The organism is Rhabdobacter roseus, assembly GCF_014202275.1.
Taxonomy (GTDB): domain Bacteria; phylum Bacteroidota; class Bacteroidia; order Cytophagales; family Spirosomataceae; genus Rhabdobacter; species Rhabdobacter roseus.
Window position 1 is genome coordinate 171637 of the sequence record NZ_JACHGF010000001.1, and the last position, 115343, is coordinate 286979.

Below are 115343 nucleotides of genomic sequence, written 5' to 3' on the forward strand. Positions count from 1 at the left end.
TTCCTTCGAGTGGTTTGGCGGTACATCAGATGCCAAGTACCTGATTTCCTGGAAAGGCTACGATGATGATTTCGACGTCGACTTCGGCTACCGTGGTAACGTACAGTATGCCATTGCCGTGCGCGGAAATACCCTGGCCGACCAGTCGGGTTCCAACGGCTTCGAGGTGGATAACAACGGCCAAGGTACCTTGGTAGAGCCATTCACGTCGGGTACTTTCTCCAATGTTTCCATCATTGGCCCTAAGGTAGATGCCTCAACGGCCATCAGCGCTCAATTCCAGAACGGAATGCACCTGCGCCGCAGCAACAAGCTCAAGATCTACAATACCGTAGTGGTAGGTTTCCCCAATGGTATTTTCATTGATGGTAGCTCTACGCAGCAGTTTGCCGCCAGCGGCGACCTAGTGCTCAACCGCGTGGTGATCGCCGGGGTAGAAGGTTGGGGTTCCAACAACTTTGGTCTGGGTAGCACGCCGGGTGGCTATGCCGTTCGGGATGTCAACACGGCCGCTACGCCCGCACCCATCACGATTGGTACCCAAACGCCTTCTGCCTGGTTCCTGGCGCAGCCCGGCAACAAAATCCACAATTCGTACGCCAACCTGGGCCTCAATCCCGCGATCTTTACCAATAATCCCAACTTCCTGATCAGCACCAGTGCGTCTCAGACCCTGGCCACGGGTGGACAGGCTCCGGCCGGTTCTTTCTTCACGGCTACGGACTTCATCGGGGCGTTCAAAGATCAGGATTGGACCGCTGGTTGGGCCGAATTTAACCCTCAGGCCGAGGTATACCGGTAGTTTAAAAGTACTTTCCGGGGTACTTGGCCAAGTACCCCGGAAAACTTAAGAAGGCATATGAAGTACAAAAAGTTAGGTAGTTGGGTAGTGGGATACCTGCTTCTGGTAGGTTGTCAGCAAAAACAAAGTACCCTTTCGATGCTTTCCGCCGCCGAACGGGACACGCTGCTGGTGAATATGATCACCTACATGGACGCGCCCGCGCCGGGTGCTACCAGCCAGACCCGGTTTGAGCCGCGGTTTCGGCCCTACTACCAAAAACGATTGTCCCTGTATACCCTGGAAGAGCACCAGGTGGTAGACGATTCGCTCCACTATTTTTTTGTGGTTCGTCCCGTGGCGGGGAGTCGGCTCTACCAGCGTGGCGTCGGCGGGCGTTTTAGCCTGAAGGAAGGTACCCTGCAGCCAGCCCATTTCGAAGAAATGTGGTGTACGCCGCATTTCAAGGACTCGACCCTGGTGCGGGAGCGAGGCGGGTACTTATTCAAGGAAATGGTCCAAAAAGGAACCGTAGCGCATTTGCTCGGCATGAAGCACTACCTTGAGTGGCCCGATTCAACGCTCGTCTACGACCAGCAGGCCCACGAGTGGGTAGCTACCAAAAAAGCAAAGTAAAGCTATTTTATATTGGTGTCAGATTGTCTAAAGGCCGGTAGCGTTTGCTGCCGGTCTTTTTTAGTTTCCGGGGGTACTTATCCGGTAAAATACAACGTTTAAGAACAGAATATTGCCAACCTTTACCAACGAAATCCCGGCTTTTGCGTAACTTTACCGATTCGATTTACGTTGTTAGGGCGAAAGCGGAAGCGCTACTTTCCAGTGGCGATTTTCGCTTCCATAAGTTCAAAATATTTTTAACCCAGGGTAGTGGTTTTTGAAAAACAAAGCAGCAAGGATGATCCTTTTCTTTAATCACTAATCCTCTTCTACCCACATATTCTATCTGAATGGAAATATTGATCATGGCCGGGCAGCTTATCTTAGGGCTGTCCATCATAGTAGGATTACACGAACTAGGACACCTGTTCGCCGCAAAAATGTTCGGAATGCGGGTCGAAAAGTATTTCATTGGCTTCCCCCCCAAGATTTGGAGTATACAACGTGGCGAAACCGAATATGGCATTGGAGCCATACCGCTGGGCGGTTTCGTGAAAATATCGGGCATGATCGACGAATCGCTCGATACCGAGCAGATCAACGCTGAACCCCAGCCCTGGGAGTTCCGGGCCAAGCCCGCCTGGCAGCGTTTGGTCGTGATGCTGGGCGGTATTATTGTCAACGTCATTACGGGTATCATCGTTTTCATAGCCATAGCCTACAACAATGGCGATAAATTTCTGGCGCGCGAGGAGGTCAATAAGCACGGAATAGTAGCCGGTGAGCTAGCCCAGGAAATCGGCATCCGGACGGGCGACAAAATCCTGAAGGTAAACGGGAAAGATTTTAAAGATTTCAGCGAAGCCGTTGGGCCGGACGTTTTCTTGCAAAGCAACAGCTACTACACGCTGGGCCGTAACGGCCAGACCGTGGACGTGAATGTACCCAACAACTTCATTGAAAAGCTTTCTGAGCCCGATCAGCGCAATAATTTCATTCTTCCGGCTATGCCTTTTAAGGTAGGTGAGCTCGTAGTAGGGCTTCCGGCCGATAAAGCGGGCCTTAAAACGGGCGACCGCATCGCGTCCATCAACGGCAAGCCCATTACCTATTTTCACGAGTTGCAGCAGAGCCTGGACTCGCTCAAAGGCAAGCCTGTAGCGCTGGGCGTTGAGCGGGGCAATGAGCAACGGACCATCAACCTGACCGTATCAGAAGAAGGTACCATTGGTTTCTACCCGCAAAGCCTGCTGAACTACACCCTGGTGGATTACACGCTGCCCGAAGCCGTACAAGTAGGAGCTACCGATGCTTTTGGGGTAGTATTTAATAATATCAAAGGCTTCGGTAAGATCTTCCGGGGAGAAGTTTCGGCTTCCAAAGCCATCAGTGGACCGATCGGCATTGCCCGTATGTTTGGGGGAATTTGGGATTGGGGGCGCTTCCTGTTTCTGGTAGGCTTGCTTTCGATGATTCTGGCCTTTACCAACGCCCTGCCCATTCCGGCGCTGGATGGAGGCCATTCGGTCATTCTGCTGTACGAAATCGTGTCGGGTCGGAAACCCTCGGATCGGTTCCTGGAAAACGCCCAGAAGGTAGGAATGGTACTTTTGCTAGGCATCATGGCCTTTGCTATTTTCAATGATGTATGGAAGGCTATGTTCTGAGCCTTGTGCAAAGCACCCTACTATACTTTATCGTCCGGCGGCTACTCCAGCAAGTACCTACGGCTACTATTTCCACCAATACCGTCTGATGAGCAGATTGGCAGTAAGCCTAACCAGCGTTTTTTTTGTAGCACTGCTTGGAGCGGGGCGAGCGCACGACTACCACGTCAGCGTGACCCAGATGCAGTACAACCCCGCTCAGAAGTTATGGGAGATCAGCATCCGGGTCTTTACCGATGACCTGGAAAAAGCCCTTTCGTTGGCTAATAATAACCGTCGGTTTGAGGTACTTACCAACGATCAAAACGATACCTACGTAGAGACGTACCTGCGTCGGCACTTTCAGGTACAGGGGCCCGACCAGCAAGTGAAGGCCTTCAGGTACCTAGGCAAAGAACAGGAGGCCGACGCCACCTGGATATACGTGGAAGTACCTTTTCCGGGCAATCCGTCGGGCTGGTCGCTACAAAACAATATCTTCTCGGAAGTGTTTGATGATCAGGTGAATATGGTAAACCTGAAAATGGCAGCCCAGAAGAAAACGCTGATGTTCCGGAAAGGGCAGTTTCATCAGCCTTTATAGGTACTTTTAAAAGCAGGTACTTTGTCGCTTTCGGCAGGAAGTCTGACATTTTACAGAATGGCACATCTATTTTACACCAACATATCCCATTACGAGTAGTATTTTTTTGTAAATTGGGAAAAGAATACCTGTCAGCATGGCAGAATGCCTATGAACTTTGAACTCTCTGATTTATACAGTCGCTTATTGATGTCTGACTCCGATTTCGATAGCCTTGAAATAGTACCCATCGGTGGGCCTGAGGGGGTCGATGAACCCTTTGACGTTCCTGATGAACTCGCTATATTACCCATCCGGCACACGGTACTTTTTCCGGGTATGGTCATACCCGTTACAGTGGTGCGCCAAAAAGCCATCCGGCTCGTAAAGAAGATTTACCGCAACTCGGATATTAATCAGCGTATCCTGGGGGCAGTGACGCAGTCCAAACCGCAAAAGGAAGACCCCGTTGCCGACGACCTGCACAGCGTAGGTACCGTAGCGCACATCCTGAAAATGATTACCCTGCCCGACGGCAACGTCACGATTATCGTACAGGGAAGGCAGCGTTTCGAGATCAAAGAGATCATCCGGGAAGACCCCTACATCACCGCGCGGGTAGAGGCCATCGATGATTCGTTTGCCTACGCAAACCGCAAAGAATCCAAAGCGCTGCTACAATCGCTCCGCGACGGCGCGCACCGCATCATGCGGCTAAATCCGGAAATACCGCAAGAGGCCCGCATTGCGCTAGATAATATCGAAAGCCCGGTGTTTCTGATCCATTTTCTGTCTTCGAACATCAACGTTGAAGTAGCCGACAAGCAGCGGCTCCTGGAAGAGAAAAACGGCCAAAAGCAAGCAAACTTGCTGCTACAGTACATGATGCGGGAGATCGAAATGCTGGAGCTGAAGCGCGAGATTCAGTCCAAGGCGAGCTCGGATATTGATCAGCAGCAGCGCGACTACTTCCTGCGCCAGCAAATCAAGGTACTTCACGACGAACTAGGCATTGATAGCCCCGAGCGGGAAATGGACGAAATGCGCATCAAAGGCGGCCTGAAAAAATGGCCCGACGCGGTGCGCCTGCACTTTGAGAAAGAACTAGCCAAGCTCCAGCGGATTAACCCGATGGCTCCCGAGTACCCCGTTACGCTCAACTACCTCGAAATGATGGTAGACTTGCCCTGGAGCGAATTCACCAAGGACAACTTTGATCTGGTACGTGCGCAGAAAGTTTTGGACGCGGATCATTTTGGCCTTGAAAAAGTAAAGGAGCGCATCATTGAGTACCTGGCCGTACTGAAGCTAAAAAATAACCTGAAAGCACCCATTCTGTGCCTTTATGGCCCTCCGGGTGTGGGTAAAACCTCCCTGGGCAAATCCATCGCCAAGGCCCTGAACCGCGAGTACATCCGGATGGCCCTGGGCGGGGTGCATGACGAAGCCGAGATCCGGGGGCACCGGAAGACGTACATCGGTGCCATGCCGGGCAAGGTAATTCAGAATATTAAAAAAGCGGGCTCGTCCAACCCGGTGTTCATCCTGGACGAAATTGATAAAGTGAGTTCGGACTTTCGGGGAGACCCCGCCTCGGCGCTGCTCGAAGTACTGGACCCCGAGCAGAACTCCTCCTTCACGGACAACTACCTGGAAGTAGAGTACGACCTGTCGAGGGTACTTTTTGTGGCCACGGCCAACTCGCTGGAAACCATTCACCCCGCCCTGCGCGACCGGATGGAGATCATCGAGATGACGGGCTACACCATTGAAGAGAAATTGCAAATTGCCAAAAAGTACCTGGTACCTAAGCAGCGCAAAGACCACGGCCTGAAAGCCACGGACGTGAAGATCGAGGACAAAGCACTGCTTCGGATCATCGAAGGCTATACGCGCGAGTCGGGCGTACGTAACCTGGAGCAGAAGGTAGGTACGCTGATTCGCAAACTGGCGAAATCCATCGCGATGGAGCAGGAATACACCAAGACCATCAAAGAAGAGCACATCGAAAAGCTCCTGGGGCCGGAGGTATTTGATAAAGACCTGTACCAGGACAACGACTTTGCGGGGGTAGTGACTGGCCTGGCCTGGACCTCGGTAGGTGGCGAGATCCTCTTCATCGAAACGAGCCTGAGCCGTGGCAAAGGCAATCTGACGCTATCGGGGCAGCTCGGGGAAGTGATGAAAGAGTCGGCGATTACGGCCTTATCCTACCTGAAAGCCCACGCCGAGCGCCTGGGTATTGACTACCGCATTTTTAACCACTACGACCTGCACGTACACGTACCCGCCGGTGCGGTGCCCAAAGATGGTCCTTCGGCCGGGGTGACGATGCTTACTTCCATGGCGTCCATTTTTACGCAGCGGCGCGTAAAATCCTTCGTAGCCATGACGGGTGAAATCACCCTGCGCGGCAAGGTACTTCCCGTGGGCGGGATCAAGGAGAAAATTTTGGCGGCGCGCCGGGCCGGAGTAAAAGAAATTATACTTTGCGTAAAAAACCGCAAGGACGTAGAAGAAGTACACGCCAACTACATCAAGGATCTTACCTTTCACTACGTCGATCGGGTGGATGAGGTACTGGCCATTGCCCTGCTGCCCGAAAAAGTAGCGCAGCCGCTGCGCTTTGTGCTACCCGAAGAAAAAGAGGAAAAGAAGGAAACCTTCATTACCATAGAACCGTAGCGCGGTACTCAGGGAGGTATTTAATTTTTGAGGAGACGCACCCGCGGGTACGTCTCCTCCTTTTTTAGGGGTTACTACCAACAATTGCCGTCTTTAATCAAAACAAGCCCCCAGCTAACGACCCTATGAATACACCGCGCTTAACCCCCCAGCTACTGGCCCAGCGCCCCGAGCTTTGTCCGGATCACGAACGATTACTGGCCCTTCCCGAGAAGGTAATCCAGTTTGGAACGGGGGTACTTTTACGAGGTTTACCCGATTACTTTATCAATAAAGCCAATCAGCAACAACTCTTCAATGGACGCGTCGTCGTGGTGAAATCGACGGACCGGGGCGGGGTAGATGCTTTTGCGGAGCAGGACAATGTGTTCACACAGTGCATCCGGGGTATCGACAAGGGTAGTTCGGTGGATCAGACGGTCATCAACACCGCCGTGAGCCGTACCCTGTCTGCCCGCACCGAATGGTCGGAGATCCTGCGTTGTGCGCACAATCCTCATATGCAGGTGGTGATTTCCAATACCACCGAAGTAGGTATTCAGCTCACCGACGACGACCTGTCGGCCTTTCCGCCCGCGTCTTTTCCCGGCAAGCTCACGGCTTTTTTGTACGAGCGTTTTCGGTCGTTCTACGGGTCGGCTGAGAGCGGCCTCGTGATTGTACCCACGGAGCTTGTTCCCAATAACGGTACCAAGCTGCGCGAGATCGTGCTTGAGCAGGCGCGGCGACACGAGCTCGGCGATTCCTTTATCCAGTGGCTGCAAGTCCACAACCATTTTTGCAGCTCCCTCGTAGACCGCATTGTACCCGGGCAGCCCAATGAACAAACGCTAGCGGAGCTGACGGCCGCCCTCGGGTACCAGGACGACCTGCTCATCGTCTCGGAAGTGTACCGCCTCTGGGCCATCGAAGGCAACGAGCACGTGCGCTCGGTACTTAGCTTCGCCGCCGCCGACGAAGGGGTTATCATTGAGCCCAACATTGATCTGTACCGCGAGCTTAAGCTACGGCTCCTGAACGGTACCCACACCCTGGCCGTGGGGCTCTGCTATCTGGCGGGCTTCGATACCGTGCGCGAAAGTATGGAGAATCCGGCCACGGAGCGCTTCATCGCGGAGCTGATGCTGGAAGAGCTGGCTCCCGCCATTCCTTACCCAGTTGATAGCCAGCGGGCGCAGGCTTTTGGCAACGAGGTACTTGACCGCTTTCGGAATCCCTACATCCGCCATCAGCTCATCGACATTACGGTCCAGTACACGGCTAAGATGCAAATGCGTAACGTACCTACCTTGCTGCAACACTACCAGAGGCAGTCTACCGTGCCGCTACGTTTTGCGCAGGGTTTTGCGGCCTACCTTCTTTTCATGAAAGCCACGCATCAGGAAGGGGACAAGTACTTCGGCACGCGCAAGGAGGTACCTTATCCGATCCGATGCGATGCCGCCCCTTTCTTCTATAGCCTTTGGCAACAGTATGCTAGTGACACAGCCGGGCTGGTACAAACCGTACTGCGCAACGTGGAGCTCTGGGGAACAGATCTTACCCAACTACCTGGCTTTTCAGAAGCCATTGTAAGTACCATCACCCTGATTCAAGAAAGGGGAGTCAACGAAATTATTAATCCCGTAAATACCTACCTGTAAGTACCTTATGGGTGCTTACATCTTACTAAAGGTACCTTTGTTTCTTCAACTGGCATAGTTCTTTAGGCCTTCGGATAGCTTACTTGTCGATCACTCAAAAATCGGCAGTAAGCTATTGTTTTATTTAGATTCATGAGCCTTGAGAAAATCCGTTAAAATCATTTTGGGGATCGTCGTCCTACTCGTCATCATACGGCTGATCCTTCCTTATGTCGTGCTGCGCTACGTCAACAAGGTACTTGCCGACATGGGCGAGTACACCGGCCACGTAGAGGACATCGACCTGGCCTTGTACCGCGGGGCGTACCAAATTAAGGAAATGAACATCCGTAAGGTGAAAGGTAAAATCAAAGAGCCTTTTATTCTGATTCCCCGCATGGATTTGTCGGTGCAGTGGAAATCCCTCTTCAAAGGAAAACTGGTCGCAGAAGTAGAAGCGTACAGCCCGGAAATAAACTTTGCGTTCAGCAGCGACGAAAACGCCAGCCAAACGGGGGCCGACAACGACTGGACGCAGGTAATCAAAGACCTGTTACCCATCCAGATCAACCGGTTTGCCATCTACGACGGAAAGATTGACCTGACCAGCGTGGTAAGTCAGCCCAAAACCGATCTTTCTATGACGAATTTCAATTTACAAATTGAAAATATTCGCAACGTAGAGGAAGAAGGAAAAAAGCTGCCGTCGCCAGTTAGGGCCAGGGGTACTTTGCCCGGCTACGGCGGCAATCTGGTATTTGACGCCGACATGATGCTCTTGAAGCAAATTCCGGATTTCCGCTACAAAATGAGTTTGAATGACCTGCAACTCGTGCAGCTCAATGATGTGGCCCGGCAATACGGGAACGTGGATTTTGAGCAAGGTACCTTGACGCTGTTAAGTGAAATGACGCTCTTTGACGGGAAGATAAATGGCTACCTCAAGCCACTTACCAAAGACATGAAGATCTTTAAATGGAAAGAGGAAGACAACCGAAGTGTGGGGAAATTCTTTACGGAGCTCTTGGCCGAGGCCGGAAACCTGCTTTTACAAAACCATCCCAAAGACCAGGTCGCGACGCGTATTCCCTTACAGGGGACTATAGATAACATCGAAACGAGTTTCTGGCCTATTCTCATCAACGTACTTCGCAATGCCTACGTCGAAGCCTTCCGCGTGGAGTTTGACAACACGACCAGTATTGGCAATACCATCAAGGCTGTGCGAGAAGAACGCAAAGAAAAACGGCAGGAACGGCGTGAGCAACGGAAAGAGGAGCGTCAACAAAAAAGGGAAGAGCGAAAGAAAGAAAAAGAGAAGAACTAATACCCTATACCACAAAAAAATCCGCCCCGAGAAGGCGGATTTTTTTGTGAAACGGAGCTTGAAAGTACCTACTCCTGAGCACGAAGTTCCTTGATTAAAGCCACGCTGGCGGCCACTTTCTGTTCAATCCAGCTGTAGTCGCGGGCGGCAAGTACCTCTTTGGGAAATAAGTGCGAGCCCATGCCTACGCAATAAGCACCCGCTCCCAGCCACTCTTGCAGGCTTTCGCGGGTGGGCTGTACGCCCCCCGTAACCATGATCTTGACTTTGGGCATCGGACCGCGAATGGCCCTCACAAATGCTGATCCTACTACCTCGCCGGGGAAGAGCTTCACTACTTCTGCGCCAGCCTGCTGCGCCTGGTAAATCTCCGTAAGCGTCGAAATGCCCGGTAGCCAAGGTACTTGGGCGCGGGCACAAACGGCCCCAACGACGGGATTCATGATGGGGGCAATCACAAAATCAGCGCCCGCATCGATGAAGCGCTGGGCGGTTTCGCCGTCGTAAATGGTACCTATCCCTATAGCCGTGCCGGGTAGGTGTTCGGCCGCGTAGCGTACCAGCTCCACGAAGGTATCGTAGGCATTTTCGCCGCGGTTGGTAAATTCAAAAGCCCGTACACCGCCCCGGTAGCAGGCTTTAAGTACCTCAATGGCCACTTGGGTATCGGTATGGTAAAAAAGCGGGACGAGGCCTACCTCGTGCATGAGTGCCAGAGCTTTATCTTTATCAATGGTTGCCATTTCTTTTCAAAGATTTTTAAACTAAAAGAATTATCGCTTGATGCGCCCCGAGGTTTCGCCCTGCCGAATGGCCTCTACTTCGGCTTCGGTCGAGATGAGGGCGTCGCCTTCGATGGTATGTTTGAGGGCCGAAGCGGCTACGCCAAACTCAAGGGCACGTTGTTCGTCGTCAAACCTAAGCAGCCCGTGGATGAGCCCGGCAATGAACGCATCACCGCCGCCCACGCGGTCAATGATGGGGTTTATTTCCAGATTTTCCGTTTCAAGTACCTGTTGGCCGTTCCAGAGAGAAGCGCGCAATAAATTGTGCGAAGCGCTCAGGGAAGTTCGGTGCGTATCTACCACGCGGCTTACCTGGGGAAATACCTTCTTTAGATTGACGCACGATTCTTCAAAACTGTTCCCTTCCACGCCAAATATATCGCGCAGAATCACCGGACTGGCTACCACCAGATCGGTACCCGCCGTGAGCTCACCAAGTACCTCGGAAGGTTGCTTGCCGTACTTCCACAAGTTAGAGCGGTAGAAAATATCGCCCGAGACGGTAATACCCAGCTCGCGGGCCGTACGAATGGCATCCAGACAGGCATCAGCAGCGGCCTGCGAAAGGGCCGGGGTAATACCCGCCCAATGAAACCACGTGGCGTCTTTCAGGATGGTGTGCCAGTCCAGTGCCTTAGGGTCCAGCTCCGCAAAGGAGGAATGGAAGCGGTCGTAGACGATCTGGCTAGGGCGCAGGGCTGCGCCGGTTTCCAGGTAGTACACGCCGATACGCTCCCCGCCGTACTGGATATGCGAAATATCTACCCCGTGATAGCGGAGGTAATGCGCCGCAGCCCGGCCAATGGGCGAATCGGGAAAGCGCGTGACGTGAGCGGTATGATGCCCCCAGTACGCCAGCGCGGAAGACACGTTGGCTTCTCCACCGGCGTAGGTGACGTTGAATTGTTTAGCTTGTTCAAAGCGAGCGAAGCCGGGCGGACACAGCCTCATCAGTACCTCCCCGAATGTAACAATTTGAGCCATAAATACGGATTACAAAAAATATAAGATGCTACTGACCAGTGGCCCGTAAAAGTACTAAGAATACCCGATGCCCCTGCCACAAAAGGCAGAAACTACGTTTGGGAGGGGTCCCTGAGGCAGGCCGTTAGCGCTTGACGGGTTCCAGGCGGGGCAGAATCAGCTGAATGATACCCAAGGCCAACAGGTACGCGACCGAAGCAATGGTGAACAAAGGTACGTAGCCAAACCGGGCGATGATCAAGCCGGAGGCCGCCGCAAAGAGCGTGCCGCCGATGGCACCCGCCATACCGCCAATACCCGTAGCCGATGCGACCATGCTTTTGGGAAACAAGTCTGAGCCAAAGGTATACAGATTAGCCGACCAGCCCTGGTGTGCCGACGCCGCCAGGGAAATGATGGCTACGGCCACGTAGACGCTATTGGTAAGCGAGGCAAAGAAGATGGGTACTACGCAGACGGCGCAGATGAGCATCGTCACTTTACGGGCCTTATTCAGCGACCAGCCCATTTGCATGAACTTTGACGATACCCAACCAAAGAACACGCTCCCTACGTCAGAAACGAGGTAGATAATCAGAAAAGGTACCCCGATGGTCTTGAGGTCGAGCTTTTGATCGAGGGCGTCGTTGGAGTTGAAAAAATCAGGCAGCCAGGTAAGGTAAAACCACCAAATGGGATCGGCCATAAATTTGCCGACCATGAGCGCCCAGGTCTGGCGGTAGGAGAGCATCTTGATCCAGGGAATGCGGTCGGGCATGATCTCGGCCGGGTCGCTGTGAATGTAGGCCAGCTCTTCGGGGCTCAGCTTTTTGTTTTCCTCGGGGCGGCTGTAAAGAAACCACCAAAATACGAGTAAAATAAAACCCAGCGCACCGGTGATGAGGAAGGACGCCCGCCAGCCAAAGGCCAGCGTGAGGGCCGGGATGGTAAGGGCCGTCAGAATAACGCCCACGTTGGTACCGGCGTTAAATATCCCGTTGGCCAGGGAGCGCTCCTTTTTGGGGAACCATTCGGAGACGGTCTTGATGGCCGCCGGAAAGTTAGATGCTTCCCCCAGCCCCAGCAAGCCGCGGGCAAAACGCAACTGCCCGATGGAACCGATAAAGGCCGTAAGTACCCCCGCCACGCTCCACACGAAGATCCCGAGCGAATAGCCCTTTTTGGTCCCTATTTTATCAATCAGCCAGCCAATGAGGAGAAAGCCCAGCGCGTACATGAGCTTAAAGGCCGAATCCACGTAGCCCATTTGCTCTTTGAAGGTGGCGTTGGCGGCGGCCGTCAGGGGCTGGTCGACGGGCAAGCCGAGCATTTCTTTTTTAAAATTCTCATCAATCATCGTAAACGAGAGGACGTTCCGATCGATGTAGTTGATAACGGTAGCAAAAAATAAAAGCGCCACAATGCGCCAACGATAGCTTCCGATAGGTTTGGCAGTCATGAGGAAGGGTTGGGGGAAATCAAGATTGAGTACTGGTAAAAGTGGTAGAGGGCGGGCTTACCTACTCTTTGAAGGCCAGGCAAGCCCTGATCTACCATTAAAAGCCAAAATAATTCTTAGCGTTGAAATAGGATACATCTTCCACCAGCTTTCCAAGCCAGGGGAGATCGTTGGGAAGCTCGCCGTTTTCAACGTCCGTGCCGATGAGGTTGCACAGGATGCGCCGGAAGTACTCGTGGCGGGGATACGACATAAAGCTACGGGAATCGGTGAGCATACCCACAAACCGGCTCAGCAAACCCATGTTGGAAAGCGCGTTGATTTGGCGCTCCATGCCGTCCTTCTGGTCCAGGAACCACCAGCCGGAGCCAAACTGAATTTTGCCGGGAAAACTACCGTCGTTGAAGTTGCCGGCCATGGTAGCCATGATTTCGTTGTCGCCCGGATTGAGGTTGTAGAGGATGGTCTTCGCCAGCTGATCCGTGGAGTCGAGCTTGTCCATAAAAGCAGCCAGCGCCCGAGCCTGACTAAAATCTCCGATGGAATCCCAGCCGGTATCGGGGCCCAGCTCGCGCAGCATGCGGGAATTATTGTTACGAAGCGCCCCCAGGTGGAACTGCTGCGTCCAGTCTTTGGCGTGGTCCATCTTCGCCAGTTCGTACAGCAGCGTCGACAGGTAAGTACTGCGTTCTTCTTGATTCAGGCTCGCTCCGCCTAAAGCGCGGGTACCGTAGGTACTTGCCTCGGAGGCGTCAAAGCGAGTGGCGTAGACCTGCTCCAGGCCGTGGTCAGACAGCCGCCCACCCATCTCGGCAAAGAAGTCGTGCCGCTTCTGGAGGGCTTCCAGCAGGTTGTCGTAGGTACCTTGGTAGTCCACACCCGCCACCGCACAGAGCTTTTGTACGTAAGCGCTTAGCTCGGCGGGTTGGTCGATCAGCAGCATGGATTTATCGGCCCGGAAGGTAGGAAGTACCTTGATCTCGAAGCCGCTGTCCTGAATCCGCTGGTGGTGTTCCAGGGAGTCGGAGGGGTCGTCGGTGGTACATACTACTTTTACGTTCATCTTACGCAGCAGGTTGCGCACGCTGTATTCGGGCGTTTGGAGCTTCGCGGAGCATTCTTCGTAAATCTCGCGCGCCGTATCTTTATTCAGCACCACGTCAATATCAAAGTACCTCAGGAGCTCCAGGTGGGTCCAGTGGTAGAGTGGGTTCCGCATCGTATAAGGTACCGTCTCGGCCCATTTCTCAAACTTCTCCCAGTCGGAGGCATCGCCGGTACAGTACTTTTCGGCCACGCCGTTGGTGCGCATGGCCCGCCATTTGTAGTGGTCGCCGTAGAGCCAGATCTGCGTCAGATTCTCAAACTGCTTGTCGTCGGCAATCTGATCGGGCGGCAGGTGGCAGTGAAAATCAATAATAGGTACTTGCTTGGCGTAGTCGTGGTAGAGCCGCCGGGCCGTTTCGGTGCGAAGCAGAAAATCGTCGTTAACAAACGTTTTCTGGGCTTTATGCTGAATAACAAACATAGGAATAGGGACTATTCGGGGTTAAAAAAGTGATCGTTCGATGCCCATTTCGAGGCCGCGTAGCTCGGCCAGTCCCCGCAAACGGCCGATGGCCGTATAGCCGGGGTTTATTTTTTTGGTACCTTTCAAATCGTCCAGCATCCGGTGGCCGTGGTCGGGGCGGAAGGGCATCCGTAGGTCTTTCCGGCCGTCCTCTTTCCTTCTTTTTTGTTCCAAAAGCAGGTTTTTCATAACGCCGTACATGTCTACGTCGCCCGCCAGGTGGTCGGCTTCGTAGAAACTCCCGTCGGCCTCGCGGCGGGTAGCCCGCAAGTGTATGAAGTGAATGCGATCTCCCAGCCGCTCCACCATCCCCGCCAGATCGTTGTCGGACCGAACGCCATAGGAGCCCGTGCAAAAGCACAGGCCGTTGGCTTCGAGGCTACTGGCGTTCAGGAGCTGGCAGGCGTCGTCTTCGGTACTTACCACGCGCGGCAGCCCCAGGATCGGGTACGGAGGATCATCGGGATGGATGGACAGCCGTACGCCGGCTTCGGTGGCCGTGGGCGCAATGGCCCGGATGAATTCGTACAAGTGCTGGCGGAGCTCGGCTTCGCCTACCTGCTTATAGGTACCTAGTACCTCCCGGAACTCCTCGATGGTAAAGCTCTCCTCCGAGCCCGGAAGCCCGGCAATGATGGTGCGCGTGAGGCGATGAATGGCGGCGTCATCGGCCTGATCGAGCCAGGTACGGGCTTTTTGTTTTTGCTCGTCCGAATAAGTACCCTCGGCGCCCGTCCGGTTGAGTATATAAAGCTCAAAAGCGGCAAAGTGCGTGGCGTCAAACCGGAGCCCCGTGGAGCCATCGTGCATGGGGGCGTCCAGGTCGGTGCGGGTCCAGTCCAGCACGGGCATGAAGTTGTAGCATACGGTATCGATGCCGCACTGTCCCAGGTTGTGCAGGCTTTCCTGGTAGTTGGCAATGTACTCCTGGTAGCGTCCGGTGTGGGTTTTGATGGCCTCGTGCACGGGGACACTTTCCACTACCGACCACGACAAACCCGCGGCCTCTATTTCCGTTTTTCGTTTTAGTATTTCTTCCACGCTCCACACGGTACCGTTGGGGATGTGATGCAGCGCCGTGACGACACCGGTGGCTCCGGCTTGTCGAATATCGGGAAGGGAGACGGGATCATTAGGGCCAAACCACCGCCACGTTTGTTCAAGAGCCATGCTGTAAATATAAAATCAAATAAAACCAAAGGCCATCGTTTACGATGGCCGGGAAAGTACCTTTCGTTCTCTACCAGATAAAGACGACCCAAAGCCGAAACTACCCTCAGCCTAGGCTACCAATCGGTGCTCCGGAACGCGCTCACGCAGTACTTTCAGGGCGCGGCCCATTTGGGTTTCAACGGTTTTGACGGAAATATTGAGGCGTTCGGCGATTTCCCGGTACCGAAGGCCCTCTTCCCGGCTGAGCCGAAAAATAACCTGGCACTGGCGGGGTAGGTCGCTGATGCAACCCTCCACCCGGTCGTAAAACTCATTGAAGGAGCACTCTTCCAGGGGCGTGAAGTGATCGGCGTGGGTGGTGCTCCATTGCACGGTATCTAGCGAGTCGCGCTCCCGCAGCCGGTGGCTGCGTAGCTTCAGGTAGTCCAGAGCCTGGTTCCGAACGGCCCGGTACATGTAGGCCTTAAAAGAAGTATGTACCTCGATCTGTTCCCGGTTTTTCCAAAGCTTTACAAATACGTCAGCCACTACTTCCTCCGCGATTTCCCGGATGGCTACCACGCGCATGGCGTAGGTACATAGCGGGCGGTAATGCCTCGTAAAGAGCTCCCTAAAAGCCAAATAATCTCCTTCCTGAATGACTTTCCCAAACAGTACTTCGATCCCGACGGCGCTGGCGTGGCGTGCAGGGATTACATTCATTAATGCGGCTGATTCCATTATATCACGTGTGAGGTTTGGGAATAGAAATTTTTCGTGAAGAGCAATGTTTTATGCGATCGTAAATTGTGCCTTATTTTTACGGAGATTACCACACAATTCGTTGTAATACAAAAAAACATCTTGAAAAAAAGCAATAAATTTGCGCAACCGTTCCCGGAACCGTTCCCGAAAAAAAGATTATTTCCGGGAATACCCGAAAATTTTACCATTCCTCGGAAAAAGAGACGAATTTAAAATCAGGGTTGATTCCTTTTTATATTGTACTATTTTTATAAATGTAGCTGCCTTATGCCCGCATCCGTGACTATTAAAGAAATCGCTCGCCAGCTCGGTGTGTCAAAATCGACGGTATCCAGGGCCCTGCGGGATAGCTCCGAAATCAGCCAGGAGACCAAAGACCGGGTGCTGGAGCTGGCCCGACAGCTCAATTACTCACCCAACCCGATTGCCCTCAGTCTGCTCAACAACCGCACCCATACGTTGGGCATTATTGTGCCGGAAATCGCCAACCCTTTCTTCTCAACCGCCATCGGGGGCGTTGAAGACATCGCGTACAGCCGGGGCTACCACGTGATGATCTACCAGAGCCACGAGTCTTACGAGCGGGAACTGATCGACGTGCAGCACATCGCAACGCGCCGTGCCGACGGGCTCATCGTGTCCGTATCCAGCCAGTCAGAAAAACACGACCATTTTGTGGAGCTTCAGGAGAAAGGAATTCCCATCGTTTTTTTTGACCGCGTTAGTGATGCCGTCCAAACGCATAAGGTGATAGTAGACGACTACAAGGGAGCCTACGACGCCACAGAGCACCTGATCAAAGAAGGGAGCCGCCGTATTGCTCACATTGCCGGCCCGCCGAACCTCTCGATCAGCCGGAACCGGCTGCAAGGGTACCGGGACGCGCTGCAGAAGCACGGATTGCCTTTTCGCGACGAATGGGTAGTAGCTAGTGAGTACAGCCAGTCGGAAGGTACCGAGCGGGCCTACCAGCTGATGGCCTTGCGCGAGCGGCCCGATGCGATCTTTGCGGCCAGCGACCGCATCGCGATGGGGGTACATTGGGCGCTCCGCCAACTGGGGTACCGAATGCCCGAAGACATCGCCCTGATGGGTTTTTCGGATCTCTCCATTTCGGCACTCCTGGATCCGCCGCTGAGCTCGGTGGCGCAGCCTTCCTTCGAAATGGGCCAGCAGGCGGCCGAGTTGCTTCTGGAGCTGATCGAAAGCAAAAGTACCCCGGCTTCGTTTGAAACCAGGGTACTTAAAACAAATTTGGTGATACGCCGCTCTTCCATGAAGAACATTAGCTGAGTTTATCCAGGTCGCGCTGAAATTCCCGCAGAATTTTCTCCTTCATCGCTACTTTGCGTTTTTGGATATTAATTCTACCCATAGCCTGGCGGTCTGCTTCTTCGTTGCCGGTAGAGGTACGTTCGTGGTCCTGAATGGCCAGCTCCAGGTCGCTCTTTTCCCGGCGTACCAGCCACTCCAGCTCCCGGATCTGCGTACGGATCTGCTCCTCGGGGCTTTTTAGGTCAAAGGCCGGGTACTTTCGGCTAATTACCCGCGCCAGGTAGCTGAGCTCAAATATTTTGTCACAGGTAGAGCGGAATTTTTCGGCCAGGTCCTTGTCGGCCAGCTTGAACGGAATCCGAATTTCCTTCCATTTGCTGAGAAGTACCTTGGCTTCCTGCGAGGCCGTTACGATATCTTTTTCTTTGAGGGCTGTCTCGGCCTGGGCCAGCAGTTTTTGTTGTTCCAGGATGCGCGGGTCCACCCGTACTTTGGGTTCTATTCCTTTGGCGAGGTTGTACTTATCGTAGAACAGCTTCAGGAAGTGGCGGTACGCTTTATTGATCTTGAAGAATTTCTTGGGCGGGAGTTCCCCTACATTGTTCCAGGCGTGGCGTATTTCACGCGCTTTCTGGTAGGAGCCGTCCAGGTCATTACCCCAGTTGAGCTGCTTCGTAAGCTTGATGAGCCGCTCGTATTCGTCGATTCTTTCCTGATGAATCTTGTTTTGCTCGGCGAAGAAGTCCCGGCGGCGCTGAAAGAAATCGTCCAGGGTTTGCTGAAAGGTAGTTTCAATCTCCTCCTGAAATTCCTTATCGACGGGTCCGGTACGAATCCATTTGGCCTTCACCTCCTGGATGGCATCGGTAGCAGCCTGCCAGTCTTCGATGGCTGCGGCCGCTTTGGCATCTTCGGTTAGTGCTCGTTTGATTTCCAGGTTTTTCACTTGGTTTACCTGGATCAATTCCGTCAGGTAGGTTTCGGCCCGATCGAGCCGTTCCAGCAACGGAATAAAATCTCCGAGGGCATCAAAACTAAGGAGCTTTCTGCGAAGCTGCATCAGCTTGGTGAGGTAGGAGCCCTTGTTTTGGGCTTCTTCTACCTCCTGTTCCAGTTGAGTAACCTTGCTTTCTGCAATCGTAAAACGATTCTTAAAGTAGTCGATCGCCTCTTGTTCCGTTCGTTTTACTTCGCCGATTTGCCGGTCGGGATACTCTAGGTACCCTTTTAGAAATACTTTGTCGTCTTTGACGTAGCCGTATTCGTCCATTTGCGTGGCGTTTTCCATTATTTCACTTTTTATCTGCTTAGTGTAGGGTTAAATTGACGATATTTGTCCAAGCACAAATTAACTAAAAAATGAGTAACGAAACCATTATTTTCTCAATGGCGGGTGTGAGTAAGGTGATTCCACCCAATCGTCATATCTTAAAAAACATTTACTTGTCCTTTTTTTACGGTGCCAAGATTGGTGTTTTGGGGCTCAATGGCTCCGGAAAATCCACCCTTTTGCGCATCATCGCGGGGCAAGATAAAGATATTCTTGGAGAAGTTGTTTTTTCACCGGGCTATTCCGTAGGGTTACTTGAGCAAGAGCCCAAGCTGGACCCCGCCAAGACCGTCCGGGAGGTAGTAGAGGAAGGTGTTCAGGAAATTGTGAATCTCCTGAAAGAATTCGACGAAATCAACGAAGCCTTCGGCGACCCCGACGCCGACTTCGATAAGCTCTTGGAGCGTCAGGGCGAAGTACAGGAGCGGCTGGACAATACCGACGCCTGGAACCTCGACAACCGCCTGGAAGTAGCGATGGACGCGCTGCGTTGTCCCCCGCCCGATACGTCGGTGGCTACTCTCTCTGGGGGCGAAAAGCGCCGGGTAGCGCTCTGCCGCCTGCTGCTGCGCCAGCCCGACGTACTGCTGCTCGACGAACCCACCAACCACCTGGACGCCGAGTCGGTACTTTGGCTGGAAGAGCACCTGCGGCAGTATAAGGGTACCGTCATCGCCGTGACGCACGACAGGTACTTCCTCGACAACGTAGCGGGCTGGATCCTGGAGCTGGACCGCGGCGAGGGTATTCCCTGGAAAGGCAACTACACCTCGTGGCTGGAGCAAAAGCAGGAGCGCCTCCAGAAGGAAGAAAAGCAGGAGTCGAAGCGTCAGAAAACCTTGCAGCGGGAGCTGGAGTGGGTACGCATGGCCCCCAAAGCCCGCCAGGCCAAGTCGAAAGCCCGCCTGGGGGCCTACGAAAAGCTACTGAGCGAAGGCGGGAAAGAAAAAGAAGACAAGCTGGAGCTCTTTATTCCGGCCGGGCCGCGCCTGGGCAACAAGGTCATCGAGGCACATGACGTTACGATGGCCTTCGGCGACCGGGTACTTTTCGAGAACCTCAACTTTTCCCTGCCGCCCGCGGGGATCGTAGGCATCATCGGGCCGAACGGAGCCGGGAAGACGACCCTCTTTAAGCTCATTACGGGCCAGGCCAAGCCGCTCAAAGGGCACTTCGACGTGGGTGACACTGTGCAGTGGGCTTACGTGGACCAAGAACACGACAACCTTGCGCCGGACAAATCGGTGTATCAAACCATCTCGGACGGCAACGACTGGGTAATGTTAGGCGGCAAACAAGCCAACGCCCGCGCCTACGTGAGCCGCTTCAACTTTGGTGGCTCCGACCAGGAAAAGAAGGTAGGGAACCTCTCCGGCGGGGAGCGCAACCGCGTACACCTGGCCATGACCCTCAAAGAAGGCGGCAACCTGCTGCTGCTTGATGAGCCCACCAACGACCTGGACATCAACACGCTACGGGCGCTGGAAGAGGGCCTGGAGAACTTTGCCGGTTGCGCCGTCGTCATCACGCACGACCGCTGGTTTCTGGACCGTGTCGCCACGCACATCCTGGCTTTCGAGGGCGACTCGCAGGTGTACTGGTTCGAGGGTAACTTCTCCGACTACGAAGAAAACCGCCGCAAACGCCTCGGTACCGACGCCACGCCCACGCGGATCAAGTACAAGAAGCTGGTGTAGGCTCCGCATTTTGCAGAGTCATTTCTATACAAAAGTACCTACCGCTAATGGCCAAGTTTAAGTACCCGGTTAGCAGTCCTTTTGAAGCCCGAGCCGTAACCGAGCCCACTTTTGAAGAGAACATCTTTGAGAGTGGGCTGTACGTCAATCTTGATGATGTACGGGGGAAAGAATACCTGGCCAATATTAAGTTTGACCTGGGTATTGATGACCAGGGACAGCTAAACGTAACGGAGGAGTACGTAAAGTTGATTTTCTCAGGGCACATCGGTTCGGGCAAGACAGTTGAGCTGACGCGGCTGCACGAGGAGCTCAACAAGCCCGAAAACTACCTCTCCATCTTTATCAGCATTGAAGAAGAACTAGAAATCTCGCGCTTCGAGCCAGAAGATTTTTTTGTGCTGCTGATCACGAAGCTGGTACAAGAGCTAGAGGGAAAAGGAATTCATGAAAATACACAGTCGCTAAACGAGCTGGCCGCGCTATTTTTTAGTGACAAGGAAGTAAAAAAGGAGATCAGCGAAGCCAATAAAGAAGAGCTGGAGGCAAAGATTAGCGGAGAGCTGGGATTTATGAATTTTTTCAGGCTTGGAGGCGGGCTCAAAAATATCCTGGCGGGTGAGACCAAAACCGCTACGTTGATTCGGGAAGTTACCCGCAAAAACCTACTTCGTTTGATCCAACTCTTCAATGATTACCTATCCGATATTAGACAAGAAGTGATCGAAAAGAAGTTAGGGAACGATATTTTGTTTGTAGTAGACGGCTCCGAGAAAATCACGTTTGACAAGTACGAAACTTTATTCGTAAAAGACGCCAACGTTTTGCTGGGCCTGAACGTCAACATGATCATGAGTGTACGGATCGATGCCTTTTATCAGATTGAGAAGTCGCCCATCAAGTTCACGAGCCAGTACATCGTGCCTATGATTCGGACCGAAACGCCTGCCGCCCGTGCAGCGCTGTGCGATATTATCACGAAGCGAATTGATTTCAATACTTTCTTCGCTGATCGCGACAGTCTCAATGCCTGCATTGATTTTTCGGGAGGGTGTATTCGTCAGCTGTTCCGAATTGTGAATGCAACCATTCGCAAAACCCGGGGTACTCGCAAAATCACGCGGGACGTAGTGGAGCAAGTAGTGGATGAAATTGGTAATACCATGCGTGAAAGCATCGACAAAACGTACGTCGAGGTACTGAAAAGCGGAGACTTCGAACCCGCCGACCCCAAGGTGAAAGCAATGCTCTATGGCTTACTGCTTCTGAAATACAACGGCATAAAATCCATTGGACTCAACCCTATTTTAGCGCGTTTTATGAAAAATGCCGGAGAACTTTGAGCAAAATAAGCTCCGCAACGCCGAGCTGCTGGAAGAGGCGCAGTTTGCCCTTCAAAACCGCACCGAGCCTACCCTTGTGCTCATGAGCGTGAGCGACTATGGCCTGGAGCGGCAGCTAATGCGGCGGCTCGAAGCCAAACTACCCGGCTACCGTTTCTACGAGCTGGACCTCACTCCGCATAAGGTAGTTTCGCTGCACCAAACGCTCCAACAGCTACTTCCGCCCGAGGTACTTGAGTCACCAGCAATCACCTATTGCGTGCACGTGCTGGGGCTGGAAAATAGCCGCCTGGCTTCCGAAGACGGCCAAATTGTGGATTCCGGGCTAATTGCCCAGCTCAACTTTGAGCGGGAGATTGTTTTCCGAAAGCCCAACTACCTTACCCTGCTCTGGGGTGATCATGATTTTTTTGTGCAGCTACAGCGGCAAGCGCCCGACTTCTGGAGCTGGGTGACCTACTTTTTTGAATTTAAGCAGGAAGAAGCCTACACCGAAGTACCCCTTCCGGAGGTACCTGCACCGGATGTTCCCGCCCGGCTCCCTGCACGCGAAGAGTACATCCAGCACCTGGAAGCAAAGCTCCAGCAGCTACCACTCAATGCCCCCGACAAATCCCGCACGACCCGCGAACGCCTCAACCTGTACTCCCTGCTGGCCGATGAATACGCAAAGTACTTCGATTACGAAAAGGCTCAAAAGTACTATGAGTACGCTATTAACTTGTACGAGCAGTTGGGGGAAACGGGTACAAAGCTTAATAAGCTGCTATTTGACTATGCTAGTCTGAATTTAAAATTTAGATCCTATACTAATGCTTTAGGTATTTACCAAAGTGTACTAAGCAATATGATTGCTCAAAAAGATTTATATAATATTGGAGGAGCTTATTATCAAATTGGGAGAGTATATCAGGAACAGCAAGTATGGGATACGGCTATAAAAAGCTATCAAAAGGCTTTGGAGTGGTATCAAAAGCTAAGACAATACGAATGGTTAGGGAGTATTTATCATGAGATTGGTATAATTTATGAAGACTTAAGAGATTGGAATCAAGCTTTAGAAAACTATCAAAAAGCTCTAGAATGGAATTGGCGTATAAAGCAAGAGCATCGCATAGGAGGTACTTATCATCAGATTGGAATACTATACGAGAAGCAAGGGCAATGGGATCAGGCTTTGGATAATTACCAGCAGGCGTTGAAGTGGAATCAGAAGACAAAACAGGAACATTTATTAGGAGGTACTTATCATCAGATTGGAATGTTATATGAGAAGCAGCAACAATGGGAAAAAGCGTTGGAAAATTATAGACAAGCGCTAAAATTGAATCAGCAAACAGGACAGGAGTGGAAGTTAGGGAGTACCTATCATGGTGTAGGAATGGTTTATAGTAGCCAACAAAAATGGAATCAAGCTTTTGAAAGTTACCAATTGGCTTTAGGATGGTATAGGAAGACGGCCCAGGAGCACGAATTAGGAAGTACCTATCATCAGATTGGGATATTATATGAGACGCAACAACAATGGGAAAAAGCGTTGGAAAGCTACTCTAAGGCCTTGGAGTGGAACAGACAAACAGGACAAGAGCATCAAATAGTAGGCACCTACCATCAAATTGGAATGGTGTACGAAAAGCAACATAACCTTGTAAAAGCCGAAGAATACTACCAAAAAGCCGCCGAGGCACTTCCACCTTACTTTGAAGATGAACGCGCCATCGTAGCTGAGTCGCTGGCGCGGCTGCGGGAGAGAGCGGGAGCCGAAGGCTAAGCCAGGTACCTTTTTTAAAGTACCCTACTTGCAAAACGCACCGTCGGCGTGTACATTTGTTGGTAAGGCAACTTTCCCCCTCCCCTTATCGGTATGTACCCAGCAAAGTCTTTTGTTCTTCTCCTCACGATCCTGAGCGTGGCGCTACAGGCTGCGGCCCAAAGTACCCCTTCCTGGCTAAGGTACCCTAGTATTTCGCCCGACGGGCAGACGATCGTTTTTACGTACAAAGGCGACCTCTGGAAGGTACCGGCGGCGGGCGGCACGGCCACGCCCCTGACGCTGCACGAGGCCCACGACTTCATGCCGGTGTGGTCGCCGGATGGCAAGTCCATCGCCTTTGCGTCGGATCGCTACGGGAATTTTGACGTATTCCTGATCCCGGCCACGGGCGGGCAGCCCAAGCGCCTTACCTACCACTCGGCCGACGAACTACCCTACGACTTCACGCCCGACGGCCAGAAGGTACTTTTCGGCTCTGTAAGGCAGGACGTAGCCGCTAACCGGCAGTTCCCGACGAGCTCGCAGCCGGAGCTCTACCAGGTACCCATCACGAGCGGGCGCGTGGCGCAGGTACTAAGTACCCCCGCCGAGGACGCCCGGTACAGCCAGGACGGCAGCCAGATCATCTACCACGACAAGAAAGGTGGCGAAAACGCCTGGCGCAAGCACCAGACTTCGTCCATTGCCCGCGACCTCTGGCTTTATGATAGCAAAACGAAAAAGCACACCAAGCTCACGACCTTCAACGGCGAAGACCGCAACCCGATCCTGGCCGGCCAAACGGTCTACTACCTGAGCGAAAGCAGTGGCTCGTTCAACGTACATCAAATGACGCTGAGCAATTCGGCGAGTTCGCAGCCATTAACCACCTTCAAAAAACACCCGGTGCGCTTCCTGAGCCGGTCGGGCGAGGGTACTTTGTGCTTCAGCTACGACGGCGAGTTGTATACCTTGAAACCCAACGGCACGCCGCAGAAAGTACCCGTGCAGATCGCCACGGATGTTCGGAGCAACAACGAGAAGGTACTTTCGGTGAGCGGCGGTGCGCGCGATATGGCCGTGTCGCCCAATGGCAAGGAGGTGGCCTTTATTTTCCGGGGTGAGGTATTTGTGAGTGCCGTGGAGGGCGGCGTGACCAAGCGCATCACCAACACGCCCGAGCAGGAGCGCGGCGTGCGCTTCTCGCCCGACGGCAAGGCGCTGCTTTACGCTTCGGAGCGGGGCAACAGCTGGAAGATCTACGAAACCCGCAAAACCCGCGACGAAGAGCCGTACTTTTATGCCTCTACGGTACTGAAAGAAACGGCGCTCATTGACAATACCAAAGAAAACTACCAGCCCGAGTACTCGCCCGACGGCAAGGAAATAGCCTACATCGAAGACCGCATGACGCTGAAGGTGTTCAACATCGCCAGCAAGAAGTCGCGCACGTTGCTTACCGACCGCGAGCTTTTCTCGATGCGTGACAACGACCAGTACTTTCAGTGGAGCCCCGACGGCAAGTGGCTGCTTTTTGACTACAGCGTGCCGGGCCTGGCGAGTGGCGAGGTAGGTCTTATCGCGGCCGACGGCAAGGGCAAGGTACTTAACCTGACGCAAAACGGTTTTCAGGATTACCGCGCCAAGTGGGTACCCGGCGGCAAGATGATGCTGTGGTTCAGCAACCGAGACGGCCTCCGCAGCCAGGCCCAAAGCGGTAATTCGCAGGCCGATGTGTACGCGCTCTTTTTCACGCAGGAAGCGTTTGACCAATTTAATCTCAACAAAGAAGACGCGGCCCTGCTGAAAGAGCAGCAGGAAAAAGCTACCAAAGCCGACAGTACCAAAAAGAAAGAGGCCAAAAAAGATACTACGATCGTGATCGACTGGGACGGCCTGACCGACCGCAAGGCCAAGTTGACCATCCATTCGTCGAGCCTGGCGGACGCCCTGCTGAGCAAAGACGGCGAAACGCTCTACTACCTGGCCCGGTTTGAGAAAGGTCATAACCTATGGAGTACCAACCTGCGCACCAAGGAAACCAAGCAGGTACTTGCCCTTAATGCCGGCGGTGGCTCGCTGGAGTGGGACAAAGACCAGAAGAACATTTTCCTGAATGCTGACGGGAAAATCCTGAAAATTGACCCCGAAAAAAGCAAGCAGGAAACTGTCTCGATCAAAGGCGAGGTACTTTTGGACGTAGCCGCCGAGCGGCAGTTTATGTTTGAGCACGTGTGGCGGCGCACGAAGGAAACCTTCTACACGGCCAGCATGCACGGCGTCGACTGGGACAGCTACAAGCCCGACTACGCCAGGTACCTGCCGCACGTAGGTACCAACCACGAGTTTGCCGAGCTGCTCAGCGAGCTGCTGGGCGAGCTCAACGTGTCGCACAGCGGGGCGCGCTACGTCACGTCGGCCCCTACTGACGACGCCACGGCCTCTTTGGGCGCTTTTTATGACTACACCCACCAGGGCAACGGCGTCCGAATCGAGGAGGTACTTAAAGGTGGTCCCTTGGATAAAGCCAAGCTGAGCATTAGGCCGGGCATGATCATCGAAGCCATCGACGGCGAGCCCATCACGCCCGAGCGCGACCTGGCGCAGTACCTCAACCGCAAGGCCGACCAAAATACCCTGCTCAGCATCCTGGACGGTACTACTCGGCGGGCGGTGGTGGTGAAGCCCGTTTCGCTCAGCGAAGAAAGTCGCCTGCTTTACAAGCGCTGGGTAAAGCGCAACCAGGACGAAGTCGAGAAGCTCAGCCAGGGTACTTTGGGCTACGTACACATTCCGGGCATGAACGACGGCGCCTACCGCACTACCTACGAGGAAATCATGGGTAAGTACGCGGGCAAGAAAGGCATCGTGGTCGATACGCGCTTCAACGGTGGCGGCGACCTGGTGGCCGACCTGGCCATGTTCCTGAGCGGGAAGCAGTTTATGGATTACACCACCGACACCCGCAGCAGCGGCTACGAGCCCAACTTCCGCTGGACCAAGCCGAGCGTTTCGCTGGCCAACGAAGCCAACTACTCCGACGGCCACTGCTACGCCTTCATGGTGCAGGACCAGCAGGTCAATAAGCTCGTGGGCCAGCCCGTACCGGGTACCTGTACGTTTGCGGGTTGGGAGGTTTTGCAGGATAACTCCGTGCGCTGGGGCGTGCCGCCGCTGGGCGTAAAAGCCATGACCGGCCAGTACCTCGAAAACGCCCAAACCGAGCCCGACTACGCCGTCTGGAACGACTACGATGCCGTGGTGCAGGGCAAAGACGCGCAGCTGGAAAAAGCCGTGGAGGTACTTTTGGGCGAACTGAAGTAGGTACTTTATCCGAAACAGAAAACGTTTGGGGCTTGGATAGTAAGGATTTGGGCAAGTACCCTTTAGCTAGGGGTGGACGCTGACTTTTTGCTCCGGCTTCCGCGCTCCTAAACGCTGTTCCTCATGAAACCACTACTGGCCCTCGGATTCATTCTGTGCTCCTTCAATCTCTACGCCCAGGCTCCCACCGAAAGCTACGCCGAAGATTCTGCTTCGGTGGAGCAGGCGGGGGTACCCAGGGGCGAAGTACTAAAATTCACGTTTGAAAACTCCCGTATCTTTCCCGGTACCTGGCGGGAGTACTGGGTCTACGTGCCCGCTCAGTACCGCCCCGACCAGCCCGCCTGCGTGTACGTGAACCAGGACGGCATTCAGTGGAAAGCCCCTACGGTATTTGACAACCTCATTCATCGGCGCGAAATGCCCATTACCATCGGTGTGTTTGTGATGCCCGGGCGCGTACGAAGTACCCAAGGCGATGCGGCCCTCGACCGCTTCAACCGTAGCTTCGAGTACGACGGCCTGGGCGATGCCTACGCGCGGTTTATTCTGGAAGAAATTTTACCCGAAGTAGAAAAACAAAAAACCAGCGACGGGCGTCCGCTCCGGCTTTCTAAAAATGGCAACGACCGGGCCATCGGTGGGTCCAGCAGCGGAGCGGTTTGTGCCTTTACGGCGGCTTGGGAGCGTCCCGACGCGTTTTCGCGGGTGTTTAGCGCCATAGGTACCTACGTGGGCTTGCGCGGTGCCGACCGCTACACTACCCTGGTGCGGAAGTACGAACCCAAGCCCATCCGGATTTTTTTGCAGGATGGCACCCAAGACCTCAATATATACGCGGGTGACTGGTGGAAAGCCAACGAAAGCATGGAGCGCTCGCTGGTATTTGCCGGGTACGATGTAAAGCACATCTGGGGCGAAGGTGGGCACAACAACCGGCACGGCGCGGCGGTTTTTCCCGAGGCCATGCGCTGGCTCTGGCGGGATTATCCCCGCCCCATTACGGCCGGACGCTCCGGCAATCAGTTTTTGATGGATATTTTGATAGAAAACAGCGGCTGGGAACTGGTGGGAGAAGGGTACACGCAGGCCGACGATCTGGCGGTCAACGCGGACGGAGCAGTGTTTTTTCGGGATATATCCCAAGGCAGCCTTTATGTAGTTAGGCCAGATGGCAAGCTGACGAAATTTCCCCAAAAGCCTAAAAAAACAACGGCAACGGCCTTTGGCGCTGACGGAAAAGCCAAAGTACTGGACACAAAGCTAGCGGCCAATGACCTGGTGGTGGCGCACAACGGAAATAGCTACGTCCTGGCTCGTGAAGGCCAGGTGCCAGCCGGAAAGCTCTACCTCGTGCGCCCGAATGGATCAAAGGTAGTGGTAGACGAAGGCCTAGCGCAAGCCCACGGACTTGCGCTTTCTCCGGATCAAACGCAACTGTACGTCACTGAGTCGGCATCGCATTGGGTGTGGGTGTTTCAGGTACAGGCGGATGGTACCTTGGCCCACAAGCAGCGCTACGGCTGGCTTCACGTACCAGATACCCACGAAAACGCCGGAGCCGCCGGACTGCAATGCGACCGGGACGGGCGGATGTATGTAAGTACCCTGGCGGGCATTCAGGTACTAGACCAGCTGGGGCGGGTCAATGCCCTGCTGCCGGTACCTAAGGGCTCCGTTTCTGAGGTATGTTTTGGTGGCCCTGCTTTCGATACCCTGTATATCATCTGCGCCGACAAGGTATACCGCCGCCCGCTCAAAGTACGCGGTGCTCAGGCCTTTGAGCCTCCCCACAAGCCCGCGGCTCCCAAGCTTTAAGACAAAGTACCTACTTAAGGTACCTACTTTTTGATCTTCATACCCGGCGAGTGCCAGCTAAACACGTGGTAGGTGGCGGGTACTTCGCCTACATTTCGGATGGAGTGCAGCTGGTTGGAAGCCTGAAAAATAACCGAGCCCGGCCCAACGCGCTTCATCTGACCGTTAACCAGCGCTTCCACCGTGCCTTCCTTGATGATAAGTACCTCTTCTTCTGAGTGCTGGTGGGGCGGATGCGACGTCTCACCGGGATTAAGCGTGGTGACGTGGCACTCCAGCTCATCGAGGGTAGCCGTGGGGGAGCGAAAGAAAGTACGTACGGCTCCTACTTGGTTGGGCTTGGCTTCCACGTCGTTCCACTCAAAAATAGTCGAGCTCATCACGTCTTTTTTTGAATGTGCGATCATGGCCGTACTGGCTATCCCCAGCGTGAGGGCCGCTACGGCAAGGTCTCTTTTCGTGATCATAGCCAGGTAGTTTAGGTTAGGATTAAAGCTGGAAAAAAATTTCATGTGCGTTACGAGCGTCATTCAGGTACTTATTAAATGAAATACGCTACCCGAAAATACCTTTCGAGGGAGCAAGTACCCCCGCGGCACTCAGTCCAGCCATCCGGCGGGCTTGAGCGCCGTTTGCTGCTCATTTTCGGCACAAACAGCCTTGTAAGGGCGTGACGAATTAGTGTGCTTGTCTAGGATCTGCAAAAAAGGAATGTTGGGAAAAGCGGGCTCAGGCTCGGGTTCACGGCCATTGAGGGCCATAAATAATCCTGGTGGTACGCCTCGGGCATCCTTGCGGTCGAGCCAGTGCCGCATGGTAGCAACGGCCGAGGCCGAAAAAAAGCCCACTACAATTTCGCGGCGATCGGCCGTATTTTGTACGTTTCCTACCGAAGCCGTCGGCGGTGGGTCGGCTACTCCGCCGTTATTCTGGGTTTGATCCTGAAGGTCTTTGTAAAACCGATAGGCCGAGGCCGTAAGCCCAGCCTGCCGGATTTCCACCAGGCAGGGGCCGTGCTGGTAGAAAGGGACCTCGGCCACTTTCCGGTTGGCGATCAATCCGCCGTCGGTATAGCTGTCGGCAAAGAGGTTTAGGCTGGTACCTGCTAAGATGGCCCAGCAGGGAGTCCGGCATTCGTAGTCGTACACCCAGTAGTTAAGCGGAACCCCGTTGCGGGGTGGAGGGGCGGGAAAGCAATCCTCTAACAAGGCATCCAAGGTTTCAAAATAGACATTTCCGAACTCATTGTAGCGGGCAGCTACCTTATGAATGGAGTAAGCACCCTGGACGCAGGAGCGGCACCAGTCCTGTTTTTCCCAAAGCCGCCAGTCCCACCGGTAGTAGTTCACCTCGCCGGCCGGATCTTGCGTATCCAGGTACAGGTCGTGGCCGGCGGTGAAGCCGCCAAACATACTGGCCGGGAGGCTGGCTGGATTAAAACGACCCGATACGGCTTTTATGGGTGGCACCGAGGGCATGATTTGCTGCGAAGAAAGGTACTTGGTTCCGTCCTGGAGGGTAAATCGCAACTGGTAGGCATGCCCGACCTGCCCCCGGAAATCCGACGGCAGCCGGTAGGTACCTGCCTTGATCTCCTGGGCCTCCACTACCTGGCTCGAATCCACGATCACTTGCACGGAAGCCCCCGTGATGGGCAAGAAACCGGGCCTTCCCGTCAACGGATCACTCTTGGACCGGCTAAGGCTGATGATCTGCGCTTCGGGTAGGTTGTTGATGAGCCCGTCTACAATCACCAGGTCAATCGAGCCGGTGAGATTATACGGAATCTGGTCCACACAGCCCGTAAGTACCAGGATGGAGAGCAGGGAACGAATTCGGTAAATAGAAAGTACCAAAGAGCGCATAACGGGAAAAGCCAATGAGGTACAGGGAAGTGGTTAAAAAGAACGAGTACATTAGCATTTAAAGATAAAACATTATTTTTTTACCTAAAAATGGTGCGATATTTAGGTAAAGATTTGATTTTTAACCCCCTAGTTGCTTCACCATGTACCAGATACAACAGCGATACCTGCACAGCGTTTGATGATACGACTTATCTTGCTCATTGGTACGCTAATCCTGGGGCTGAATCCCCGGAGTTATGCGCAAACGACCCATATCCTTTCCGGGATGGTTCGCGATTCAGCTACCGGAAAACCCCTGGTACGAGCCACAGTATTGATTGATTACGACAAAACGGCCACAAGTACCTACACCCAAGCCGACGGCCAGTACAGCCTGGAGGTACCCTCGGGCCAGCACGTGCTGGTGGTGCGGTACGTGGGTTATGTACCTTTCCGAACTACGCTGGCCGTCAGGAACGATACGCAGTTTGACGTCAGCTTGGCCAGTGTGGCCAGCCAGCTCGAGGAGGTAGTGGTTACTTCCAAAGGCTACGATCCCAACGTCCGGAGGCCGCTGCTGGGCGTGAGTCAAATTAATATTGACGCCATCAAACGAATGCCCGCTGCCTTGGGGGAAGTAGACATTCTGCGGAGCCTACAGATGCTGCCCGGCGTGACGAGCGTGGGCGAAGCCGCCAACGGAGTCAATATTAGGGGGGGAACCACCGACCAAAATCTGATCCTGCTGGACGATACCCCCATCTTTAACCCTACCCACATGTTCGGGTTGTTCTCGGTGTTTCCGGCCGACGCCGTGAGTGGGCTGGATCTTTACAAGGGCAATGTACCCGCCCGGTACGGGGGGCGGGCTGCTTCGGTACTTGACATAAGCTTACGAAATCCGGACCTGGAAAAAGCCCGCCTGAGCGGAGGAATAAGCCTGGTGGCTAACCGGCTTACGCTCGAAACGCCCCTAGTGAAAGGAAAACTGGGGGTGCTGGTTTCGGGGAGGGGGGCCTTCAATGATTTTCTGTTGGGCCTGGCTTCCGACCGGCTCAATAGCATCAAGGCCAAGTTTGGGGACGGTGCCGCTAAACTTTTCTGGCGGGCCAACGACCGCAACACCGTAACCGCCATGGGGTACTTTAGCTATGATCTCTTCCAGACCAACCTGCTGGGTAGCCTATCGAATATCAACGCGCTGGCCACGCAGTACGAGCATCAAACGGCCAACGGCATGGTGCGGTGGTTTCATGCCTTTACGCCCCGGCTCAACCTACAGACCACGGCCATGGTAGCGCGCTATGTACCGAAAATCCTTTCCATTGAAGATAGTACCAATAACAAAGTAGCCCTGAGGCAATCCCTGCAGCAGCAGCAGGTGAAGGCTAATCTTAACTACCAACTCGAAAACCAGAAATTTGAGCTGGGTATCAGCGGTACGCAGTATGAGCTCCATCCGGGCGAACTACTCCCCGGCCGTAGCCAGGCGGTAAGGTACCTTACCACGCCGCGGGAGAAAGCCCTTGAGTTGGCCATCTTCATCGAAGATGAAATCAGCATGTCGGAGCGCCTGACAGTATCGGCGGGACTACGCTACTCGCACTTTCTCAACCTGGGGCCGTCGGTTGTTCGCCGCTACGCCAGCGGCGAAGTAGTGGATGTAACTACCGCCCTGGACTCCATACAGTACACGGCCGGGCAGGTTACGGCCCAGTACGGGGGGCTAGAGCCCCGGCTGGGTATGCGCTATTTGTTGAACTCGGGGGCGTCGCTGAAGGTAGGCTACAACCTGATGCGGCAGTATCTACAGGTCGTTTCCAATACCACTACCCCCCTACCCACATCTCGCTGGAAAACCGCCGATGCGCACATTCAGCCACAGGTAAGCCAGCTGTGGTCGGTTGGGTACTACCAGAATTTTAAAGAAAATATTTTCGAAATATCGACCGAACTGTACTACCGACAGACGGCCCACATCCTGGATTATAAGCCCGGAGCCAACTTTTTGCTGGAACCCTACCCCGAAACGAAGTTGCTGGCAGGCCGCAGCCGCGCTTACGGACTTGAAACGATGCTCACCAAAAAGAAAGGCGAGCTCACGGGCTGGGTGAACTATACCTACTCCCGAACGTTTAATCAGGTCATGACCGGGGCCGATTTTTTTCAACAGATCAACGGCGGCGACTGGTACCGTGCCAACTACGACCGGCCGCACAGTCTCAACGCCAGCCTGACCATTCAGCAGGGGAAACACCACAGCTTTTCGTTCAACATCGTATACAGCACGGGGCGGCCCTACACGGCCCCGGAGGGTTTTATCCGCTACCAGGATCGTACCTACCCCTTCTACAACGCCCGAAACCAGTACCGCCTGCCCGACTACCACCGGCTCGATTTCTCCTGGAATATCTACAATCCCAGCCAAAAAGACCGGCGCTGGCAGAGCCATTGGGCTTTTACGGTATATAACTTGTACGGCCGCAAAAATGCGTACTCCATCTACTACCGCACCGAAGGCCAGGCTACCAATCCCTACCGTCTGGCCATTTTTGCCGCCCCCATTCCGAGCTTGACGTATAATTTTGAATTTAAATGAGGCCTACGACGGGCCATTGACAAGCCAAGGGTAGTTAGTTGTTTTTAAGTACCTTACCCCATTCTAAAACTTCGCCTGCTCCGTGAGTCCTTTCCAACTATCGGTACGAAAAGGGACGGCCGGAAGCCCTTCGGCGTTGAAGAGGTTGTTGTCCAGGGGGGAGTTGGCCCAGCCGTAGCGGACGGCGGCCGGGTGAGGTACTTCGGGATGCGACACCACTACCTTGCCGCCTTCCAGGCGAGCCTGGGCGTAGTAAAACGTCCGGTCCTCACCCGCAATCTCGAATCCTTTCAGGTACCCGTACTTATCCTTTACTACCAGGCCGCTGCCCGCATTATCGAAGTTAAGCGTAGCCTTCCTTTCCGTAAAAAGGACTTCTTTAAAAGTAGGTCCGCTATGAACTACCTCTTGGCCGTAGGCAACCTTGAGGGCCGAAAGTGCCAGCCGATGCCCTACATCCTGCTTGTTGGTAGGGTGGATGTCGTCGGGGTTGCCAATGTCGGTCGTTACGGCCATGCCGGTTTTGGGGAGGCCTAGGGTCAGGGTTTGGGCTTCGCGGAGCTCGGCCCAGTCGCTGCCCTGGTTGCTGTTTTGGAAGGGACCAAAAGTAGCCAATTGCACAAACAGAAACGGGAAATTGTAGCCCCAGTTTTGCCGCCAGCTGTTGATCATCAGCGGGAACGCCTGCCGGTACTGGTAGGCGCGCCCGGCGTTGGATTCGCCCTGGTACCAGAGCGCGCCCTGGATCGTATACGGGATTAGCGGCGCGATCATGGCGTTGTAGAGCGTGGTACCTACGTTGTTCATGAAGTGGGCGTAGGTGCGGGGGTACTTCCAGGAGGGAATCATGTTCCAGCGCTCGTTGGTGAGGGGTACTTTGGCGGTGGAGGTACTTAGCGCGAAATCGGCCGGAGTGCCCAAAAAGCCCATTCCAAACCACTGAGGGTCGCGCATCTGGCCCAGCTTGATAAGGATGGAGTTGGGCCCTTCCTGCCAGGTACCGGCGGGTAGTTTCAGGGCGATGGGGTCGTTGGTCGTGCCATCAAGTACCTTTTTGCCGTTAATATAAAAGGTCAGGTTGCTGTTGTTGCGGCCAAAGTGGAGGGTCGTTTCGGTACGGGTCATTTCGGCCGGCACGTCCACGGTACGTTGCAGAAAAGCCTGCCCCCGAAAGCCCCCTATTCCCTGCCAGTCCCACTGGCCGCGTGGATTCACCTTCAGCCATTTTGTATAATCATAACCCGGCGTTAGGTACTTGCTTTCATCCACGGATTCAATGGCAAAGTCCGCCGAGCCGTAAGCCTGCTTGATCAGCTTCTTTTCCTGCCGTTGCGCGTCTTCGTCCCAGTTGCGGGCCATGGTAGCGGGGTAGTAGCCAAGTACCTCCGAGGCCTGCATGGCCTTTTCGCTGATCCAGCCCTCGATCTGCGAGCCGCCCCAGGAGGAGTGCACTAAGCCCACAGGTACCCCTAGTTTTTGGGACAGCTCGCGGGCAAAAAAGTACCCCACCGCCGAAAAGTCGCCTACCGTACCCGGCGCGCAGACCTTCCAATTGCCCGAAGGAAGGTCGGCCTGCGGCTCAAAGGCCAGCTCGTGCGCTACTTCAAAATGCCGGATGCTCGGGTAGTGGGCGGCGGCTATTTCGGTAGCGGCGCGGTCGGCTTGCTTCACGCGCCACTCCATGTTCGACTGCCCCGAGAGCAGCCACACTTCTCCCACCAGAATGTCCTGGAGGTTGATCTGCTCTTTCCGGGCACGGATGCTCATCTGGTAGGGCCCACCGGCGGGCGTAGCGGGTAGTTCGGCCAGCCATTTGCCGTTGGCGTCGGCTTTGGTAGTAATTTTTTGATTATTAAAACTAATCTCTACTTTATCACCTTTCGAAGCCCAGCCCCAAACCTTTACGGGTCGGTCGCGCTGGAGTACCATGTGGTCGCCAAAGAGACGAGCTACTTTTAACTGGGCAAAGGCCGAAGAGGCCAGGAAGAGTAGGGTAAAAAAGAGGGTGAGTTTTTTCATGGGGAAAACAGCATGTACGTAGGTACTTGGGTTATAAAGCAATTTAGGGATCTAAAATAATGGGATGGATGACGTATTTTACAAGTACTTCCCTCTCTGCCCAGGAAAAGAGTGGACTTCATCTGAAAAAATCTCCCTAACTTCGCTCCCCATGCCTGAGCCCGACTAAAAACGGAGCGAGGTAAGGTGGAGTAGGTGAACCTCTTTGGGGCGGCTCTGCTCTTTTTAAATTTACTTATCTACTTATGGATCAACCCAAAATACACTTTATTTCAATTGGCGGGAGTGTGATGCATAACCTCGCCATCGAACTACACCGCAAAGGGTACTTTATTACGGGCTCGGACGACGAAATATACGAGCCTTCCCGCACCCGGCTCGCCAACTACAATTTACTGCCCGAGTCTATCGGCTGGTACCCCGAGAAAATTACTTCCGAGCTGGACGCGGTACTGCTCGGTATGCACGCCCGCGAAGACAACCCCGAGTTGCAACGAGCCCGTGAGCTGGGGGTTCCGGTTTATTCCTACCCGGAGTTTATTTTTGAGCAAAGCCGCCAAAAGCAGCGGGTGGTAATAGCCGGAAGCCACGGCAAAACGACCATCACGTCCATGATCCTGCACGTGCTGCGCTACAACAACCGCTCGTTCAACTACCTGGTCGGTGCGCAGGTAGAAGGCTTCGACAACATGGTCCGGCTGGACGAAGACGCGCCCATTATTGTCATTGAGGGCGACGAGTACCTTACTTCCCCCATTGATCCCTCCCCGAAGTTTTTGCACTACCATCCGCACATGGTACTGATCAGCGGCATCGCCTGGGACCATTTCAACGTTTTTCCAACCTGGGAGTCCTACGTGAAGCAATTTGAGCTCCTGGCCGATACGTTGCCCAAAGCCGGAGTTATTGTATTTGACGAAACCGATGACATGCTGGATGTAATTGGCAAAAAAGAACGCGCCGACATAGCCAGCTTGCCCTACCAGGCCCATCCGCATAAGGTAGTGAATGGGCAGACCATCCTGCTCACCAGCGCCCATGGCGAGGTACCTTTGCTGATTTTTGGCGAGCATAATATGAAAAATATCAGCGGTGCCCGGACCGTCTGCGAGCGGCTGGGTATCACCGACGAAGATTTCTACCGCGCTATCCAGACGTTCAAAGGGGCTTCAAAACGCCTGGAGCTCCTGGCCAAAACGCCCCAAACCAACGTGTACCGTGACTTTGCTCACGCGCCGTCCAAGGTAGAAGCTACCACCAAAGCCGTGAAGGCGCAGTTTCCGGGGCGCAGGCTCATTGCCTGTACCGAGCTCCATACGTTTAGCAGCCTGAACAAAACCTTCCTGAAGCAGTACCGCGACAAGTTTGAAGCGGCCGACGTAGCGGTGGTATTTTATAATCCCGAAACGCTCGAGCACAAACGCCTGGAACCCCTCACCGATGAAGATATTCGGAAGGCCTTTAAGCGAAACGATTTGCAGATTTTTACGGATAAAGATGCCCTGCACGCTTTCCTGAAAGCGCAGTCCTGGAACAACACCAACCTGCTCATGATGAGCTCAGGTACCTTTGGCGAGCTCGATCTGGCCACCTTGGCTACCGAAATCACCCGCTAGGGTTTGAGAGCCCTACCTGCTTACAGGTACTTTATTAAAATATTTCTTTGGCAACAATTCCGGCTACCCTGTTTATGAAGCACAGGGTAGCCGAAATTTTTGTGGCCCATCTATAACACGTAACGGGCAGGTTATTTCAGCCAGGTACTTTACCAACAAGACTACCCTATGAAACCGAAAAAGCCCGGCCATTTCTGACCGAGCTTCGTCGGGATGACAGGATTTGAACCTGCGACCCCTTGCACCCCATGCAAGTGCGCTACCGGGCTGCGCTACATCCCGAACTATTTGGGAGGGCAAAGGTAGATAGAAAAAAGTATTAGGGCAATGAGTTGAGCGGTTTTTTTATACTTATTAAGCGAGCTCATTAAGGAATTTGCTTTGCGATTGACTCATAGATAGCCCTCATTCCTTTGTCCCCGGGGTGTGCCGCTACCCCCTGATCTTCAAATAAACCCTTGGCAGTATATGATTTATCTTCAAAGTATTGACTAATATCGACCAAACGATAATTATTTTTAGCAGCTACATTTTTAATTGCCTGGTTTGCTTGATCTCGCCCCGGCCAGAAGCTCGTTGTGCACAGTACAGTAGCTTTACTCTTGGATAATAGCCTCTTAATAAGCGCACTATATTTTTCCTGAAATTCTGACTCAATAGCTGCTTCGGCATTTTCGGCAATTCTCATAATAATGAGGTCAGGCATAAAATCTACGTATTCATCGGCCTGGGTAAAATCATATGTTTTGTAGTTCTTCTCAAATGAAACACCATTAAACAGCTTAATCTGTATCGTCGGATTGGCTTGCTGAAGTTTACGAGTTAGCAGATGTACAAAATCACTGTCGGGTCTGGAAGCAGCCATACCCCAATCACCTTTCCAACCTATCTGGGGATAGGGCCCATGACTCATAATGCTATTTCCAACAATAAGCACACGCTGGTAAAATAATGTAAAGTGAATTGAAGCTATCCTTGAAATAGTGTTATTACGGCGAATACGAGCCTGTATATTACCTGATTGACAGAGAAAGATAGAATCGTTCTGGATCCAGCTCTTCCCACTATCCCATGAATACTCGTATAGGGCATCAGTTGGAAGTGAATCCGCTTTTAGTTGGATGATTGTACCATAGGCTTGTTTTTCTTGCTCGGAGCTAAATAAAGGAATAGGGAGTAGGTTATCTTCAATGTAGTTCCCCTTCCCAGGGCAAGCTACGCACGGAGCATTACTGGTATCAGAGGATAAAGAATCTTGGGGGGCAGCGCAGGGAGGTTTTTCCACTACTGGGGGAATAGGCTCAAAATACTTATCACTACCAAAGCAAGCCACGAACATCCAACCAACTAGTACCAATAAACCTGCTAAGGGTAGCTTACATAACAAAGCCTTCATTTTAGTATATGTTTATACCTTAGGCAAGGTTTCTCAATGTAATTCCAAGATAACCATGCTAAGGGTAGCGTACAAACGAATGACATAACTACTAGTTGGCTTACATTCGTTGTGGCCCCCAGCCACAAAATGACAAGCCGCTGCACAGGAAAAGCGTAAATGTACAGACCATATGAGTAGTCTCCAAAGCGACCAAAAAAATTAAGAGGACTTACTTGGAAAGTAAAATATAGCACCAGGTAGGGTAGCGCTAGGTATCTAGCCCAGATTATTCCTGAAAGCGGAAAAAATGAGGTATGCTGTGACAAAAAGTAAGCGCCTAGCCAGAAGCCAAGCATGCTAACTGCTAGGGTACCTCGGTAAGCAATGTAATCCTTGAAATAAAAAGCAACCGCTCCAGCCACAAAATACATGCCAAAATCAATTAAGTTGAAGACTCTCAGATTAAGGAGGGGGAGCCTTCCGGTTGTAGAACTGAGGGGCTCATACCAAAAAAAGAAGGTACTCCAGAATAGCACGAATAGCAACAAGACAATTTTTTTGCGGTAGCTTCGGAATACTTTGAAGGCAATTAGTAAAGAGAGATAGCACGTAAATTCATAGGCAAGTGTCCATAGAGAGCCATTTACCATAGGATCATCAGACTCAAAAACACCTGGTAACCCGTCGGGGTAGTAGGGGTAAAGCTTTAAAATTAAGAAGTACTTATAAGTAGCAGAGGTACTCAAATACTCTGAAAATGAAAGGTTTGTTACCAGAGGGCCAAGCAGAAATACAGTAAAAAAAACAGCTACAAATAAACCTGGAAAAATTCGGATGGATCTCTTCCAAATAAAATTGGCCATAGAAGGACTATTTTCTAGGCTCTGCGCAATTAAGTAGCCGCTTATCACAAAAAATAAACATACTCCCATATGAGCTGTGGGGAACAAACCCTGAGAAAGAGCTTGAAGATAGTCCAGATTCCCTCTGCCCGACAAAGGATAAGTATGGCCGTAGATAACCAGGGACGCTCCTAAAAAACGAAGAAAGTCAAAGTTATTGGCATAAGAATGAGGGCTAAATGTAATCGGCCTCTGATTTTTTTTGAGGGGGCTGGCGTGTTTTAGCATGGTATTTGCGTCGGTTAGCACCGAAGCGGTAGGGAGTGAATAGTATATCCTTCTTACCTGTAAAAATAGGAAATATCCATCCAAATATATCTTAAGCCTTCAAAAACTAGCTATTGGTGTGCATCAATAGTACTGGTTTTTAGTCTATTAAGGTATTTCTTGAGAAATCTTCATCATCCAAACAGAAAAAAGCACAATCACTGGAACGGAAACTTTACTCAACTTAAATGAAACAGTTACATGTAATGCGTTTACTCAGAAGGCAAAAGACACTTTTCCTTCTGTTTTTTTTGGGAGCACTAGGCCCAAGTGCTAGTGGACAGACCTATAATAAGGTATTATTTATTGGTAATAGTATAACCCAGCATGGGCCCTTAGAATCTATAGGCTGGCACGGTAACTGGGGGATGGCAGCCAGCCGTGAAGAAAATGACTATGTGAATAAGGTCATGGAGGCGATCAGGAAAAAGAATCCACAGGCTACTTTTAGGCGTTTTCACGCAGTACCTTTTGAAAATAACTGGAATTCATATGATTATAGCCAATTAGATGACTCTAAACAATATGGTGCAGATCTGATTATTTTAAGAATCGGTGAGAATATAAATGATAGCAATGTCGATGCGCAAAACCTTCGACAAAGCTATTTACGGCTTATAGATGCCGTGTCTAGGCCTCAGGCAAAGATTATTCTTACTAATAGCTTTTGGAAAAATCATGCCAAGACGAATGCTGTCATTCAGAGTATAGCTACAGAACGCAATCTTCCTTTAGTCCATTTAACGGATCTTTCTGACGATCCCACAAACATGGCATATGGCTTATTTGCAGATCAGGGTGTTGCTATGCACCCTGGTGATAAGGGCATGGCCGCAATTGCCAACCGGATACTGAGCACGCTGAATCTAGAACAGCCACCAACTGACTCCCGGAGCTTTCATCGTTATCTAAGCCTGGGAATTATGAATACCAGCTCGGGAGACGAATATCTACCCGTAATGAAAAGAGCGGCTCAGGTAGGGATTAATACCTTTCTGTTGCATGTCAATTGGGAGAGGATTTATTCCCGACGCGGAGATAAGCCGAACTGGAGCCAGATAGACAAGCAAGTAGCATTGGCCAACCAATTGGGGTGTAAAATAATGCTTCGCATCTGGACGGCTCGGCATGATGATGTAGATAGCTGGTGGCCACAAGAAGCCATACCCATAAGCGGTGAAGGGAAAAGACAAGCTCGCTTGTCAGGTACAAGCTATAACCATAAGCCTTCAACCGCCGAGATAAAGAATTTTGTAAAAGAGGTGGCAATCCATTTTCAACCCCAACAGCAAGCTGGGAATATCATCTGTATTTCATTAGCAACAACCGAAACGGCTGAAATAGGCTATCATTATTCTTTTTGGGAGAATGGACATGAAAGTCTACAAGTTTATGATTACTCGGAAGCTTCCCGATTGGCTTTTCGAGAATGGTTGAATCAGAAGTATGGATCTGTGGCAGAACTAAATAAGGCTTGGAAATCGGATTATTCTTCTTTTAACGCCATTCATCCTCCCTATTTTGGAAAGGACCCCTGGAGTGCATTCTATTATGATATTGGCAAAGACTGGTATCTATTTCGACACTATGCATTAAAAAAGTTTTCGGACGAAATGATTGATGCTATCAAGGCCATTGAGTCAAGCTATCGTTTCGTGCATGAGATGGGTAGCTGTTTTGACGACATCAGCATAGTCCGCGGTACCCTAGCCTTCAAGGACTTATGTAAAAAAGCAGATGGATTGAAAGTAAACGATGATCCGACTTATCCTCACCGATTCGCCACCGACTTGCTCCGAACAAATCTACCAAATAAATTAATTGGTAATGAAGTGGATGGAGCGCGTACCTCTCATGGACCCAATGACTGGAAAAAACACGTTGATGAATGTTTTGATCATGGTGCTGATTGGGTCAATCTATTTGGGTTTGATAGTATGACTTCTTTGGCACGAGCAGAAGGAATAATTACAGAGATGTCTAACAAATGGCTAGCACAGCCCGTGCCTCAAATCAATCCCACTCAGGAAATTACTTATACGCTAACGGATGCTTTACGTGTAGGATTGAACAATGTACGGAACAAATGGAATCAGGAATATAATAAGTCACAAAAGCCCATAAGTGTATTGTTTACAGAAGATCTAATCGTTGATCCTGTCGTAGAGAATAATCCACCGACGGTTAAAGTACCTATACCAGATCAGCAAGGTACCGTGGATCAGTGGTTTCAGATGGAGATAAGCCGGGAAACGTTTCAGGATGAGGACGGTAGTATCGTAGCCCTAGAACCGCAAGCCTTACCGCCCGGCCTGGTACTGAACGGCTGGAGTCTGGAGGGGAGGCCCACGCAGGCGGGTGTGTTTACGGCAACAGTGAAGGCCTACGATAACGGCGGGGCCACGGTTAGTACTTCTTTTAAATTTACCGTAGCGCAGGCTCCCCCCGAAGAACCAAAAGTGAATCACCGGGTGAGTCTGTACGTGGCAGGAAACTTCCTTACGCGCCGGTTTTTGCGGGATATTCAGGATAATGATACCCTACGAGGTGCCGATATGCAGCAAACGCTCAATATTCTGGTTTCCCCACAGTCGGGTACGGTAGGAAGCTATGCGTTTAATCTAACGGGCCCTTACACCATTAGTAGCGTCGACGACAGGGCTCCTTACGGACTGTTTGGCGATAACGGCGGGTTAATCTTCCCCAGCGGAAACTACCTATTAACAATCCAGGCTTACACGGGTAGTACTACCAGTAGTACGCTGCTGGGTCAGGAGGCGGTTCGGTTTGTGATCGAGAACGACGAAGTAGAAGGCAACCAGCCTCCGGTACTTTACAAAAAGCCGGTCGACCTTTTTGCCAAAGTAAGCGAACCCTTTCAGTACCGTATTTCGGACAGTACTTTTGTGGATCCAGACGGCACGATCAAAACGTATACTATCGCAGGACTCCCCGATGGCCTGACCGGAGATGGCACGCTGATTCAGGGTACGCCCACTAAAAGCGGTATTTTTACGGTAAAAGTAAAGGCTACGGATAACGAAGGGGCCAGTGCCGAAACGCAGTTTACCTTTTCGGTTTCTACGGATAATTTCCCTCCTGTTGTCAATGGCTTGATTCCCGACCTGACGGCGAGTTTAGGTAAATCTTATAGCTACGGGCTGCCCGATGATCTATTTTTTGATCCCGATGGCAAGATCGTCTCCATCAGCATCGTGGGCGCTCCGGCAGGCTTGGTAGTTACCGGCTCCGAATTAAAAGGTACCCCCACGGCAGAAGGTGTGTACCAGATGGTGGCCACGGCCACCGACAACAGCGGTGCTTCCGTGCAGGTGATCTTCAAGCTCACGGTGGTGCGCGAAAACCAGCCGCCGGTGGTAGCCAAGGATATTGCCGACCAGTTTGCCACCGCGGGCAGGCCCTTTACCTTCGAGATTCCTCAAGGTACCTTTGTCGATCCCGACGGGCCCATCATTCGACTAGAAACGACGGGGCTGCCCGTGGGCCTGAGCTCCACCGGCTACGTCATCAGCGGAGTACCCGCCGACACGGGTAGTTACCAGATTACCGTTAAAGCGTACGACGCGGCCGAGGCGTGGGTAGAAACCAGCTTTATTCTAAAAGTGGGCGCTTCTAATCTTCCTCCTGAGCTAACCAAGCCAATTCCGGACCTGGTGGCGGTATTGGGTCAAACGTTCAGCTTCCAGGCTGATGAATATTTCCGCGATCCGGATGGTGAGGTAGAGTCTATAAGCATCGTAGGTGCTCCGGCGGGCCTTAGTTCGAAAGGAGCACTGTTAGAAGGTACCCCCACGGCGGAAGGTGTGTACCAGATGGTAGCCACGGCTACCGACAACAGCGGTGCTTCCGTGCAGGTGATCTTCAAGCTCACGGTGGTGCGCGAAAACCAGCCGCCGGTGGTGGCCAAAGACATACCCGACCAATTTGCCACCGCGGGCAAGCCCTTTACTTACGAGATCGCTCAAGGTACCTTTGTGGATTCAGACGGAGCGGTGGTGCGTTTGGAAACGACGGGGCTACCTGCGGGACTTAACTCCACCGGCTACGTCATCAGCGGGGTACCGGCCGACACGGGTAGTTATAAAATAGTAGTACGGGCGTACGACGCGGCCGAGGCGTGGGTAGAAACTACCTTCGTACTAAAAGTTGGCGCTTCCAATCTGCCTCCCGAGCTGTCCAAACCCATTCCGGACTTGGTGGCGGTGCTGGGCCAAGCGTTCAGCTTTGAAGCCGCCGAGTACTTCCGCGATCCGGACGGAGAAATTACTTCCATCCAACTCGTGGGTGCACCAGCGGGCTTGGCAGTTACCGGCTCCGAATTGAAAGGTACCCCCACGGCGGAAGGCGTGTACCAGATGGTGGCCACGGCTACCGACAACAGCGGCGCTTCCGTGCAGGTGATCTTCAAGCTCACGGTGGTGCGCGAGAACCAGCCGCCAGTGGTGGCCAAAGACATTCCCGACCAATTCGCAACGGCGGGCAAATCATTCACCTACGAGATCGCTCAAGGTACCTTTGTCGATCCAGACGGAACGGTAGTGCGGCTGGAAACGACGGGGCTGCCGACCGGCCTAAGCTCCACCGGTTATGTCATCAGTGGGGTACCGGCTGACACGGGTAGTTATAAAATAGTAGTACGGGCGTACGACGCGGGCGATGCTTGGGTGGAAACCAGCTTCCTCATTAAAGTTGGCGCTTCCAATCTACCTCCCGAGCTGGCCAAGCCGATTCCGGACCTGGTAGCAGTGCTGGGTGCAGCGTTCAGCTTTGAAGCTGCCGAGTACTTCCGCGATCCGGACGGAGAAATTACTTCCATCCAACTCGTGGGTGCACCAGCGGGCTTGGCAGTTACCGGCTCCGAATTAAAAGGTACCCCCACGGCCGAGGGTGTGTACCAGATGGTGGCCACGGCCACCGACAACAGCGGCGCTTCCGTGCAGGTGATCTTCAAGCTCACGGTGGTGCGTGAAAACCAGCCGCCGGTGGTGGCCAAAGATATTCCCGACCAATTTGCCACCGCGGGCAAGCCCTTTACTTACGAGATCGCTCAAGGTACCTTTGTGGATTCAGACGGAGCGGTGGTGCGTTTGGAAACGACGGGGCTACCTGCGGGACTTAACTCCACCGGCTACGTCATCAGCGGGGTACCGGCCGACACGGGTAGTTATAAAATAGTAGTACGGGCGTACGACGCGGCCGAGGCATGGGTGGAAACTACCTTCGTACTGAAAGTCGGTGCGTCGAATCTGCCGCCGGAGCTGGCCAAACCCATTCCGGACTTAATGGCGGTGCTAGGCGAATCCTTTAGCTTCAACGCCGCCGAGTACTTCCGCGATCCGGACGGCGAGGTAGTTTCTATCCAGCTCGTGGGCGCACCAGCAGGCTTGGCAGTTACCGGCTCCGAATTGAAAGGTACCCCCACGGCCGAGGGTGTGTACCAGATGGTGGCCACGGCCACCGACAACAGCGGTGCTTCCGTGCAGGTGATCTTCAAGCTCACGGTGGTGCGCGAAAACCAGCCGCCGGTGGTGGCCAAAGACATACCCGACCAGTTCGCCACCGCGGGCAAGCCCTTTACCTTCGAAATTTCCCAAGGTACCTTTGTCGACCCAGACGGGCCTATCATTCGATTGGAAACGACGGGCCTTCCGACCGGCCTGAGCTCAACGGGCTACGTCATCAGCGGGGTACCGGCCGACACGGGTAGTTATAAAATAGTAGTACGGGCGTACGACGCGGCCGAGGCGTGGGTAGAAACTACCTTCGTGCTGAAAGTCGGTGCGTCGAATCTGCCTCCCGAGCTCTCCAAACCCATTCCGGACTTGGTGGCGGTGATTGGGCAGGTGTTCAACTTCGACGCCGCCGAGTACTTCCGCGATCCCGATGGCGAGGTAGTTTCCGTCGCGTATACGTCCAGCCTGCCTACGGGCCTTACGGCCAACGGATCGAAGCTAGGCGGGAATCCAACGGCCGCCGGCACCTATACGCTTAAAGTAAAAGCCCGCGACGATAAAGGGGCCGAAACCGAGGTATCATTTAAGCTTCGCGTAGAGAGACCCGAACTGTACATTGACCTGTACCAGGCAGGCAACGCCGAAACCCGCAAAAAATTAAGGGCCATTGCCAACGCCGATATTATTGCCATAGGTACTTTACCCGATTTGGTCAACATCTTCGTATCCAGCAACGCCACTATTTCGTCCATTGTTTTCGAAATGGCGGGACCCGTAGTACGGAAATTTACCGACGAAAGTACCCCCTACGGGTTGTTTGGTGATAACGAAGGTTTCAAACCCGCCATAGGTACCTATCAGATCAAGGTGTCGGCTTATCGGGGGGGAACGCTCATTACCAGCCGCACGATCCGGTTCGACTTCATCCGGGCGGGCGATAGCAACGTGCGGGAAGGCGTAGCCGAATTCCTGCCCGAGCTGCTCTCAGAGCCCTGGAAAGCCTTCCCCAACCCGTACGTGGATCGCGTTCAGATCCAGCTGGATGTCTACGAATCTACTACCATCAAAGAGGTAGCGGTTTATTCGGCCGACGGACGGGCGTTGCCGCTGCGCGATTCGCAGTGGCGTCAGGAAGGAAGGGTACTTCAGGTCGACTTGTCCGAAAGTACCTCCCTGCCCGGAGCCTACCTACTGCGCGTTGGCGACTCGGCCGGTAAGCAACGGACGCTCCGAATCCTTAAAGCGCCGTAAGGCAACATCACGAAATATGAAAGCGAAGAAGCCCCTCCATGGGGCTTTTTTGTATAGTACCCAACCGTAGGTTTTTGGCGGCCACTGCCGCCGCCAGAAGCTCCTGGTAGTGATAGGCCACCGAGCCCGTAAAGTGTACCAGGTACCTGGCGGCGTCAGGATGACGAAGCACGTATTTTTCCAGATAAAGATCGAAAGCCCGGCCAATCAGCGCCCGCACAAAGGCATGCTCGCGGTGCTGACCAAGAAAGGGAGAAAACGCGGCAAAGTACCGGTTGGGGAAGGGTTGGCGGTAGGCGTGCTCCAGCACCGTCAGGCGATTTATTTCCGGAAAAGCCGCCCGAAAAGCTTCCTGAAGCTCATCGGGTAGTTCCTGGTGCAGGTAGTGAACCACCAGCTGCTTGCCCAGGTACCCCCCGCTCCCTTCGTCGCCCAGCCAGAAGCCCAGCGAGCCAATGTTATGGATGATCCGGGTGCCGTCGTACAGGGCGTTGTTGGAGCCCGTGCCCAGGATACACGCCAGCCCCGGTTCGTGCCCACAAAGCGCCCGCGCGGCGGCCAGCAAATCGCTGTGTACTTCCAGCGTACTGAGCGCCGGAAAGGTACTTGCCAAAGCCTGCCGAACGGGAAGGCTGCTGCGCGCATCGGCGCAGCCAGCGCCGTAGAAATAAAGTACCTCTACGCGCGCAGGTACCTGGGGCAGTACTTCCCGCCGCAGAATCTCCAGGATCGTGGCCTCGGTCTGGTAAAAAGGATTAAGGCCCGATGACTGAAAGCGCAGCAGGGGGGCGTGGGGAAGGTACCCCAGCCAGTCCGTTTTGGTAGAGCCGCTGTCGGCCAGCAACATCATAGCTTGTCTACCAGTTTTCCTACTACTTTAAACCGCTCAAAAACCCGGTGCGTGTGCGGGGCCGCGCTCAGTTCTTCCGTCAGATCCTGGCCTGCCCAGTGCTCGTAGTGCTTGCCGTTGCGCCACAAGCGCGAAGGCGCTACGTCGTAGATGATTCCCTGGTACGCACACCAGATCTCCTCCCGGTCCTGGCCGTTCCGCAGGGCCAGCTGCACGCGGGTATATTTTTTTGTAAACATTGTGTTTATAAGTACGTTAAACGGCCGTAGAATAAATTCAAACGTAGTTTTCTTGGCCATAGATTTGAAAATACGGTTTAAAAATCAGAAATTGGACCGGTAATGACAAGAATTGTTTTCGCGCAGCATATCAAGAATTTATAAACGTTCGTTTTCTAGTTTTACACAAATCCTATATCTACCAACAAAGCTATGAAAAAAGCTATATCCACCCTTTGGAGCGTGGTCCTGTTGACAGCCCTGCTCGTTGGAGGTTGCAAGAAACCGCCTCCCCCCATGTCTGAGCGCATTGCCAAAGCCTGGTCGGCGGAGTCCGTCAAGGAAGGAAGTACCGTGGTATTTACCAAGGGCGGAGCCGGTAATACCAAGCCCGGCTACTCAAATTTCAAGCTCACGTTTTTGGCCGGAGGCAACGTCACTTACAGCGAGCTGGACAACAATACCTTTAACGGACAGTGGGAATTGGTAGGGGACAACCGGCTCATTCTTAAAAACCTGACGCCGCAGCCCACCGGTACCAACGGCACCATCGAGTTTACGATCAATTCTTTTTCCGATACGCGCATGGTACTTACCCGCACTACGGCTAGTGTCAAAACGGGAGGTACCATCAATGAATATACCCTCAGCAACCCCTGATTGCTGTAACGATCCTTTTATTTATACCCAAGAAGCCACTTCCCAGCGAGGTGGCTTCTTGCTATTTTTGGGTTACCTTTGTATCATGGCACAACAACGAACCGAAATTGCAGAACTGGGCGAATTTGGCCTCATTGACCGGCTCCACGCCGGCATCAAAACTACCCTGCCCGATACCATAACGGGCATCGGCGACGACGCCGCCGTGCTGGATCTGGGTGAGGAGTACGGGTTGCTCACCACCGATTTGCTCCTTGAAAATGTTCATTTTGATCTGGCCTTTTACCCGCTCAAGCACTTGGGCTATAAAGCCGTGGCCGTCAATGTGTCGGATATAGCGGCCATGAACGGGATTCCGCGGCAAATCACCGTGAGCCTGGGCCTGAGCAACCGCTTCTCCGTGGAGGCCATCGAGGAGCTCTACGCCGGAATCAACGCGGCCTGTACCGATTTCCGCGTGGATCTGGTGGGGGGCGATACCTCCGCTTCCCGCTCCGGTTTGCTGATTTCGGTCAGTGTATTTGGTAAAGTTTCAAAAGAGAAAATAGCCTACCGGCACTCGGCCAAGGTCAGTGATCTTCTGTGCGTGTCCGGCGATTTGGGCGCGGCTTACCTGGGCCTCCAGGTACTTGAACGCGAAAAGCAAGTGTACCTGGCCGACCCGTCGATGCAGCCTGAGCTGGACGGAAAAGAGTACGTAATTCAGCGGCAACTCCGGCCCGAAGCCCGCATGGATGTGGTGTATGAGCTGGACGAAGCGGGTGTAGTACCTACGGCCATGATCGATGTCTCCGATGGCCTGGCGTCGGATCTGCTGCACCTGTGCCGCCGGTCAGAAGTAGGGGCGGTGGTATTTGAAGAAAACCTACCCATCGATGACCAGACGTACCTCGTCGCGACCGAGCTGAACATAGGTCCCATTACGGCTGCCATGAACGGCGGCGAAGACTACGAGCTGCTGTTCACGATCCGGCAAGCCGATTACGATAAAATCAAAAACAGTCCTAATATTTCGGTGATTGGCTTCATTACGGAGCCTGCCAACGGCGTGGTACTACATACGAAGGGCGGCAACCGGCACCCGATCACCGCCCAGGGCTGGACGCCGCTGTCGTCCTGAAGTACCTAGATGTACTTGGGGTCCAGGTGCTTGGCCTCAGACACCAGCTCTTTTACTTTCTGCTCTTCGTCTTTGCGGCAAATGAGCAGTACCCCGTCGTATTCGGCCACGATGAAGCCCTCCAGGCCGTTGATGACCACGAGCTTGTCGCTGGGGGTTTTGATAATGCAATTGTTGGTATTCTGAAGTACTACCTTGCCTTCCACCACGTTATCGTTTTCGTCACGCGTCGAGATTTCGTACAGCGATTTCCAGGTACCCAGGTCCGACCAGCCGAAGTCGCTGAGTACTACGTGTACGTTGTCCGCTTTTTCCATGATCCCGTTGTCGATCGAGATACTGCCGCAGTGTGAATACGCTTTATGAATGAAAGGAGTCTCCTGATCCGTAAAGAAGGTATGCGCGCCCTCCTCAAAAATTTCGGCGATCTCGGGCAGGTGTTTCTTTACCGCCTGCCTGATGGCCTGGGCATTCCAGACAAAAATGCCCGCGTTCCAGACGAAGTCGCCACTTTCCAGAAACTGAATGGCCATTTCCAGCTGAGGCTTTTCGGTAAAGGTTTTGACTTTTTTTACGGTACGTTTGTCAGGAATGTACTGAATGTACCCGTAGCCCGTGTCAGGACGGCTGGGCTGGATGCCGAGCGTCACCAGGATATCTTCCTGCCGGGTGGCGGCTAGGGCAATCCGGATGGTGTCCCGGAATAACTCCTCTTTCAGAATGATATGATCGGCGGGAGCGACGATGATGTTCGCGTTGGGATTCTGGGTAGCAATCTTATAGCTGGCGTAGGCCACGCAGGGAGCCGTATTGCGGCGGTGGGGTTCCAGCAGGAGCTGGTCATGGCCCAGGGCGGGTAGCTGCTGTTTTACTAAATTCTTGTATTCGTGGCTGGTTACAATGTAGATGTTCTCATAAGGACAAATGCCTTCAAACCGCTCCACGGTTTGTTGGAGCAGGGATTTTCCCGTCCCGAGTACGTCATGAAACTGTTTGGGGTAGCTGGTGCGGCTAAAAGGCCAAAAACGGGTACCTACGCCCCCGGCCATAATTACTACGTACGTATCTTTCATTAGGTCTAGCGATCAAGTTGAAGGAAATGGATTAAAACAAAGTTACAGTTTTTGACTTACTAATGGTTGTTAGAATTCTTCTAACCATTTTGTTTCGTTTCAGGCAAGCCCGTTGCTTAAATAACCATACCCAGCCCGGCTCAGCCGCTTCCCAGACAAAATGGCAATAGGCGCTTTTCGTCAGCTTACTACCCGCGATTGCGCGTACGTATAGTTATCCACGCAGGGGGGCTTTCGGGAAATTATGGTAGAGTCAATAGATAGGCTATTACTACCTTTCAAAGTACCTGGCGACGTCTTTTGCACCTTGCCAAAGCCACCTTTTGTACTATTTGGATAATTCCCGCCAGCAAAATTGCAATTTTAAAATAATAAGAAGAAAAAATAGAATATAAATAATAGTTATTGCTATAATTACGTCCATGAATCATCAATAAACTTTAAATCTTTGGAGACGTATGCGTAAATACACTACCAGGCGGGTATTTTACCTGTTGTTAGTATTGCTTGTAGCCAATGCTAGCGCGGCCCTTGCCCAAGATAGGGCCCTATCCCTGACGGGGAGAGTACTTGATGCCGCTTCGCGGGAGCCGCTCATTGGAGTGAGCGTGCAGGTAAAAGGGCGGGTGATCGGTACCATTACCGACGCCGACGGGCGGTTTAGCTTTACCACGACTACGCCCCCACCTTTTCAATTGACGGTAACTTCCGTTGGCTACGAAACCCAGGAAATAAACGTCACGGCTGCGCAAAGTACCTTCGAGATAAGCCTGCGCGAGCAGGCCATTATGGGCCAGGAGGTTATCGTGTCGGCGTCTAGGGTAGAAGAGAGCGTTATGAAGTCACCAGTGGCCGTGGAGCGCATGGACATCCGGGCGATTCGGGAAACTCCGGCGGCTAATTTCTACGACGGCCTGGCCAACCTGAAAGGCATCGACATGGCTACCCAGGGGATGCTCTTTAAGTCCATCAACATGCGGGGCTTCGGAGCGACCGGAAACCCCCGGATGGTGCAGATGATCGACGGCATGGACAACTCCGCGCCGGGCCTCAACTTCCCGGTAGATAATATTGTGGGTATGCCCGAGCTGGACGTGGAGAGCGTGGATATTCTGCCCGGAGCTGCTTCGGCACTGTACGGACCCAACGCCATCAACGGACTGGTACTTATGAACAGTAAGAGTCCTTTTCTGTACCAGGGCCTGAGCGCTACCTTGCGGGGTGGGCTCATGCACGAGGCGAGCCGGGCGCAGGCCACGACGCCTTTTACGGACGTGTCGGTACGATATGCCAAGGCGTTCAACGATCGGTTGGCCTTCAAGGTTAATTTTTCCTACCTGCAAGCCAAAGACTGGGAAGCGACCAACTACGCCAACCTCAACGTAGGCGGAAACGCCGATCCTAACCGCGGTGCCGGTACCAAACTGGACTATGACGGCGTAAACGTATACGGCGATGAGGCCCAGGCCAACATAAATACGGTAGCGCTGGCCTTAGCCGCTCAGGGCTTACTACCAGCGGCGGCCGTAGGGCTGGTACCCAGCGTAAACGTAAGCCGGACGGGTATCCTGGAGCGAGATCTGGTGGATTACAACACCCGAAGTTTTAAATTTAACGGTGGGCTGCACTACCGCGTCAACGACAAGATCGAGGCCGTAGCGCAGCTCAACTACGGCTACGGCACTACCGTATACACCGGTACGGGACGCTATGCGCTCCGAAATTTCAACATTACGCAAGGGAAACTAGAGCTGCGCGGCGACAACTTTACGCTGCGGGCCTACACCACGCAGGAGCGCTCGGGTGACTCCTACACGGCGGGGCTGGCGGCGGTATTTCTAAATGAAGCCTGGAAGCCCAGCTCCCAGTGGTTTGGACAGTATACGGGAGCCTTTGCCCAGGCCCGCGCCCAGGGTGTACCCGAGGCCCAAGCCCACCTGGCCGCCCGCGGCGTAGCCGATACCGGACGCCCCATACCCGGCACGGAGGCTTATAGCGTGCTGTACGAGCGAGTGCGTAATACGGCCATCAACGAGGGCGGAGGGGCCTTTTCGGACAAGTCCAACCTGTACCATGCCGAAGGTCTTTATAACTTCAAGAATGAAATAAAATTTGTGGAAATCCTAGCCGGTGCCAACTACCGCCTGTACGAGCTACGGTCGGCAGGTACGTTGTTTGCCGATCAGGTGGAAGACCGCAACGGCAAGATCACTATCGGGGAGTACGGCGGGTTTGTGCAGGCGGGCAAAAACCTCCTGCAAAATCACCTGCGGCTTACCGGCTCAATCCGCTACGACAAGAATCAGAACTTCAAGGGGCAGTTTACGCCCCGCGTCTCGGCCGTAACGACCTTCGGTGAACACAACATCCGCCTTTCGTACCAAACGGGCTTCCGGATACCCACGACCCAGAACCAGTACATCGACCTGCTCGTACCCAACGCCCGTCTTATTGGAGGTCTGCCGGAATTTGTGCAACGCTACGGCCTCAACAACGCCTACACCCGCGAGAACGTAGCGCAGTACGGAGATGCTGTCCTCCAAGGTACCCAAAACCAGGCCATCCAGCAGCAGGCTACACAGCTCATTACCCAGCAGGTAACTGCCGCCGTCACGGGCGCGGTACAGGCCGCTGTAGCTGCCGGACAAATCCCCAACGATCCGCAGGTGATCCAAGGCGCCATTGCCCAGGGTGTACAAGCTCAACTACCCGCCGCCTTGCAACAAAACCTTGCTACGGCCGTACAGGGGCTGGCGGCGCTGGGAGCCATAGGAATGCTGACCCCCTACCAGCCCAAGGAATTCAAACCCGAGCGCGTGGCCAACTACGAAATAGGCTACCGGGGGCTCATTGGCCGGAAACTCTTCGTGGACGCTTACTACTACTTCAGCGAGTATACCAATTTTATCGGAAACGTGATTTTATTAAAGCCCACGGCTTCCATTGCCCCAGGACTACTGCCGGAAGCCACGGGGGTACTTAGCGGCAATACCCGCCAGGTATATTCCCGGCCCACCAACAGCAGCGAAAAGATACGCGCCAGTGGCTGGGCCCTTGGGCTCAACTACGCGCTGCCGCACAGCTTCAACGTGGGGGCCAACATCGCCAACAACGAGCTTCGTGACTTCGTCCCTTCGCCCGAGGTGCAGTTTTCGGGTTTCAATACGCCCACGTACCGCTATAACCTCTCGTTTGGGCGGCGCATCAGTAGTTCCAACCGCCTGGGTTTCAACCTGGCTTTCCGTCATCAGGATGCCTTTTTGTGGGAGGCCGGGTTTGTGCAGCCTAGTACCGCCGGGGTGCCGCTGTTTGGTACTACCAGGGTACCTGCCATCAATAACCTGGACGCGCAGGTGAGTTTGAAAATCCCGTCCATCAAGTCCATTGTGAAAGTAGGGGGCACCAACCTCACCGGCAAAACCTACTTCCAGGCCTACGGCAGCGCCATGGTAGGTTCTACCTTCTACGTTTCGCTGACGTTCGACGAGCTCCTGAACTAAACCGAAAGGTACCTCTCAGGAAACAAAAAGAGCGGGGGTCCATTTTTGAATGGACCCCCGCTCTTTTTGGCTAAAGGTTATGGCCTATACCTGTACCTTTTTGTGTTCGCCTTCGTCGTACTGCTCACCCGTAATCAGTGCTTTGGCAATATGGTAGGCCTGAACCATGTTAGACGAGGTACTGTCCCAGTACTCGGCTTCTTTTATTTTCACTTTCAGCAGCGTCAGGTCCGGATCTTCGAGGCCTTTCGGAAACCACGCTTTGGCCACCGAGTTCCAGAGCTCCTCCTTGAGCGCCGGGTCGTCTTCGATGGAGGCCGTACCCGTGATCGACACGTACGAGTGCGAATCTTTATCAGCGTAGCTCAGGTTTACGTCCGGGTGCTGAATGAGTTCGTCGGTCTTGGGCGACGAGCGGCTGGTAAAGAACCACAGACAGCCGTCGGCGTCAAACTTCTGCGTTTGCATGGGGCGGCTGCGGTGGTCACCGTTGCTTTCCATGGTGGTCAGCATCCCTACTTCTATTTTATCAATAAGCTCCTGAATCTTATCCAGCTGCTGAGTGGTTTCTTCGGTCTTCATGGGTATAGACGTTTTTTTTCGCGTAACTACTTTTTTCTATACCCATGCTTTACCAAAACAATGCCAGGCAGTCTGAAGGTACCTCCACTATCCGTAAGGGTACTTTGTATGAATCCTGTTGACAAATGTACCCAGTCTTGGTCCTGGCTACTCTTTGGGCCCAAAGGCCAGGTCACCGGCGTCGCCCAGGCCGGGTACGATGTAGAAGTGCTCGTTGAGGTGCTCGTCGAGCGCGCCCAGCCAGAGCCTGCACTCGGGCATCCGGGTACGCAGGTACTCCACGCCCTCGGGGCTGGCAATGACCGAGGCAATGTGCGTCTGAGCCGGAATGCCGAAGCGCAGCAGCGCGTGGTACACCTTCTCGATGGAGCGCCCCGTGGCCAGCATCGGGTCCATGATGATGAGCGTCTTGCCGTGCAGGTTGGGGCTGGTGATGTAGTCCATCTCGATCTCAAACTCGTCGTCGTTGAGGTGAATGCCTCGGTAGGCACCGATGAAGGCATTCTCGGCCTGGTCGAACATCGACAAAAACCCCTGGTGAAACGGCAAACTGGCCCGCAGGATGGTAGCCAGCACCAGTGGCTGGCGCAGGCGCACACTCGGCGCGGTACCCAGCGGCGTCTGGACCTTCTCGGACCGGTACGAGAGCGTTTTGGATATTTCGTAAGCCAGCAGCTCGCCCACGCGCTCCAGGTTCCGGCGAAACCGCAGGCGGTCGCGTTGGATGTTCACGTCTCGTAGTTCGGCCAGGAAATGATCGGCAATGGAGGGCTTTTGGCAAAGAATAAACATGTCGTAACGGTTTTAGGAGCAAACAGTGACGATAATACAAATTGATTGTCTAATTTGGCGTCTTCTTCGGCGGGAAATTTTTGAGAGCCGCTTTTGAGTAGCAATAAGTCAAGGTGAAGAATCGTATCCCACATGCCTCAATCTGTACGTAAATTTTTGATTATAATGGGGTTAGGGGTACTTGGCCTTTCCCGTACCTCCGCCCAAAGTACCTTCATCCCGCTCAACGACGACTACTACCACCTCATCGACCGGCTGGAGATCAAGCGGGGGAAATTGTCGGAGGGCTTCCATTCCAACATGAAGCCTTTTGAGCGGAAGGCCGTGGTGCAACTCACCGACAGCATCCTGGCCGACGGCAGGGTGCGCCTCACGCGCGTGGACGCCGCGACCATCAACTACCTCCGCAACGACAGCTGGGAATGGACCCTGGGTACGCCCCAGGTACCTACGCCTGCCGCCGACAGCGCCCAGCTGGACAGCACCGGCGTCTCGACCGACGCCTACTCCTCGCTCTCGCGGCTGGGGTCCATCGAGACTACCCGCCGAAATCGGACGTTCTGGTCACACCCGGCCGATCTGTACAGCATCCATAACGAAGACGTGGACCTGCACGTCAACTTCACGACCAACAACTTCTACGGCCGTGAAAACGATACCCCGAGCGCGCTCTGGTTTACGGGCCGGGGCGTGGAGATCCGGGGTATGGTGAACCAAAAGCTGGGCTTTTACACCTTCGTATCCGACAACCAAGGTACTTTTGCCGATTACGTGCGGCGCTATGCCTGGCAGTATAACTTTCCGGGGGAGGGCCTGGCCAAAACGCTTCGCAACACGGGCGTGGACTTCTTGTCGGCGCGGGGGTACATTACCTTCCGGCCCCTCAAGAGCATCAACGTGCAGTTTGGGCACGACCGCAACTTCATCGGCAGTGGTTACCGCTCCATGATTCTGTCGGACAACAGCAGCCCCTACCTCTTTATGCGCATCGAAACGCACCTGGGGCGCTTTCATTATACCAACCTCTGGGCCAGCATGATCAACACCCAGGACACGCCCAGCCGTGATATGCTGCGCAGCAAGAAGTACGCCGCCATGCACCACCTCAGCATCAACCTCACCGACCGCCTCAACGTGGGCGTATTTGAGGCCGAGGTATTCAAGCGGGATAGTACGCAGGGTGGTTTCGATCCCAACTACCTCAATCCCATCATTTTTTACCGCTTTGTGGAGTCCTACCTGGGTAGTGAAGACAACGCCCTGCTGGGCTTTGATTTTCGGTGGCTGGCGGGGCGGCGGCTGTCGGTGTACGGGCAGTTTATTCTGGACGAATTCCTGACCAAGTACTTCTTTAGCAGTAGCGGCTCCTGGACCAAGAAGTACGCGGGCCAGCTGGGTATCAAGTACATCGACGCTTTTGGTATTCCGAACCTGGACCTGCAGGCCGAATATAACGTGGCGCGGCCTTACCAATACACCCACCGCGACGGCGGCCGCAACTACGTGCATTACCGGCAGCCGCTGGCGCACCCCCTGGGTGCCAACTTCCGGGAGTGGGTGGGGATTTTGCGGTATAAAATGACCCCGCGCCTTACCACCTACTATACGCTCAGCTGGACCAACCAGGGCCTGGACCGCTACGGCGAAAACTGGGGTAGCAACCTTTTGCCCGACTACGAAACCCGCATGAGCGACTTTGGTAATACCATTGCGCAGGGTGTGACGTCCCATACGTTATTCTCCGACGTAAGGCTTTCCTACATGCTGACGCATAATCTTTTCATCGACGGGAGGTACCTTTGGCGGCGTCAGGACCGGCCCGGCGAAAACATTACCCAAAGTACCAACCTCGCCACAATAGCCCTTCGCTACAATATTCCGTATCGTCTACAGACGTTTTAAGTTTTTCGAATTTTTAAAGTAAGCTTTCATGATGGAATTTCAGCAGGCAATCAGTCAGGAGCTGGGGGAAGCCCAGCGCGTTCTTGACAACTTTTTGAGTGAACCCAAGCACCTCGAGGCCATCGAGCAGGCCGCCCGACTCATGGTGGAGGCTATTCAGAACAACCATAAAATCATTTCCTGCGGCAACGGCGGCTCCCACTGCGACGCCATGCACTTTGCCGAGGAGCTCTCGGGCCGCTACCGCGAAAACCGCCGTGCCCTGCCCGCCATGGCTATTTCGGACGTGAGCCACCTGAGCTGCGTGGGCAACGACTACGGCTACGAGTACGTGTTCTCAAGGTACCTGGAAGCACTGGGACAAGCGGGCGATGTGCTGCTGGGCATCAGTACAAGCGGCAATTCAAAAAATGTGATCAGAGCGGTGGAAGCCGCCCGCGCCAAGGGCATGAAGGTAATCATTCTGTCGGGCCGGGATGGCGGTGAGCTAGCCGGGATGGCCGACGTCGAGATCCGGGTACCGCACACGGGCTTTGCCGACCGCGTGCAGGAAATCCACATCAAGATCATTCATATTTTTATTCTGTTGATCGAGAAAATGGTCCTTTAAAAGGTACTTATTACACCAAAAAAAGGGGTACTTCCGGCTTAGCGGCAAGTACCCCTTTTTTTGGTGCCAAGTACCCTACCACTTGGTGCGGCCCATGGTCCACTTGATGCCCTCCAGCAGGTTCTTCATGAAGAGCGGCTCCTGAAACGACTCGTCGGTATGGCCGCCGCCGGTGTAGAAAGCCCGGCCGCCGTCAAACTCGTGGTACCACAGGATGGGGTGGATGCGTCCGTTCTTGCCGCCCTGGTAGCTGCCTTCGTCGAGCGTGGCCAGTACCTTGATCCCCGGCTGGATGCTTTTGTAGTTGTACCATTCGTCGTAGCGCCGCCAGCGGTTGGGCAAGAAACTGGTCGCGGGCGTCGAATGGTTCCAAACGTCGATGTCGGCGTTTTGCTGCTTGGGATGACTCAAAAAGTACGCCCCCACCAGCTTGTTGTACCAGGGCCAGTCGTACTCGGTATCGGCGGCGGCGTGGATACCCACAAAGCCGCCCCCCTTCTGGATGTACTGCTCGAAGGCGGCCTGCTGCTCGTCGTTCAGGATGTTGCCCGTGGTACTCAGGAAGATGATGGTTTTGTACTTACGCAATTGATCGTAGGTAAATACCGAAGCGTCCTCGGTGGTATCTACCCGAAAGCGGTTAGCCTGCCCGAGCTCCATCAGGGCCTTTTTGCCCGCCGGAATGGAGCTGTGGCGAAAGCCAGCCGTTTTGGAAAAAACCAGAATGGCATCGCGCGCGGGGGGCGTGGCCCAGGCGGCGGGTACCAGGCCGCTTGCGAGCAGGAGGAGCAATAAATAGAAGCGTTTCATAGGTCGTTTTGGGGTCATAATAAATTCAAAAAATGGATTATCAAAAAAGTAGGGTAGTTGCTACTTAAAAGTACCTTGGCTAATGCCACCAGGTACCTAGTTGGTCGCTATTTTTTTCTTGCCCATGGCCCACAGAATTCCCTCCCGGATGTGATCCAGAAACAGCGGCTCCGTGTAGGAGGCCGGCGTATGGCCAAAGCCCGTGTAGAAGGAGCGCCCGCCGTCGAACTCGTGGTACCACACAATGGGGTGGTTGCGGCCGTGCTTACCGCCCTGGTAGCTGCCTTCGTCCATGGTGGCCAGTACCTTAATGCCCGGCTGAATGTCGCGGTAGTTGTACCACTCGTCGAAGCGGTTCCAGCGGTTGGGAAGTACCCGCGTGGCTGGGTGTACTTTGTTCCAAACGTCGATGGAAGCGGGCTGCGGCTTGGGGTGGTCCAGGAAGTAGGCCCCTACGAGCTTATTGAACCAGGGCCAGGTGTACTCGGTGGTGGAGGCTCCGTGAATGCCCACAAAGCCACCGCCCCGGCGGATGTACTCCTGAAAGGCCGTCTGCTGTTCGTCGTTGAAGACGTCGCCGGAGGTACTTAGAAACACAATGGCTTTGTACTGGCGCAGGTTGGCGGCCGTGAAGGCGGCGGCGTCTTCGGTGGTATCAACGCGGATGTTGTTTTCTTTACCTAGTTTAAGGAGCGCACGTTTGCCGTCGGGGATGGAAAGGTGCCGAAAACCGGCAGTTTTGGAAAAAACCAGGATGGCGTCGCGCGCGGGGGCGGTGGCCAGCAACGAGAAGCCCGCCAGCAGGATAGCAAGGGTACTTAGAAAAGATTTCATACCATGAAAATAGAATTAAATGACAAAGCGAGCGAACCGGGCTTGCATACTTGCCCAAAACCCCGTTTTTTTATAAAAAGACGACAAACTTAACCCCGAACCATGAAAGTACGGCCCGCTGCCCTGATCATTGAGAACGAAAAGATCCTGACGATGCGCTACCGCTACGGCAGCACGGACGTATACGCCCTGCCGGGAGGCAATCCCGATCCGGGCGAAAGCCTGACGGAAGCCCTGCAACGGGAATTGCGGGAAGAGCTGGGCGTAGCGACGGAAGTACAGGAGATGGTACTTTGCGGGGAGGTACTTTTGGGCGGCTCGCCCAAAGACACCCTGCACACGATTTTCCGGGCGCGTCTGCTGGGCGGTACGCCCGGCCTCGATCCCGAACATACCACGGCCCTGGAGCTGGTGTGGGTACCTCGGGCCGAGCTGGGCACCCGGCGCATGTACCCCCACGTAGGCAAGTACCTGCAAAGGTACCTGGAGGGTAACCTGCCGATGCTGTACCTGGGGCCCATCGCGCAGCCCTACGTAGCGGAATAAACAAAAAAGAGGTACCCCGCGCGGGGTACCTCTTTGCTCAAAATAAGGTACTTCAATAGCCCTTAGGCCATTTCCATTTTGGAAGCGTAGCGCTTGCGGTCGTTTTCGTCAAGGTAGATTTTCCGCATCCGCATACTCTGGGGCGTTACTTCCAGGTACTCGTCCTTCTGGATGTACTCCATGGATTCTTCCAAAGAGAAATTGATTTTTGGCGCAATACGCAGGCCATCGTCCGAGCCGGAAGCCCGCATGTTGGTCAGCTTTTTGGCTTCCTGTAGGTTCACGACGATGTCGTTGGGGCGGTTGTGCTCGCCTACTACCTGTCCACCGTAAATTTCTTCGCCCGGCTCCACAAAGAAGCGTCCGCGATCCTGGAGTTTATCAATGGTATAGCCCGTGGCCATACCCGTATTTTTCGAAATGATGGAGCCGCTGTTACGGCCGGGAATATTGCCCCGGAAGGGCTCAAAGCTCTTGAACCGGTGCGTCATCACGGCTTCGCCCTGCGTAGCAGTCAGTACATTGGAGCGGAGGCCAATGAGCCCGCGCGACGGAATCTCGAACTCCAGGTGCTGCAGGTCGCCTTTGGGTTCCATCACCAGTAGCTCCCCTTTGCGCTGCGTAGCGAGTTCAATCACCTTCCCGGCTGACTCCTCGGGTACGTCCACCACGAGTGTCTCGATGGGCTCGAGGCGCTGTCCGTTTTCGTCTTCTTTGAAAAGTACTTGCGGCTGGCCTACCTGTAGTTCGTAGCCTTCGCGGCGCATGGTTTCGATCAAGACCGACAAGTGCAGAATACCCCGGCCAAACACCAGGAACTTATCTTCCGTATCGGTGCTCTCAACGCGCAGGGCCAGGTTTTTTTCCGTTTCTTTCATGAGGCGGTCACGCAGGTGGCGCGACGTTACAAATTTGCCTTCTTTGCCAAAGAACGGAGAGTTATTGATCGTAAAGAGCATGTTCATCGTCGGCTCATCCACGGCAATCCGGGGTAGGGGCTCGGGATTCTCGACGTCAGCGATGGTATCTCCGATTTCAAAATCTTCGATGCCCGTTACTGCGCAGATATCGCCCGCGGACACTTCGGCCACTTTGAGTTTGCCCAGGCCTTCAAAAACGTTCAGTTCTTTGATCTTCACCTTTTTGATCACGCCGTGTGCTTTGCAGAGGGCTACGGTAGTACCTTCTTTCAAAGTACCCCGAAGTACCCGCCCGATGGCGATCCGACCCACGAAGGCGTTGTAGTCCAGTGAGGTGATCTGCATCTGCACGGTACCTTGGTTCATGGGTGCCGGGGGGATCTGCTCGATGATGGTATCCAGCAGGAAGGTGATGTCCGTGGTGGGATGCTGCCAATCGGGGCCCATCCAGCCCTGCTTGGAGGAGCCGTATACGGTTACGAAATCAAGCTGATCTTCGGTAGCGCCCAGGTTGAACATCAGGTCAAAGATACCTTCCTGTACTTCTTCGGGGCGGCAGTTTTCTTTATCTACTTTATTAACCACCACAATGGGCTTCAGGCCCAGCTGGATAGCCTTGCCCAGGACGAAGCGCGTCTGGGGCATTGGGCCTTCAAAGGCATCCACGAGCAGCAATACACCGTCGGCCATTTTAAGTACCCGCTCTACCTCGCCGCCAAAGTCAGAGTGACCTGGGGTATCAATTACGTTGATTTTTACGTCTTTGTAGCGTACCGATACGTTTTTGGAAACGATGGTAATGCCCCGCTCACGTTCCAGATCGTTGTTGTCGAGAATCAGGTCATCGAAGGCCTGGTTGTCCCGGAATAGCTTAGAAGCATGAATGATTTTGTCAACCAGGGTCGTTTTGCCGTGGTCAACGTGCGCAATAATGGCGATGTTACGAATGGATTGCATTTCTATGTCAAGTCAACAGTGTACATTTTTTCAGCTCACAGGGGGCCCGACTACGCTACCGATTCATCTTCCCTGCCAAAACAAGCCGCAAAAATACGGACTTTTTTGCTGAATAACAGATTTTTACAATTAATAAATCATAATCTTGATAAAAACGTTCATTCGACTCGGAGAAGTACAAATACCGGAAGCACAGAGACCCCTAACAAACAGCGCTCTGAAGCGGGGTAAAAGCGGGCAGGTACCTTCAGCAGGTACTTTAAGGTACTTTGTAGACCCCACGTTCAAAGCGGGATGGTCCGGGGGCGGAGGTACCTGCGGCCGGCGGGCAGGTGCCTCCCAAAAATATTTTACGCGTCAAAGCCTGTAATTCAGGGTACTTTGTAATAATATTGTGGTACAAAAAAATATACCTATCCTCTCTATTTCATAAATATCCACTACCTATGCGTAGAATGCTACTCTGCTGGAGCCTTTGTGTGCTCTCGCTGGCGGTCCGTGCTCAGGACAAGCCCGTCAAGTTTGGCGTAATCAATTCCACAGATCTTGAAATGAAGGCTTATCCGGCCGACTCCTCCGCCGAGGCCTTGCTACTTTACGACTACGGCGAAACCGAGTTCGTGATCGTTAGTAACGAAATCTGCATCCGGTTTACGTACCACGGACGAATCAAGATTTTTAAAAAATCGGCCTACGAAAAAGCCACCGTGAGTATCAGGTACCACACGGGTAGCCACCGCTACGCGGAGTCGGTGACTAACGTAAAAGGATTTACCTATAACCTGGAAAACGGCGTAATAAAAAAGGAAAGTCTGAACAAGGACATGATCTTTAACGAGCGGTCCTCAGATACCCACAGTACCCAGCGCTTCACCCTGCCTAACGTCAAGGAAGGGTCGGTGGTGGAGTACTCGTACCAGGTATTGACCCCGCTTTCGTACTACCACAACCCCAAAACCTGGACTTTCCAGGGGAGTATGCCGGTGGCCTGGAGCGAGTACCGCATCACGATCCCGAACTCGCTCTACTACCGCATGATCATGTCGGGGTACTTGCCTTTGCACATCAGCGAAAACAAGCCCATTAACATAGATTTGGCCCATTTCGGAACACAGGGTATGGCCTATCGGTTTGTGGTCAAAGACGCCCCGGCTTTCCAGAACGAGCCGTACATCACCACTCCGGGAGACTACGTGTCGAAGGTTGACTTTGAGCTGGCCCGGATTAATATTCCGGGTACGGTTACTAAAAATTACTCCATCAGCTGGAACGACCTGAACAGTACCTTGCTGAGTAGCGAACTGCTTGGCGGGCAGATCAGCCGGACGAGCTTTATGAAGGACATTGCAAAAAAGATCCAGGCGCAGGCGGCCGATACCACCGCTCAGCTGGAAGCCGCCGTGAAGTACATCCAACAGCAGGTGAAGTGGAACGGGTACACGAGTATTTATTCCAAAAACCTCAAAAAGATCCTGGAAACCCGAGAGGGGGACTCGGGGGATATTAACCTGCTGCTGATTGCCCTACTGCGCGAAATGGGCTACGACGCCAACCCCCTGGTACTAAGTACCCGCCAAAACGGCCGCCTGGATACGACCTACGCCATGCTGAAGCAGTTTAATAACGTGGTGGCGCACCTGGACCTGGAGAGAAAAGATGTATTGCTGGACGCTACGGATGAGTTTCTGAAGCTAGGGATGGTACCTACCTACTGCCTCAACCAGGCTGGCTGGCTGGTACACCGCACCAAGGCTCGCTTTGTGCCCATCCGACCTACCGAGTCGGACCGGGAATTTGAAAAAGCGGAGCTGATCATTGGGGAAGACGGCGAGCTGAAGGGTACTTTTACCAAATCCTACGGAGGGTACAGTGGCTGGAGCGCTAAAAAAACGCTGAAAACTGAGGGGCCAGACAAGTTTTTAGAAGCTATACAAAAGGAAAATCCTTCGTGGAGCATCACCAAGCATGACTTTAAAAACTACAATGAGCTCAACCAAAGCATGGATGCTACCTACGAGCTCAGCATGACGGACTACGTAACCCAGGCGGGAAATATGCTTTATCTGCGGCCTATGCTCTCAGAGGGGTACGCCCAAAATCCCCTCAAAGCCGATACGCGGGCCTACCCCGTCGACTACGGCCACCCCATCGAGGAGGTGTTTGTGGCTACGTACCAGGTACCGGCGGGCTACGCCGTGGTGGAGCATCCCAAGACGGCCGTCGTAACGCTTCCCGACAACGCGGGTCGTTTTATGTACGTCGTCAATGTGGCCGATAACAAGGTTACCGTAACCAGCCGCGTTGTCATTCGAAAGACCATCCATTTTGCCGAGGAGTACAGCGCCCTGAAGATGTTTTACGACCAGATTATCGCGAAGCACAACGAACAAATTGTCCTGAAGAAGGGGAACTGACGCTTACTTTTAATCCGAAACTACATGATGCGCTTCTGCCTACTAGGTACCTTACTGACGCTGAGTCTGACCACTTTTGCGCAGTCCTATTCCTCGTTTTCCATCCCCCTGGCGCTTCGGGAAAACGCGCACGCGGTTATCCGCTACCAGGAGACGGAATTTTACGTAAAAGACGCCGGAGAAGCCGTGACCCGGATCAAAGGAGCCGTGACGATCCTGGACGAGAAAGGCGAAATGTACGCGACGCTGGTTATTCCGTACAATAAATTTACCAAAATAAATGATTTCGAGGCGCAGCTTTACGACAGCAAAGGAGACAGAGTGAAGCGCATCAAGCGCTCCGACATGGAGAGTTTTACCGCCAACTCGGGGGCGAATGTCATCGACGATAGCTACGTAAAAGCGGCGGTACTTAAGCACCAGTACTACCCCTACACCGTGGCTTATGCCTACGAGTACACCACCCGTAACATGATGTTTTACCCCAACTGGAAGGCCTACCCCTACAACGCGGCCGGTACCGCCGTGGAGAAAAACACGTTTAGGGTATCCGTACCGGCGGGCCTGGAGCTGCGCTACCACGAACAAAACCTGCCCTCGCCCGTGGCGAAGGGCCAGGCGGGCGGGCGCTCTACCTACACCTGGGAAGTAAAAGACCTGCGGCCCGTCCAGACCGAAAGCTACGCCCCGGCCCTGGACCTGCTGCTGCCGCGGGTACTTACGGGGCCTGCGGAGTTTGAGGTGGAAAAATACAAGGGAAAACTCTCCACCTGGAAAGACGTAGGTACCTTCTACCGCGAGCTCAACCAGGGCCGCCAGGCGCTCCCGCCCGCTTTGGTAAGTACCCTGCAGGAACAGACGCGATCTCTGAACAGCCCCGTAGGAAAAGCCCAAAAGCTCTACGAGTACCTGCAGGCCAACACGCGCTACGTAAGTATACAGCTGGGCATTGGCGGGTGGCAGTCCATGCGGGCGGAGGAGGTAGCCGTCAAAGGCTACGGCGACTGCAAAGCCCTGACCAACTACATGGGAGCCATGCTGCAGGCAGTGGGGGTAAAATCCTACCCGGCGCTGGTAAGGGCCGGGGAAGACGAAGACGACATCCGGACGGAGTTTCCCTCGTTTCAGTTCAACCACGTCATCCTGTGTTTGCCCGCCGGGCAGGATACCCTTTGGCTGGAATGCACGAGCCAGAACAACGCCTTTGGGTACCTGGGCAGCTTCACGTCCGACCGCCACGTGGTACTCATCACCGAAGACGGCGGGTACCTGGTCAAAACGCCCCAGTACCAGCCCCTGGATAACCTACAGCACCGGCAGGCCCTGGTAAAGCTGGCCGAAAACGGCGAGGCAACCATCCAGATGAAGACCAAATACACGGGCCTGCAGCAGGATGAGCGGGCGGGGGTACTTCACCATCTGGGAGCCGATGATCAAAAGAAATGGATTCAGAAATCGCTGAGCTTACCGAGCGCGGAGGTGCAGCAGTTTGTACTCAAAGAAAACCGGGACCGGATTCCGTCCGTAGAAGAAAGCCTGAGTTTGTTCGTCAGGAATGCCTGCAACCGCAGTGGTACCCGTATTTTTCTTAATCCGAATCTGCTCAACCAGGCCACTTCAGTACCCTTGGCCGGTTCGGTGCGCAAAAATGATTTTGTCCTGGCCCAGCACTACACGGATCTGGACAGCATTGCCTTTGAAATCCCCGCCAACTACGCCATCGAGCACTTGCCCGAAGCCACCAAGGTACTTTCCCGGTACGGAAGCTACGAAGCGTCCGTGCAGGTAACGGGCACTACGCTCACCTACGTGCGGCGGGTGGTGATGCATAAAGGCCGCTACCCCGCTGCGGAGTATCCCGCCTGGGTGGAGTTTAATAAAAAGGTACTTAGGGCCGATAAGAACCAGATCGTGCTGGTGCAGAAGTAGGCGCTGGGGGGTACTTTGGCCTAAAATTCAATTTGCGTTTGTGCCCAAGTACCTTCCCAAGGTACCTCCGGCTGGCTTTGGGCCGCCTCCCAGCCCAACAAAGCCTGCTTGCGGGCGGTGCCCCAGCGGTAGCCGCCCAGGCCGCCCGCCTTCTGAAGTACCCGGTGGCAAGGGATGAGGTAAGCCAGGCGGTTGCTCCCGATGGCCGTCCCCACCGCCCGCGACGCCGTGGGCTGCCCAATGTACCGCGCCACGTCGTCGTAGCTGACCAGCCGCCCAAACGGAATACGCAGCAGCGCTTCCCACACTTTGATCTGGAAGTTGGTGCCTCGCAGCAGCAGGGGCAGCGGCTGGCTGGCCTCAGAGGTACCTGCATTAAAAAGCCGCTCGGCGTAGGGCTGGGTAGCCGCGCTATCGGGGAGGTAACCCGCCTGCGGCCATTCGGCCCGTAGCTGCGCCACAAATACCTCGGCGGTTTCGGGCCCGGTCAGGAAGCGGATGTCGGTAATACCCCGCGGGCTCAGGGCGATGAAGCACTCCCCAAAAGGCGTGGCGTGCAGGCCGTAGCGAATAGGTACCCCCGCCCCCTGCGCCCGAAACTCGGCGGGCGTCATGGCCTCGTAGGTCACGAAGAGGTCGTGCAGGCGGCTGGGGCTCGACAGCCCCGTGGCGTAGGTGGCATCCAGCAAACTACCCGTCTGTGCCAGCTGCGCTTTGGCGTACTCCTTGGTGAGGTACTTCATGAAGCGCTGCGGCGAAGTACCCGCCCAACGGCTGAACATCCGGCTGAAGTGGTATTCCGAGAGGGCCACGTGGTCGGCGATGTCGCGGAGGCTGGGCTGGTGACGGTAGTTGGCTTCGATGTACCGGATGGCTTGCTCGATCCGCTGGTAGTCCAGGGTAGTTTGGCTGATTGCTTCTTCCATCGTCTTTTTTTACCCAAAGGTACCTCTGAGGGACGAGCCCTTCAATCCGGATTTTGCTATTTTATATTCCCATTTACTTTTCAACGACATGGAGTGCAAACCATGCCCGACATTCTTCCAAACTCGACTGCCCCGAGGCTACTTGTAGAATGAAATTAGTTAAATATGCATTAGTGACGTTTGTGGTAAGATCATATTTATTTAGGTTAAGGAATTGCAAAGCAGCACCTAACCCCGTGCGTTTATTGCCATCAGTAAAGATGTGATTACCAATGATATTATAGCAATACAGAGTCGCTTTATCCGCAATACTAGGATAAAGTGGTTCTCCAAAAAGCTCTGCCTGTACCGCTTCAAGCAAGTAGTCTAGATTTTCTTCATGAAGAAAATTATGCGGCGGCACAAAATTTCCCCCGTGTATTTCTATGGTAGCTTTATTGATTCTGATGACTTGTGATTTGGTCAAGTACCTAATCATGCCAAAGCCTTGAAGGTTTCCTGAAAGCGGTCAAAGTTATTTTTTAAAAGCTGCTCGAATTCTTCCTCATCGGCATGTTTGACTTCCGCCAGCGCTTCTTTTAGTAAAGCCCGGAAGGTAGCTGGCTCCTCCCGCAATAATTCTTTTAGCGCTTCTTTTACTACTTCCTTATCCAAAATCGTTGCCATATCTATTATTATAAATAGTTTATCGATCAGTCCGTTAATTCAAAGATACGTATTTTCTTGGGGGTAAAGCAAAAGGTTGGTTGGGCTATGTCCAAGACGTACTTTTTGTATTGGCCTCAAGGTTTACTTTCTTTGTTGAACTAACTAATGAACATACTTTTTTCGTTTCCTATCATTAGAAATAAAAAATAACCTCACTCATGAATAAAAAATGGGTCGCTATTCTGGGAATAGCCCTGAGTACCACCGGCTACGCACAAGACGTAGCGACAACCTACGCCGAGACGATCACGCCCGCGGATCTGAAGAAACATTTGCTCGTGATCGCCTCCGACAGCCTCGAAGGCCGCGACACCGGCTCACCGGGCCAAAAGAAAGCCGCCGACTACGTGTCGAAGCACTTTGCGCAGTACGGCCTCAAGCCCATCGCCACCGGTCGTGAAGGGGGTACTTCGTACTACCAGCCCTACAACCTCTACAAGCGTAGCTGGGGCGACGTGTACGTAAAAGTAGACGGCATGGCCTACAAGTTCAACGAAGATTTTTACCTCAGCGGCCTGCTGCACGTACCTACCGAAGACCGCGTGCCGGTGGTGTGGGCGGGCTACGGCATCGAGGCGGATCTCTACAACGACTACACCAACCTGGACGTAACCGGCAAGGCCGTCGTCATTCTGGAAGGCGAGCCCCGGCAAGAGGGTAAAAACTACCTGGTGAGTGGTACGGCGGAGAAATCTAAGTGGAGCGGGCCCAACTCCTGGCAGCCCAAAGTAGCGCTGGCGCTCAGCAAGGGGGCCAAGTACGTCTTTATGGTGTCGGAGAAAGCCGGGAAAGAGTTTGAGCAGGAAGTACGGCGGCGGGCAGCAATGGCCCAGCGGCGCGACTACCTCAGCATGAAGCCCGTTGAAGAAATCCTGAGCGGCACGGCGGCCTTTACGGTATCCGCAGATCTGGCGGCGAAGCTGCTGAAGACCTCGGCCAAGAACCTGGAAAAGTGGCGGAAGAACATTGAAAAAACCGGCAAGCCCGGCACGGACAAAACGCCCGTAGGCATGGTGACGCTGAAAGCCGAGCGCCTCAACGAAACCGTAGAAACCGAAAACGTGGCGGGGTACCTGGAAGGTACCGATAAAAAAGACGAGGTAATAGTCATCTCGGCCCACCTGGACCACATCGGGATTTCGCCCGACGGGCAGATCAACAACGGGGCCGACGACGACGGCTCGGGTACGGTGTCGCTGCTGGAGCTGGCCGAGGCCTTTAGCCAGGCCAAAGCCGCCGGGTACGGCCCGCGCCGGAGTATCCTGTTCCTGAACGTAACGGGCGAAGAAAAAGGGCTCTTTGGCTCGGCCTACTACGCCGAAAACCCGCTGCTGCCGCTCCAGAATACCGTAGCGAACCTGAACATTGACATGATCGGGCGGGTGGATAAGCAGCACGAGACCAACCCCAAGTACGTGTACCTGATCGGCTCCGATAAGCTTTCGTCGGAGCTGCATGCCATCAGTGAAGCCGCCAACCAGAAATACGTCAACTACCAGCTGGACTATACCTTCAACGATCCCAAGGACCCCAACCGCTTCTACTACCGCTCGGACCACTACAACTTTGCCAAGAAGGGTGTTCCGGTGATTTTCTATTTTACGGGCGTTCACGAAGACTACCACCGCCCCGGCGACGAAGTGGAGAAGATCATGTTCGACAAGCAGGCACCCATCGTGAAGCTGGTGTTTTATACCGCCTGGGAGCTGGCCAACCGCGACGCGCGCATCAAGGTAGATAGCAACAAGCCGTAAGCTACCCGCCGAAGTACTTTTTTCAATTTCAAAAGAATTTTCCCTTGCCGCAGTCCGTATCACTTCCGGCGGCTTTTGAAGCCCGTCTGAAGGCCCAGCTAGGTACCGAGTTTACGCCCTTTGAGGAGGCGCTGCGCACGCCTCCGCCCGTCAGCATTCGGCTCAATCCGGCCAAGGTCGACGCGGCCAGGTACCTGGCCGCGCCGCTGGAGCGGGTACCCTGGCATCCGGCGGGGTACTACCTGCCCGAGCGGCCCGTTTTCACGCTCGACCCTACCTTTCATGCCGGGGCTTACTACGTGCAGGAGGCCTCGTCTATGATTTTGCACGAGGTACTTACTCAACTCATGCCGTCCCCGTACCCGCTCCGAATTCTGGATTTGTGCGCCGCCCCGGGGGGCAAAAGTACCCTGCTGGCTTCGTGGATGCCGCCGGGCAGTTTGTTACTCGCCAACGAAGTGATTCGTAGCCGCGTAAATGTACTCAAAGACAACCTGGCCCGCTGGGGTAGTCCTGACGCTTTTACGTGCAGCTACGACCCGGAAGCTTTTTCCGGCCTCAATGGTTTTTTTGACGTGGTGCTGGTGGATGCCCCCTGCTCGGGCGAAGGGCTTTTCAGGAAAGACCCCGACGCGATTCAGGAGTGGTCGGAGGAGCACGTACAGCTCTGTGCAGCGCGGCAGCGCCGCATTCTGTCGGCGGCGGTGCAACTGGTAGCACCGGGCGGCCTGTTGCTGTACAGTACCTGCACCTACAATGAACTTGAAAACGACCAGAACGCCCAGTGGCTGGCCGAAACCCAGAAACTGACGCATCAGGAAGTGAACCTGCCGACTACCCTGGGCGTAAGTACCCGCCACTACGGGTACCAGTGCTACCCCCACCGGCTGCGGGGCGAGGGCTTCTATTTCGCCGCCTTCCGCCAGGCCAGGGGGGTACCTTTCCGGGGAAAAGCGGCCCGGTATATGGATAAGCTAAAATCCAAATCGCTGCACAAACGCGAGGAAGCCGCGCTGGCGGATTGGCTCGCCGGCGAATCTGATTTCTTTTTTGTCCAGCGACCGGATGATACCGTGCTGGGCGTACCCCGGCCGCTGAAGGAAGATTTATTGTTTCTGGACGCCGCCCTGCCGCAGGGTGTGTGGCTGCGTGAGTTGGGATTGTTTAAAGGCAAAGAATTCATTCCGGCGCAGGATCTAGCCATGAGCACGGCCATTGCTCCCGATCTTCCCGCCGCAGAGCTGGATCGGGAAACCGCTTTGCTTTTCTTGAAAAAGGAGCACATCGTGCTGCCCGAGGCTCCCAAAGGCTGGCTGCTGGCGCGGCACCGGGGCCTCAACCTGGGCTGGATGAAAAACCTGGGGAACCGGGTGAATAACTACCTGCCCAAAGACTGGCGCATCCGGATGGACATCCGGGAAGTGTAGCCCCAAGGTAGCCTAGTACATATCGCCATCGGTGTCTCCACCGCCGTCGCGCTCCCGGCGTTCTTTCTGCTGCTGGACTACCCGGCCAAAGCGGTACGTGAAGCCCAGGTACGCCACGCGGGTTTCGCGCTTGCTTTCGGTATAGCTGCTGAAGCCTTCACCGAAAGTACGGATACGAAAGCGCAGCGTATCAAAAATATCGCTCACCCGCAGGTTGACGGACCCGCGCCCTTTCAGTACGTCTTTCTTCACGCCCAGGTCTACGTTGAAAAAGCCCAGGATCTCACCCTGTGGGATAATGAACGGCGAGCGGTAGTTGACGCTCAGCTGTCCGTCCAGCCCTTTGAAGGTAAAGTTATTGTTGAGGCGGGCGATCCAGCTGCGGTTGGTTTGGGTCAGTACGTCGGGGATGTCGGCCGCCCCCTGGATGGTCGCGATGAAGTACGAGAAATTTCCGTTGGCCTTCCACCAAGGGGTAATGTCCTGGTTCAGGATCATCTCCACACCGTACGAATAAGAGCTCGCCAGATTCAGGAAGGTCTGCTCCGTGACGCCGTCGTCGCGCAGGCGGCGGTAGCGGGTCACGTTGTCGGTGCTGGCGCGGTAGAAGGCCGTGGTGGTCAGGGAGGTACTTTTACCGTACCAAAGATGGCTCAGCTCAAAGGAATTGATCAGCTCGGGCCGTAGGTTTGGGTTTCCGTACCGAATATTTAGCGGGTCCGAAATATCCACGAAGGGATTCAGTGCGCGCACCCACGGCCGGTTGATCCGGCGCGTGTAGTTGACCTGCATCTTTTGGGCCTTGCTCAGGTCGTAGTTCAAGAAAGCACTCGGAAACAGGTACGTATAACTTTGGCGGGCGGTTTGGTTGGTGGTGCGCTGCTCGGTATGGAGGTCGGTGTGCTCCAGGCGGAGCCCTGCCTGGTAGCTCCATTTTTTGTGCTCGGTGCCAAAGTTAGCGTAAGCCGCACTGGTGTGCTCGTCGTAGATGAAACGGTTGGAGAGCGTCGGGTCAAAGAGCCATACTTCGGAGCCACCTTCGCGGTTTTCAAACACAAAATCGCCGTCGAGGTAGCGGTTGGTGTACTTGAGCCCGGCTTCTAGCTTCCCTTTGTTTTTCAGAGGTTCCACAAAATCCGCCTGCAAGACCATGACCTGGTTGTTGTTGGCGCGGGTATTGCGTTGTAGCAGTGCTGGCGCGCTGGGCAGGTTATTTCCCCCGAAGGTACTTTGGCTAAAAAGCGACAGCTGCTCGCCGGACGAAGTAGCCAGGGTCCCATCAAAACTAAGTTCGCGTTGCGGCTTTTCGAAGCGCTTGCGCAGGCTCAGCGTGTAGTCGAAGCCCGAGCTGCGTTCTTCCTCGTCGGTCGTACGGACAATGCGCTGCGAAAGCTGGCGGGTACGGTCGAAGTACTGAAAGTGCCCCTGGTCGCGGTCGCGGTCGTACTCGGGCCGGTACAGTACCGAGCCACTTACGGAAAACAGCTTAGCCGCGTCCCAGTCGAAGCCCACGCGGACGTTGTTATTAAAGTCGCGGCTCACGCCCTCGGTACGCTGCTCCAGGTACCGCAGCTCGTCGTTCAGAAAGTTGTCGCGGGTGTTGTCGCGGTAGCGCCACCGCCGCCGCTCCAGCAGGTTGTAGCTGGCAAAGAGGTTGAGTTTTTTAAACCGGTTGTTGAGGTTGACGGAGGCATTGTACTTGTCGCGCGTACCGGCCGTAAACTGCGCGTTGCCGTTGAAACCCGCCGCGCGCTCCTGCTTGAGCACAATGTTGATAATACCGGCGGCCCCGTCGGCGTCGAAGCGCGACGAAGGGTTGGTAATAATCTCCACGCGCTCGATGTTACTGGCCGGGATCTGCTCCAGCACCGCCTGGCGGTCCAGGCCCGTCAGGCCCGAAGGCTTGCCGTTGATCAGGATGATCACGTTCTCGCTGCCCCGAAGGCTGAGGTTGCCGTCTACGTCCACGGTGACGGAGGGTACATTTTGCATGATGTCGATGGCCGTACCACCCAGCGTGGTAGGTAGTTTGTCCACGTTGACGATCTTCCGGTCCAGGGCGTATTCCATGAGCTCGCGCTGGCCCGTCACGTTCACGGCCTCCAGCTGCGTAGCCGACTCCTCCAGCGTGAGGGTACCTAGCGAGAGTTGTGGCTTTTGGGCGGTTAAAAAAATGTCACTTTTTTGAAAGGTATCAAATCCCAGCGACTGCACCAGCAGGTAGTAGTGCCCCAGGGGTAGGTTGAGGAGTTCAAAGTACCCCTTTTCGTCGCTGATTACGCCCGCTACCGCCGACGAATCGCTGCTCTGGAATAGCGCAACACTCGCAAAAGGCAGGGGAGTGGCGGCACCATCCTGGCGGTACTCCAGGCGCCCCGTGATTTTACCGTTGACGGGCGTATCGAACACCACAGATTCATCGTCGAGGTCTGACTCCTGCGCCCAGGTGGTGATGGAAAAAAGGAGGAACAAAAGGGTAGTTAAGGATACTAATTTCATGAAGTTGTGGTGGCTAGGTAGGTACTTTCTATTTTTCTTACAAAAAGAGAAAAAGCAGGATAAGTTATTTTAAATCAGATAAATGGATTGAGTAAGGTAAAAAAGACCATGCCATGGAAGTACCCACTGGGAATTAAAAAGGATAGGTACAAGTAAGGATACATAGCGGGCGACAGGGGTACTTTGGAGAGGTACCTTGTACGGGAAAGTCAGCCAGGAGCCCAGTGAAGAAAGGTCCCCATACCAGCCGTACGCCTGGGGAAAATCAGGGACGCTTCCCGGAATGAGGCCCCGGAAAGGGGGCTAATAGAAGGCGTCTTCGAGGTGTCGGATATTGACCCCGCCGTTGGGCAAAATCAAAATCGAAACAATATCGAAGCGGACGTCGAAGCGCCAGTCGGTATCGAAGATGTACCGCTCGGCGGCTTTCATGATGAGCCGGGATTTGGTGTAGTTTACAAATTCCTCCGGCATCCCGAAGCCCGTGCCGCTGCGCGTTTTTACCTCTACAAAAAGCATGAGCTTGCCTTTTTGCGCAATGAGGTCGATCTCGGCGTGCTGGAAGCGGTAGTTTTTCACCACAATCTCATAGCCTTTCTCTTTCAGGTACTCGGCGGCGCGGTTCTCGCCCCACTGGCCGGTGTCGTTGTGTGTAGCCATGCGAACAAATTCTTCTAAAAAAAACGTTATTCCCTCGTACCCGTTTTTCCGAAAGGTACTTTGCCCTTTTAGAAAATGTATAGAATTGTACCCGCGTGGCGGCTTCGCCTTTGTTGATATGAACCTTCGCTTGAATAAGCACGTTACCTTCCATGCCTTAGACCTGCTTGATTATCAGAAGGCCTGGGATTTTCAGGAGCAACTTTTTGCGGCCACCATTGCCCGCAAAACCCAAAACCGCACCCTCCCCCCGGAAGCGCAGCTCCCCACGCCCAACCACCTGATCTTCTGCGAGCATCCGCACGTGTATACCCTCGGCAAAAGCGGCAAGCCCGACCACCTGCTGCTGGACGAAAAGGTACTGGCCGAAAAGCAAGCAACTTTTTACCGCATCAACCGCGGCGGGGACATTACGTACCACGGTCCTGGCCAGCTGGTGGGGTACCCCATCCTGGACCTGGACAATTTCTTTACGGATATTCACCGCTACATGCGTACCCTGGAGGAGGCCGTGATCCGGACGTTGGCGGATTTTGGCCTGGACGCGGGCCGGATCGAAGGCCTGACGGGCGTCTGGCTCGACTACGACGCGCAGCGTAACCCGCGCAAGATCTGCGCCATGGGCGTGAAGGCCAGCCGCTGGGTCACGATGCACGGCTTTGCCCTGAACGTCAACCCCGACCTGACGTACTTTGGGTACATTGTGCCCTGCGGCATTCAGGACAAGGCCGTTACGTCCCTGCAGCAGGAACTGGGCCAGCCGGTGGATATGCAGGCGGTGAAGGCGCGCCTAAAAGATCATCTGGCGGCACTGTTTGGCATGGAGTGGACCAGCCCGGCGCAGGTACCTTCGGAGGTACCTTAGTCAGGATAGTTTAGTAAATGATAGGTACCTGGGAGGTACTTTTGACCAGCCGAAAAAGCGAACCGAAGGTACTTTTGGATTTGCTGAAAGAAATATAAAAACGATTGTAGCCTACAAACATGAAGAAAGATATTGATTTTTTACCCGTCGAAGGCATTCAGGTGGCGATTGTAAAAAAGACCAACGAACTAAACCAGGCAGAGTGGCACGTGGTGCTCCTCAACCGCAACCAGGTACCTATCACCAACGTCTTCGTGACCTCCAAAGGCTACGCCAACGGCGAGTCAGGTACCCCCACCGAGCAGCGGACCTCCACGCTGCGGCATTTCTTTGCGGAGGTACCTTCGGGCGGCCACGTGGTGGTGGAGCCCATCATGCCCGAGCTGTTCCATCTCAACAACGAATACTGGGTCAGCTACTTCATTGAAAGCCAGATCTACGATAAAAAGTTTATCTTCGTGCCGGATAGCATTGTGGAGGCCAACCTCATGGAAATAATTCCGCTGGGGCTCGAAGGGGTACTTCACGAATAGGCCGCAAGTACCTGAGGTACCTGCGCTGCCTGCGGCTCATCCAGCAGTCAGAACCGCGTAAAGTACCTACTGATATGAATGCCGAATTTCGCCGCCGGGCGCGCCACTTACTTCTCCTGGACATCGAAACCGTGGCCTGTGCGCCCTCCTACGACCACCTGAGCGAGCGGATGCAGCAGCTCTGGGACAAAAAAGCCAAGCAACTGCGGCAGGGCCCCGACGACCCCATGAGCCCGGCCGAGCTGTTCTACGACCGGGGCGCTATCTACGCCGAGTTCGGGCGGATCGTGTGCATTGGGTTCGGGGGGTTTTACTGGAACGACCGCGACGAGATTTCCTTCAAAGTACGTACCTACGCCCACGACGACGAAGCTACCCTCCTGCGCGATTTCAAAAAGCTGGTGGAAAAGTACCCCGCCGACCAGCTGATCCTGTGCGCCCACAACGGCAAGGAATTTGATTTCCCCTTTATTTGTCGCCGGATGCTCATCCACGGCATTGAGCTGCCGCGGGCGCTGCAACTCTCCGGTAAAAAGCCCTGGGAAATCCTGCACCAGGATACCATGGAGATGTGGAAGTACGGCGATTACAAGAGCTACACGTCCCTGGATCTGCTGACGGCCGTCTTTGATATTCCGAGCAGTAAGGACGAGATGCACGGCGGCCAGGTGACGCCCGTGTACTACGAAGAAAACGACCTGGAGAAGATTTGCCGGTATTGCCGCGAAGACGTGGCCGTACTGGCCCAACTTTATTTACGACTTCACAACATACCCCTTGTGGAGGAAGCCAATATTTTTAAAATAGAAACATCGAATGAGAAAAAATCGCTCTAAAAGAGAACATAAAGAAAAGAAATCCGAGGGCCGCAAGCCGCACAATATCCTGACCTACGTGGAAGAACTGAAGGCGGACGTAGCGGCTTTCTTCGAGATCAATCACGAACTTTCGTTTCGTACCCAGGATGTACACGACCACTTTGGCGTAGAAGACAAAAAGCTCCGCCATCTGTTCAACGAAATCATCCACGAACTACACGAGGCCCAGCGCCTGGAGCGCCTGCCCGACGGCACTTTCAAGCTAGCCGCGGGCAAAGCGGTGGCCGATGGCCTCACCGGCCGCGTGGACCACGTCAACAAGAACTTCGCGTTTGTGTCGGTAGAAGGGCAGGACGACGACGTGTACGTGGAAAGTGATAACCTGCGCGGAGCGCTGGACAGCGACACCGTGCGCGTGCAGGTATTCAGCGACGGCCGCGCGCGCGGCCAACGCCTCGAAGGCCGCGTTACGGAGGTACTTGAGCGGGGACGTACGCACGTTGTAGGTACCGTGGAGATCTGGCCCAAGTATGCGCTGGTGCAGCCCGACCACCGCAAACTTTACGAGCCTATCCATGTGCGCCTGGACCAGCTCGGGAAGGCGCAGGAGCGCGATAAGGTGATTGTGAAGATCGTACAGTGGCCCACCAAAACCCGCCAGGCCGAGGGCGAAGTAACGGAGGTACTTGGGCAGGCGGGTGATAACAACGCCGAAATGCACGCCATCCTGGCGGAGTATGGCCTGCCGTACCACTTCCCGCCCGAGGTAGAAAAAGAAGCCCTGGACATTGCGGATGCTATTCCGGAGAAAGAAGCGCAGAAACGGCGCGATTTCCGCTCCATCACGACTTTCACCATCGACCCGGCCGACGCCAAGGATTTTGACGATGCGCTGTCGGTGCGTTTTCTGGAAAAAGGAAACGTAGAGGTAGGGGTACATATCGCGGACGTAGCCCACTACGTGCAGCCCGGCAGCGAGCTGGAAAAAGAAGCCTACCGCCGGGCTACGTCGGTGTACCTCGTCGACCGTACCGTACCCATGCTGCCCGAGAAGCTTTCCAACAACCTCTGCTCGTTGCGGCCCAACGAGGACCGGCTGGCTTTTTCGGCGGTCTTTGAGCTGACGCCCAAGGGCAAGATACTGAATGAGTGGTTTGGCCGTACGATCATCCACTCTGACCGCCGCTTCAGCTACGAAGAGGCGCAGGAAGTACTGGACTCCGGCACGGGCGATTTTCCGGAGGAGCTCACGCTGCTGAACCAGATCGCCAAAACGCTCCGTACGGAGCGCTTCCAGCGCGGAGCCATCAATTTCGAAACTACCGAAGTACGTTTCCGCCTGGATGAAAACGGCAAGCCGCTAGGTATTTATACCAAGGAACGCAAAGACGCCCACAAGCTCATCGAGGAATTTATGCTCCTGGCCAACAAGCGCGTGGCGGAGTACGTCTATTCGCTTTCGAAGGGTAAGAACAAAAACACGATGGTATACCGGGTGCACGAGTCGCCCGACCTGGAAAGGCTCCAGACCTTTGCCAGCTTTGTGGCTAAGCTAGGCTATAAAATCGAGGTAGAGGACGAAAAGCAGATTGCCCAAACGATGAACCACATGCTGGACGAAGTCGAAGGCAAGCCCGAGCAAAACCTCATCGAGTCACTGGCGGTACGGACTATGGCCAAGGCGCGTTACAGCGTCGAGGATCTGGGGCACTTTGGCCTGGCCTTCCGGCGGTACTCGCACTTTACCTCGCCCATCCGCCGCTACCCCGACGTACTGGCGCACCGGCTGCTCCAGCACTACCTGGACGGGGGCGAGTCGGTACCAGCCGAGCCCTACGAAGACGCCAGCAAGCATTCGTCGGAGCGGGAACGCCTGGCCGCCGAGGCCGAGCGTGCTTCCATCAAGTACAAGCAGATTGAGTACATGGGTACCATGCCGCCCGACCGCGAATTTGAGGGCATCATTACGGGCGTGACGGATTTTGGGCTGTTCGTGGAAATCACCGAAACAGCCTCCGAAGGCCTGGTGCGCATGAATGACCTCGGCGACGACTACTACGAGCTCGACAAAGAAAACTACCGCCTCCTGGGCCAGCGTACCAAGAAGGTATACACGTTTGGCGATAAGGTACAAGTACGGGTAAAGGACACCAACCTGGCCCGCCGCAGCATGGATCTGTACTTGGCCGGAGATCCCAGCGCCACCCAGCGTACGCGCCGGGTGCAGGCGGGCAAGTCGGCCAAGAGCCGGGCGGTGGTACCCCGTGGCGGTGCCAAAAAAGGGCGCACCTCACGGTCCAGCAAGCGGTAATTTACCGCTTGCTAAATTTCTACGTATACGGTTGAATACTTTACTGTTTAATTACTTATTTTTAGTGGATTATAACCCTTATTCCACTAAATAAGTTGAGCTATGAGTATTCTACACCGCGTAAAGCGGAAAGCAGAGGGACTAAGAGACCAATACTTTCCGCTCACTAAATTTGATTCCGCTACGCTACCCTGGATCGACCGCCTTAATCCCGACATCGAAGGGTTTTTACAAAAACATCCGCCTCGCCACCAGGTACCTTACGACATGAGCCAGAAACTGCACGACTGGCAGCAGAATGGCTACGCGGTGCTGGAGCAGGTGATTCCGCCCGACATGATCGATCGTTTCTGGCAGGACTTCGAAGATCTTCTGGAACATCCCGAGCAGCACGACCTCTCGGTCCGGATCGACCGGCCCGAGTTTGAGCCCAACCAGCAGCGCAACATCAAGGAATTTCCGAAAGAGGCTCTCAAAGGAAAGTACGTTAAAATCAACGATTTTCATAATACCTCCGTGGCCGGTAAAAAACTGATGGCACACCCGGCCATTGTGGCGTTTCTGGAAGCCATTTTCAACCAGCGGGTGGTCGTGATGCAGAGCCTGGTGTTTATGTACGGGAGCCAGCAGCCTACCCACCAGGATTTTCCCTGGGTTACGGCCAAAGTACCCAGCCACCTGGCCGCCGCCTGGATCGCGCTCGAAGATATCAAGATCGACTCCGGACCCCTGTACTACTACCGCGGCTCGCACCAGATCCCCAAGTTTAACTTCGGCACGGGCATTCTCTGGCGGCCCGACTCCACCCGCAGCCCCCTCGAATTTGCCGACTACCTCGACAAAACCTGTCAGGCCCAGCAACTACCCAAAGAAACGCTGCTTATCAAAAAGGGTGACGTGCTGATCTGGCACGCAGCGCTGGCGCACGGCGGCGGGGTCATCACCAACCCGGAGCAAACGCGCAAATCGTACGTGTGCCACTACTCCACCGAAGAAGCGCTGCCGTTTCACCGCAACCGCCCCACCGAAGTACCTATTAAACAGGACTACAACGGCCTGTACATTTACAACAACCCCGCCCTGCCGCAGTCGGAGGATACGATGACTTAGAGGTACTTGGTTCTTTTCTTTTTTACTTTAAACGTAAAACATACCATGGGCTTCGAAGAAAGCATTCTCCTGTTTCTCTTGTTTGGACTTGTTACACTATTTGTATTTTCGGTTATTTTTCTACTTAAAAAACCTATTGATACTACCGTTAAGATATTCTGGGTTATTCTCATGGGGTTGCTTCCCTATTTAGGTGTTATAGCCTTTTGGGTATGGCATTTTTCAGAAAAAATTTCGGTTGGCAAGCCGGTTCGTTAGGGTGCTCTCGATGTTAAGGTACTTTTCCCAAGAATAAATGAAGAAGAGGGAGGGCATTCGCGCTCCCTCTTTATATTTTTGCCGAATCATTCGCCGTTATTGCTCCATGAAAAACACATTCCTTCGTTTGGTAGTATTGCTGGTGGCGCTGGTTGGCCTCAACGGGTTGGCTTCGTTGGTGTACGTCCGGCTGGACCTGACCGAAGACCGCCGCTTTACCGTATCGGAAGCGACCAAACGCTTGTTACAGAACCTGGACCAGGACGTGCACGTGACGGTGTACCTGTCGGGCGACTTCCCGCCGGGCTTCGAAAGGCTCGAAAACGCCACGCGCGAAACCCTCGAAGAATTTACCACCTACGCCAACGGACGGCTAACGTACCAGTTTGTCGACCCTTCGGTGGCTACCTCTGAGCAGCAGCGCCAGCAAAACTACGGCGAACTGGTAGCGATGGGGCTCACGCCGACCAACCTTTTTGCCAACGAGGACGGTAAACGAACCGAGAAAATTATTTTCCCCGCGGCCCTGGTGCGATCCGATACGCTGGGCGTACCCGTGCAGCTCCTGAAAGGCAACCGGAGTAGTAGCTCGGAAGAGCAGCTCAACCAGTCGTACGAGGGCGTAGAGTTCGAGCTGGCGTCGGCCATTCGGGAGCTCACGCAGCCCGAGCGCAAGCGAGTAGGCTTGCTGGTGAGCCACACGCAGGTACCTCCCGCCCGCCTGTCGGACCTGATCGCCACCCTTCAGCAGCGGTACGACGTATTTCTGGATGTTAATAATCCCAATTCGTACGAAGGGCTGGACGCGCTGCTGGTTCTTAAGCCGGACCTCCCTTTCTCGGACGACGAAAAGTACAAGCTCGACCAGTACGTGGTCAACGGCGGTAACGCCCTGTTTTTTGTCGACGGTGCCCGCGTAGACAGCGTCAGCATGGAAGGTACCTTCGCCCAGCCGCTCGACCTCAACCTGGGCGATCTGTTTTTTGGCTGGGGCGTGCGCGTCAATGCCGACCTGGTGAAAGACCTCAACGCGGCCCTGATTCCGCTCAACGTGGGTACCATGGGCGAGAGTCCGCAGATCGAGCCGGTACCCTGGCGCTTCTTTCCGCTGCTCAACAACTTCGGTAGCCACCCCATTACCCGTAACCTCAACGCTGTCTATACCCGCTTCCTGAGCTCCATTGACACCGTCAGGGGTACTTCGGCGCTGACCAAAACGCCGCTGCTGCTGACCTCCCCCTACACCCGGTCGCTGAGTACGCCCGCACTGGTGGCCTACAACGAAGCCCGCCAGCAGCCCGACCCCGCCGAGTACAGCGGCGGCGTTAAGCTGGCGGCGCTGCTAGTGGAAGGTACCTTTACGTCGCTTTTTCAAAACCGCATCCTGCCCAGCGACCCCCGGGCGGCTACCTTGCGTACCACGGGCCAGGGCGGGAAGGTACTTATCTGCTCGGACGGCGACGTGATCATCAACGATTTTGACTACAAACGCAACGCACCCCTGCCGCTGGGTTACGACCGCGTGACGCAGAACATCTTTGGCAATAAGGATTTTGTGCTGCACGCCGTGGACTACCTCACCGACGCCCAGGGCCTCATCACGGCCCGGACGAAGCAGATCCGGGTGCGGCCGCTAGACAAGGTGCGGGTGCAGCAGGAACGTACCCGCTGGCAGCTCCTTAACCTACTGCTGCCGGTGGGGCTGGTGGCGATTTTTGGTGGGTTACGCTACGCCTGGCGGCGCCGAAAATTTAGCGCATAGGCGTAGGGAAAGCGTTATTTTTTCTACTTTTGTTTTTTAGAGAGAAAATCTAAGCTTTACCCACGAAAACTAAGTATCTTCGCTTGATTAAGCCGCTCTCAACCCAGCCTGTGGCGCGCTTTCAAACCTAGGGCTATTCACTTGATAATATTTTACAGCTATTGCTTATGAAATTTGTCGTATCCTCCTCGGTGCTACTCAAACAGCTTTCGGCCATCAATGGTGTCGTTTCGACGAATCCGATCGTGCCCATACTGGAGAATTTTTTATTCAAACTCGAAGGCAACATCCTGACGGTTACGGCGTCGGATCTGCAAACCGTGATGATCACGGAGATCGAGGTGGAAGCCGGCGATAAAGGAGCCATAGCCGTACCGGCCAAGCTGCTGCTGGACACGCTGCGGGGGCTTCCCGAGCAGCCCATCACACTCAATGTGGACGAAGAAACCTTCGGCACGGAGATCATCTCGGACAACGGCCGCTACAAACTATCGGGCGAAAACCCCATTGATTTTCCCAAAACCCCTTCCGTAAACCGCGGGCAAGCCGTGGAGTTTTCGTCGTCTGCGCTGGGATCGGCCATTGCCAACACCCTTTTTGCCACCAGTACCGACGACCTGCGCCCGGCCATGACGGGGGTTTTTATCCAAATGGGTGCCGAAAACGCCACTTTCGTGGCTACCGACGGCCACCGGCTGGTCCGGTACCGCCGCACCGACATCAAGGCTACCGCCGATACGTCCATGATCATTCAGCGCAAGGCCCTGAACCTGCTTAAATCCTGTCTTCCCTCGGAGGACATGACCGTGAAAGCGGAGTTTACGTCGTCCAACGCCTTTTTTAGCTTTGGGAATATTCGGATGATCTGTCGGCTCATCGACGAGCGTTTTCCGGACTACGAAAACGCCATCCCGACCAACAACCCCAACACGCTTACGATCAACCGCGCTGAAATGCTCAACTCTCTGAAGCGGATTTCGATCTACTCCAACCGCACCACCCACCAGGTACGGCTGAAAATGACGCTCAACGACCTGGTGATTTCGGCGGAAGACCTCGACTACTCCAACGAAGCCAACGAGAAGCTGATGTGTGAGTACAACGGCGACGACATGGAGATTGGCTTCAACGCCAAGTTCCTGATTGAGATTTTGAGCAATCTTTCCTGCAAAAACATCACCTTTGAGCTCTCGGCCCCCAACCGCGCCGGGCTCATTATCCCCGTGGAGCAGGAAGACAACGAAGACATTCTGATGCTGGTGATGCCCGTGATGCTGAATACTTACGCGTAAGGCAGCAGCTACCCCAAGGTACTTCCCGAATGGATACAAAAGGCGCTCACCGGAAACGGCGAGCGCCTTTTTTTGTGAATAAAGTACCCGGTAATGGGTTATGAAAGAAGTTTTTGAGCGGGCGGCGTAGGAAGTACCTTAAAAAACGTTAGGTACTTGTAACCACCCATTAAACTTCGGGTGGCGAGCGGTATCCAAGGGAGTAAAATGGGCAGAACGTATGAAAGAGACGGCGGATTACTCCAAACTACTTCACCTTTACCGACGAGCGGGCCTGGGTTCACTGCCGCCGCGGGAAGTACCCCTCCGAAAGGCCGTAGCATCACTCTTCCAAATTAGCGAATCCTTTACGCCGATTGAAGTGATCTCGGCGGCGGAAGTAGCGCGGCAGCGGCAGGAGACCCGGCAAACCATGATGGCCGGAGCCGACCCCAAAGCGACCGTCAAAGACCGGCTCAAAGAAAACCAGGAGCTCACCCGTGACCTCAACGTAGCCTGGATCAACCAGATGGCCACGAGCCAGGAGGCCCTTAGGGAGCGCATGGCGCTGTTTTGGCACGGGCACTTTGCCTGCCGCATCCAGCAGCAACCCTACCTGGTACAGAACTACCTCCATACGCTTCGTCGCCACGCCCTGGGCCACTTCGGCGACCTGCTCATGGCGGTGTCTAAGGAGCCCGCCATGCTGCAATTTTTGAACAACCAGCAAAACCGCAAGAATAGCCCCAATGAGAACTTTGCCCGGGAGGTGATGGAGCTCTTTACGCTGGGCCGTGGGCACTACACCGAAAAAGACATCCAGGAAGCCGCCCGCGCCTTTACCGGCTGGCGGTATAGCCCCGAGGGTACTTTTGTGTTTCAGGAACGCCTGCACGACCCCGGCTCCAAGACCTTCCTGGGCCGCACGGGTACCTTCCGGGGCGAGGATATTATCCAAATCCTGCTGGAAGAAAAACAAACCGCCCGCTACCTCACCGAAAAACTCTACCGATCGTTTGTCAATGAAGTACCCCACCCGGCGCGCATCGACGCGCTGGCCGAGGGCTTCTACCGCTCGGGCTACGACATCGGGAAGCTGATGCGTACTATTTTTGAAGCCGATTGGTTTTATGACGAATCCAACCGGGCCAGCCTGATCAAGTCGCCCGTGGAGCTTTTAGTGGGGATGCAACGAACGCTAAGTACCACCGTGACCGACAAGCAGTCGCTGCTCTACGTGCAGAAGGTACTTGGGCAGGTACTTTTATACCCGCCCAACGTGGCGGGCTGGCCCGGTGGCTACAACTGGATCGACAGCTCGAGTTTGCTGTTTCGGATGCAGCTTCCCTTTATGCTGGCGGGTACTTTGGAGTCGAAAGTACAGAGCAAGAACGACGGCGACGTGAATACCCAGGCCCTGAATCGCCGGGGCCGTAGCCTCAAGGCTACCATCGACTGGGACCGCTGGGCGCAGACTTTCCAAAAAGTACCCCCGAAGGAGCTGCCCACCGTGGTAGCCTCGCGCTTGCTGGCGGTACTTCCGGCGGCGGGCGTGCTGACGGACATCACCCAAAAAGCGGGCGCTTATACCGACCGTACGGCCCAGATCAGGTACCTGACGCTGGCTTTTATGAGCCTGCCCGAGTACCAGGTCGGCTAATTCACTTCAACCAGCTCCCGCATGAAACGACGCACCTTTATCCGAAACTCAGGCTTCGCTACGGCGGGCACCATGTTGATTCCCCACTTCCTGAAAGCCTACGAGCAGCGCCCGGAACCAAGCCAGGCCGATAAGGTACTGGTCGTGATCCAGCTTTCGGGGGGCAACGACGGGCTCAATACCGTGGTGCCTTACCGTAACGACATCTACTACCGCGAGCGGCCCGTGCTGGGCATTGAGCGCGCCAAGGTACTTGCGCTCAATGACGAAATAGGTCTCAACCCGGCGCTCGAGCCGCTACGCCGCCTCTACGACGACGGGCGGGTACGTATCCTGAACAACGTAGGGTACCCCAATCCGGACCGGTCGCACTTCAGGGCGATGGACATCTGGCAAACGGCCAGCGACGCCGACGAGTACCTTAGCACCGGCTGGCTGGGCAGGTACCTCGACGCCGCCTGTAGCGGCTGCGCATCCAGTCCGCACCAGCTGCTCGAAATCGACGATACCCTCAGCCTGGCGCTCAAAGGCCAGCGCAGCAACGGCCTGGCTACGCTCAACCCCGAGCAGCTTTACAAGCAAACCCAAAACGGCAATCTGGCGCGCCTGGCCAAGGTGCCGTCTGCCGCCGAAGACGACCACAGCCCCGTGGGGTACCTGTACAAAACCCTGGCCGAAACCACCTCCAGTGCCAAGTACCTCTACGAAAAAGGCAAGATGCAGCGCAGCACGGCTACCTACCCCACGCACGAGCTGGGCAAGCGGCTCAAGACCATCGCCGAGTTGATCATCTCGGGCATCGACACGCACGTATACTACGTCTCCATCGCGGGCTTTGATACGCACGTGGGCCAGCGTGCCCAGCAGGATCGGCTGCTAAAACAGTACGCGGAAGCCGTGGAGGTATTCATGAACGATCTGAAAGCCAACGGGCAGCTGGACCGTACCCTGGTTCTGACTTTCAGCGAGTTTGGGCGGCGTGTGAAGCAAAACGCCAGCAACGGAACCGACCATGGCACGGCCAACAACGTGTTCCTGCTGGGCGGCCCGCCGCGCGCTTCGGTGGTGTACAACGAAGCGCCGGATTTGACCAACCTGGAAGGCGGCGACCTCCGTTACTCCCTCGACTTCCGCGACGTCTATGCCTCGCTGCTTCGGGATTGGCTGCGGGTCGATGATGAACGCATTCTGAGTAAGGGTTTTAAAGGATTAAAAGGGCTTCTTTCGTAGTAACCAAAATTAGCTCAAGTACCCCTTTGCAGGTACTTGAGCTAATTTCTTTTTTTTATGAATATTTCTCTTAATATTTGTAGGAAATTGGCAGCCTATTGTGAAACGTATACTGGCACTCGGGACTATTTGCCTACTGATGCTCAATGCATTGGGGTACTTTCCCGTGTATTTTTGTATGCAAATGAAGGCCCAGGCCGACATGCAGCAGCGCCTGGATACGCACACCTTTGGCGAAGAAGAGCTTTTCACGATCAAAATTCCCCTTAACCTACCCTACTGGACCGAAACCCGCCACGCGCCCGAGCGCATTGACGGGCAGATCCGCTACAACAACGAGTTTTATAAGCTCTACAAACAGCAAGTCGTGGGCGATACGCTAGAGGTACTTTGCGTAAAAGACCACACCGAAAAAGCCCTGCTCGATTCGCTGACCGAATGGGTCAAGATTACTGTAACGGGTCTGCCGGGTACTTCCGAAAAAGCCTCGACGCTGGTCAGCTACCTCATCAAAGAGTACTTTTCTTCCTCACGCCAGGTACTTTTTTTCTTCTACGAATGGGTGGTACAGTCGCCCCTAAGTACCTCGCCGACGCTTAGCTGGTCGGCTCCCTGGCTTTCGCTCACCAGCCCGCCGCCGCAGCTGCTGGGGTAGTTCACTTCTTACTATGTACCGTTTCTAACTGTCTTTTTCTTTCAGGAAACCAAGACAGGTTCTGTGTATTCGATCTGGCTTGAGCCGGAGCGCGATGTATACGCATAGGTACATTCTTGAATTAAGTACTATTTCATTTTTTTTCTTATTGACATGAAAACGTCTAGCTATATAGGTATTATTCTACTTTGCTTAAGTACCCTACTGGCCCAGGGGCAGGGCTGCGTGGCGGTGCGCCACATGAGCTGCGCCGCGCCGGGAGCGGGTACTTCGTCGGAGTTTTTTCAACAACGCAACGGCCAGTGGCAGGTCAACATGGGTTATAGGTACTTCCGCTCGTTCCGGCACTTCCGGGGCGATCACGAAGAAAAAGAGCGCGTGGAAATGGGCACCGAGGTCATCAACCTCTCCCACGCGCTGGACCTGGGGATTTCCTACCAACCTACCAACCGCCTTTCTTTTTCGGTGAATGTACCCTTGCAGTACAACGACCGCTCCTCACTCTACGAGCACTACGGCAACAGCCTCACGGCCAACCCGGAGCAAAAGCGCTTTCATACTTACTCGCAGGGGATCGGCGACCTGCGCCTGTCGGGCTCGTACTGGGTACGGGACCCTTTCGCGCTGCCCAAGTTCAACTTTGCGCTGGGGGCGGGTATCAAACTACCTACCGGCAATAAAAGCGTGACCGGAGAATTCCATAAGCTGGACCGGGAAGGCCGCGACTACGTCATCGTGAAGCCGGTGGATCAATCCATTCAACTGGGCGATGGGGGTGTGGGTTTCAGCGTCGAGCTCCAGGGCTACGCGCAGCTGTCGCCAAAGCTGACGGCCTACTTCAACGGCTTTTACCTCTTCAATCCCCGCGAAACCAACGAGGTAGTGCGGAGCCCCGAAGCCTCTACCCTCAATCCCATCACAGGGTACTTCTCCGTAGCCGACCAGTACGCCGGGCGGGCGTAAGCTACGGCTTTGCACACTACTTCTCGCTGATGCTGGGAGGTCGCGTGGAAGGCATTCCCGCCCACGATGCCATTGGCGGTAGCAAAGGGTTTCGTCGTCCGGGCTACATTGTGTCGGTGGAGCCGGGCGTGGCCTACATGAAAGGCAAGTTCTCGGCGGCGCTGACGGCCCCGGTGGCCGTGTACCGCAACCGCATCAAGAGCTACGCCGACCGGCAGGACCCCACGGGCCAGGCCCATGGCGACGCGGCCTTTGCCGACTACCTCATTTCGGTTAACGTAAGCCGCTGGTTCTAGCCTGATTTTTTGTGTGCCCCCACCGCTGGGGTAGTTTGGGATCTTTATTTATAACCTACTGATGAGAAGAAAATTAATAGGCTGTTTAGTACTGCTGGTGGTAGTACTTTACGGAAACGTAGCGCGCGCCCAGATGCCGCACGACGCCATCTACATGCCCAAGAAGCAAATTTGCCTGGCCGGAATGTACGGCCACAGCCGTTGGAACCAGTACTGGGAAGGCTCCCTCAAGCGGGAAAACTTCAACCTGGGTACCCACACCACGCAGAGCGTGATGCTGATGCCCGCCATCGGGATCACCGACCGCCTCAACGTGATTCTGGCCGTACCGTACGTCTGGACCCGTACCAGCGCGGGAAACCTCCTGGGCCAGGAAGGCTTTCAGGACTTTTCGGGCTGGCTAAAGTACAAGGTACTTGATTTCCGGGGCCTATCCCTGCACGGGGTTGTGGGCGGCTCGATACCCATGGGCAACTACGTGCCTGACTTCCTGCCGATGTCGATCGGGATGCAGGCCAAAACCGCTACGGGGCGGCTCATTGTGAACTACACGCACCCCGCCACGGGCCTGTACCTGAACGGCCACGGGAGCTACTCCTGGCGCAGTAAGATTCGGGTAGACCGCGATGCGTACCAAGCTCACGACCGGGTTTATAACACCAACGAAGTGGGGGTACCTAACGCCATAGATATGGGCGTGCGCCTGGGGGTACTTAAGCCCAAATGGCAGCTGGAAGCCTTTACGGAGCGTTTTTCCTGCGTGGATGGCGATTACATCCGCCGTAACGACATGCCTTTTCCGACCAATAAAATGGAGATGACTACCGCGGGGCTTTACGGCAAAATACAGCCTAAGCAGCTAGGCCTAAACGCCCGGGTAGGCCGGGTGTTGGAGGGACGAAACGCCGGGCAGAGCTGGAGCTATACCGTAGGAGTACTGTACCAATTTAACTATTTGAAAAAATGAAAAAATATTTCCAACATACCTTCCTAAAAACCAGCCTGCTGGTCGTGGGCTGTCTGCCCATGGTGACGTCGTGCGAGAAAGAAATAATGGAACCCGTACGGAATAGCTATGTACCCATAAGTGTGGATGCCAACGCGGGCACCTGGAAAACCTACCTCCCGACGGCGGCGGAAATCACCGTACCGGCTCCCAAAGCGACTTCGTCGCCGGAGTACCTGGCGGAGCTGGCTAATGTCAAGCAGCTTTCGGCCTCGCTGACGAAAGAACAACAAGAAAAAGTAGCCTACTGGGGAGCCGGTGCTGTGTACCGCTGGAACGAGATTGGCCGGGAGCTATCGGCCAAATACAACCTGCCCCCCGCCTCCAATGCCGAGGGAAAGTACCCCCTGCCGGACGCCGCCAATCCCCTGGCTGACCCTAAGTTTCCGTTTGCCAACCCGCCCTACACGGCCCGCGCCCTGGCGTATCTGAGCGTAGCCCAGTACGATGCCCTGGTACTAACCTGGAAGCATAAGTATGCCTATAAGCGCCAGGCCCCCTCCGAGGTAGATGGTTCCATCAAGGCCTTGCTTCCGGTGTCGGGTATTCCGGCTTATCCTTCGGAAGATGCCGTCGTGGCGGCATCTTCCTTCGTGATCCTGAAAGCGATGTTTCCGGGCGAAGTACCCTTTCTGGAACAGAAACTAAAAGAGCATCAGGATGCCCGGCTGTGGGCGGGTATGAACGTAGCCAGCGACCTCAAGGCCGGGGTAGACCTGGGCAACGCCGTGGCGGCTCAGGTCATGAACCGCGCCCGAACCGACGGTATGTCGGCCTCCAACAACCAGGCCCTGACCCCCGGCATGATCAAGCTGGCCAAAAACCTGGGCGTGAAAACACCCTGGATGAGCCAGGAAACCCCCGCCCGCCCGCCCATGCTACCCAACTACGGAGCCGTACAAACCTGGAATTTTGACAAAAGTACCTTGGTGAAAATCCGTCCGGCGTTGCCACACCTAGAGGGCTCCGCTGAGTTTGAGAAAGACTTGAATGAGCTCCGTTCCATTCAAAAAAACCAAACTCGTGAGCAGGCTCGCATTGCCAACTACTGGGCCGACGGCGTAGGCAGCTACACACCGCCGGGCCACTGGCTCCGTACGGCCGCCAACGTGGCCCACGAAGCGAAGTACAGCGAAGTGCGCATGGCCCGTACCCTGGCGCTGGTAGGTACTTCCCTCATGGACGCGGGCATTGGCTGCTGGGACGCCAAGTTCTACTACTATACGCCCCGCCCGCAGCAGTTTGGTCTCAAAACCTCGGTAGGCTTGCCCAATTTCCCGTCTTATACCTCGGGCCATTCAACCTTCTCATCGGCAGCGGCAACCGTGCTAGGGTACCTCTTCCCCCAGCAGGCCAAGCGCTTCGACGAGTTGGCTCTGGAGGCGTCTAACTCCCGCGTTTACGGACTGATCCATTACCGCGTAGACTGCGAAATGGGATTGAAGCACGGAAAGGTCATTGGTGAGTACGCCATTGCGCGCGGAAAAGCCGACGGTTCAAACCTATAGCAGCCCAGGACATGCCTCACATACATCTCCCCGAGCACCTGCCGGGTATCACCGGCTTGCTTGAGTACCGGCTCGACACGGCTTTGCCCATTCGGGAGCTGACGCAACTGCTATTGAGGGGTGATTCGTCACTCTCTGAAGGCGAACGAGAGCTGATTGCCACCTTGATATCAACCCGAAACAAAACCGCCTTTTGTACGGCCGCTCATACCAGCGCTGCCGAAATGCTTTTGGGCGATGGTACCTTGGTGGAGCAGGTAAAGCAAAATTACGAAACGGCGCCCGTCAGCGAAAAGATGAAAGCGTTGCTTCATATAGCGGCTCTGGTCCAAAAGAGCGGGAAAGCCGTGACGCCTGATGCCGTGGAGCGGGCCAAAAACGCGGGGGCCACGGATCGGGAGATTCACGATACGGTGCTGATTGCCGCTCTGTTCTGCCTGTACAACAAATACGTGGACGGACTTGCTACGGCGCTGCCCGCTGATGAAAGTTACTACTCACTTTTAGGAAAACGCATCACAGAGAAAGGCTACATGAGGCCTCCCGGCGGCTATCCGCCTCCTAGCTAGCTAGGTACCTGCTTGTATGGTTTGTTTTCATTCTTTACCCCATCCATTTTGAGGTAAACAGAGAACCTATTTACCCATTTTCTATCTGAAAAATCAATGAGAATATATTTAGTACTAATTCTGCTCTTAGGGCAAGTAGGGGTAACGTGGGCCCAAACCCAGCCCATTGTGGGTACTGTTCGGGACGCAGAGACCCAACTGCCCCTGGTAGGAGCAAGCATTAAACTGAAAGGTACCCAACAAGGTACCGTCAGTAACGCAAGGGGGTACTTTGAGCTCTCAGGTACCTTACCCTCAACGGTCATTGTTTCGATGGTTGGGTATGAAAGCCAGGAGATTAAGGTTTCCGACAAGACGCCTCTGGCCCTAACGCTTCGCTCGGTAAGTACGGAGCTAAACCAACTTGTGGTCTCGGCATCCCGCATTGAAGAAAGCAGTCTGACGTCTCCCATTACCATCGAAAAAATGGATGCGCGAGCTATTCAGCAGGCTCCGGCCGCTACCCTTTTTGAGTCCTTGAATAACCTCAAAGGGGTCGATATGGTGACGAGCGGACTTACGCTACGCCAGATCAATACCAGGGGCTTCAATAACGTAGGCAATAGCCGCTTTATGCAACTAACCGACGGCGTCGATAACCAGTCGGCGGGCTTGGGTTTTGCGGCAGGAAGCTTCTTTGGTGTTTCGGATCTGGATGTCGAATCGATCGAGCTTATTCCGGGGGCGGCTTCGGCCTTGTACGGGCCAACGGCCTTCAACGGGCTACTCATGACCACCACCAAGAATCCTTTTGACTACCAAGGGCTTACCATACAACAGAAGGTCGGCGTCAACCACGTCAATGATCCGGCGGGCGGCGGTGCCAAGCCCTTTTTTGAAACCGCCCTGCGCTACGCTCATGCGTTCAGTAACCGACTGGCTTTTAAAGTCAATGCATCCTATCTGAAAGGTACCGACTGGTATGCTACTGATTACTCGGATATTGATCGTAACACGCCCCCCGGCGAACGCGGCACGGCGAATCCTGGGCGTAACGGACTCAATATCTACGGCGATGAAGTGGCGGCCACGCTACCAGGGATTGGACGGGTGTCCCGTACGGGCTACTTCGAAAAGGACGTAACCACGTACGATGTATATAGCATTAAAACGAATGCGGCGCTTCATTACCGGATTTCAAATAGCCTCGAAGCTATTTATCAGATTAACCTTAATCAAGGTACGGCCAACTTTACCAGCAGCAGCCGCAACATGTTGCGCGACTTTCGCTTTACCCAGCAGCGCCTGGAGCTAAAAGGTACTAACTTCTTTGTGCGGGCCTATTCCGTAGCCGAAAACTCCCAAAACTCCTACAATACCCGCTCCTTGGGGCAGTTTATTAACCGTACCTGGGTGCGCGATCTCAACGGTAACGTCGTGCCCGTCAACCAGGCCGATGCTACCTGGTTTGAGCGGTACGGAGCGGCTTACCGCGGGGCGGTCGGTGGGGTAGTAGGGCAAAATCATGAGGTAGCCCGCGCCTTTGCTGATCAGGGCAGAGTGCAGCCAGGTACCCCAGCGTTTGAACGGGAAAAAGAGAAATACACCCAGCTGTATGGCCTGCAAGGAGCGGGTGTGTTTAGCCTATGCAAGATGTACCACGCCGAAGGCCTTTACGATTTTACACCTTATTTCAGAGTAGTCAGTATACAGGCCGGGGGTAATGTGCGCTACTACGATATGCAAACCAACGGTACGCTTCTGGACGATAAAGAAAACAGGGTGCGGGTACCCGAATACGGGGCTTTTGTTCAGGCCTCCAGAGCGCTCCTGCGGGAGAAGTTGAAAATAACGCTGTCGGGTCGGTTTGATAAAAACCAAAACTTTGCCGGAAATTTTACGCCGCGGGCTTCGGCCGTTTATACCGTTCAGGAAAACCACCATTTCCGGGCCAGCTACCAAACCGGTTTTCGTAACCCGACGGTCGTAGACCAATTCATTAAACTGAACGTTGGGCCTTTGATTCTGCTAGGCGGAGCCCCTTCCAACTCCGCGGGACTTAATGCCTACGAAAATTCATTTACTGCCGCTTCGGTAGGAACATTTGGCGGGGCCTTTGGCCAAGAAACGGCCACGGGGACGCCTTTCCCGGAGGCCGTTGCGAAGCACAAAGACAAGCTAGTGAAATCCAAGGTACCCTACATCCGTCCGGAGCAGATGCGGGCCTTTGAGGTAGGATATAAAGGGGTACTTCGTAACCGAATCTTGCTGGACGCCAGCTATTACTACGGTAGCTACACCAACTTCCTGATCAATCAGGTCGTCATCAGGCCCAACAGCGCCTCCGTGACCCTGCCCGACGGAAGTATCAACCCAGCCGCCGCTCAGGAAATCTTGAGCACGGCTACCCGGCAGACCTTTCAACTGTACACGAATGCGTCTGACCAAGTATCCACTCACGGAGCTAGTGCGGGGCTGACGGCCTTGCTGGCGGGGGGCTACCGGTTGGGGGCCAATGCTACCTGGGCCCAATTTAACATTCTGGATGCTAACCCGAATAACGTACCGGCCTTTAATACCCCGCGCTGGAAAACCAACGTAACCTTCAGCAATGCCCGCCTCACCAACCATATTGGTTTTAGTCTGGCTTGGCATTGGCAAGAGGCTTTTTTGTGGTACGGCACGTTCACGGAAAACCTTCCGGGCGAAGTACCCGCCTACAGCCTGATCGACGCACAGATTTCCTACAAACTACCTAAGCTGAAATCAATGCTTAAGCTTGGGGCTTCCAACCTAGGCAATAACTACGTCGTGCAAGCCTACGGCTCGCCAGCCATTGGAGGCCTTTACTACCTAAGTGTAACCTTTGACGATTTACTACGATGAAAAACAAGTACTTCCAGTTTGTGCTCTGCATGGGTAGTTATATGTTCGGCGGTACGGTAGCGACGCTCATGTCGGTATATTTACCCGTGGCTGTACCCGAACTTATAGGTGCCGCGGGCGAGCCCGCTACCGAAGCCCGCCTCAGTGAGGTGAGCGCTTACATTGGGGCTGCTTTTCTGTACGGATGGGTAGTGGGCGGCCTATTGTTCGGGGTGGTCAGCGACCGAATCGGGCGAATGAAAGCGCTCATTTTCGTCACGGGGCTGTACGGGGTAGCTACGCTCCTAACAGCTTTCGCTTCTACCTGGCAACTCGTGGTTATGAGCCGTTTTGTGACGGGCATGGGCGTAGGAGGTGTGCTGCTGGTTTCTACGGTATACTTGTCCGAGGTTTGGCCCGAACGCACCCGCCCCATTGCCTTAGGTATCTTGGCGGTCGCATTCCCCCTGGGCATCGTGGGCTCGGGCGGGCTGAATGTTTTCTTTGCCGAGTGGCGACAAGCCTTTTGGCTTGGTAGTATTCCTATCCTGATCGCCCTGGCTATGATCGGCTCTTTGGTCGAATCGGCCGCCTGGGAAAGTACCCGTACCGACAAACGTGCGTTATCTCCCAACCTGCTGGATTCCGGCCATAGGCCCAATCTCATTACGGGGATAGTGGTTTTTGGTTCGGTACTGATTGGCCTTTGGGGGATCTTTTCCTGGCTACCTACCTGGATCCAGTCGCTCTTAGACGCCCACCAAACCGGGCAGCAGGAGCGAGGCTTTATCATGATGCTCCTAGGGCTGGGAGGTATTGCGGGAGGCATGCTCTCGGGCTTTCTGGTTAAGGTTATGGGCAATCGTAACACCCTGCTCGTTACGTTTTCGGGCTGCTTGCTGGTCTGTTTGCTCTTATTTTTGACCAATCGGCAGTTCAATACCCTTATCTATCTAGAAACGGCCCTGCTATCGCTGTTTTTTGGACTCAGCCAAGGTACCTTGTCCAGCTTTATCCCTCGCCTGTTTCCTACGCTCATCCGAGCTACGGCTACGGGGCTATGCTTCAATGTAGGCCGGTTTTTTACAGCTACGGCGGTCTTTTTTGTGGGGGCGCTAGTTAGCACGCTGGGTGGGCTAGGAAATGCCCTGCTGTTTTTTTCGTTGGCATTTTTCGTTGCGCTGGTTGCAACCTACCTAAGCCGGGATGCAACCTCATACGGTATTTCTTGATTACGAACTACTCCTAGTAACAACCACTCATTTTCAGAAACGATGCCCTATATCGCACTCCCCGAAGGCTACCCCGGTATCCGCAGCCTGGCCGCTTACCGGCCCGACACCGGCGCGGCCTTATACGCTTTGGCCGAAGCCCTTTTGCGCGGCGATTCCGCGCTGAGCCAGGCCGAAGGTGAACTGATCGCGACGTTTACCTCTTCCTTGAACGACTGTACGTTCTGCGCCAGTAGCCACGCAGCTGCGGCCAGGTACCTGTTTGCTACGGACCAAGTGCTGGTAGATGCGGTCCTGGCCGACTACCAAACGGCACCCATTTCGGACAAAATGAAGGCGTTGCTCACGATTGCAAAACGGGTACAACAGGACGCCCGCACGGTGTCAGAGGAGGTAGTCGAGGTAGCGCGACAGCAGGGGGCCACCGACCGCGAAATCCACGATACGGTACTGATTGCGGCTACTTTTTGTATGTTCAATCGCTACGTCGACGGATTGGCTACGCTAACGCCCACCGATCCCGCTGCGTACGAACCGATGGGTGAGCGCATGGCAACCCTCGGTTACGTACCCCCCAAAGTAGAACGCTAAACGTACTAGGTTAACACAAACGCACAATTCCATCACTCTTCCAATCGCTATGGCTCATATTCAACTACCCGACGGCTTACCTGGTATTCGCGGCCCCATGGCCTTTAGTCCTCAAACCGCCGAGCCGTTAAATGCGCTGGCCAATGCCCTTTTGCAGACCGACGACGGGCTGAGCCGCGCTGAACGGGAGCTCATCGCTACCTGCGTTTCGGCACTCAATGATTGTTTTTTCTGCCAGACTATCCACGGGGCCGTAGCGAGCCACTACCTGGGCCAGGAGGGCGAAACAGTAGTAAATGCCGTTCGTTGCGATTACCGCCAGGCGGCCTTGTCCGATAAAATGAAAGCCTTACTGGCCATTGCTGAAAGTGTGCAGCGCGGTGGTAAACACGTAAGCCACGAGCAGGTCGCTGCGGCCCGGAGCGAGGGTGCTACCGATAAAGATATTCACGATACGGTGCTGATTGCCGCGGCTTTTTGCATGTTTAATCGGTACGTAGACGGCCTGGCCACCGCCGCCCCCACTGACCCCGCTCTGTACCGAACGCGGGCGGCCAAGGTGGCCGAGCAGGGGTACACGGCTCCCGATGGGTACCGTCCCCCCCAGCCACAGACAAAAGAATTACATTAGGTTGACTTAATCAGAAACCCCCGATGGCTTCCATTGGGGGTTTTTATCCTTACTTAGCTTGAAAAACAGACCGGGACTTCAATTCTACTCTTTCCGTATGAAATACCTTTTCTACCTGGGGATAGGGGTACTTATCCTCTTCGAAATAGCGAATGTCTACTTTATCATGCCCATGCCGGGTAGCCAGCGTATGCGGAGCATTGATGTCGCGTACTTTCTTTATACCTGGCGCTGGGTGTTTCGGGGGGTGGCCCTTTTACTGATAGTAGTCGGGCTCCGCTCGGCCTACCGAGCCGCCCGCTGGGGGGTAGTGGGGGGCGTGGTGGCGGCCCTAGCGGTAGCCTATGCTTTCAATTTCCGGATGGCCGCCGACGTCATGTTTTATCAACCCCACGAGCTATCCATGTTGCCCGCGTCTCAAAGCGTCGTTGAGCCGGAAAAACTGGTACTTGGGGTAGCCATCGACGGACAGGCGAAAGCGTACCCCATCCAGTACATTGGCTACCATCACCAGGTGGTCGATAGCCTGGCCGGAAAGCCCATCATCGTGACCTACTGCACCGTATGCCGCACGGGGCGGATCTTCGAGCCGCGCGTAAACGGCCAACCCGAAACCTTCCGACTGGTGGGGATGGATCACTTCAATGCCATGTTTGAAGACGCCACGACCCGCAGCTGGTGGCGTCAGGTTAACGGCGAGGCCATTGCGGGTACCTTGAAGGGCCAGCAGCTTCCCGAGGTACCTTCGCAGCAAATGACGCTCCGGCAGTGGCTGGCCCTCTACCCGCATAGCCAGGTCATGCAGCCGGACTCGGCTTTTGGGGATATATACAAAAAAATGGAACCCTACGAAACCGGCGGTGGTAGCAGTGCGCTCACCAAGCGCGACAGCACCTCCTGGCAGGAAAAATCATGGGTCGTGGGTGTGCAGGAAGGTACTTTGAGCAAAGCCTATGACTGGAATGAGCTCGTAGAAGCGCGTAGCATCAATGATCAGCTGGGCTCGAAAGCCGTGGCCGTAGTACTGGCGGCGGACAATCAGAGCTTTTTTGCCTTCATCCGGCCCGACCGCACCCAGCCGCTGAGCATCCAGAACGACACGCTATGGTACCAAAACCAGCCCTACTCGCTACTGGGTGCGCCCCTGCGCGGTGGCGCAGCACCGCTTCAGCCTCTGAGGGCTTACCAGGAGTTCTGGCACAGTTGGCGTACTTTTCATCCGACTACTGAGGTTTACAAAAATTAGCTACCGCAAGGTACCTTGAGAATAGGTACCTATTCGTCGCTGTCGTCTTTGCCCGTCGTGATGCGTTTGATGGCCTCTAGGATGGTTTGCCAAATCACCGTAAAAAACGACTGGTCGTGGGTGCGATCCAGGGACGCCTCGCCTATCCGGGCCGTGCGATTTCCTCTGGGATTATTGGATTGGATCACGATGTTGTTCAGAATGTTGCTGATGAACGAGCGCTTCTCCAACTCGCCGCTGTCTTCGTCCAGCTTAAGTACCTTGGCTTTCAGGTCTTCGTACTCCATCCGCATCGTAATGTGCGACCGCCGCGCCGTGGCCCGGATGTTAAAATCCAGCAACGACAGATGCCCCGACTCCACCCCCGCCAGTGCCAGGGGCCTTGTTACCTCATCAACCTCCTTAAGCTCGAAATTCCGCATTTTGCCGCCGCAGCGGAAGGCCCCGTTGGTCGAAGCCAGGTTAAAGTCAAAATACGCGTACAAGCGTCCCGTGCCCATAAAGCGGGTTTGTACGTTGACGAGGCAACGGGGTACCTGCGCGATCCGGGTGGTGTCGTTGGTGAGGTTGGTGATGGTGCCGTAGGTACCCTTGAACTGGATCTCGCCGCGCTGGTGGGATTTATCGTTCACTTCGCCGTAGATTACATCCGTCCCTTTGATCTTGATGGTGTCGATACGAACCGTCAAATCGGCCGCTTGCAGCAGTTGGTGCGGATAGGGTTTAAAATCTTTAGGTACCTTGGGGTAGCGCTGATCCCGAAAAATATCCATAACGCCCTTCTGGATGCCTAGTTCCCGAATCCACAGCGCGCGCTCCACCAACAGCTTTCTCACATCCACCCGCTTACCCCGGATGTCGTTGAATTTTAAATCCAGACGATCGGTGGCGATACCGGCTACTTTTCCGAAGCGACTCTTGGAATACAAAGGCTTATAGTGAATTTGCTTCACGCCCAGGAGACTGTCTTGGGACGAAAGCGTCAGCTCTTGCAGGGTAAACGAGCTCAGCTTGTTACTCACCGGCAGCTTGAGGCTCTCCACGCGCAGGTCGATGGATTCGGAAAAAAGAATCCGGCTGGAATCTTTTTCGGAATCCTCGTTGAGGCGGAAATCCCTCACATGGAGTTGAAGTTGTTTGAAGTGGCTCTTCTGGGGCTCGCTCTGGTTGTTGTTGATGCTCACCACATCCACCTCTTCTAGGCTTATTTTCTTGATCCGGATGGCGTTCAGCTCGTCCCGAATGAGCTCGTAAGGCGGCTTGGATTCTTTGCTTTCGTTATAGTGGCGCTTTTTATTAGCAATAACCAAAAACGGCTTCTGAATGGCCAGTTCATCCATGGAGAGGGCTTTAAAAAGCAAAAGCTTCACGATCGAAATGCCATTCAGCCGGATTTTTTCGGTCCGCAGGTTCAGGTATTGATCGGGCGCTTTCTCCTGCTCCACCAGCCGCTGATACACGGCCGTGTCGGGCTTAAGGACAACGCCGCTTATTTCGGCATTGCCCAGCGGGATATTAATAGAAATGTCGTCGTATTGGATGCTGTACAGGCCGTCGGAGGCTTCCTGCACGGCTTGCTTCAGGGTACTATCCAGCTTTTGGTCGAAGTACCTCGGCAGTAGCCAGGAAGCCAGCAAGCTCAGGAGCAGCAGGCCGCCAAAGAAGGCCGCTAGGCCAAGGATCCATTTTCTTAAAAGTACTTTGGTGCGATCATTCATGGAGCGAGGGGATGAGAGAGAAGGTAGGTTTAGTAAACAAAAATTTCATGCCAATCCCCCCGATCGCTCTCTACAGCGCCTTGATGAATTTTTCCAGCACCTCAGCCAGGCCGGGCGTAATGGGCAGTTCGGGCTTGTTGTAGGTACCTAGGTTGGCGTTGCGCTCGGCGGGAGCATCTTTCAGAAGGTGATTCATGTCATCAAATACCCGTAGCTGCGCTTGGGGTTGGGCTTCTTTCAGGAGCCGAGCCTCTTCGAGGGGTACCTGGAGATCGTGCCCACCCTGGATAATGAGGCACGGGAGGGTCAGTTTTTTGATTTCGTCGGCGGGCGTGTAGCGCATCCAGGAAATGAGGTAGGGCTGAACACTCGGCCGAAACAGGTTGTAGAGCAAGGGGTTGGGTTTTTCTACGAGCGCGCCGCTACGCAGGCGGTCAAAGCCCCGGTAGGCGTCGTTGCGAAGGGTGTCGGGCAGGTAGGAAAGCTGCGTTTTAAGTACCTCAGCAATGTTTCGCCCTGCTCCGGCCACGGAGATGTACCCCTCAACGGCAGTGCGGCGGGCGGCCATCATGCCTACGAGCGAGCCTTCACTGTGCCCCGCAATCACGAGTTTTGAAAAACGCCCGGTCTGCCGCAGCGTATCGACCCACCGCTGGGCGTCGTCAATGAGTATATCGAACGTCATATCTTCCTCCCGCTGCCCGGCGGTGCGGCTGGCCGCGACGCCCCTTTTGTCGTAGCGTAGCACCGCCACTCCCCGCGCGGCCAGCGCTTCGGCGAGCTGTCGGTAGGCGTTACTCCGCAGGCTAGGACCGTTGCCGTCGCGGTCAGTAGCGCCGGAACCCGCAATAAACAGCACCACGGGTACCGGAGCAGCCGTGCCGGGCGGGCGCGTGAGGGTACCTTCCAGGCGGGCCGTGGGGGTAGTGAGGGTGTAGGTCTCTGACGGGACTTCCTGAGCGCTAAGCGAGAAAGGAAGGAGTACCGCTAAAAAAAGTTTTTTCATAGCTTGCCTGGCCGCGTGGTGCAAGTACCCCTTCGTTAAGGTACTTTGCATGTATTTTTACAAGAAGCAAAGATAAGGTCATGTACCCATCCACCAAAGCCCCAGCGGCTCCGCTTCAACCAAATAAATGAACTTTGATTCGGTCAGGACTGTATTGGAAATAGTTTGTGAAAAAAAATAGTGAGGGCATTCCAACCTTTTAGCCAGCGGTGGAATCATGGTAGAGAAAAAAGTAAGTGATGGAGGGCGGACTTTTCCTGGTGGTTTTAGGCCGCCTGTCCTCGCTTGCTCAGGCAGGTACTTTTTATTCACACTAACGGTAAAAAACGAAGCACCCCTACCCTTAGATGATAGTAGATGAGCAGGAACTGGTGAACGGTTGTCGCCAGCGCGACCGAATCGCCCAGAAGCGTCTATATGATGTTTTTGCGGGGAAAATGTTTGCTATTTGCCTGCGCTATATGAAGAACCGAGCCGATGCCGAAGATGTTCTGCAGGACTCCTACGTCAAAATATACGAGAACATTGACACCTTCCGGGGCGACTGCCCGCTCGAGTACTGGATTCGCTCCGTCGTGGTCAATACGGCCCTCAAGCATCTTCGCAAGCAGAAATACTGGCAAGAGATCGACGATGTCCATGCCTACGACAACTACCTGCCGGATGTCGAAGCCACACTTTCCGGATTTCAGCGGCAACAACTTACGGATTTTATTCATGAGCTGCCGCCGGGCTGCCAGACCGTCTTTAATTTATATGCCGTGGAAGGCTATCAGCATAACGAGATTGCCCAGCTTATGGGCATCTCAGAAGGTACATCCAAGTCGCAGTACGCCCGAGCTCGGACGCTGCTTCAACAAAAATTAGTAAAAGAACAACGATTCGACGATGAATCAGTCAGGAAAACAAAGTTTTGAGGAGGAGTGGAGGCGGGCTCTGGAGGATGCTTCGGAGGCTCCTCCACCGGGGGTTTGGAGTAAAATCGAAGCCCAACTCGATGAGAATGAAACGAAAGTGGTACCTCTACTACCGCAGTGGTGGCGCTCGCCCCGGCTGTGGTACGCGGCCGCGGCCATTGGGGCTTTGTTGCTAGTAAGTTGGCCTCTGTGGGACCGTTCGGAGAAAGACGGGCAAAACCGCTCGCAGGTGGCCCGGTCGGGGAGGGAAGGAAAAGGCGTTGATACAAGTACCTCGGCGGAGCCAGCGGCTCCGTCGGGTACCCCGCCGTTGGTATCTGCCCCCCGGCTGGCTGAATCTCCGGAGGTAATTTCCTCCGAAGCAAGTACCCAAGCCGAAGCTGTGAAACAACGTGCGTTGGCGCAAAGGCTAGCCGCTACGCCCCGGCGTAACGGCGCGGCAGACAAGCCTAACGCCCAAGAGCAGCCAGGTACCTCAGGTACCTTGGCGAGCCAGGTACCTTCGTGGGCCGCCGCGCCTGAGGTAGCCCTAGGCCCGGCCGATCCGTCGGCCCGGCCCGGCAGCGCAGCCCTGCTGGCCGAGGACCAGCCCGCTACAGCTTCTGAGCAGCGGCCCGAAGCGACGGCGGAGCTCGCTTTTCTGAGCCCACGGGCTATCCGGGAGCTACCGGTACATACCCAAAAAAGGTACGTCTACTACCGCTACGAGGTAGAGGACGAAGTAGTGCCGGAGGTATCGGGCAAGAAACAGCAGCTCTGGGCCGGGCTAGGGCTGATGCCCGCCGCCTACAATCCCAACGTGCAGGTTACCTCGCCGCCGTCGGCTTTTACGGCTGCTAACGCCAGCCGCCAGTCCGTTTCCAACAACTCCAGCAACGCTGGGCTATCCTACGCCCTGCAAACCCAGGCGGGTATAAAGCTTTCCAAGCATTGGTCCATCGAGTCGGGCATTAGCTACCTACGCGGAAACTCCAGCTTCCAGAGCAGCGGCTACGTGCTGGATGGCGTCAGCAACCGCAGTGCCAACGTGCTGGAAAACGCCATCCTGGCCAATGCAAGCCGTAGTAATGACTACAATAGTTTTGCCCCCTCTATGCCCAATTACCTGAACCTCGACAAAGTGGCGGCGTTCTACATTGATCTGGATCAGCAAACGCGTAACGACTACCGCTTTATCCAGCTGCCCGTTCATGCGGGCTATACCATCAATCCCGAAGGGAAGCTCAGCTATACGGTACTGGGGGGCATGGTAGCCAATGTGTTCCTGCGCAATGACCTCGAAGGAGCTTCGGGCTATACCCTGACCAATACCGCCAGCGATGATATTTACCGGCCGCTAAACTGGTCGGCGGGGACGGGGCTGCGGGTCAATTACCGGTTTTCTACGCATTGGGGGGCCAACCTGACGGGCGCTTACCAACACGCGCTTTCATCCGGCCTGCAAGACAACAGTACCATCCAGAGCCGCCCGCAGCTCTACGGGTTGTCGTGGGGCGTACGGTATAGTTTCTAAAAAAAATAGGTACTGCTTCCAACCTTTCGGCCTAGCGGCGAATCTTAGTAACAGAATGCCCACAACGCGGACAGCTGACCGGCCGGAGCTTGTCCGCGCTCAGGCACACTAATTCCTAATCCTGTTTACTATTTATTAGCTATGAAAACGCTTAAAACAATGGCTCTTGCCGGGGCTGTACTTGCAGGAATGGGGAGCTGCCGGGAAGGAAGTACCCAAGACCCCACGCCCATTACCCGGTCGGTACAGGTATCGCCGAGGGTAGCCGCCCGCACTACCGACTTCGCCTTTGATTTCTTCCAATCTTTACAGGCTACCCAACCTGCCGACAAAAACCTGTTTGTGTCGCCCCTGAGCTTACACATAGCGCTGGGGATGCTCCTCAACGGGGCCGCGGGCGAAACCGCCCAGCAGATCCAGAACGCGCTGAAGTTGGAGGGCTTGACGCAGGCCGAGCTCAACGAAGCCTACCAAACGCTGATGAAAGACCTGCCCCAGGCCGACTCCAAGGTAGATCTGGGCCTGGCCAACTCGGTATGGTACCGCAATTCGTTTCAAGTCGAAACCGATTTCCTCAACGTGCTACGCCAATCGTTCGGGGCCGAAGTATCCGCGCAGGACTTTGGTAATCCGGCTACGGTGAATAAGATCAACCAATGGGCCAGCGACCACACCAACGGAAAAGTAAAGAAGGTACTTGAGCGAGTCGAACCCAACCAGGTAATGTTCTTGCTGAATGCCCTGTACTTTAAAGGCGACTGGGCCAAAAAATTCAACGCAGCGAGTACGCAGGACGCGCCTTTTCACCTGGGCAACGGCTCGCAAAAAACGGTGAAAATGATGAAGCAGGAGGGACGCTTCTCGGCCGCCACTACGGAGGGCTACAAAGCCTTGCAACTACCCTACAGCAGCGGGCAGTTCAACCTTACGCTGCTGATGCCCCAAGGCAACGCAACCATCCAAAGCCTGGTGGACCAGTTTGGCTCGGCGGACTGGGCTACTCTACAAAGTACCCTACGGCCGCAGGAAGTGGAGGTAGGGCTGCCGCGCTTTACGCTCGACTACGAGGTGAACCTTAACAGTACCCTGGAGAAAATGGGTATCCGCCGGGTGTTTACCGGTGCCGCCGAGCTGACGGGGATCAGCAAGAATGATCAGCTGCTGGTGAGCTTCGTGAAGCAAAATACCTACCTGGGCGTGGATGAAAAAGGCACCGAAGCCGCCGCCGTGACCACCATCGGGATAGAGTTAACTTCGGCACCGGCGCAGGCCGTCCCCTACATTTTCGACCGTCCGTTTGTATTTATTATCAGTGAAAAAACGTCCAATACCATTTTGTTTGCCGGACGTATCATGAATCCCTAGTACCATACCATAATTAAATACAGATTTTTCATTAGCCATGAAATCCTTTAAAAAACAACTAGCAAGCGTAGCGCTGGGGGTACTTTCGCTGCTCTCGGCTTGCGACTCCCCCGAGCTGGCCCAGATCGACGCGCCCCTCGTAGGTACCTGGCAGCTGGATGCCGTTACGTACGGGCTTACGGGGATCACCGTTAGGGGCGACAGCCTGCCCTTCACCGAGAGCCGGGAGTACACCACGGAGGGTACTTTTACCATCAAGCATGAAGAACGCATGATCGAAACAGGTACCTTCTACACGGGCCGCAACAGCACAGGGCTCCTGTACCAGGAAGCGGTGTACTACCCCCAAGACACCACCTATCAGGCTTACGAAGTCTCTTCGGAGGGGCGTTTGTATCTGTATGAGCGCAGTGCGCAGGGGGCCGTCCTCGCCGACGGCGCCACGTATGAATACAAGCGTCAGTAATTGCTGACGTTTTCGGGGTGCGTTATCGTCCGGGGGCTCTGCTTTCGGACGATTTTGTTTTTTTCTTACCGTCGTTCCAACCTTTTTTCGGGTACTTTACTCTAGCAGGTACCTATTCTACCATTAAACCTTACTAACCGTATGAGAGCTACACGTTTACCACTGCTATTGTTGCTGTTGCCCGTTTTGCTGCTGGGCCTCGCGTCCTGCAACGACCGTTGCGAAGAAACCCGCATCACCCGGCGCTTTACACCCGTGACGTTATCCCTGCTAGAGCTACGTAACGACCTCAAAACGGAGGCCCCGCGCGCCATGGAGCATCCGGGAAAAATCTACGTACGGGACAAGTACCTATTCATCAACGAAGTCAAGGAAGGCATTCATATCATCGACAACAGCAACCCGGCCAGTCCGCGCGCGGTGGCTTTTGTGCGTATTCCGGGCAATGGCGACATGGCCGTACGCGGAAATATCCTCTACGCCGACAGCTACTCAGACCTGGTAGCCCTGGACATTACCGACCCCACCCAGCCCAAAGAAGTAAGCAGGGTAGGTGAGGTGTTCAAATCGGGCATGTTTGACGGCGGCTCGTGGAACTACAACGCTTCCATCCGGGCCATCAACGAGCAGAAGGTAGAGTACGTCACCGAAACCGTCACAACCAACTGCGAAGAAAATGCCGTGAATCCCGGCTGGTGGTGGGGCGGCGGCGTGGCGTTTCTGATGGCGGATGCGTCCTTCAGCCGCGCTCAATCATCCGTTGCGGCTTCGGCCCCCAGCGGTGGCGATGGCAAGGGAGGCTCCATGGCGCGCTTTGCCCTCTACGACCGCTACCTCTACACGGTAGGCCAAAATGACTTGAAACTTTTTGATGTTTCCAATCCCGCCAAACCCGTCGACTTTGCAACGGTGAATTTGGGCTGGGGCATTGAAACCATTTTTCCGTACAAAGACAAGCTCTTCATTGGCTCCATGACGGGCATGCACATCTACGACAACAGCAACCCGGCCAGTCCGCAGAAGCTGTCGGTCTTTGAGCACCTGCGCGCCTGCGATCCGGTGGTAGTACAGGACAACATCGCCTACGTAACGCTCCGTACGGGTACGGCCTGCACCAACGCGCAGAACCAGCTCGACCTGGTGGATATTACTGACCTGACCCGCCCGCAGCTCATCAAGAGCTACTCCATGCAGAACCCCCACGGGCTGAGTATCGACTACCCTACGTTGTATCTCTGCGAAGGCCAGCACGGCCTGAAAACGTTTGACGTGTCGGATCGCTTTGGGGTAGACAAAAACCTGCTTTACCACATGAAGAACCTGGACGCCTACGACGTAATTACTATGGGGAAAACGCTGCTGATGATCGGAAAAGATGGCTTTTACCAGTTTGATGCCACCAATCCCCGCGAGCTACGGCAGATCAGTAAGCTGGTTGTGGGCAAGAAAAACGGTATCTGATTCATCCACTAAACAAAGGAGGCTATGAAAAAGGTACTTATACCGCTGCTGGCGGCGCTGGGCTTCGTTACGGCAGCGATGGGCCAGAATGCGTCGTTTAAAAAAGCGTACGTCAATCATACGGAGATCGGCTTGTTGCTGGGAAATGTACGCTATGTACCCTACGTAGGAAGCGGCGAAATGGTAGAAAAACGCCAAAACCTGACGGTGCAGATGTTCAACGGGCTACAGCTGAGCCGCCGCCTGGCAGCGGGCGTGACCGTAGGAATGGACCGCTACACGGCGGCGCTCGTCACGCCTATCATGGCCGGTGTTCGGTATGATCTTACCCGGAAGGAAAATGCCCGCTTCTTTGCCAGCGCCGACGCGGGCTACGGCTTCACTTGGTTTCATTCCGACGCCACCAACTACCATACCCAGGGCGGGCTAGCGCTCAACCCCGGCCTGGGGCTGCGGTTTGGGAAGCCCGCCGCTACCAATTTTACGTTATCCATGGGTTATAAGTACCAGCAGGTAACGGTAGACAAGCCGCCGTTCTGGACGGATACTGAACGCACGGAGACGCGCCTGTACAACCGCCTGGCGCTTCGCCTGGGGCTGAGTTTTTAAACGAAAGTACCCTACAAGGTACCTCTAGAACGAAGAATGGGAAAGACACAAAACGTCTTTCCCATTCCTATTTCAGAAATCACTTGTCCGTACCCGCGCTATTCTTTATAGATAAGTACCTCCGAAGTACCGTCGGCTTTGATGTAGCCCCGGTACATGCCGGAGGAATTAAACGGCATGGCGATGTTTCCCTGGCGGTCCAGCGCAATGAGCCCGCCTTCGCCGCCGCGCTCCACGAGTTTTTTCATCACTACCTCGTCGGCCGCCTGCTGCACGCTCAGTCCTTTGTACTCCATGAGGGCGGATACATCATAAGCCACCACCGACCGGATGAAGTACTCGCCGTGGCCCGTGGCCGAAATGGCGCAGGTGGCGTTGTTGGCGTAGGTACCCGCCCCGATGATGGGGACGTCGCCCACGCGGCCGTAGCGTTTGTTGGTCATGCCGCCGGTAGAGGTACCTGCCGCCAGGTTGCCGTACTGGTCCAGCGCTACGCAGCCCACGGTGCCAAATTTTTTACCTTCCACAAAAATCAACTCCTCTTCGGGCGTGCGGGCGCCGGTTTTGGGAGCCGATTTCACGGCCTTCTTTTCTTTTTCAGTATGATCTAGCTCTACCTTTTCGTCCTTTTGGGCGCGCTCCAAAGCTTTATAGCGAGCTTCGGTGTAGAAATACGACGGATCTACCAGCTCGATGCCCTGCTTCTGGGCAAATTGCTCGGCCCCTTTCCCGATCATCATCACGTGGGGTGAGCTTTGCATCACAGCCAGGGCCGCCCGGATGGGATTCCTGACGGTAGTGAGGCCCGCCACGGCTCCGGCCGAAAGATCTTTGCCGTTCATGACGGCGGCGTCCATTTCGTTTTTGCCTTCGCTGGTAAATACCGCCCCCTTGCCCGCGTTGAACAGCGGCGAATCTTCCATGACCCGCACGGCGGCCTCGACAGCCTCCAGGCTGGTACCGCCCCGCTTAAGTACCTGGTGGCCCTGCTGGAGGGCCAGCGTGAGGGTTTCGCGGTAGGCTTTTTCGCGCTCAGGGGTCATGTTTTGGCGCGTAATGGTACCCGCGCCCCCGTGGATCACGAGCGTCACTTTGTCCTGGTAGTTTTGAGCCAGAAGCGAGGTGCTGGCCAAGAGGCCGCTCAGTAGCAGCGGTGCTAGTAGTTTCTTCATCGTTTAGGTAAACGGATTTTTACCAAAACTACAAAGAAAAACGATGCCGCCGGAGGTACTTGGGCTAAAGAGCCGGGTCCCAGGCCAGGGTACCTGTAGGGGTAGGTACGGCCGCGGGCTGGGGCTTGGCTACTTCTTCGAGCTGCCGTACAAACACGTACTCGCTCTGCTGACACCACGTCCGAAACTCGCGCTGGGGGCTGCGGTAGTAGGGAAGCAGTTGGGTAAGCACCGACAGGTCAAAGGTACTTGCGGTAGCTCCGGCTCCCGAAAGTACCCCGTCCAGGGCGTTGCAGGCCTGCTCGAAGTGCCCCGGCACGGGTACCATCAGCACGGGCTTACCCAGGTACATGGCCTCACACACCGACTCAAAACCCGCCGTCGTGACCAGCGCGCGGCAGCCTTCCATGAGCCGAAGGTACTTGGGGCCGTTGATGCGGTGGAAGGTCAGCGTTTCGTCAAGTACCTCTTCTTCGGCGGCGTTGGGCTTGTCCCAGAAGCAGTGCAGGGGTACCTCGGGGTGCTGGCGGTGCCAGGCCAGGATCTGCTGGCTCAGGCTGTGGTGGGTCATGTACACCAGCAGGTAGGTACCTTGGGTGGGGCGGAGCTGCCGGAGGTCGTGGCGTAGCAGGGGCGGTACTACGGCCAAGGTACCTGCGTGGGAGAGCGGGCGGAACGAAAGCGCCAACCTACGGCGGGCCCCCAGGGCCGTGAGGCGGGTGTTGAGGTTGACGAGTTGCCGGTCGAGCCAGCTTTTTTTAGGAAATGAAAAATGGGGGTGGAGGAGCAGGTACTGGTGCGCAATGCACACCAGGGGGGCCGCCGGGCGGTAGAGGAAGTTGTACAAGCCGCCCAGCAATTCGTAGAAGTTTACGATCAGGTCGGGCTGGGCTTGCTGCACCCGCTCGTGAATGTAGCGCAGGCTTTTGAGGTACCTACCCGCTTGGCGCGAATGCGTTGCGAAGGTACCTGCCAGGTCCAGGCGGGCTTTCTTTTTGTGGTAAATAAGACTGGGGCTGGAAAAAGAGTGGATAGGTACCTGCATTTGCTCACGAAAGAAAGCGGGTATTTCCCGGCCTTCGGCCTGGCCCACCAGCACCGCCACCACCTCATGCCCGGCCCGCCGGACGATCTGGCTCAGGGCTATGGCCTGCGTCAGGTGGCCGCGGCCTTCACCCTGGACTAAAAAAAGGATCTTCATAGGTACCTATCGTAAAAGAAGCGGTCAGAGACCGGCGGATTTTCGGATGGGGTCGGGAGCAAGGCCGGGCGTATCGGCCCGGAACGCGACGAGACGCTCTTTCCGACCAAAAAATTCGGAAATGGTGGGTTCCTGCTCGGGGACGTCTTCCTGGTGGTCGGCCTCGTTGTAGTAGAGCAGGCTCCAGGTACCTTCGTGGTCTTCTACCAGCGCACTCATGGACTCCACCCAGTCGCCGGAGTTCATGTACGTGATGCCGTCGATCTCGCGGATGGCGGGCTGGTGAATGTGCCCGCAGATAATGCCGTCGCAGTGGCGCGAGCGGGCCAGCTCCGTGAGTTTTTCTTCGAAATCAGAAATGTAGCTCACCGCCATCTTGACCCGCTGCTTGATCTTCTGTGAGAGCGAGTAGTACGGCAGCCCGCGCCAGGCGCGGTAGCCGTTGTAGAGCTTATTCACCCACAATAAAAACGTATAGCCTACGTCGCCCAGGTAGGCCAGCCACTTGAGCTGCGTCGTAACCGAGTCGAAGACGTCGCCGTGGGTAATGTAGAAGCGGCGCGTGCCCGACTTCAGGATGTAGTCTTTCCGGATCTGAAAGTGCTTTCCCAGCTTCAGGGGCATGATTTGATCCAGGAAGTCGTCGTGGTTACCGCGCAGGTAGATCACCTTCGTTTGGTGGTCGTCGATCATTTTCAGCATCACTTTAAAGAAGCCCGTGTGCTTCCGCTTCCAGGTACCGTATTTTTTTAGCTGCCAGCCGTCGATAATATCGCCATTCAGGATAAGCTTCTTGCACTTGTAATACTTCAGGAAGTTGGTCACTTCCCGGGCCTTGCAGCCGCTGGTGCCCAGGTGCAGATCCGAGATAACGATGGTACGGAAGTGGGTAGTTTCTTTCATAGTACAAAAAAGAGTCTTTTTTATTACTTACTTGTTAATCAGGGATTAACGACAAATGAAGAAAAATGCCCGCAGGTACCTTGGCGATTAACATTGAGGTAATAAAAAGAAAAAATTGGCTTTTTTAGGAGTAGGAACCATTCTTCCGAGCTGCGAGCCGATCGTCCGGGCCTAGCTACTATTGATCCGAAAATGGGAGCGAGAAAGCAGAATAAGTTATAGTATTGTGATATCAATTTACTATCACTTATATTTGACATAACATGAAAGAAAAAGAACTACGTTCGCAATCGGGCTACTTGTTTTTAGCCCTGGGCCTGCTGTTGCTGGGAGCTGGAGCATACCTGGTGAGCCTTCAGCAGATCTTTGTAGGGGTACTTTCAGGACTGATCGGTTTTTTTGTTCTGATCGGCCTGTCGGTCATCAATCCCAACGAAGCTATTGTGGCCATCTTCTTTGGCGACTACATGGGTACCATGCGCCAGAACGGACTGCGCTGGGTGAATCCGCTCTTTCGGCGGCGGAAGGTGAGCCTGCGGGCGCGCAACCTGAACGGACAAAAATTAAAGGTAAACGATAAGCTGGGCAACCCCATCGAGATCGCGGCCGTAGTGGTATGGCGCGTGGGCGATTCGGCCAAGGCGTTCTTTGAGGTAGACGACTACCTGAAGTACGTCGAGATCCAGTCGGAAGCAGCCGTGCGGCACCTGGCGGGTATTTATGCCTACGATACCATGGACGAAGAAGTACCTGACGAGGTAACCCTGCGCGACGGCAGCGGGAAGATCAACGAAATGCTGGAGGCCGAGCTTACCGAGCGCCTCAGCCGGGCGGGCGTGGAGGTACTTGAGGCGCGCATCAGCCACCTGGCCTACGCCTCCGAAATAGCTGGTGCCATGCTCCAGCGGCAGCAGGCCAGCGCGGTGGTAGCAGCGCGGCGGCAGATCGTGGACGGTGCCGTGGGTATGGTAGACATGGCCCTGGCGCAACTTTCGGCCAAGGGCATTGTACAGCTCGACGAAGAGCGCAAGGCGGCCATGGTGAGTAATTTATTGGTCGTGTTGTGTAGTGATAAGGCGGCGGCACCCATTGTCAACGCCGGTACCCTTTACCCCTGATTATGGCCGAAAAGAAAGCGTTTGTACTGCGGGTGAGCCCGGCTATGCTGAAAGAACTTGAGGCCTGGGCACAGGAAGATTTCCGTAGTGTGAACGGGCAGATCGAGTACCTGCTGAGCGAGGCGCTCAAAAAGCGGAAGCGCGGACGGGGCAAAGCGCCGGAAGAAGGAGCCTAAGAAGCTGTTTGAGTTAGTTTCTTTAAGCTGCAACGTTGTCTTTTCGGCTACAACCTCGTTACTTTTCCGTTCCGTAGCCTCCGGCTACGCGCCGAAAAAGTGCCTCGTTTCGCTCGAAAATCCTTCGTTTCGCCATCAAATTAATAACTCAAACAGCTTCTAAGCGGGGCGGGAGGTACTTGGCCGCCCGGCCCGCTTAGGCTATCAGCTTGAAGCCTTCACCGTGGAGGTTCATGATCTGGATGGAGTCGTCGCCGCGGAGGTGTTTGCGGAGCTTGGTAATGTACACATCCATGCTGCGGGCGTTGAAGTAGGAGTCGTCGCCCCAGATCATTTTAAGTGCAAAGCTGCGGCTGATGGGCTGGTTGAGGTTTTGGCAAAAAAGCCTGAGCAGCTCGGACTCCTTGCTGGTGAGGCGGGTCGTATCGCCGTTACGGCTGAGCTGCTGGTGCTGGTAGTCGAAGGTATAAGTACCTACCTGGTACACGTTGGATTCCTCGGCGGCCTCGGGCTGGCGGCGGTAGCGCCGCAAAATGGCCTCAATGCGCAGCAGGAGCTCCTCGCGGTCGAAGGGCTTGGTCACGTAGTCGTCGGCCCCGACCCGGAAGCCCTGAATGGTATCCTCCTTCATGGACTTCGCCGTCAGGAAAATGATGGGTACTTCGTGTCCGTAGCCACTCATCCGTACTTCCTTGGCCAGCGAAAAGCCATCTTTCTTGGGCATCATGACGTCAAAAATGCAAAGGTCGTACTGGCCGTCGACGAAGTACTGCCATCCTTGCTGGCCGTCGGTGGCGAGGTCGGTGGGGTACCCTTTGTAGATGAGGTATTCCTGCAACAACACGCCCAGGTTGGCGTCGTCTTCTACGAGTAAGAGCTTTGGCATAGGTTGAGTGTGGACCGTCCAGGGCCTTTAGGTTTTAAGATACAGATTTTTCTTCCTCCACCAGTACTGGTAGCCACAAGCTAAAGGTACTTCCCTGCCCCGGCTGGCTTTTTACCCCAATGCTCCCCCCGTGCGCTTCGGCCATTTTTTTGACGTAGCTCAGCCCGAGTCCGAAGCCTTTTACGTCGTGGCGGTTGCCGGTAGGTACCCGGTAAAATTTATCAAAAATACGGCCCAGCTGTTCGCGGCTCATGCCCAGGCCCTGGTCGGCCACGTCAAGTTGAAGGCCGTTGGCGTCGTTATGGGTTCGGATGGTCAGGTGCAGCTTTTCGGGCGAGTACTTGATGGCGTTGTCCAGGAGATTATAAAGTACATTGGAAAGATGTACCTCATCGCCGTAGATCATTTCCTGGTCGGCTTCAAATTCCAGCTCTACTTCTCCCTGCTTTTGTTCAATCTGCACGCTCAGGTTATTGAGTACCTTCCCGATCAGGTCGTGAATATTGACCGCGCTTGGCTTGAGTTTTACTTCACCGCGATCCAGCAGGGCCATCTGAAGTACCTTTTCGACGTGCGTACCCAGCCGCCGGTTTTCTTCTTTGATTATCCCCAGGTAGCGGTTCAGGCGGGTGGCCGTGTCGGGACTGGGTACCACGGAGGTATTTTCCTGGGCCATTTCGGTAGCCAGCGCAATGGTCGAGATGGGCGTCTTGAACTCGTGCGTCATGTTGTTGATGAAGTCGTTCTTGATGTCGGAGAGTTTCTTCTGGCGCAGGATGGTCGTCACGGCCAGGTAAAAGCACGCCAGAATTACCAGCACCAACACCGCCGAACCCGCCAACATGGTAGACATGGCTCGCAGGATGTACTGCCGCTGGTCGGGGAAGTACACATAGAGCAAGTTGTTGCCGCTCAGCATTTCGCTGGGAAAAAGCGAAGCTTTGTAGGCGCGCTGCTCCCAGTCGGTAGTTTGGTGCTCGGCGGTGGAAAAAACCAGATCGCGGCCCGTCTGGCCCCGTACGGCAAACTCATAGGAGAGCGTAATGCCATTTTGAGCGAGCTCTTTGCGCAGCAGCGAATCCAGCAAAAAGCGATTGACGCGTTCCTTGATGGGCCGCTGGGTGTACATCAGATCCTTCATTACCTCCCGCAGCAGGTCCGCCCGCGCCAGCGAGGTTGAGGGGGTACCTTGAGCAACAGGAAGCTCCTCCGCAGCAACCGGCGGCGCAGCGACTGCTTTTTTAGAAGAGGTACTTTTGCTGCGGGGTGCAGGGGCCTGCCCGGCTGGGGCCGTTTGCTGCTCGGTTAAAGCTTCCTGAAAGGCGCTGCCCAGCTTTTTTTCTTCCTCCAGGCGGCGGCGCATGAACTCATCCATGCCCGCTATGCCAAAGCGCTGGGCCTGAAAAAACTCGTCGATGATGCGCTGCTGGTGGTCTACCATAACCCGGAAGTTGGGACTAAGTACGTCCGAAGGGGCCACTTCGGCGTAAAACTGATAGCGTACCTCGCCGTGGGGGCCGAGGGTAATCTCTACGTTGGAAGGTACCTGGGCTACGGGCGTAGCGGGTTCTCGTACCGGCGCTGGGGGTACTTTTTGGGCTGGCTTGGGTTTCTCGCGCACCTGCGCGATCTGGTTCAGCTTGGCTTGCTGCTGCTCGGCTTCGATGCGTTGCTGGAGTAGGTACATCATCTCCTGCTTTTCCAGCCGATGTACCACCGACTGCACCGACTCCGCCACTTTATGGTTGAACTGCTCGTTCCGGATGGCAATCGCCTCCCGGATCCAGTACCACTGAAATCCGATCAGCCCGATCAGGGCCACGCACATGAGTCCAACAATAATTTGTATCTTCCTTTTTGTCATTTTCTTTGGGTACGATGCAACACTCCTTTCCTTACTCACGTCTGTTAGCACAGGGTTTTTATCAAAAATAGTAACACAAAAGTACGTCCCGGAAAGTACCTCTCCGGGTTTTTAACAAATTTTAACACCCTGCAATCTAGCAAAGCAAGTACTTTTATGAACCAGAATACTACTAAGTTAAACGAAAAAATGGCTATGAAAAACACATGTTACCGCCCCATCCTTTTTTGCCTGCCGCTGCTGGCCGGTTTGCTGATGAGCTCAGGTACCTACGCGCAGTCCAAGAACGAAAATAAAAAAACGACCGTGCGCGTGAAGGTGTCGGAAAACAAAGACGGAAAGCTGGAAGAGGTAGAGCGCAGCTACGAAATAGAGCCGCTGGCCGACGGTGAGCGCAAGGAATTTATGGACAAAGTACTGGACTCCCTGGGGACGAAAGGCCCCCGCCAGGTCACCATCCTGGTAGAGGACGGCAGTGGGAACGTGGTGATTCGGGAGAGCCGCCGCTCCGACGCCCTCCTCCGGAATTCTGAGGAGCCCGTGGTATTTAGCTGGCGGAACGATAAAGATCACTTTCGGTTTGATTTTGACAGCGAGCAACGGAAAGGCGAGTTACGCCGCGCTCAGGCAGAAGCCCGTCGACTTCAGACCGAAATACAGCCGCAGATGCGAATCCTGATGCGCGACATTGAGCGAGCCGGCGACCGCGTGGGGGGGCTTATTTGGGGCCATGAGGGCTACAAGGCAGCCAGCGTACGTTCGCTGAACGTGTACCCGAACAACCCCGACAACGGTACCTTGAACGTGCGGTTCAGTGTACCCGAGCCGGGCGACGTCACCATCACCGTGACGGACACCAAAGGAAAAGAGGTAGGTAAAAAAGAGATCAAAGACTTCAGCGGCAACTTTGTGGGCCAGGTGGAGCTCAAAAAAAATACGACGGGTACCTTGTTCGTGACCGTCACCCAAAAAGACGACGGCGCCGTGCAGCGGGTGGTGATCCCCGCCGAAAAGTAAGTGCTTGTAACCTCAAAGTACCTTGGCCCGAAACGACTTGGCGTTTCGGGCCATTTTTTTGTCTACGGCGGAAGCAAGTACGCTGTTCAAAAACGGACAGCAGGCGTTCATTTTTGAACAATTTAACAGTAGTAAAACCCTTATTCAGAGCCATATGGGTACCTATAGGTACTTGGCTGCATATTTGTACGACAAAATGTAAACTAATCTAGTACGACCATGCGCCGAACCTACCTGGGCGAATTTGAAGAGCTTGTCCTACTGATGGTCGCCATCCTGAACGGCGAAGCCTACGGCGTCACCGTGACCCAGGAAATCGAGCAACAGACGGGCCGGAGCGTCACCTTTGGGACGGTACACAACACGCTCATTCGTCTGGAAGAAAAAGGTTTCGTCCGCTCCGAGCTGGGTGGCGCTACCGCCGAGCGGGGCGGCAGGCGGAAGCGGCTGTTTTCCATTACCGCCTACGGCAGTCGCACTTTGCAGGAGATCCAGCAACAGCGGAGCCAACTGTGGCAAATGGTACCTCCCACTTCCCTAAAAGTAAGCGGCGCATGAGTGCTCAGGTACCTACCCCGCCGCGCTGGGCGCGCTGGCTGCTCATCCGGCTGCACCCCGAAGATACCCTGGAGGAAGTCGAGGGCGATCTGGAAGAGCTCTACGCCTACTGGTACCGGCGCGGGGAGCGGCGGGCCACGTTCAGGTACCTGCTCGGGGTGCTGTCGGTGCTGCCACCCCTGGTGCGGCGGCGAAAACGCAAAGAAGACTACTACCAACCACCTTCAAACCTGCATCCTACGATGATTCGGAATTATTTCAAAATTGCTTATCGAAACCTCATTAAACAAAAGGGGTATTCGTTTATCAACATTTTTGGTCTGGGAACGGCCATGGCCGTGGCGATGCTCATTGGACTTTGGGTTTATGACGAGCTGTCGTTCAATCAGTACCATTCAAATTACGACCGCATTGCCCAGGTCATGCAACACGCAACGTTTAATGGCAAGGTCGAATCGCAGGTGGCAAATCCTGCCCTGATGGGTCCCGAGATT

At 54.5% G+C, this 115343-nt stretch carries 90 protein-coding genes, 1 tRNA gene and 1 pseudogene (2 of these 92 only partly in view); 59 read left to right on the forward strand and 33 right to left on the reverse strand.

The window, feature by feature from the left end:
- The 7 genes from HNQ92_RS00720 to HNQ92_RS00750 form a co-directional block, all read left to right on the forward strand.
- A protein-coding gene (locus HNQ92_RS00720) for an Ig-like domain repeat protein (RefSeq protein WP_184169456.1) crosses the window boundary here: on the forward strand, positions 1 to 802 show its 3' end. Its footprint begins 941 nt before the window's first position; only the last 802 of its 1743 coding nucleotides appear in the window; the start codon falls outside the window, past its left edge; it ends in the stop codon at positions 800 to 802.
- Between the two features lie 57 nt (positions 803 to 859).
- The gene (locus HNQ92_RS00725) at positions 860 to 1417 is read left to right on the forward strand and encodes a hypothetical protein (RefSeq protein WP_184169458.1); all 558 of its coding nucleotides are present in this window, start codon (positions 860 to 862) and stop codon (positions 1415 to 1417) included.
- Between the two features lie 332 nt (positions 1418 to 1749).
- Positions 1750 to 3066, forward strand: a complete 1317-nt coding sequence (gene rseP, locus HNQ92_RS00730) for an RIP metalloprotease RseP (protein WP_184169460.1) — start codon at positions 1750 to 1752, stop codon at positions 3064 to 3066.
- 88 nt (positions 3067 to 3154) lie between these two features.
- Complete coding sequence (locus HNQ92_RS00735) at positions 3155 to 3649, forward strand: DUF6702 family protein (protein ID WP_184169462.1); 495 nt, start codon at positions 3155 to 3157, stop codon at positions 3647 to 3649.
- A gap of 150 nt (positions 3650 to 3799) precedes the next feature.
- On the forward strand, positions 3800 to 6313 hold the full coding sequence (lon, locus tag HNQ92_RS00740; RefSeq protein ID WP_184169464.1) for an endopeptidase La: 2514 nt from the start codon (positions 3800 to 3802) through the stop codon (positions 6311 to 6313).
- Between the two features lie 125 nt (positions 6314 to 6438).
- Entirely contained in the window at positions 6439 to 7956 is a 1518-nt protein-coding gene (locus HNQ92_RS00745) for a tagaturonate reductase (protein WP_184169466.1), read from the forward strand.
- 139 nt (positions 7957 to 8095) lie between these two features.
- Positions 8096 to 9262: a DUF748 domain-containing protein gene (locus HNQ92_RS00750; protein WP_184169468.1), complete on the forward strand. Its 1167-nt coding sequence runs from the start codon at positions 8096 to 8098 to the stop codon at positions 9260 to 9262.
- Positions 9263 to 9330: 68 nt separating this feature from the next.
- On the opposite strand, the gene HNQ92_RS00755 is transcribed toward HNQ92_RS00750, so the two are convergent.
- The 6 genes from HNQ92_RS00755 to HNQ92_RS00780 all read right to left on the reverse strand — a co-directional run bounded on the left by HNQ92_RS00755 (position 9331) and on the right by HNQ92_RS00780 (position 15914).
- Positions 9331 to 10005, reverse strand: coding sequence for a bifunctional 4-hydroxy-2-oxoglutarate aldolase/2-dehydro-3-deoxy-phosphogluconate aldolase (locus tag HNQ92_RS00755; protein WP_184169470.1), 675 nt, complete (start codon positions 10003 to 10005; stop codon positions 9331 to 9333).
- 30 nt (positions 10006 to 10035) lie between these two features.
- Positions 10036 to 11031, reverse strand: a complete 996-nt coding sequence (locus tag HNQ92_RS00760) for a sugar kinase (RefSeq protein WP_184169472.1) — start codon at positions 11029 to 11031, stop codon at positions 10036 to 10038.
- A 124-nt stretch (positions 11032 to 11155) separates the two neighbouring features.
- Positions 11156 to 12469, reverse strand: coding sequence for an MFS transporter (locus HNQ92_RS00765; protein WP_184169474.1), 1314 nt, complete (start codon positions 12467 to 12469; stop codon positions 11156 to 11158).
- Positions 12470 to 12566: 97 nt separating this feature from the next.
- Positions 12567 to 13997 carry a glucuronate isomerase gene (gene uxaC, locus HNQ92_RS00770; RefSeq protein ID WP_184169476.1) on the reverse strand — a complete coding sequence of 477 codons (1431 nt, stop codon included), beginning with the start codon at positions 13995 to 13997 and terminating at the stop codon, positions 12567 to 12569.
- A gap of 21 nt (positions 13998 to 14018) precedes the next feature.
- Positions 14019 to 15209: a mannonate dehydratase gene (uxuA, locus tag HNQ92_RS00775; protein WP_184169478.1), complete on the reverse strand. Its 1191-nt coding sequence runs from the start codon at positions 15207 to 15209 to the stop codon at positions 14019 to 14021.
- A gap of 111 nt (positions 15210 to 15320) precedes the next feature.
- On the reverse strand, positions 15321 to 15914 hold the full coding sequence (locus tag HNQ92_RS00780; RefSeq protein ID WP_246439378.1) for an RNA polymerase sigma-70 factor: 594 nt from the start codon (positions 15912 to 15914) through the stop codon (positions 15321 to 15323).
- Positions 15915 to 16235: 321 nt separating this feature from the next.
- Between HNQ92_RS00780 and HNQ92_RS00785 the strand changes: the two genes are divergently transcribed.
- Positions 16236 to 17249 (forward strand): LacI family DNA-binding transcriptional regulator, encoded by a 1014-nt coding sequence (locus tag HNQ92_RS00785; RefSeq protein WP_343062851.1) that lies wholly within the window; start codon positions 16236 to 16238, stop codon positions 17247 to 17249.
- On the opposite strand, the gene HNQ92_RS00790 is transcribed toward HNQ92_RS00785, so the two are convergent.
- Positions 17242 to 18519, reverse strand: coding sequence for a DUF349 domain-containing protein (locus HNQ92_RS00790; RefSeq protein WP_184169484.1), 1278 nt, complete (start codon positions 18517 to 18519; stop codon positions 17242 to 17244). The genes HNQ92_RS00785 and HNQ92_RS00790 overlap by 8 nt on opposite strands.
- Positions 18520 to 18590: 71 nt before the next feature.
- On the opposite strand from HNQ92_RS00790, the gene ettA reads away from it, so the two are divergent.
- The 5 genes from ettA to HNQ92_RS00815 all read left to right on the forward strand — a co-directional run bounded on the left by ettA (position 18591) and on the right by HNQ92_RS00815 (position 28496).
- Positions 18591 to 20258: an energy-dependent translational throttle protein EttA gene (gene ettA, locus HNQ92_RS00795; RefSeq protein WP_184169486.1), complete on the forward strand. Its 1668-nt coding sequence runs from the start codon at positions 18591 to 18593 to the stop codon at positions 20256 to 20258.
- Between the two features lie 47 nt (positions 20259 to 20305).
- Positions 20306 to 21601 carry a hypothetical protein gene (locus tag HNQ92_RS00800; RefSeq protein ID WP_184169488.1) on the forward strand — a complete coding sequence of 432 codons (1296 nt, stop codon included), beginning with the start codon at positions 20306 to 20308 and terminating at the stop codon, positions 21599 to 21601.
- Positions 21602 to 21683: 82 nt separating this feature from the next.
- The gene (locus HNQ92_RS00805; RefSeq protein WP_184169490.1) at positions 21684 to 23372 is read left to right on the forward strand and encodes a tetratricopeptide repeat protein; all 1689 of its coding nucleotides are present in this window, start codon (positions 21684 to 21686) and stop codon (positions 23370 to 23372) included.
- A 93-nt stretch (positions 23373 to 23465) separates the two neighbouring features.
- The gene (locus tag HNQ92_RS00810) at positions 23466 to 26678 is read left to right on the forward strand and encodes a S41 family peptidase (RefSeq protein ID WP_184169492.1); all 3213 of its coding nucleotides are present in this window, start codon (positions 23466 to 23468) and stop codon (positions 26676 to 26678) included.
- 123 nt (positions 26679 to 26801) lie between these two features.
- The gene (locus HNQ92_RS00815) at positions 26802 to 28496 is read left to right on the forward strand and encodes an SMP-30/gluconolactonase/LRE family protein (protein ID WP_184169494.1); all 1695 of its coding nucleotides are present in this window, start codon (positions 26802 to 26804) and stop codon (positions 28494 to 28496) included.
- Between the two features lie 23 nt (positions 28497 to 28519).
- Here HNQ92_RS00815 and HNQ92_RS00820 read toward each other — a convergent pair whose 3' ends face one another.
- Both HNQ92_RS00820 and HNQ92_RS00825 read right to left on the reverse strand, forming a co-directional pair.
- A complete protein-coding gene (locus tag HNQ92_RS00820) occupies positions 28520 to 29026 on the reverse strand; it encodes a cupin domain-containing protein (protein ID WP_246439381.1) in 507 nt (168 codons plus the stop codon).
- A gap of 69 nt (positions 29027 to 29095) precedes the next feature.
- A complete protein-coding gene (locus HNQ92_RS00825) occupies positions 29096 to 30361 on the reverse strand; it encodes a DUF4249 domain-containing protein (RefSeq protein ID WP_184169498.1) in 1266 nt (421 codons plus the stop codon).
- Positions 30362 to 30542: 181 nt separating this feature from the next.
- Here HNQ92_RS00825 and HNQ92_RS00830 point away from each other — a divergent pair, with 181 nt between their 5' ends.
- Positions 30543 to 32942: a TonB-dependent receptor gene (locus tag HNQ92_RS00830; protein WP_184169500.1), complete on the forward strand. Its 2400-nt coding sequence runs from the start codon at positions 30543 to 30545 to the stop codon at positions 32940 to 32942.
- A gap of 63 nt (positions 32943 to 33005) precedes the next feature.
- Here the strand turns inward: HNQ92_RS00830 and HNQ92_RS00835 are convergent, their stop codons facing one another.
- Complete coding sequence (locus HNQ92_RS00835) at positions 33006 to 34961, reverse strand: sialate O-acetylesterase (RefSeq protein WP_184169502.1); 1956 nt, start codon at positions 34959 to 34961, stop codon at positions 33006 to 33008.
- A 245-nt stretch (positions 34962 to 35206) separates the two neighbouring features.
- On the opposite strand from HNQ92_RS00835, the gene HNQ92_RS00840 reads away from it, so the two are divergent.
- Positions 35207 to 36577, forward strand: a complete 1371-nt coding sequence (locus tag HNQ92_RS00840; RefSeq protein ID WP_184169504.1) for a UDP-N-acetylmuramate--L-alanine ligase — start codon at positions 35207 to 35209, stop codon at positions 36575 to 36577.
- 208 nt (positions 36578 to 36785) lie between these two features.
- On the opposite strand, the gene HNQ92_RS00845 is transcribed toward HNQ92_RS00840, so the two are convergent.
- The 3 genes from HNQ92_RS00845 to HNQ92_RS00855 all read right to left on the reverse strand — a co-directional run bounded on the left by HNQ92_RS00845 (position 36786) and on the right by HNQ92_RS00855 (position 39085).
- Positions 36786 to 36859 (reverse strand) — tRNA-Pro (locus HNQ92_RS00845).
- An 85-nt stretch (positions 36860 to 36944) separates the two neighbouring features.
- Entirely contained in the window at positions 36945 to 37973 is a 1029-nt protein-coding gene (locus HNQ92_RS00850) for an SGNH/GDSL hydrolase family protein (RefSeq protein WP_184169506.1), read from the reverse strand.
- Entirely contained in the window at positions 37970 to 39085 is a 1116-nt protein-coding gene (locus HNQ92_RS00855) for an acyltransferase family protein (protein WP_184169508.1), read from the reverse strand. Before HNQ92_RS00855 ends, HNQ92_RS00850 begins: the two co-directional genes overlap by 4 nt.
- A gap of 1142 nt (positions 39086 to 40227) precedes the next feature.
- On the opposite strand from HNQ92_RS00855, the pseudogene HNQ92_RS29250 reads away from it, so the two are divergent.
- A pseudogene (locus HNQ92_RS29250) lies at positions 40228 to 40779 on the forward strand (beta-galactosidase); the annotation flags it as partial.
- A gap of 474 nt (positions 40780 to 41253) precedes the next feature.
- Complete coding sequence (locus HNQ92_RS00860; protein WP_246439392.1) at positions 41254 to 45849, forward strand: putative Ig domain-containing protein; 4596 nt, start codon at positions 41254 to 41256, stop codon at positions 45847 to 45849.
- A gap of 7 nt (positions 45850 to 45856) precedes the next feature.
- Here HNQ92_RS00860 and HNQ92_RS00865 read toward each other — a convergent pair whose 3' ends face one another.
- Entirely contained in the window at positions 45857 to 46699 is an 843-nt protein-coding gene (locus HNQ92_RS00865) for an N-acetylglucosamine kinase (protein ID WP_184169512.1), read from the reverse strand.
- Positions 46696 to 46938, reverse strand: coding sequence for a cytochrome b5 domain-containing protein (locus tag HNQ92_RS00870; protein WP_184169514.1), 243 nt, complete (start codon positions 46936 to 46938; stop codon positions 46696 to 46698). The genes HNQ92_RS00865 and HNQ92_RS00870 overlap by 4 nt, the downstream gene beginning before the upstream one ends.
- Before the next feature lie 192 nt (positions 46939 to 47130).
- Here HNQ92_RS00870 and HNQ92_RS00875 point away from each other — a divergent pair, with 192 nt between their 5' ends.
- Entirely contained in the window at positions 47131 to 47577 is a 447-nt protein-coding gene (locus tag HNQ92_RS00875; protein WP_184169516.1) for a hypothetical protein, read from the forward strand.
- An 85-nt stretch (positions 47578 to 47662) separates the two neighbouring features.
- Entirely contained in the window at positions 47663 to 48697 is a 1035-nt protein-coding gene (gene thiL / locus HNQ92_RS00880; protein WP_184169519.1) for a thiamine-phosphate kinase, read from the forward strand.
- A gap of 5 nt (positions 48698 to 48702) precedes the next feature.
- Here thiL and HNQ92_RS00885 read toward each other — a convergent pair whose 3' ends face one another.
- Positions 48703 to 49770, reverse strand: coding sequence for a mannose-1-phosphate guanylyltransferase (locus HNQ92_RS00885; RefSeq protein WP_184169521.1), 1068 nt, complete (start codon positions 49768 to 49770; stop codon positions 48703 to 48705).
- A gap of 458 nt (positions 49771 to 50228) precedes the next feature.
- Between HNQ92_RS00885 and HNQ92_RS00890 the strand changes: the two genes are divergently transcribed.
- Positions 50229 to 53270, forward strand: a complete 3042-nt coding sequence (locus HNQ92_RS00890; protein WP_184169524.1) for a carboxypeptidase-like regulatory domain-containing protein — start codon at positions 50229 to 50231, stop codon at positions 53268 to 53270.
- 84 nt (positions 53271 to 53354) lie between these two features.
- Here the strand turns inward: HNQ92_RS00890 and HNQ92_RS00895 are convergent, their stop codons facing one another.
- Positions 53355 to 53852: a pyridoxamine 5'-phosphate oxidase family protein gene (locus tag HNQ92_RS00895; RefSeq protein ID WP_184169527.1), complete on the reverse strand. Its 498-nt coding sequence runs from the start codon at positions 53850 to 53852 to the stop codon at positions 53355 to 53357.
- 147 nt (positions 53853 to 53999) lie between these two features.
- Complete coding sequence (gene upp, locus HNQ92_RS00900; RefSeq protein ID WP_184169530.1) at positions 54000 to 54644, reverse strand: uracil phosphoribosyltransferase; 645 nt, start codon at positions 54642 to 54644, stop codon at positions 54000 to 54002.
- 132 nt (positions 54645 to 54776) lie between these two features.
- Here upp and HNQ92_RS00905 point away from each other — a divergent pair, with 132 nt between their 5' ends.
- Together HNQ92_RS00905 and lpcA are read left to right on the forward strand one after the other, a co-directional pair.
- A complete protein-coding gene (locus tag HNQ92_RS00905; protein ID WP_184169533.1) occupies positions 54777 to 56546 on the forward strand; it encodes a hypothetical protein in 1770 nt (589 codons plus the stop codon).
- Positions 56547 to 56577: 31 nt separating this feature from the next.
- A complete protein-coding gene (lpcA, locus tag HNQ92_RS00910) occupies positions 56578 to 57156 on the forward strand; it encodes a D-sedoheptulose 7-phosphate isomerase (protein ID WP_184171726.1) in 579 nt (192 codons plus the stop codon).
- 75 nt (positions 57157 to 57231) lie between these two features.
- On the opposite strand, the gene HNQ92_RS00915 is transcribed toward lpcA, so the two are convergent.
- On the reverse strand, positions 57232 to 57966 hold the full coding sequence (locus HNQ92_RS00915) for a ThuA domain-containing protein (protein ID WP_184169536.1): 735 nt from the start codon (positions 57964 to 57966) through the stop codon (positions 57232 to 57234).
- Between the two features lie 96 nt (positions 57967 to 58062).
- The gene (locus tag HNQ92_RS00920) at positions 58063 to 58800 is read right to left on the reverse strand and encodes a ThuA domain-containing protein (protein ID WP_184169538.1); all 738 of its coding nucleotides are present in this window, start codon (positions 58798 to 58800) and stop codon (positions 58063 to 58065) included.
- Between the two features lie 102 nt (positions 58801 to 58902).
- On the opposite strand from HNQ92_RS00920, the gene HNQ92_RS00925 reads away from it, so the two are divergent.
- Positions 58903 to 59346: an NUDIX domain-containing protein gene (locus HNQ92_RS00925; protein WP_184169540.1), complete on the forward strand. Its 444-nt coding sequence runs from the start codon at positions 58903 to 58905 to the stop codon at positions 59344 to 59346.
- Positions 59347 to 59408: 62 nt separating this feature from the next.
- Here the strand turns inward: HNQ92_RS00925 and typA are convergent, their stop codons facing one another.
- Complete coding sequence (gene typA / locus HNQ92_RS00930) at positions 59409 to 61223, reverse strand: translational GTPase TypA (protein ID WP_184169543.1); 1815 nt, start codon at positions 61221 to 61223, stop codon at positions 59409 to 59411.
- Between the two features lie 446 nt (positions 61224 to 61669).
- On the opposite strand from typA, the gene HNQ92_RS00935 reads away from it, so the two are divergent.
- Together HNQ92_RS00935 and HNQ92_RS00940 are read left to right on the forward strand one after the other, a co-directional pair.
- Positions 61670 to 63637: a DUF3857 domain-containing protein gene (locus tag HNQ92_RS00935; protein ID WP_184169546.1), complete on the forward strand. Its 1968-nt coding sequence runs from the start codon at positions 61670 to 61672 to the stop codon at positions 63635 to 63637.
- A gap of 24 nt (positions 63638 to 63661) precedes the next feature.
- Positions 63662 to 65566, forward strand: a complete 1905-nt coding sequence (locus HNQ92_RS00940; RefSeq protein ID WP_184169549.1) for a DUF3857 domain-containing protein — start codon at positions 63662 to 63664, stop codon at positions 65564 to 65566.
- 20 nt (positions 65567 to 65586) lie between these two features.
- Here the strand turns inward: HNQ92_RS00940 and HNQ92_RS00945 are convergent, their stop codons facing one another.
- The 3 genes from HNQ92_RS00945 to HNQ92_RS00955 form a co-directional block, all read right to left on the reverse strand.
- Positions 65587 to 66492, reverse strand: coding sequence for a methylated-DNA--[protein]-cysteine S-methyltransferase (locus tag HNQ92_RS00945; RefSeq protein WP_184169552.1), 906 nt, complete (start codon positions 66490 to 66492; stop codon positions 65587 to 65589).
- A 73-nt stretch (positions 66493 to 66565) separates the two neighbouring features.
- On the reverse strand, positions 66566 to 66958 hold the full coding sequence (locus HNQ92_RS00950; RefSeq protein WP_184169555.1) for a type II toxin-antitoxin system death-on-curing family toxin: 393 nt from the start codon (positions 66956 to 66958) through the stop codon (positions 66566 to 66568).
- Between the two features lie 8 nt (positions 66959 to 66966).
- Positions 66967 to 67158 (reverse strand): hypothetical protein, encoded by a 192-nt coding sequence (locus HNQ92_RS00955; RefSeq protein WP_184169557.1) that lies wholly within the window; start codon positions 67156 to 67158, stop codon positions 66967 to 66969.
- Positions 67159 to 67358: 200 nt separating this feature from the next.
- Here HNQ92_RS00955 and HNQ92_RS00960 point away from each other — a divergent pair, with 200 nt between their 5' ends.
- Both HNQ92_RS00960 and HNQ92_RS00965 read left to right on the forward strand, forming a co-directional pair.
- Positions 67359 to 68954 carry a M28 family peptidase gene (locus HNQ92_RS00960; RefSeq protein WP_184169559.1) on the forward strand — a complete coding sequence of 532 codons (1596 nt, stop codon included), beginning with the start codon at positions 67359 to 67361 and terminating at the stop codon, positions 68952 to 68954.
- Between the two features lie 44 nt (positions 68955 to 68998).
- On the forward strand, positions 68999 to 70381 hold the full coding sequence (locus HNQ92_RS00965) for a methyltransferase RsmF C-terminal domain-like protein (protein WP_184169561.1): 1383 nt from the start codon (positions 68999 to 69001) through the stop codon (positions 70379 to 70381).
- Between the two features lie 12 nt (positions 70382 to 70393).
- Here the strand turns inward: HNQ92_RS00965 and HNQ92_RS00970 are convergent, their stop codons facing one another.
- Together HNQ92_RS00970 and HNQ92_RS00975 are read right to left on the reverse strand one after the other, a co-directional pair.
- On the reverse strand, positions 70394 to 72880 hold the full coding sequence (locus HNQ92_RS00970; protein ID WP_184169563.1) for a TonB-dependent receptor: 2487 nt from the start codon (positions 72878 to 72880) through the stop codon (positions 70394 to 70396).
- Between the two features lie 303 nt (positions 72881 to 73183).
- The gene (locus HNQ92_RS00975; protein ID WP_184169565.1) at positions 73184 to 73540 is read right to left on the reverse strand and encodes a YraN family protein; all 357 of its coding nucleotides are present in this window, start codon (positions 73538 to 73540) and stop codon (positions 73184 to 73186) included.
- A 118-nt stretch (positions 73541 to 73658) separates the two neighbouring features.
- On the opposite strand from HNQ92_RS00975, the gene lipB reads away from it, so the two are divergent.
- The 21 genes from lipB to HNQ92_RS01075 all read left to right on the forward strand — a co-directional run bounded on the left by lipB (position 73659) and on the right by HNQ92_RS01075 (position 96899).
- Positions 73659 to 74405: a lipoyl(octanoyl) transferase LipB gene (gene lipB, locus HNQ92_RS00980; RefSeq protein ID WP_184169567.1), complete on the forward strand. Its 747-nt coding sequence runs from the start codon at positions 73659 to 73661 to the stop codon at positions 74403 to 74405.
- Between the two features lie 119 nt (positions 74406 to 74524).
- Entirely contained in the window at positions 74525 to 74938 is a 414-nt protein-coding gene (locus tag HNQ92_RS00985) for a hypothetical protein (RefSeq protein WP_184169570.1), read from the forward strand.
- 74 nt (positions 74939 to 75012) lie between these two features.
- On the forward strand, positions 75013 to 75774 hold the full coding sequence (locus HNQ92_RS00990; protein WP_184169573.1) for a 3'-5' exonuclease: 762 nt from the start codon (positions 75013 to 75015) through the stop codon (positions 75772 to 75774).
- Complete coding sequence (rnr, locus tag HNQ92_RS00995) at positions 75755 to 78067, forward strand: ribonuclease R (RefSeq protein ID WP_184169576.1); 2313 nt, start codon at positions 75755 to 75757, stop codon at positions 78065 to 78067. The genes HNQ92_RS00990 and rnr overlap by 20 nt, the downstream gene beginning before the upstream one ends.
- Positions 78068 to 78169: 102 nt before the next feature.
- Positions 78170 to 79177, forward strand: a complete 1008-nt coding sequence (locus tag HNQ92_RS01000; protein ID WP_184169579.1) for a phytanoyl-CoA dioxygenase family protein — start codon at positions 78170 to 78172, stop codon at positions 79175 to 79177.
- 45 nt (positions 79178 to 79222) lie between these two features.
- On the forward strand, positions 79223 to 79435 hold the full coding sequence (locus HNQ92_RS01005) for a hypothetical protein (protein WP_184169582.1): 213 nt from the start codon (positions 79223 to 79225) through the stop codon (positions 79433 to 79435).
- A gap of 106 nt (positions 79436 to 79541) precedes the next feature.
- Positions 79542 to 81197: a gliding motility-associated ABC transporter substrate-binding protein GldG gene (gldG, locus tag HNQ92_RS01010; protein WP_184169586.1), complete on the forward strand. Its 1656-nt coding sequence runs from the start codon at positions 79542 to 79544 to the stop codon at positions 81195 to 81197.
- 167 nt (positions 81198 to 81364) lie between these two features.
- Positions 81365 to 82489, forward strand: a complete 1125-nt coding sequence (gene dnaN / locus HNQ92_RS01015; protein ID WP_184169589.1) for a DNA polymerase III subunit beta — start codon at positions 81365 to 81367, stop codon at positions 82487 to 82489.
- Between the two features lie 220 nt (positions 82490 to 82709).
- Complete coding sequence (locus HNQ92_RS01020) at positions 82710 to 84128, forward strand: DUF1800 domain-containing protein (RefSeq protein WP_184169591.1); 1419 nt, start codon at positions 82710 to 82712, stop codon at positions 84126 to 84128.
- A gap of 21 nt (positions 84129 to 84149) precedes the next feature.
- A complete protein-coding gene (locus HNQ92_RS01025; protein WP_184169595.1) occupies positions 84150 to 85358 on the forward strand; it encodes a DUF1501 domain-containing protein in 1209 nt (402 codons plus the stop codon).
- A 100-nt stretch (positions 85359 to 85458) separates the two neighbouring features.
- On the forward strand, positions 85459 to 86013 hold the full coding sequence (locus HNQ92_RS01030; protein WP_221307350.1) for a hypothetical protein: 555 nt from the start codon (positions 85459 to 85461) through the stop codon (positions 86011 to 86013).
- A 153-nt stretch (positions 86014 to 86166) separates the two neighbouring features.
- On the forward strand, positions 86167 to 86976 hold the full coding sequence (locus HNQ92_RS01035; protein WP_343062856.1) for a hypothetical protein: 810 nt from the start codon (positions 86167 to 86169) through the stop codon (positions 86974 to 86976).
- A 29-nt stretch (positions 86977 to 87005) separates the two neighbouring features.
- A complete protein-coding gene (locus HNQ92_RS29025; RefSeq protein ID WP_343062857.1) occupies positions 87006 to 87272 on the forward strand; it encodes a hypothetical protein in 267 nt (88 codons plus the stop codon).
- 61 nt (positions 87273 to 87333) lie between these two features.
- Entirely contained in the window at positions 87334 to 88239 is a 906-nt protein-coding gene (locus HNQ92_RS01040) for a hypothetical protein (protein WP_184169601.1), read from the forward strand.
- Positions 88236 to 89786 carry a vanadium-dependent haloperoxidase gene (locus tag HNQ92_RS01045; RefSeq protein WP_184169604.1) on the forward strand — a complete coding sequence of 517 codons (1551 nt, stop codon included), beginning with the start codon at positions 88236 to 88238 and terminating at the stop codon, positions 89784 to 89786. Before HNQ92_RS01040 ends, HNQ92_RS01045 begins: the two co-directional genes overlap by 4 nt.
- Positions 89787 to 89797: 11 nt before the next feature.
- Positions 89798 to 90355 (forward strand): carboxymuconolactone decarboxylase family protein, encoded by a 558-nt coding sequence (locus tag HNQ92_RS01050; RefSeq protein WP_184169607.1) that lies wholly within the window; start codon positions 89798 to 89800, stop codon positions 90353 to 90355.
- Positions 90356 to 90451: 96 nt separating this feature from the next.
- On the forward strand, positions 90452 to 93220 hold the full coding sequence (locus tag HNQ92_RS01055; RefSeq protein WP_184169610.1) for a TonB-dependent receptor: 2769 nt from the start codon (positions 90452 to 90454) through the stop codon (positions 93218 to 93220).
- A complete protein-coding gene (locus HNQ92_RS01060) occupies positions 93217 to 94431 on the forward strand; it encodes an MFS transporter (RefSeq protein WP_184169613.1) in 1215 nt (404 codons plus the stop codon). The genes HNQ92_RS01055 and HNQ92_RS01060 overlap by 4 nt, the downstream gene beginning before the upstream one ends.
- A 42-nt stretch (positions 94432 to 94473) precedes the next feature.
- Complete coding sequence (locus HNQ92_RS01065; protein ID WP_184169616.1) at positions 94474 to 95022, forward strand: carboxymuconolactone decarboxylase family protein; 549 nt, start codon at positions 94474 to 94476, stop codon at positions 95020 to 95022.
- Between the two features lie 49 nt (positions 95023 to 95071).
- Positions 95072 to 95653 carry a carboxymuconolactone decarboxylase family protein gene (locus tag HNQ92_RS01070; protein WP_184169619.1) on the forward strand — a complete coding sequence of 194 codons (582 nt, stop codon included), beginning with the start codon at positions 95072 to 95074 and terminating at the stop codon, positions 95651 to 95653.
- A gap of 97 nt (positions 95654 to 95750) precedes the next feature.
- Positions 95751 to 96899, forward strand: a complete 1149-nt coding sequence (locus HNQ92_RS01075; protein ID WP_184169622.1) for a DUF3179 domain-containing (seleno)protein — start codon at positions 95751 to 95753, stop codon at positions 96897 to 96899.
- 29 nt (positions 96900 to 96928) lie between these two features.
- Here HNQ92_RS01075 and HNQ92_RS01080 read toward each other — a convergent pair whose 3' ends face one another.
- Entirely contained in the window at positions 96929 to 98617 is a 1689-nt protein-coding gene (locus HNQ92_RS01080; protein ID WP_184169625.1) for a hypothetical protein, read from the reverse strand.
- Positions 98618 to 98687: 70 nt separating this feature from the next.
- Positions 98688 to 99623, reverse strand: a complete 936-nt coding sequence (locus HNQ92_RS01085; RefSeq protein ID WP_184169628.1) for an alpha/beta hydrolase — start codon at positions 99621 to 99623, stop codon at positions 98688 to 98690.
- Between the two features lie 347 nt (positions 99624 to 99970).
- Here HNQ92_RS01085 and HNQ92_RS01090 point away from each other — a divergent pair, with 347 nt between their 5' ends.
- The 6 genes from HNQ92_RS01090 (at position 99971) to HNQ92_RS01115 (ending at position 105954) form a co-directional block, all read left to right on the forward strand.
- Positions 99971 to 100540 carry an RNA polymerase sigma factor gene (locus tag HNQ92_RS01090; protein ID WP_184169631.1) on the forward strand — a complete coding sequence of 190 codons (570 nt, stop codon included), beginning with the start codon at positions 99971 to 99973 and terminating at the stop codon, positions 100538 to 100540.
- On the forward strand, positions 100512 to 102053 hold the full coding sequence (locus tag HNQ92_RS01095) for an outer membrane beta-barrel protein (protein WP_184169634.1): 1542 nt from the start codon (positions 100512 to 100514) through the stop codon (positions 102051 to 102053). Before HNQ92_RS01090 ends, HNQ92_RS01095 begins: the two co-directional genes overlap by 29 nt.
- 141 nt (positions 102054 to 102194) lie before the next feature.
- Positions 102195 to 103418, forward strand: coding sequence for a serpin family protein (locus HNQ92_RS01100; protein ID WP_184169637.1), 1224 nt, complete (start codon positions 102195 to 102197; stop codon positions 103416 to 103418).
- A 37-nt stretch (positions 103419 to 103455) separates the two neighbouring features.
- The gene (locus HNQ92_RS01105; protein WP_184169640.1) at positions 103456 to 103884 is read left to right on the forward strand and encodes a hypothetical protein; all 429 of its coding nucleotides are present in this window, start codon (positions 103456 to 103458) and stop codon (positions 103882 to 103884) included.
- A 141-nt stretch (positions 103885 to 104025) separates the two neighbouring features.
- Positions 104026 to 105345, forward strand: coding sequence for an LVIVD repeat-containing protein (locus tag HNQ92_RS01110; protein ID WP_184169643.1), 1320 nt, complete (start codon positions 104026 to 104028; stop codon positions 105343 to 105345).
- A gap of 24 nt (positions 105346 to 105369) precedes the next feature.
- Positions 105370 to 105954, forward strand: coding sequence for a hypothetical protein (locus HNQ92_RS01115; protein WP_184169646.1), 585 nt, complete (start codon positions 105370 to 105372; stop codon positions 105952 to 105954).
- A 98-nt stretch (positions 105955 to 106052) separates the two neighbouring features.
- On the opposite strand, the gene HNQ92_RS01120 is transcribed toward HNQ92_RS01115, so the two are convergent.
- From HNQ92_RS01120 to HNQ92_RS01130, 3 genes are all read right to left on the reverse strand, one after another.
- On the reverse strand, positions 106053 to 107126 hold the full coding sequence (locus HNQ92_RS01120; protein WP_184169649.1) for an isoaspartyl peptidase/L-asparaginase family protein: 1074 nt from the start codon (positions 107124 to 107126) through the stop codon (positions 106053 to 106055).
- A 64-nt stretch (positions 107127 to 107190) separates the two neighbouring features.
- The gene (locus tag HNQ92_RS01125) at positions 107191 to 108327 is read right to left on the reverse strand and encodes a glycosyltransferase family protein (RefSeq protein WP_184169652.1); all 1137 of its coding nucleotides are present in this window, start codon (positions 108325 to 108327) and stop codon (positions 107191 to 107193) included.
- A gap of 24 nt (positions 108328 to 108351) precedes the next feature.
- Positions 108352 to 109230 carry a UDP-2,3-diacylglucosamine diphosphatase gene (locus tag HNQ92_RS01130; protein WP_184169655.1) on the reverse strand — a complete coding sequence of 293 codons (879 nt, stop codon included), beginning with the start codon at positions 109228 to 109230 and terminating at the stop codon, positions 108352 to 108354.
- Positions 109231 to 109493: 263 nt separating this feature from the next.
- Here HNQ92_RS01130 and HNQ92_RS01135 point away from each other — a divergent pair, with 263 nt between their 5' ends.
- Entirely contained in the window at positions 109494 to 110348 is an 855-nt protein-coding gene (locus HNQ92_RS01135) for an SPFH domain-containing protein (protein WP_184169658.1), read from the forward strand.
- Positions 110349 to 110350: 2 nt separating this feature from the next.
- On the forward strand, positions 110351 to 110524 hold the full coding sequence (locus tag HNQ92_RS01140) for a type II toxin-antitoxin system antitoxin (RefSeq protein ID WP_221307351.1): 174 nt from the start codon (positions 110351 to 110353) through the stop codon (positions 110522 to 110524).
- Between the two features lie 196 nt (positions 110525 to 110720).
- Here HNQ92_RS01140 and HNQ92_RS01145 read toward each other — a convergent pair whose 3' ends face one another.
- The gene (locus HNQ92_RS01145; protein WP_184169660.1) at positions 110721 to 111410 is read right to left on the reverse strand and encodes a response regulator transcription factor; all 690 of its coding nucleotides are present in this window, start codon (positions 111408 to 111410) and stop codon (positions 110721 to 110723) included.
- A 34-nt stretch (positions 111411 to 111444) separates the two neighbouring features.
- Positions 111445 to 113274 carry a sensor histidine kinase gene (locus tag HNQ92_RS01150; RefSeq protein ID WP_184169663.1) on the reverse strand — a complete coding sequence of 610 codons (1830 nt, stop codon included), beginning with the start codon at positions 113272 to 113274 and terminating at the stop codon, positions 111445 to 111447.
- 195 nt (positions 113275 to 113469) lie between these two features.
- Between HNQ92_RS01150 and HNQ92_RS01155 the strand changes: the two genes are divergently transcribed.
- From HNQ92_RS01155 to HNQ92_RS01165, 3 genes are all read left to right on the forward strand, one after another.
- Positions 113470 to 114291, forward strand: coding sequence for a T9SS type A sorting domain-containing protein (locus HNQ92_RS01155; RefSeq protein WP_184169665.1), 822 nt, complete (start codon positions 113470 to 113472; stop codon positions 114289 to 114291).
- A gap of 219 nt (positions 114292 to 114510) precedes the next feature.
- Complete coding sequence (locus tag HNQ92_RS01160; RefSeq protein WP_184169668.1) at positions 114511 to 114849, forward strand: PadR family transcriptional regulator; 339 nt, start codon at positions 114511 to 114513, stop codon at positions 114847 to 114849.
- Positions 114846 to 115343 carry the beginning of an ABC transporter permease gene (locus HNQ92_RS01165; protein WP_221307352.1) on the forward strand. It continues 2130 nt past the right edge of the window, so only the first 498 of its 2628 coding nucleotides appear in the window; its start codon is at positions 114846 to 114848; its stop codon lies beyond the right edge, outside the window. The genes HNQ92_RS01160 and HNQ92_RS01165 overlap by 4 nt, the downstream gene beginning before the upstream one ends.

Coding starts and splice junctions, on each gene's coding strand:
- lpcA (WP_184171726.1), top strand. CDS start 56,578: ATGGAATTTCAGCAGGCAATCAGTCAGGAGCTGGGGGAAGCCCAGCGC.
- HNQ92_RS01055 (WP_184169610.1), top strand. CDS start 90,452: ATGAGAATATATTTAGTACTAATTCTGCTCTTAGGGCAAGTAGGGGTA.
- HNQ92_RS01020 (WP_184169591.1), top strand. CDS start 82,710: ATGAAAGAGACGGCGGATTACTCCAAACTACTTCACCTTTACCGACGA.
- HNQ92_RS00885 (WP_184169521.1), bottom strand. CDS start 49,770: ATGAAAGATACGTACGTAGTAATTATGGCCGGGGGCGTAGGTACCCGT.
- HNQ92_RS00905 (WP_184169533.1), top strand. CDS start 54,777: ATGCCTCAATCTGTACGTAAATTTTTGATTATAATGGGGTTAGGGGTA.
- HNQ92_RS00945 (WP_184169552.1), bottom strand. CDS start 66,492: ATGGAAGAAGCAATCAGCCAAACTACCCTGGACTACCAGCGGATCGAG.
- HNQ92_RS00745 (WP_184169466.1), top strand. CDS start 6,439: ATGAATACACCGCGCTTAACCCCCCAGCTACTGGCCCAGCGCCCCGAG.
- upp (WP_184169530.1), bottom strand. CDS start 54,644: ATGTTTATTCTTTGCCAAAAGCCCTCCATTGCCGATCATTTCCTGGCC.
- lon (WP_184169464.1), top strand. CDS start 3,800: ATGAACTTTGAACTCTCTGATTTATACAGTCGCTTATTGATGTCTGAC.
- HNQ92_RS01100 (WP_184169637.1), top strand. CDS start 102,195: ATGAAAACGCTTAAAACAATGGCTCTTGCCGGGGCTGTACTTGCAGGA.
- HNQ92_RS00940 (WP_184169549.1), top strand. CDS start 63,662: ATGATGCGCTTCTGCCTACTAGGTACCTTACTGACGCTGAGTCTGACC.
- HNQ92_RS01155 (WP_184169665.1), top strand. CDS start 113,470: ATGAAAAACACATGTTACCGCCCCATCCTTTTTTGCCTGCCGCTGCTG.
- HNQ92_RS01045 (WP_184169604.1), top strand. CDS start 88,236: ATGAAAAAATATTTCCAACATACCTTCCTAAAAACCAGCCTGCTGGTC.
- typA (WP_184169543.1), bottom strand. CDS start 61,223: ATGCAATCCATTCGTAACATCGCCATTATTGCGCACGTTGACCACGGC.
- HNQ92_RS00815 (WP_184169494.1), top strand. CDS start 26,802: ATGAAACCACTACTGGCCCTCGGATTCATTCTGTGCTCCTTCAATCTC.
- HNQ92_RS00735 (WP_184169462.1), top strand. CDS start 3,155: ATGAGCAGATTGGCAGTAAGCCTAACCAGCGTTTTTTTTGTAGCACTG.
- HNQ92_RS01135 (WP_184169658.1), top strand. CDS start 109,494: ATGAAAGAAAAAGAACTACGTTCGCAATCGGGCTACTTGTTTTTAGCC.
- HNQ92_RS00960 (WP_184169559.1), top strand. CDS start 67,359: ATGAATAAAAAATGGGTCGCTATTCTGGGAATAGCCCTGAGTACCACC.
- HNQ92_RS00985 (WP_184169570.1), top strand. CDS start 74,525: ATGAAGAAAGATATTGATTTTTTACCCGTCGAAGGCATTCAGGTGGCG.
- HNQ92_RS01040 (WP_184169601.1), top strand. CDS start 87,334: ATGAGAAGAAAATTAATAGGCTGTTTAGTACTGCTGGTGGTAGTACTT.
- HNQ92_RS00840 (WP_184169504.1), top strand. CDS start 35,207: ATGGATCAACCCAAAATACACTTTATTTCAATTGGCGGGAGTGTGATG.
- ettA (WP_184169486.1), top strand. CDS start 18,591: ATGAGTAACGAAACCATTATTTTCTCAATGGCGGGTGTGAGTAAGGTG.
- HNQ92_RS00855 (WP_184169508.1), bottom strand. CDS start 39,085: ATGCTAAAACACGCCAGCCCCCTCAAAAAAAATCAGAGGCCGATTACA.
- HNQ92_RS00835 (WP_184169502.1), bottom strand. CDS start 34,961: ATGAAAAAACTCACCCTCTTTTTTACCCTACTCTTCCTGGCCTCTTCG.
- HNQ92_RS01085 (WP_184169628.1), bottom strand. CDS start 99,623: ATGAAAAAACTTTTTTTAGCGGTACTCCTTCCTTTCTCGCTTAGCGCT.
- HNQ92_RS01025 (WP_184169595.1), top strand. CDS start 84,150: ATGAAACGACGCACCTTTATCCGAAACTCAGGCTTCGCTACGGCGGGC.
- HNQ92_RS01005 (WP_184169582.1), top strand. CDS start 79,223: ATGGGCTTCGAAGAAAGCATTCTCCTGTTTCTCTTGTTTGGACTTGTT.
- HNQ92_RS01050 (WP_184169607.1), top strand. CDS start 89,798: ATGCCTCACATACATCTCCCCGAGCACCTGCCGGGTATCACCGGCTTG.
- uxaC (WP_184169476.1), bottom strand. CDS start 13,997: ATGTTTGTTATTCAGCATAAAGCCCAGAAAACGTTTGTTAACGACGAT.
- HNQ92_RS01125 (WP_184169652.1), bottom strand. CDS start 108,327: ATGAAGATCCTTTTTTTAGTCCAGGGTGAAGGCCGCGGCCACCTGACG.
- HNQ92_RS00925 (WP_184169540.1), top strand. CDS start 58,903: ATGAAAGTACGGCCCGCTGCCCTGATCATTGAGAACGAAAAGATCCTG.
- HNQ92_RS00970 (WP_184169563.1), bottom strand. CDS start 72,880: ATGAAATTAGTATCCTTAACTACCCTTTTGTTCCTCCTTTTTTCCATC.
- HNQ92_RS00825 (WP_184169498.1), bottom strand. CDS start 30,361: ATGCGCTCTTTGGTACTTTCTATTTACCGAATTCGTTCCCTGCTCTCC.
- HNQ92_RS01130 (WP_184169655.1), bottom strand. CDS start 109,230: ATGAAAGAAACTACCCACTTCCGTACCATCGTTATCTCGGATCTGCAC.
- HNQ92_RS00790 (WP_184169484.1), bottom strand. CDS start 18,519: ATGGAAAACGCCACGCAAATGGACGAATACGGCTACGTCAAAGACGAC.
- HNQ92_RS00850 (WP_184169506.1), bottom strand. CDS start 37,973: ATGAAGGCTTTGTTATGTAAGCTACCCTTAGCAGGTTTATTGGTACTA.
- HNQ92_RS00915 (WP_184169536.1), bottom strand. CDS start 57,966: ATGAAACGCTTCTATTTATTGCTCCTCCTGCTCGCAAGCGGCCTGGTA.
- HNQ92_RS01140 (WP_221307351.1), top strand. CDS start 110,351: ATGGCCGAAAAGAAAGCGTTTGTACTGCGGGTGAGCCCGGCTATGCTG.
- HNQ92_RS01120 (WP_184169649.1), bottom strand. CDS start 107,126: ATGAAGAAACTACTAGCACCGCTGCTACTGAGCGGCCTCTTGGCCAGC.
- HNQ92_RS00820 (WP_246439381.1), bottom strand. CDS start 29,026: ATGACGCTCGTAACGCACATGAAATTTTTTTCCAGCTTTAATCCTAAC.
- HNQ92_RS01115 (WP_184169646.1), top strand. CDS start 105,370: ATGAAAAAGGTACTTATACCGCTGCTGGCGGCGCTGGGCTTCGTTACG.
- HNQ92_RS01090 (WP_184169631.1), top strand. CDS start 99,971: ATGATAGTAGATGAGCAGGAACTGGTGAACGGTTGTCGCCAGCGCGAC.
- HNQ92_RS00810 (WP_184169492.1), top strand. CDS start 23,466: ATGTACCCAGCAAAGTCTTTTGTTCTTCTCCTCACGATCCTGAGCGTG.
- HNQ92_RS01070 (WP_184169619.1), top strand. CDS start 95,072: ATGGCTCATATTCAACTACCCGACGGCTTACCTGGTATTCGCGGCCCC.
- rseP (WP_184169460.1), top strand. CDS start 1,750: ATGGAAATATTGATCATGGCCGGGCAGCTTATCTTAGGGCTGTCCATC.
- HNQ92_RS01065 (WP_184169616.1), top strand. CDS start 94,474: ATGCCCTATATCGCACTCCCCGAAGGCTACCCCGGTATCCGCAGCCTG.
- HNQ92_RS01110 (WP_184169643.1), top strand. CDS start 104,026: ATGAGAGCTACACGTTTACCACTGCTATTGTTGCTGTTGCCCGTTTTG.
- HNQ92_RS00725 (WP_184169458.1), top strand. CDS start 860: ATGAAGTACAAAAAGTTAGGTAGTTGGGTAGTGGGATACCTGCTTCTG.
- HNQ92_RS00865 (WP_184169512.1), bottom strand. CDS start 46,699: ATGATGTTGCTGGCCGACAGCGGCTCTACCAAAACGGACTGGCTGGGG.
- HNQ92_RS01075 (WP_184169622.1), top strand. CDS start 95,751: ATGAAATACCTTTTCTACCTGGGGATAGGGGTACTTATCCTCTTCGAA.
- HNQ92_RS00800 (WP_184169488.1), top strand. CDS start 20,306: ATGGCCAAGTTTAAGTACCCGGTTAGCAGTCCTTTTGAAGCCCGAGCC.
- HNQ92_RS00760 (WP_184169472.1), bottom strand. CDS start 11,031: ATGGCTCAAATTGTTACATTCGGGGAGGTACTGATGAGGCTGTGTCCG.
- HNQ92_RS01080 (WP_184169625.1), bottom strand. CDS start 98,617: ATGAATGATCGCACCAAAGTACTTTTAAGAAAATGGATCCTTGGCCTA.
- HNQ92_RS01145 (WP_184169660.1), bottom strand. CDS start 111,410: ATGCCAAAGCTCTTACTCGTAGAAGACGACGCCAACCTGGGCGTGTTG.
- HNQ92_RS00765 (WP_184169474.1), bottom strand. CDS start 12,469: ATGACTGCCAAACCTATCGGAAGCTATCGTTGGCGCATTGTGGCGCTT.
- HNQ92_RS01035 (WP_343062856.1), top strand. CDS start 86,167: ATGAAAACGTCTAGCTATATAGGTATTATTCTACTTTGCTTAAGTACC.
- HNQ92_RS00920 (WP_184169538.1), bottom strand. CDS start 58,800: ATGAAATCTTTTCTAAGTACCCTTGCTATCCTGCTGGCGGGCTTCTCG.
- thiL (WP_184169519.1), top strand. CDS start 47,663: ATGGCACAACAACGAACCGAAATTGCAGAACTGGGCGAATTTGGCCTC.
- HNQ92_RS00990 (WP_184169573.1), top strand. CDS start 75,013: ATGAATGCCGAATTTCGCCGCCGGGCGCGCCACTTACTTCTCCTGGAC.
- HNQ92_RS00755 (WP_184169470.1), bottom strand. CDS start 10,005: ATGGCAACCATTGATAAAGATAAAGCTCTGGCACTCATGCACGAGGTA.
- HNQ92_RS00890 (WP_184169524.1), top strand. CDS start 50,229: ATGCGTAAATACACTACCAGGCGGGTATTTTACCTGTTGTTAGTATTG.
- HNQ92_RS01095 (WP_184169634.1), top strand. CDS start 100,512: ATGAATCAGTCAGGAAAACAAAGTTTTGAGGAGGAGTGGAGGCGGGCT.
- HNQ92_RS00870 (WP_184169514.1), bottom strand. CDS start 46,938: ATGTTTACAAAAAAATATACCCGCGTGCAGCTGGCCCTGCGGAACGGC.
- rnr (WP_184169576.1), top strand. CDS start 75,755: ATGAGAAAAAATCGCTCTAAAAGAGAACATAAAGAAAAGAAATCCGAG.
- HNQ92_RS01000 (WP_184169579.1), top strand. CDS start 78,170: ATGAGTATTCTACACCGCGTAAAGCGGAAAGCAGAGGGACTAAGAGAC.
- HNQ92_RS01105 (WP_184169640.1), top strand. CDS start 103,456: ATGAAATCCTTTAAAAAACAACTAGCAAGCGTAGCGCTGGGGGTACTT.
- HNQ92_RS00935 (WP_184169546.1), top strand. CDS start 61,670: ATGCGTAGAATGCTACTCTGCTGGAGCCTTTGTGTGCTCTCGCTGGCG.
- HNQ92_RS00780 (WP_246439378.1), bottom strand. CDS start 15,914: ATGAATGTAATCCCTGCACGCCACGCCAGCGCCGTCGGGATCGAAGTA.
- HNQ92_RS01160 (WP_184169668.1), top strand. CDS start 114,511: ATGCGCCGAACCTACCTGGGCGAATTTGAAGAGCTTGTCCTACTGATG.
- dnaN (WP_184169589.1), top strand. CDS start 81,365: ATGAAATTTGTCGTATCCTCCTCGGTGCTACTCAAACAGCTTTCGGCC.
- HNQ92_RS00875 (WP_184169516.1), top strand. CDS start 47,131: ATGAAAAAAGCTATATCCACCCTTTGGAGCGTGGTCCTGTTGACAGCC.
- HNQ92_RS00805 (WP_184169490.1), top strand. CDS start 21,684: ATGAGCGTGAGCGACTATGGCCTGGAGCGGCAGCTAATGCGGCGGCTC.
- HNQ92_RS00975 (WP_184169565.1), bottom strand. CDS start 73,540: ATGGCTACACACAACGACACCGGCCAGTGGGGCGAGAACCGCGCCGCC.
- HNQ92_RS00955 (WP_184169557.1), bottom strand. CDS start 67,158: ATGGCAACGATTTTGGATAAGGAAGTAGTAAAAGAAGCGCTAAAAGAA.
- HNQ92_RS01060 (WP_184169613.1), top strand. CDS start 93,217: ATGAAAAACAAGTACTTCCAGTTTGTGCTCTGCATGGGTAGTTATATG.
- HNQ92_RS00830 (WP_184169500.1), top strand. CDS start 30,543: ATGATACGACTTATCTTGCTCATTGGTACGCTAATCCTGGGGCTGAAT.
- HNQ92_RS29025 (WP_343062857.1), top strand. CDS start 87,006: ATGCTGGGAGGTCGCGTGGAAGGCATTCCCGCCCACGATGCCATTGGC.
- HNQ92_RS00895 (WP_184169527.1), bottom strand. CDS start 53,852: ATGAAGACCGAAGAAACCACTCAGCAGCTGGATAAGATTCAGGAGCTT.
- gldG (WP_184169586.1), top strand. CDS start 79,542: ATGAAAAACACATTCCTTCGTTTGGTAGTATTGCTGGTGGCGCTGGTT.
- uxuA (WP_184169478.1), bottom strand. CDS start 15,209: ATGGCTCTTGAACAAACGTGGCGGTGGTTTGGCCCTAATGATCCCGTC.
- HNQ92_RS01150 (WP_184169663.1), bottom strand. CDS start 113,274: ATGACAAAAAGGAAGATACAAATTATTGTTGGACTCATGTGCGTGGCC.
- lipB (WP_184169567.1), top strand. CDS start 73,659: ATGAACCTTCGCTTGAATAAGCACGTTACCTTCCATGCCTTAGACCTG.